The organism is Streptomyces sp. NPDC059499 (assembly GCF_042749285.1).
In the GTDB taxonomy this organism is placed as follows: Bacteria; Actinomycetota; Actinomycetes; order Streptomycetales; family Streptomycetaceae; genus Streptomyces.
The window spans coordinates 1-113,719 of record NZ_JBHYTT010000003.1 but is presented as its reverse complement, the minus strand read 5'-3'; the positions used below and the strand labels follow the sequence as shown (position 1 = coordinate 113,719).

At 70.5% G+C, this 113,719-nt stretch carries 103 protein-coding genes and 4 tRNA genes (1 of these 107 cut by a window edge); 48 read left to right on the top strand and 59 right to left on the bottom strand.

The genetic code is table 11. The features are described 5' to 3' along the window. From ACFW9O_RS09335 to ACFW9O_RS09325, 3 genes are all read left to right on the top strand, one after another. On the top strand, positions 1 to 295 hold the 3' portion of the coding sequence (locus ACFW9O_RS09335) for a glycine--tRNA ligase (RefSeq protein ID WP_384606836.1). Its footprint begins 1,088 nt before the window's first position; 295 of the gene's 1,383 nt are visible here — the last part of the coding sequence; the start codon falls outside the window, past its left edge; it ends in the stop codon at positions 293 to 295. Between the two features lie 92 nt (positions 296 to 387). Further along, positions 388 to 591, top strand: coding sequence for a hypothetical protein (locus ACFW9O_RS09330; protein WP_329211258.1), 204 nt, complete (start codon positions 388 to 390; stop codon positions 589 to 591). 192 nt (positions 592 to 783) lie between these two features. Then, positions 784 to 1,011: a DUF6243 family protein gene (locus ACFW9O_RS09325; RefSeq protein ID WP_351175294.1), complete on the top strand. Its 228-nt coding sequence runs from the start codon at positions 784 to 786 to the stop codon at positions 1,009 to 1,011. A 60-nt stretch (positions 1,012 to 1,071) separates the two neighbouring features. Here the strand turns inward: ACFW9O_RS09325 and ACFW9O_RS09320 are convergent, their stop codons facing one another. Continuing rightward, the gene (locus tag ACFW9O_RS09320; protein ID WP_384606834.1) at positions 1,072 to 2,544 is read right to left on the bottom strand and encodes an MFS transporter; all 1,473 of its coding nucleotides are present in this window, start codon (positions 2,542 to 2,544) and stop codon (positions 1,072 to 1,074) included. A 101-nt stretch (positions 2,545 to 2,645) separates the two neighbouring features. Between ACFW9O_RS09320 and ACFW9O_RS09315 the strand changes: the two genes are divergently transcribed. The 5 genes from ACFW9O_RS09315 to ACFW9O_RS09295 all read left to right on the top strand — a co-directional run bounded on the left by ACFW9O_RS09315 (position 2,646) and on the right by ACFW9O_RS09295 (position 10,065). Further along, positions 2,646 to 3,506, top strand: coding sequence for a helix-turn-helix transcriptional regulator (locus ACFW9O_RS09315; RefSeq protein ID WP_351171876.1), 861 nt, complete (start codon positions 2,646 to 2,648; stop codon positions 3,504 to 3,506). A 46-nt stretch (positions 3,507 to 3,552) separates the two neighbouring features. Next, complete coding sequence (gene dusB / locus ACFW9O_RS09310; RefSeq protein ID WP_384606832.1) at positions 3,553 to 4,701, top strand: tRNA dihydrouridine synthase DusB; 1,149 nt, start codon at positions 3,553 to 3,555, stop codon at positions 4,699 to 4,701. Positions 4,702 to 5,249: 548 nt separating this feature from the next. Further along, complete coding sequence (gene ppdK, locus ACFW9O_RS09305) at positions 5,250 to 7,961, top strand: pyruvate, phosphate dikinase (protein WP_384606829.1); 2,712 nt, start codon at positions 5,250 to 5,252, stop codon at positions 7,959 to 7,961. 499 nt (positions 7,962 to 8,460) lie between these two features. Continuing rightward, complete coding sequence (locus ACFW9O_RS09300; RefSeq protein WP_351171867.1) at positions 8,461 to 9,477, top strand: helix-turn-helix domain-containing protein; 1,017 nt, start codon at positions 8,461 to 8,463, stop codon at positions 9,475 to 9,477. 165 nt (positions 9,478 to 9,642) lie between these two features. Then, positions 9,643 to 10,065 carry a VOC family protein gene (locus ACFW9O_RS09295; protein ID WP_384606827.1) on the top strand — a complete coding sequence of 141 codons (423 nt, stop codon included), beginning with the start codon at positions 9,643 to 9,645 and terminating at the stop codon, positions 10,063 to 10,065. 63 nt (positions 10,066 to 10,128) lie between these two features. Here ACFW9O_RS09295 and ACFW9O_RS09290 read toward each other — a convergent pair whose 3' ends face one another. The 4 genes from ACFW9O_RS09290 to ACFW9O_RS09275 form a co-directional block, all read right to left on the bottom strand. Continuing rightward, positions 10,129 to 11,295, bottom strand: a complete 1,167-nt coding sequence (locus ACFW9O_RS09290; RefSeq protein WP_384606824.1) for an alkaline phosphatase PhoX — start codon at positions 11,293 to 11,295, stop codon at positions 10,129 to 10,131. A 116-nt stretch (positions 11,296 to 11,411) separates the two neighbouring features. Continuing rightward, a complete protein-coding gene (gene nirD, locus ACFW9O_RS09285; protein WP_384606822.1) occupies positions 11,412 to 11,771 on the bottom strand; it encodes a nitrite reductase small subunit NirD in 360 nt (119 codons plus the stop codon). Next, positions 11,771 to 14,356: a nitrite reductase large subunit NirB gene (gene nirB / locus ACFW9O_RS09280; protein WP_351171855.1), complete on the bottom strand. Its 2,586-nt coding sequence runs from the start codon at positions 14,354 to 14,356 to the stop codon at positions 11,771 to 11,773. Before nirB ends, nirD begins: the two co-directional genes overlap by 1 nt. Continuing rightward, complete coding sequence (locus ACFW9O_RS09275) at positions 14,356 to 15,603, bottom strand: NAD(P)/FAD-dependent oxidoreductase (protein ID WP_384606819.1); 1,248 nt, start codon at positions 15,601 to 15,603, stop codon at positions 14,356 to 14,358. Before ACFW9O_RS09275 ends, nirB begins: the two co-directional genes overlap by 1 nt. A gap of 148 nt (positions 15,604 to 15,751) precedes the next feature. On the opposite strand from ACFW9O_RS09275, the gene ACFW9O_RS09270 reads away from it, so the two are divergent. Next, a complete protein-coding gene (locus tag ACFW9O_RS09270) occupies positions 15,752 to 16,543 on the top strand; it encodes a TSUP family transporter (RefSeq protein WP_329211275.1) in 792 nt (263 codons plus the stop codon). Positions 16,544 to 16,607: 64 nt separating this feature from the next. Here ACFW9O_RS09270 and ACFW9O_RS09265 read toward each other — a convergent pair whose 3' ends face one another. From ACFW9O_RS09265 to ACFW9O_RS09250, 4 genes are all read right to left on the bottom strand, one after another. Continuing rightward, positions 16,608 to 17,240: a class F sortase gene (locus ACFW9O_RS09265; RefSeq protein WP_384606815.1), complete on the bottom strand. Its 633-nt coding sequence runs from the start codon at positions 17,238 to 17,240 to the stop codon at positions 16,608 to 16,610. 24 nt (positions 17,241 to 17,264) lie between these two features. Then, complete coding sequence (locus ACFW9O_RS09260) at positions 17,265 to 17,852, bottom strand: hypothetical protein (protein ID WP_384606813.1); 588 nt, start codon at positions 17,850 to 17,852, stop codon at positions 17,265 to 17,267. Positions 17,853 to 18,188: 336 nt separating this feature from the next. After that, entirely contained in the window at positions 18,189 to 18,650 is a 462-nt protein-coding gene (locus tag ACFW9O_RS09255; protein ID WP_384606811.1) for a DUF5990 family protein, read from the bottom strand. Between the two features lie 55 nt (positions 18,651 to 18,705). Beyond that, positions 18,706 to 19,500 (bottom strand): aminotransferase class IV family protein, encoded by a 795-nt coding sequence (locus ACFW9O_RS09250; protein WP_384606809.1) that lies wholly within the window; start codon positions 19,498 to 19,500, stop codon positions 18,706 to 18,708. A 69-nt stretch (positions 19,501 to 19,569) separates the two neighbouring features. On the opposite strand from ACFW9O_RS09250, the gene ACFW9O_RS09245 reads away from it, so the two are divergent. Genes ACFW9O_RS09245 through ACFW9O_RS09235 form a run of 3 tightly spaced genes read left to right on the top strand, consistent with a single transcriptional unit; the run spans position 19,570 to position 21,031 of the window. Beyond that, on the top strand, positions 19,570 to 20,160 hold the full coding sequence (locus ACFW9O_RS09245; RefSeq protein WP_384606807.1) for an NADPH-dependent FMN reductase: 591 nt from the start codon (positions 19,570 to 19,572) through the stop codon (positions 20,158 to 20,160). A 59-nt stretch (positions 20,161 to 20,219) separates the two neighbouring features. Next, the gene (gene cutA, locus ACFW9O_RS09240) at positions 20,220 to 20,558 is read left to right on the top strand and encodes a divalent-cation tolerance protein CutA (RefSeq protein WP_351171833.1); all 339 of its coding nucleotides are present in this window, start codon (positions 20,220 to 20,222) and stop codon (positions 20,556 to 20,558) included. Beyond that, the gene (locus ACFW9O_RS09235; protein WP_384606805.1) at positions 20,555 to 21,031 is read left to right on the top strand and encodes a gamma-glutamylcyclotransferase family protein; all 477 of its coding nucleotides are present in this window, start codon (positions 20,555 to 20,557) and stop codon (positions 21,029 to 21,031) included. Before cutA ends, ACFW9O_RS09235 begins: the two co-directional genes overlap by 4 nt. On the opposite strand, the gene ACFW9O_RS09230 is transcribed toward ACFW9O_RS09235, so the two are convergent. After that, positions 20,994 to 23,072: a molybdopterin oxidoreductase family protein gene (locus tag ACFW9O_RS09230; protein ID WP_384606803.1), complete on the bottom strand. Its 2,079-nt coding sequence runs from the start codon at positions 23,070 to 23,072 to the stop codon at positions 20,994 to 20,996. The two genes, ACFW9O_RS09235 and ACFW9O_RS09230, sit on opposite strands and share 38 nt — an antisense overlap. Positions 23,073 to 23,139: 67 nt before the next feature. Next, positions 23,140 to 23,880, bottom strand: a complete 741-nt coding sequence (locus ACFW9O_RS09225) for a vancomycin high temperature exclusion protein (protein WP_384606800.1) — start codon at positions 23,878 to 23,880, stop codon at positions 23,140 to 23,142. A 190-nt stretch (positions 23,881 to 24,070) separates the two neighbouring features. On the opposite strand from ACFW9O_RS09225, the gene ACFW9O_RS09220 reads away from it, so the two are divergent. The 5 genes from ACFW9O_RS09220 (at position 24,071) to ACFW9O_RS09200 (ending at position 31,023) form a co-directional block, all read left to right on the top strand. Further along, the gene (locus ACFW9O_RS09220; protein WP_384606798.1) at positions 24,071 to 24,988 is read left to right on the top strand and encodes a sirohydrochlorin chelatase; all 918 of its coding nucleotides are present in this window, start codon (positions 24,071 to 24,073) and stop codon (positions 24,986 to 24,988) included. 36 nt (positions 24,989 to 25,024) lie between these two features. Then, entirely contained in the window at positions 25,025 to 26,365 is a 1,341-nt protein-coding gene (locus tag ACFW9O_RS09215) for a deoxyguanosinetriphosphate triphosphohydrolase (protein ID WP_351171818.1), read from the top strand. A 105-nt stretch (positions 26,366 to 26,470) separates the two neighbouring features. Then, positions 26,471 to 27,730 (top strand): FAD-dependent oxidoreductase, encoded by a 1,260-nt coding sequence (locus tag ACFW9O_RS09210; protein ID WP_351171816.1) that lies wholly within the window; start codon positions 26,471 to 26,473, stop codon positions 27,728 to 27,730. 91 nt (positions 27,731 to 27,821) lie between these two features. Further along, positions 27,822 to 29,735, top strand: a complete 1,914-nt coding sequence (dnaG, locus tag ACFW9O_RS09205) for a DNA primase (protein ID WP_384606793.1) — start codon at positions 27,822 to 27,824, stop codon at positions 29,733 to 29,735. Between the two features lie 199 nt (positions 29,736 to 29,934). Next, a complete protein-coding gene (locus tag ACFW9O_RS09200; protein ID WP_351171811.1) occupies positions 29,935 to 31,023 on the top strand; it encodes an RNA polymerase sigma factor in 1,089 nt (362 codons plus the stop codon). 68 nt (positions 31,024 to 31,091) lie between these two features. On the opposite strand, the gene ACFW9O_RS09195 is transcribed toward ACFW9O_RS09200, so the two are convergent. The 4 genes from ACFW9O_RS09195 to ACFW9O_RS09180 form a co-directional block, all read right to left on the bottom strand. Next, positions 31,092 to 33,017 (bottom strand): ABC transporter ATP-binding protein, encoded by a 1,926-nt coding sequence (locus ACFW9O_RS09195; protein ID WP_384606789.1) that lies wholly within the window; start codon positions 33,015 to 33,017, stop codon positions 31,092 to 31,094. Further along, positions 33,017 to 34,750: an ABC transporter ATP-binding protein gene (locus ACFW9O_RS09190; RefSeq protein WP_384606786.1), complete on the bottom strand. Its 1,734-nt coding sequence runs from the start codon at positions 34,748 to 34,750 to the stop codon at positions 33,017 to 33,019. Before ACFW9O_RS09190 ends, ACFW9O_RS09195 begins: the two co-directional genes overlap by 1 nt. Positions 34,751 to 34,865: 115 nt before the next feature. Beyond that, positions 34,866 to 36,311: an FGGY family carbohydrate kinase gene (locus ACFW9O_RS09185; protein WP_351171802.1), complete on the bottom strand. Its 1,446-nt coding sequence runs from the start codon at positions 36,309 to 36,311 to the stop codon at positions 34,866 to 34,868. 70 nt (positions 36,312 to 36,381) lie between these two features. Further along, a complete protein-coding gene (locus ACFW9O_RS09180; protein ID WP_351171799.1) occupies positions 36,382 to 36,690 on the bottom strand; it encodes a YtxH domain-containing protein in 309 nt (102 codons plus the stop codon). Positions 36,691 to 36,871: 181 nt separating this feature from the next. On the opposite strand from ACFW9O_RS09180, the gene ACFW9O_RS09175 reads away from it, so the two are divergent. From ACFW9O_RS09175 to ACFW9O_RS09160, 4 genes are all read left to right on the top strand, one after another. Beyond that, positions 36,872 to 36,944: transfer RNA gene (locus ACFW9O_RS09175), tRNA-Asn, on the top strand. Between the two features lie 5 nt (positions 36,945 to 36,949). Next, positions 36,950 to 37,022, top strand: a tRNA-Asn gene (locus tag ACFW9O_RS09170). Between the two features lie 212 nt (positions 37,023 to 37,234). Further along, positions 37,235 to 37,308: transfer RNA gene (locus ACFW9O_RS09165), tRNA-Ile, on the top strand. Between the two features lie 311 nt (positions 37,309 to 37,619). Further along, complete coding sequence (locus ACFW9O_RS09160; protein WP_384606783.1) at positions 37,620 to 37,949, top strand: hypothetical protein; 330 nt, start codon at positions 37,620 to 37,622, stop codon at positions 37,947 to 37,949. A gap of 38 nt (positions 37,950 to 37,987) precedes the next feature. Here ACFW9O_RS09160 and ACFW9O_RS09155 read toward each other — a convergent pair whose 3' ends face one another. Beyond that, the gene (locus ACFW9O_RS09155; RefSeq protein WP_384606780.1) at positions 37,988 to 38,416 is read right to left on the bottom strand and encodes a hypothetical protein; all 429 of its coding nucleotides are present in this window, start codon (positions 38,414 to 38,416) and stop codon (positions 37,988 to 37,990) included. A 566-nt stretch (positions 38,417 to 38,982) separates the two neighbouring features. Here ACFW9O_RS09155 and ACFW9O_RS09150 point away from each other — a divergent pair. Beyond that, complete coding sequence (locus ACFW9O_RS09150) at positions 38,983 to 39,870, top strand: LysR substrate-binding domain-containing protein (protein WP_384606779.1); 888 nt, start codon at positions 38,983 to 38,985, stop codon at positions 39,868 to 39,870. Between the two features lie 82 nt (positions 39,871 to 39,952). Here the strand turns inward: ACFW9O_RS09150 and ACFW9O_RS09145 are convergent, their stop codons facing one another. Then, on the bottom strand, positions 39,953 to 40,696 hold the full coding sequence (locus ACFW9O_RS09145; protein WP_384606776.1) for a TetR/AcrR family transcriptional regulator C-terminal domain-containing protein: 744 nt from the start codon (positions 40,694 to 40,696) through the stop codon (positions 39,953 to 39,955). A gap of 128 nt (positions 40,697 to 40,824) precedes the next feature. Between ACFW9O_RS09145 and ACFW9O_RS09140 the strand changes: the two genes are divergently transcribed. Further along, the gene (locus ACFW9O_RS09140) at positions 40,825 to 42,048 is read left to right on the top strand and encodes a saccharopine dehydrogenase family protein (protein ID WP_384606773.1); all 1,224 of its coding nucleotides are present in this window, start codon (positions 40,825 to 40,827) and stop codon (positions 42,046 to 42,048) included. A gap of 108 nt (positions 42,049 to 42,156) precedes the next feature. Here ACFW9O_RS09140 and ACFW9O_RS09135 read toward each other — a convergent pair whose 3' ends face one another. Continuing rightward, complete coding sequence (locus ACFW9O_RS09135; RefSeq protein WP_384606771.1) at positions 42,157 to 42,525, bottom strand: cupin domain-containing protein; 369 nt, start codon at positions 42,523 to 42,525, stop codon at positions 42,157 to 42,159. A gap of 162 nt (positions 42,526 to 42,687) precedes the next feature. Here ACFW9O_RS09135 and ACFW9O_RS09130 point away from each other — a divergent pair, with 162 nt between their 5' ends. Together ACFW9O_RS09130 and ACFW9O_RS09125 are read left to right on the top strand one after the other, a co-directional pair. Next, complete coding sequence (locus ACFW9O_RS09130; RefSeq protein WP_384606768.1) at positions 42,688 to 43,962, top strand: MFS transporter; 1,275 nt, start codon at positions 42,688 to 42,690, stop codon at positions 43,960 to 43,962. Between the two features lie 49 nt (positions 43,963 to 44,011). Continuing rightward, positions 44,012 to 44,581: a DUF6461 domain-containing protein gene (locus ACFW9O_RS09125; RefSeq protein ID WP_384606765.1), complete on the top strand. Its 570-nt coding sequence runs from the start codon at positions 44,012 to 44,014 to the stop codon at positions 44,579 to 44,581. Between the two features lie 60 nt (positions 44,582 to 44,641). Here ACFW9O_RS09125 and ACFW9O_RS09120 read toward each other — a convergent pair whose 3' ends face one another. The 5 genes from ACFW9O_RS09120 to ACFW9O_RS09100 form a co-directional block, all read right to left on the bottom strand. After that, positions 44,642 to 48,928, bottom strand: a complete 4,287-nt coding sequence (locus ACFW9O_RS09120) for a hypothetical protein (protein WP_384606762.1) — start codon at positions 48,926 to 48,928, stop codon at positions 44,642 to 44,644. Between the two features lie 329 nt (positions 48,929 to 49,257). Further along, a complete protein-coding gene (locus ACFW9O_RS09115; RefSeq protein WP_351168234.1) occupies positions 49,258 to 49,707 on the bottom strand; it encodes a DUF2690 domain-containing protein in 450 nt (149 codons plus the stop codon). A gap of 380 nt (positions 49,708 to 50,087) precedes the next feature. After that, a complete protein-coding gene (locus ACFW9O_RS09110; protein WP_384607835.1) occupies positions 50,088 to 51,425 on the bottom strand; it encodes a carboxyl transferase domain-containing protein in 1,338 nt (445 codons plus the stop codon). 19 nt (positions 51,426 to 51,444) lie between these two features. Beyond that, positions 51,445 to 52,902, bottom strand: coding sequence for an acyl-CoA synthetase (locus tag ACFW9O_RS09105; protein WP_384606759.1), 1,458 nt, complete (start codon positions 52,900 to 52,902; stop codon positions 51,445 to 51,447). Positions 52,903 to 53,027: 125 nt separating this feature from the next. Next, entirely contained in the window at positions 53,028 to 54,239 is a 1,212-nt protein-coding gene (locus ACFW9O_RS09100) for a nitrate/nitrite transporter (RefSeq protein WP_384606757.1), read from the bottom strand. Between the two features lie 160 nt (positions 54,240 to 54,399). On the opposite strand from ACFW9O_RS09100, the gene ACFW9O_RS09095 reads away from it, so the two are divergent. After that, positions 54,400 to 54,831, top strand: coding sequence for an Lrp/AsnC family transcriptional regulator (locus ACFW9O_RS09095; protein WP_329211339.1), 432 nt, complete (start codon positions 54,400 to 54,402; stop codon positions 54,829 to 54,831). Here the strand turns inward: ACFW9O_RS09095 and ACFW9O_RS09090 are convergent. The 3 genes from ACFW9O_RS09090 to ACFW9O_RS09080 form a co-directional block, all read right to left on the bottom strand. Next, on the bottom strand, positions 54,809 to 56,314 hold the full coding sequence (locus ACFW9O_RS09090; RefSeq protein WP_384606754.1) for a GAF domain-containing protein: 1,506 nt from the start codon (positions 56,312 to 56,314) through the stop codon (positions 54,809 to 54,811). The genes ACFW9O_RS09095 and ACFW9O_RS09090 overlap by 23 nt on opposite strands. An 18-nt stretch (positions 56,315 to 56,332) precedes the next feature. Further along, the gene (locus ACFW9O_RS09085) at positions 56,333 to 57,370 is read right to left on the bottom strand and encodes a rod shape-determining protein (RefSeq protein WP_351168243.1); all 1,038 of its coding nucleotides are present in this window, start codon (positions 57,368 to 57,370) and stop codon (positions 56,333 to 56,335) included. Between the two features lie 133 nt (positions 57,371 to 57,503). Further along, entirely contained in the window at positions 57,504 to 58,076 is a 573-nt protein-coding gene (locus ACFW9O_RS09080) for a hypothetical protein (RefSeq protein WP_351168245.1), read from the bottom strand. 123 nt (positions 58,077 to 58,199) lie between these two features. Here ACFW9O_RS09080 and ACFW9O_RS09075 point away from each other — a divergent pair, with 123 nt between their 5' ends. Next, positions 58,200 to 58,901, top strand: a complete 702-nt coding sequence (locus ACFW9O_RS09075; RefSeq protein WP_384606750.1) for a hypothetical protein — start codon at positions 58,200 to 58,202, stop codon at positions 58,899 to 58,901. 52 nt (positions 58,902 to 58,953) lie between these two features. Here the strand turns inward: ACFW9O_RS09075 and ACFW9O_RS09070 are convergent, their stop codons facing one another. Beyond that, positions 58,954 to 59,427 (bottom strand): MarR family transcriptional regulator, encoded by a 474-nt coding sequence (locus tag ACFW9O_RS09070; RefSeq protein ID WP_351168249.1) that lies wholly within the window; start codon positions 59,425 to 59,427, stop codon positions 58,954 to 58,956. A gap of 114 nt (positions 59,428 to 59,541) precedes the next feature. Between ACFW9O_RS09070 and ACFW9O_RS09065 the strand changes: the two genes are divergently transcribed. The 3 genes from ACFW9O_RS09065 to ACFW9O_RS09055 all read left to right on the top strand — a co-directional run bounded on the left by ACFW9O_RS09065 (position 59,542) and on the right by ACFW9O_RS09055 (position 62,788). Beyond that, positions 59,542 to 60,570 (top strand): NADP-dependent oxidoreductase, encoded by a 1,029-nt coding sequence (locus ACFW9O_RS09065; RefSeq protein ID WP_384606747.1) that lies wholly within the window; start codon positions 59,542 to 59,544, stop codon positions 60,568 to 60,570. A 66-nt stretch (positions 60,571 to 60,636) separates the two neighbouring features. After that, the gene (locus ACFW9O_RS09060) at positions 60,637 to 61,065 is read left to right on the top strand and encodes an organic hydroperoxide resistance protein (RefSeq protein ID WP_384606744.1); all 429 of its coding nucleotides are present in this window, start codon (positions 60,637 to 60,639) and stop codon (positions 61,063 to 61,065) included. Positions 61,066 to 61,270: 205 nt separating this feature from the next. Then, a complete protein-coding gene (locus ACFW9O_RS09055) occupies positions 61,271 to 62,788 on the top strand; it encodes an alpha-N-arabinofuranosidase (RefSeq protein ID WP_384606742.1) in 1,518 nt (505 codons plus the stop codon). A gap of 109 nt (positions 62,789 to 62,897) precedes the next feature. Here ACFW9O_RS09055 and mmsB read toward each other — a convergent pair whose 3' ends face one another. From mmsB to ACFW9O_RS09025, 6 genes are all read right to left on the bottom strand, one after another. After that, positions 62,898 to 64,139 (bottom strand): multiple monosaccharide ABC transporter permease, encoded by a 1,242-nt coding sequence (gene mmsB / locus ACFW9O_RS09050; protein ID WP_384606739.1) that lies wholly within the window; start codon positions 64,137 to 64,139, stop codon positions 62,898 to 62,900. Positions 64,140 to 64,145: 6 nt separating this feature from the next. Beyond that, positions 64,146 to 65,666, bottom strand: a complete 1,521-nt coding sequence (mmsA, locus tag ACFW9O_RS09045) for a multiple monosaccharide ABC transporter ATP-binding protein (protein WP_351168349.1) — start codon at positions 65,664 to 65,666, stop codon at positions 64,146 to 64,148. Positions 65,667 to 65,701: 35 nt separating this feature from the next. Next, positions 65,702 to 66,808: a multiple monosaccharide ABC transporter substrate-binding protein gene (gene chvE, locus ACFW9O_RS09040; protein WP_384606737.1), complete on the bottom strand. Its 1,107-nt coding sequence runs from the start codon at positions 66,806 to 66,808 to the stop codon at positions 65,702 to 65,704. A gap of 3 nt (positions 66,809 to 66,811) precedes the next feature. Continuing rightward, positions 66,812 to 67,801, bottom strand: a complete 990-nt coding sequence (locus ACFW9O_RS09035; protein ID WP_351168261.1) for a hypothetical protein — start codon at positions 67,799 to 67,801, stop codon at positions 66,812 to 66,814. 93 nt (positions 67,802 to 67,894) lie between these two features. Next, positions 67,895 to 68,914: a zinc-binding dehydrogenase gene (locus ACFW9O_RS09030; RefSeq protein ID WP_384606735.1), complete on the bottom strand. Its 1,020-nt coding sequence runs from the start codon at positions 68,912 to 68,914 to the stop codon at positions 67,895 to 67,897. After that, a complete protein-coding gene (locus ACFW9O_RS09025; protein ID WP_384606732.1) occupies positions 68,911 to 70,065 on the bottom strand; it encodes a mandelate racemase/muconate lactonizing enzyme family protein in 1,155 nt (384 codons plus the stop codon). Before ACFW9O_RS09025 ends, ACFW9O_RS09030 begins: the two co-directional genes overlap by 4 nt. Positions 70,066 to 70,176: 111 nt before the next feature. Here ACFW9O_RS09025 and ACFW9O_RS09020 point away from each other — a divergent pair, with 111 nt between their 5' ends. Continuing rightward, positions 70,177 to 70,959 carry an EI24 domain-containing protein gene (locus ACFW9O_RS09020; RefSeq protein ID WP_384606729.1) on the top strand — a complete coding sequence of 261 codons (783 nt, stop codon included), beginning with the start codon at positions 70,177 to 70,179 and terminating at the stop codon, positions 70,957 to 70,959. Positions 70,960 to 70,972: 13 nt separating this feature from the next. After that, on the top strand, positions 70,973 to 71,581 hold the full coding sequence (locus tag ACFW9O_RS09015) for a LysE family translocator (RefSeq protein ID WP_384606726.1): 609 nt from the start codon (positions 70,973 to 70,975) through the stop codon (positions 71,579 to 71,581). 16 nt (positions 71,582 to 71,597) lie between these two features. Here ACFW9O_RS09015 and ACFW9O_RS09010 read toward each other — a convergent pair whose 3' ends face one another. Both ACFW9O_RS09010 and ACFW9O_RS09005 read right to left on the bottom strand, forming a co-directional pair. Further along, complete coding sequence (locus ACFW9O_RS09010) at positions 71,598 to 72,590, bottom strand: aldose epimerase family protein (protein WP_384606724.1); 993 nt, start codon at positions 72,588 to 72,590, stop codon at positions 71,598 to 71,600. A gap of 11 nt (positions 72,591 to 72,601) precedes the next feature. After that, positions 72,602 to 73,513 (bottom strand): SGNH/GDSL hydrolase family protein, encoded by a 912-nt coding sequence (locus ACFW9O_RS09005; RefSeq protein ID WP_384606721.1) that lies wholly within the window; start codon positions 73,511 to 73,513, stop codon positions 72,602 to 72,604. Positions 73,514 to 73,875: 362 nt separating this feature from the next. Here ACFW9O_RS09005 and ACFW9O_RS09000 point away from each other — a divergent pair, with 362 nt between their 5' ends. Continuing rightward, positions 73,876 to 74,370: a DUF3145 domain-containing protein gene (locus tag ACFW9O_RS09000; RefSeq protein ID WP_351168275.1), complete on the top strand. Its 495-nt coding sequence runs from the start codon at positions 73,876 to 73,878 to the stop codon at positions 74,368 to 74,370. Between the two features lie 264 nt (positions 74,371 to 74,634). Here ACFW9O_RS09000 and fabF read toward each other — a convergent pair whose 3' ends face one another. The 5 genes from fabF to ACFW9O_RS08975 all read right to left on the bottom strand — a co-directional run bounded on the left by fabF (position 74,635) and on the right by ACFW9O_RS08975 (position 79,507). After that, the gene (gene fabF, locus ACFW9O_RS08995) at positions 74,635 to 75,897 is read right to left on the bottom strand and encodes a beta-ketoacyl-ACP synthase II (protein WP_351168277.1); all 1,263 of its coding nucleotides are present in this window, start codon (positions 75,895 to 75,897) and stop codon (positions 74,635 to 74,637) included. A 79-nt stretch (positions 75,898 to 75,976) separates the two neighbouring features. Then, a complete protein-coding gene (locus tag ACFW9O_RS08990) occupies positions 75,977 to 76,225 on the bottom strand; it encodes an acyl carrier protein (protein WP_014045780.1) in 249 nt (82 codons plus the stop codon). 63 nt (positions 76,226 to 76,288) lie between these two features. Then, positions 76,289 to 77,290: a ketoacyl-ACP synthase III gene (locus ACFW9O_RS08985; RefSeq protein WP_351168280.1), complete on the bottom strand. Its 1,002-nt coding sequence runs from the start codon at positions 77,288 to 77,290 to the stop codon at positions 76,289 to 76,291. Between the two features lie 13 nt (positions 77,291 to 77,303). Further along, entirely contained in the window at positions 77,304 to 78,218 is a 915-nt protein-coding gene (locus ACFW9O_RS08980; RefSeq protein ID WP_384607833.1) for an ACP S-malonyltransferase, read from the bottom strand. A gap of 89 nt (positions 78,219 to 78,307) precedes the next feature. Then, a complete protein-coding gene (locus ACFW9O_RS08975; RefSeq protein ID WP_351168282.1) occupies positions 78,308 to 79,507 on the bottom strand; it encodes a helix-turn-helix domain-containing protein in 1,200 nt (399 codons plus the stop codon). A gap of 81 nt (positions 79,508 to 79,588) precedes the next feature. Here ACFW9O_RS08975 and ACFW9O_RS08970 point away from each other — a divergent pair, with 81 nt between their 5' ends. Continuing rightward, complete coding sequence (locus tag ACFW9O_RS08970) at positions 79,589 to 80,257, top strand: pirin family protein (RefSeq protein WP_384607831.1); 669 nt, start codon at positions 79,589 to 79,591, stop codon at positions 80,255 to 80,257. 13 nt (positions 80,258 to 80,270) lie between these two features. On the opposite strand, the gene ACFW9O_RS08965 is transcribed toward ACFW9O_RS08970, so the two are convergent. The 8 genes from ACFW9O_RS08965 to ACFW9O_RS08930 form a co-directional block, all read right to left on the bottom strand. Further along, complete coding sequence (locus tag ACFW9O_RS08965; protein ID WP_384606717.1) at positions 80,271 to 80,927, bottom strand: response regulator; 657 nt, start codon at positions 80,925 to 80,927, stop codon at positions 80,271 to 80,273. 1 nt (position 80,928) lies between these two features. Further along, positions 80,929 to 82,113 carry a sensor histidine kinase gene (locus tag ACFW9O_RS08960; protein WP_384606715.1) on the bottom strand — a complete coding sequence of 395 codons (1,185 nt, stop codon included), beginning with the start codon at positions 82,111 to 82,113 and terminating at the stop codon, positions 80,929 to 80,931. Between the two features lie 4 nt (positions 82,114 to 82,117). Beyond that, positions 82,118 to 84,322, bottom strand: a complete 2,205-nt coding sequence (locus tag ACFW9O_RS08955; RefSeq protein WP_384606712.1) for an MMPL family transporter — start codon at positions 84,320 to 84,322, stop codon at positions 82,118 to 82,120. Positions 84,323 to 84,432: 110 nt separating this feature from the next. Continuing rightward, a complete protein-coding gene (locus ACFW9O_RS08950; RefSeq protein WP_384606710.1) occupies positions 84,433 to 84,837 on the bottom strand; it encodes a hypothetical protein in 405 nt (134 codons plus the stop codon). A gap of 89 nt (positions 84,838 to 84,926) precedes the next feature. Next, positions 84,927 to 85,277 carry a hypothetical protein gene (locus tag ACFW9O_RS08945; RefSeq protein ID WP_384606708.1) on the bottom strand — a complete coding sequence of 117 codons (351 nt, stop codon included), beginning with the start codon at positions 85,275 to 85,277 and terminating at the stop codon, positions 84,927 to 84,929. 49 nt (positions 85,278 to 85,326) lie between these two features. Further along, positions 85,327 to 86,025, bottom strand: a complete 699-nt coding sequence (locus ACFW9O_RS08940) for a 1,4-alpha-glucan branching protein (protein WP_384606705.1) — start codon at positions 86,023 to 86,025, stop codon at positions 85,327 to 85,329. A 32-nt stretch (positions 86,026 to 86,057) separates the two neighbouring features. Next, positions 86,058 to 86,258 carry a DUF2191 domain-containing protein gene (locus ACFW9O_RS08935; RefSeq protein WP_384606702.1) on the bottom strand — a complete coding sequence of 67 codons (201 nt, stop codon included), beginning with the start codon at positions 86,256 to 86,258 and terminating at the stop codon, positions 86,058 to 86,060. A 112-nt stretch (positions 86,259 to 86,370) separates the two neighbouring features. Continuing rightward, positions 86,371 to 87,192, bottom strand: coding sequence for a serine hydrolase domain-containing protein (locus ACFW9O_RS08930; protein ID WP_384606699.1), 822 nt, complete (start codon positions 87,190 to 87,192; stop codon positions 86,371 to 86,373). 107 nt (positions 87,193 to 87,299) lie between these two features. On the opposite strand from ACFW9O_RS08930, the gene ACFW9O_RS08925 reads away from it, so the two are divergent. After that, a complete protein-coding gene (locus ACFW9O_RS08925) occupies positions 87,300 to 87,755 on the top strand; it encodes a MerR family transcriptional regulator (RefSeq protein WP_351168299.1) in 456 nt (151 codons plus the stop codon). Positions 87,756 to 87,759: 4 nt separating this feature from the next. Continuing rightward, positions 87,760 to 88,779 carry an aldo/keto reductase gene (locus tag ACFW9O_RS08920; protein ID WP_384606696.1) on the top strand — a complete coding sequence of 340 codons (1,020 nt, stop codon included), beginning with the start codon at positions 87,760 to 87,762 and terminating at the stop codon, positions 88,777 to 88,779. Between the two features lie 46 nt (positions 88,780 to 88,825). Here the strand turns inward: ACFW9O_RS08920 and ACFW9O_RS08915 are convergent, their stop codons facing one another. The 5 genes from ACFW9O_RS08915 to ACFW9O_RS08895 form a co-directional block, all read right to left on the bottom strand. Further along, entirely contained in the window at positions 88,826 to 89,515 is a 690-nt protein-coding gene (locus ACFW9O_RS08915; RefSeq protein WP_384606694.1) for a response regulator, read from the bottom strand. Then, complete coding sequence (locus ACFW9O_RS08910; RefSeq protein ID WP_384606691.1) at positions 89,512 to 90,900, bottom strand: sensor histidine kinase; 1,389 nt, start codon at positions 90,898 to 90,900, stop codon at positions 89,512 to 89,514. Before ACFW9O_RS08910 ends, ACFW9O_RS08915 begins: the two co-directional genes overlap by 4 nt. A gap of 189 nt (positions 90,901 to 91,089) precedes the next feature. Then, positions 91,090 to 92,031 (bottom strand): DUF4429 domain-containing protein, encoded by a 942-nt coding sequence (locus tag ACFW9O_RS08905; RefSeq protein ID WP_384606688.1) that lies wholly within the window; start codon positions 92,029 to 92,031, stop codon positions 91,090 to 91,092. An 86-nt stretch (positions 92,032 to 92,117) separates the two neighbouring features. Then, positions 92,118 to 93,332 carry an alpha/beta hydrolase gene (locus ACFW9O_RS08900; RefSeq protein WP_351168311.1) on the bottom strand — a complete coding sequence of 405 codons (1,215 nt, stop codon included), beginning with the start codon at positions 93,330 to 93,332 and terminating at the stop codon, positions 92,118 to 92,120. A gap of 224 nt (positions 93,333 to 93,556) precedes the next feature. After that, complete coding sequence (locus ACFW9O_RS08895; protein WP_384606685.1) at positions 93,557 to 94,225, bottom strand: TetR family transcriptional regulator; 669 nt, start codon at positions 94,223 to 94,225, stop codon at positions 93,557 to 93,559. A 114-nt stretch (positions 94,226 to 94,339) separates the two neighbouring features. Between ACFW9O_RS08895 and ACFW9O_RS08890 the strand changes: the two genes are divergently transcribed. Both ACFW9O_RS08890 and ACFW9O_RS08885 read left to right on the top strand, forming a co-directional pair. Then, complete coding sequence (locus ACFW9O_RS08890) at positions 94,340 to 95,950, top strand: MFS transporter (protein WP_351168315.1); 1,611 nt, start codon at positions 94,340 to 94,342, stop codon at positions 95,948 to 95,950. Positions 95,951 to 96,146: 196 nt separating this feature from the next. Further along, on the top strand, positions 96,147 to 96,572 hold the full coding sequence (locus ACFW9O_RS08885) for a peptidase inhibitor family I36 protein (protein WP_384606682.1): 426 nt from the start codon (positions 96,147 to 96,149) through the stop codon (positions 96,570 to 96,572). 59 nt (positions 96,573 to 96,631) lie between these two features. Here ACFW9O_RS08885 and aceE read toward each other — a convergent pair whose 3' ends face one another. Further along, positions 96,632 to 99,373 (bottom strand): pyruvate dehydrogenase (acetyl-transferring), homodimeric type, encoded by a 2,742-nt coding sequence (gene aceE, locus ACFW9O_RS08880; protein WP_384606679.1) that lies wholly within the window; start codon positions 99,371 to 99,373, stop codon positions 96,632 to 96,634. 482 nt (positions 99,374 to 99,855) lie between these two features. On the opposite strand from aceE, the gene ACFW9O_RS08875 reads away from it, so the two are divergent. From ACFW9O_RS08875 to ACFW9O_RS08850, 6 genes are all read left to right on the top strand, one after another. Next, on the top strand, positions 99,856 to 100,296 hold the full coding sequence (locus tag ACFW9O_RS08875; protein ID WP_329211418.1) for a DUF3052 domain-containing protein: 441 nt from the start codon (positions 99,856 to 99,858) through the stop codon (positions 100,294 to 100,296). A 164-nt stretch (positions 100,297 to 100,460) separates the two neighbouring features. After that, entirely contained in the window at positions 100,461 to 100,919 is a 459-nt protein-coding gene (locus ACFW9O_RS08870; RefSeq protein ID WP_384606677.1) for a peroxiredoxin, read from the top strand. A gap of 139 nt (positions 100,920 to 101,058) precedes the next feature. Then, positions 101,059 to 101,634, top strand: a complete 576-nt coding sequence (locus tag ACFW9O_RS08865; RefSeq protein WP_351168324.1) for a TerD family protein — start codon at positions 101,059 to 101,061, stop codon at positions 101,632 to 101,634. A gap of 130 nt (positions 101,635 to 101,764) precedes the next feature. Next, positions 101,765 to 102,340 (top strand): TerD family protein, encoded by a 576-nt coding sequence (locus ACFW9O_RS08860; RefSeq protein ID WP_329211423.1) that lies wholly within the window; start codon positions 101,765 to 101,767, stop codon positions 102,338 to 102,340. 70 nt (positions 102,341 to 102,410) lie between these two features. Next, positions 102,411 to 103,559 carry a DUF475 domain-containing protein gene (locus tag ACFW9O_RS08855; RefSeq protein ID WP_384606675.1) on the top strand — a complete coding sequence of 383 codons (1,149 nt, stop codon included), beginning with the start codon at positions 102,411 to 102,413 and terminating at the stop codon, positions 103,557 to 103,559. Between the two features lie 148 nt (positions 103,560 to 103,707). Then, a complete protein-coding gene (locus ACFW9O_RS08850) occupies positions 103,708 to 104,442 on the top strand; it encodes a Tellurium resistance (RefSeq protein ID WP_384606672.1) in 735 nt (244 codons plus the stop codon). 33 nt (positions 104,443 to 104,475) lie between these two features. Here ACFW9O_RS08850 and ACFW9O_RS08845 read toward each other — a convergent pair whose 3' ends face one another. Then, positions 104,476 to 105,345 carry a TerD family protein gene (locus tag ACFW9O_RS08845; protein ID WP_384606669.1) on the bottom strand — a complete coding sequence of 290 codons (870 nt, stop codon included), beginning with the start codon at positions 105,343 to 105,345 and terminating at the stop codon, positions 104,476 to 104,478. A 210-nt stretch (positions 105,346 to 105,555) separates the two neighbouring features. Between ACFW9O_RS08845 and ACFW9O_RS08840 the strand changes: the two genes are divergently transcribed. From ACFW9O_RS08840 to ACFW9O_RS08830, 3 genes are read left to right on the top strand one after another with little or no spacing between them, the layout of a single operon-like run. Beyond that, positions 105,556 to 106,716 carry an HpcH/HpaI aldolase/citrate lyase family protein gene (locus ACFW9O_RS08840; protein ID WP_384606666.1) on the top strand — a complete coding sequence of 387 codons (1,161 nt, stop codon included), beginning with the start codon at positions 105,556 to 105,558 and terminating at the stop codon, positions 106,714 to 106,716. Between the two features lie 6 nt (positions 106,717 to 106,722). Further along, positions 106,723 to 109,242, top strand: coding sequence for a phosphoribosyltransferase (locus ACFW9O_RS08835; protein ID WP_384606665.1), 2,520 nt, complete (start codon positions 106,723 to 106,725; stop codon positions 109,240 to 109,242). A gap of 17 nt (positions 109,243 to 109,259) precedes the next feature. Then, positions 109,260 to 110,066 (top strand): HAD family hydrolase, encoded by an 807-nt coding sequence (locus ACFW9O_RS08830; RefSeq protein WP_384607828.1) that lies wholly within the window; start codon positions 109,260 to 109,262, stop codon positions 110,064 to 110,066. 122 nt (positions 110,067 to 110,188) lie between these two features. Here ACFW9O_RS08830 and ACFW9O_RS08825 read toward each other — a convergent pair whose 3' ends face one another. The 4 genes from ACFW9O_RS08825 to ACFW9O_RS08810 form a co-directional block, all read right to left on the bottom strand. Continuing rightward, on the bottom strand, positions 110,189 to 110,413 hold the full coding sequence (locus ACFW9O_RS08825; RefSeq protein ID WP_351168336.1) for a zinc ribbon domain-containing protein: 225 nt from the start codon (positions 110,411 to 110,413) through the stop codon (positions 110,189 to 110,191). Positions 110,414 to 110,422: 9 nt separating this feature from the next. Continuing rightward, positions 110,423 to 111,016 (bottom strand): DUF4383 domain-containing protein, encoded by a 594-nt coding sequence (locus tag ACFW9O_RS08820; protein WP_384606661.1) that lies wholly within the window; start codon positions 111,014 to 111,016, stop codon positions 110,423 to 110,425. 191 nt (positions 111,017 to 111,207) lie between these two features. Next, on the bottom strand, positions 111,208 to 112,575 hold the full coding sequence (locus tag ACFW9O_RS08815) for a hypothetical protein (protein ID WP_351168340.1): 1,368 nt from the start codon (positions 112,573 to 112,575) through the stop codon (positions 111,208 to 111,210). Positions 112,576 to 112,648: 73 nt separating this feature from the next. Beyond that, positions 112,649 to 113,446 (bottom strand): DUF4097 family beta strand repeat-containing protein, encoded by a 798-nt coding sequence (locus ACFW9O_RS08810; protein ID WP_384606658.1) that lies wholly within the window; start codon positions 113,444 to 113,446, stop codon positions 112,649 to 112,651. 198 nt (positions 113,447 to 113,644) lie between these two features. On the opposite strand from ACFW9O_RS08810, the gene ACFW9O_RS08805 reads away from it, so the two are divergent. Further along, positions 113,645 to 113,719: transfer RNA gene (locus tag ACFW9O_RS08805), tRNA-Val, on the top strand.

Here is a 113,719-nt window from a genome sequence, read left to right as displayed (position 1 = left end):
GCCGGTCAAGGTCGCCGTCCTGCCGCTGTCCCGCAACCCGCAGCTGTCGCCCAAGGCCAAGGGCCTCGCCGCAGACCTGCGGAAGAACTGGAACATCGAGTTCGACGACGCGGGCGCCATCGGCCGCCGCTACCGGCGTCAGGACGAGATCGGTACGCCGTTCTGCGTCACCGTCGACTTCGACACCCTCGACGACAACGCGGTGACCGTGCGCGAGCGCGACACCATGAAGCAGGAGCGCGTCTCCCTGGACCAGATCCAGGGCTACCTCGGCTCCCGCCTGCTGGGCTGCTGAGCACGCGCAGCTTGATAACGAAGCCCCCGGTACCCGCGCAGGGAGCCGGGGGCTTCGTGCACACTGGGCGCACTCGTCCACAGGAGGCCAGGATGCCGTCCATGACCACGAGCAAGGTCAGCAGATGGGACCAGCACGGACGTGAACACGTCGTCCACGTCCGGAAGTCGGGGATGCAGAGGCAGCTGACCTGCGACACCTGCGGGTGGCGCAAGGGCGCACAGTTCCTGCCGTGGCTGAAGGCCGAGGAGCACCTCGCCGAGTCCCACCAGGCGACGGTCGACCCGAGCGCCTGAGACGCTCCCGTGCCGCGGCAGAAAATCGGGTGATGAGTCGCCCCGGGCCGGGGTACCTTTTTCGGTATGTCTTCGTTCTTCCAGATCTACGAGTGAGAGCGCGACGGGCCCGCGGGCCCGTCGCCCACCGAATCGATCCCTGAGATCGCTGATCTCTTCAGACTCACTTCTCACCACGAATGGGAGAACCCCGTGGCCAAGAGCCGCAACAACCTCCTCGGTGTGGGCGGACAGCGCAAGAAGCTGTCCCGCGCCGAGCAGCAGGGCGCGGGCCCCGCGCGCGACGCCGACCGCCGGACCGCGGCCGAACAGAAGCAGGAGCTGGTGCGCAAGATGCGTGAGCGCGCCGAAGGCTCCGCCCAGGCTGACGCCTCCTCGGACGCCTCCTCGGAGCAGGGCGGCCAGGCGGCACAGAGCTGACGTACCGGTAGTACGACAGTGGGCCCGGATCACCACGGTGATCCGGGCCCACCTCGTTCCTCACCCGACGGCACGGGGCAGCCGCAGGCTCAGCAGGGTCGTCAGCACGACCGCCGCCAGCTGCACCAGCAGCGTCACCACGAGCGCGTCCCGCATCCCCGCACCCGGCGCCAGTGCGAGGAACAGCGTCCCGAGCGTCGCCACCCCCAGCGCCAGGGCGGCCTGCTGCGTCGTCGTCATCACTCCGCCGCCCACCCCGGCCCGCTCCGCGGGTACGTCGGACAGCACGATGCGGAACAGGACGGGCAGCTGCAGCCCCTGCCCCAGCCCGGCGATCGCGACACCCGGCAGCAGCCCCAGCAGTCCGAGGCCGGGCCAGCCCCGCCACACGGCGAGCGCCAGCACCACGACGCCCACGCCCTGGATGATCCCGCCGGCCGTCACCACCCGGCTGCCGAACCGGCGTACCAGCCGGGGACCGGCCAGCGAGGCCGCGAAGAAGGTCGCGGCCATGGGCGCCAGCGACAGCCCCGCCGCCGCGGGGCCCATCCTCAGCCCCTGCTGGAGGGCCACGGCGATGACGAACATGAAGCCGCCGAAGCCGATCGAGAACGGCACCACCAGCGTCAGGCCGCGCCGCAGGGACTCCAGCCGCAGCAGGCTCGGCGGCACCAGCGGGGTCTGCCCGCGCGCGTCGGCCCGCTGCTCCACCCGGTAGAAGGCGAACGCGGTGAGGGGGAACAGCCCCAGCGAGACCCAGGTCCACAGCGGCCAGCCTGCCGCACGCCCCTCGGTCAGCGGGGCCAGCAGCGTCACCAGCGACAGGGCCAGCAGCAGCGTGCCCGGTACGTCGACGGGGGCAGGCCGGTCCGAGCGGGTCTCCGGCACGGAGCGGGCGGCCAGGACCAGCCCCACCACGGCCACCGGCACGTTCACCAGGAACACCGACCGCCAGCCCGCGCTCTCGCCGAACACCGACGACAGCGGGGCGGCGGAGACGAGGACGCCACCGAGGATCTGGCCGGCGACCATCGACAGGCCGGCCGTGGCCCCGTACAGGCTCATGGCCCGGGCCCGGCGGTGCCCCGCGGTGGCCGCCTGGATGGTGGCGAGCACCTGCGGCAGCATCAGCGCCGCGGCGGCGCCCTGCGCGACCCTGGCCCCGACGAGCGTCCAGGCGTCCGGAGCCAGCCCGCAGGCGAGCGAGGTGAGCCCGAAGGCCGCCATCCCGATCAGGAAGAGCCTGCGCCTCCCCGCCATGTCACCCAGCCGCCCGCCGAGGACGAGCAGCACGGCGTACGAGAGCCCGTAGCCGGCCACGACCAGTTCCAGCAGGGCGGGGCCCGCGGCCAGGTCGTGGTCGATGGTGGGCAGGGCGACGTTGACGATGAAGAAGTCGATGAGGGGCAGCGCCGCGCCGAGCAGCACCGTGAACAGACCGAGCCGGCCGAGCACGGGCGTGGTGTGGTCGTGCCGCCCCACGGGTGTGCCGGTGGCGGCGGGTGTCTTCGTCAGTACAGGGGATTCACTCACGTCAACGACGATGGACCTGATCCCAGCCTGGTACCAGAGTGTCTTTATCCTGGTAGAAGCAGCACCTGGCAGACCGCCGGGCCGTTCGGCACGCTGGGGGTATGACGATGGTGACCGAAGCTCCCGAGACCGACATCAGGCGGCACGAACTCGCCGGGTTCCTGCGCAGCCGCCGTGAGCGGATCACCCCCGAGCAGGCGGGCCTGCCCCGCGGCCCCCGCAGGCGCACCCCCGGCCTGCGCCGCGAGGAGGTCGCACAGCTCTCCGCAGTCGGGGTCACCTGGTACACGTGGCTGGAGCAGGCCCGCGACATCCACGTGTCCCCGCAGGTCCTCGACGCGCTGGCCCGCGCGCTGCTGCTGGACCCCAGCGAGCGCTCCCACCTCTTCGCCCTCGCCGGCGCCGTCGACCCCGCGCCGGGCTCCCGATGCGCCGGAGTCACCCCGTCCCTCGAAGCCCTGCTCACACGGCTGGAGCCCTATCCGGCCTGCATCCAGAACAGCAGGTACGACATCCTCGCCTACAACCGCACCTACGGGCGGCTGCTGTGCGACCTGGACGCCGTCGCCCCCGAGGACCGCAACTGCATGCTCCTCGCCTACACCAACGAGGACTGGCGCGCCTCCGTGGTCGACCTGGCGGAGATGCGCCGCGTGATGGCGGCCAAGTTCCGCGGTGCCATGGCGGAGCACCTGGCCGAGCCGGCCTGGAAGACGCTGCTGAGCCGCCTGGAGGCCGCCTCCCCGGAGTTCGGCGAGATCTGGGCCCGGCACGAGGTCGTGGGCCCCGGCGGGCGGACCAAGCTGTTCCGCAACGCCCGGGTCGGGCTGCTCCGCCTCGACCACACCGACCTCTGGCTGGGCCCTTCGGCGGGTCCCCGCCTCGTGACGTACGTCCCTGCCGACGAGGAGTCCCGGCAGGGGCTCGAACGCCTGCTGGCGCTGTCTCCGGCGCGAGCCTGAACCGACGGCATCCCGAGCCCCGTCCCGCGTACGCGACAATGGATGGATGACCACGCTCGCCCCTGCCCTCCCGCTGCTCCGGATCGGCCCGCACACCGTGCAGCCGCCGGTCGTGCTCGCCCCCATGGCCGGCATCACCAACGCCCCGTTCCGCACCCTGTGCCGTGAGTTCTCCGGCGGCAAGGGGCTGTTCGTCAGCGAGATGATCACCACCCGGGCGCTGGTCGAGCGCAACGAGAAGACCATGCAGCTCGTCCACTTCGACGCGAGCGAGACCCCGCGCTCCATCCAGCTGTACGGAGTCGACCCGGTCACCGTCGGCAAGGCGGTCCGCATGATCGTCGAGGAGGACCTCGCCGACCACATCGACCTCAACTTCGGCTGCCCCGTCCCCAAGGTCACCCGTAAGGGCGGCGGCTCCGCGCTCCCGTACAAGCGGCCCCTGCTGCGCGCGATCCTCCGCGAGGCCGTGGCCGGCGCGGGCGATCTGCCGGTCACCATCAAGATGCGCAAGGGCATCGACGAGGACCACATGACCTACCTCGACGCGGGCCGCATCGCCGTCGAGGAGGGCATCACGGCGGTCGCCCTGCACGGCAGGACCACCGCCCAGCACTACGGCGGCACCGCGGACTGGGACGCGATCGCGCGCCTCAAGGAGCACGTCCCCGAGATCCCCGTCCTCGGCAACGGGGACATCTGGTGCGCGGACGACGCCCTGCGGATGATGCGCGAGACGGGCTGCGACGGCGTGGTCGTCGGCCGCGGCTGCCTGGGGCGTCCCTGGCTCTTCGGTGACCTCGTCAGCGCCTTCGAGGGTACGGAGACCAGGCAGGCACCGGCCCTGCGCGAGGTCGCGGACGTCATGCTGCGCCACGCGACGCTGCTGGGGGAGTGGATCGGCGACGAGGCCCGGGGCGTGATCGACTTCCGTAAGCACGTCGCCTGGTACCTCAAGGGCTTCGCGGTCGGCTCGGAGATGCGCAGGAAGCTGGCGGTCACCTCCTCGCTGGAGGAGCTGGGCGGGCAGTTGCAGGAGCTGGAGCTGGACCAGCCGTGGCCGGACGGAGCGGACGGCCCTCGCGGGCGTACCTCCGGCAACAACCGGGTGGCGCTGCCCGACGGCTGGCTCAAGGACCCCTACGACTGCGCGGGCGTGAGCGCCGATGCGGAGCTGGACACCTCCGGAGGCTGAGCTCCGCAGCGCGGGGCACGGAGTGCCCAACTTTCTGGCCCGCTCGTTTGAGCGGGCTTTTGAGTGTGATTCGACGCGAGGCGAGCACGGGTGTGGCTCTTCGGAGATCCATGTTCACGCTCTGTGAGTCGTAAGCGATCACTGGGTGACCATTCGCCGTCTCTTTGGCGTCCGAATGATGACATCTGAGCGGGCTCAAGGGCGTGATTCTCGCCACCCTTGAGGAGTGAGTGGCTCAGATGAGCACTCTTTCGCATGCTGTACTTCTCAAATGATGGCACTGGGTGCCAAGCGACTTTACTTTGATCGATCGACACAACCGCTACGCTCTGTTGGTCGATGAGTGTTTTCCGGGTGCTCTGGGTAGTCATTGATTCAAGAAGTGAACAAGACCCTTGGTCCGGTCGGCCTCCCGCACCACTTTCGATCTGCTGGCGGACGGGTGGTTGAGGCCTCATGACGCGCAAGTGGACGTACCCAGACACCTTCGATCTGGGTATGTTCCTCGCCGTCAGGGCAGCCACCGCGTCCTCGAGGAGTCGAGACCCGTGTCGGAAAACAAAGATCACCAGAAGTTCGTCTACGACTTCACCGAGGGCAACAAGGAGCTCAAGGACCTTCTGGGCGGCAAGGGTGCAAACCTCGCCGAGATGACCAATCTCGGGCTGCCGGTCCCTCCCGGCTTCACCATCACCACCGAGGCGTGCAAGGTCTACCTCGACAGTGGCGACGAGCCGGCCGAGCTCCGCGACGAGGTCAGTGCGCACCTCGCGGCGCTCGAGGAGCGGATGGGCAAGAAGCTCGGCCAGGCCGACGACCCGCTGCTGGTCTCCGTGCGTTCCGGAGCCAAGTTCTCGATGCCGGGCATGATGGACACGGTCCTCAACATCGGCCTCTCCGACGCCTCGGTCGTCGGGCTCACCGCCCAGTCCGGTGACGAGCGCTTCGCCTGGGACTCGTACCGCCGCCTCATCCAGATGTTCGGCAAGACGGTCCTCGGGGTCGACGGCGACCTCTTCGAGGAGGCGCTGGAGGCGGCGAAGGAGGCCAAGGGCGTCACCGTCGACGTGGACCTCGACGCGGCCGACCTCAAGAAGCTGGTCAAGCAGTTCAAGAAGATCGTCGACCGGGATGCCGGACGCGACTTCCCGCAGGACCCGCGCGAGCAGATGGACCTGGCCATAAAGGCCGTCTTCGACTCGTGGAACACGGACCGGGCGAAGCTCTACCGCCGCCAGGAGCGCATCCCCGGCGACCTCGGCACGGCCGTCAACATCTGCTCGATGGTCTTCGGCAACCTGGGTCCCGACTCGGGTACGGGTGTCGCCTTCACCCGTGACCCGGCCAGCGGCCACCAGGGCGTGTACGGCGACTACCTGCAGAACGCGCAGGGCGAGGACGTCGTGGCGGGCATCCGCAACACGGTCCCGCTCGCGGACCTGGAGTCGATCGACAAGGCGTCGTACGACCAGCTGATGAAGATCATGGAGACGCTGGAGACCCACTACAAGGATCTCTGCGACATCGAGTTCACCATCGAGCGCGGTCAGCTCTGGATGCTCCAGACCCGGGTCGGCAAGCGCACCGCCGGTGCCGCCTTCCGGATCGCCACCCAGCTCGTCGACCAGGGCCTCATCGACGAGGCCGAGGCGCTCCAGCGCGTCAACGGCGCCCAGCTCGCGCAGCTGATGTTCCCGCGCTTCGACGACGCGGCCAGCACCGTGCTCCTGGGCCGCGGCATCGCCGCGTCGCCGGGTGCGGCCGTAGGAAAGGCCGTCTTCGACTCGTACACCGCGGTCAAGTGGTCGCGGTCCGGCGAGAAGGTCATCCTCATCCGCCGGGAGACCAACCCCGACGACCTCGACGGCATGATCGCCGCCGAAGGCATCCTCACCTCGCGCGGCGGCAAGACCTCGCACGCCGCCGTCGTCGCACGCGGCATGGGCAAGACCTGTGTCTGCGGCGCCGAGGAGATCGAGGTCGACACCAAGCGCCGCAGGCTCACCGTCGGCGACACGGTCGTCGAGGAGGGCGACCTCGTCTCGGTCGACGGATCCACCGGCAAGGTCTACCTCGGTGAGGTCCCCGTCGTGCCGTCCCCGGTCGTCGAGTACTTCGAGGGCCGGATGCACGCGGGTGCCGACGACGCCGACGAGCTGGTCGCCGCCGTGCACCGGATCATGGCGTACGCGGACCGGGTACGCCGGCTGCGGGTACGGGCGAACGCGGACAACGCCGAGGACGCCTCGCGGGCCCGTCGCTTCGGTGCCCAGGGCATCGGCCTGTGCCGCACCGAGCACATGTTCCTCGGCGAGCGCCGCGAGATGGTCGAGAAGCTGATCCTCGCGGACACCGACGACGAGCGCGAGGACGCCCTGGCCGCGCTCCTGCCGCTCCAGAAGGCCGACTTCATCGAGCTGTTCGAGTCGATGGACGGGCTGCCCGTCACCGTCCGGCTGCTCGACCCGCCGCTGCACGAGTTCCTGCCCGACATCACCGAGCTCTCCGTACGGGTCGCGCTCGCCGAGTCCCGCAAGGACGCCAACGAGAACGACCTGCGCCTGCTGCAGGCCGTGCACAAGCTGCACGAGCAGAACCCGATGCTGGGGCTGCGCGGTGTCCGTCTCGGCCTGGTCATCCCGGGTCTGTTCGCGATGCAGGTCCGTGCCATCGCGGAAGCCGCGGCGCAGCGCAAGAACGCGAAGGGCGACCCGCGCGCCGAGATCATGATTCCGCTCGTCGGCACGGTCCAGGAGCTGGAGATCGTCCGCGAGGAGGCCGACCAGGTGATCGCCGAGGTCGAGGCGGCCACCGGTACGGAGCTGAAGCTGACCATCGGCACGATGATCGAGCTGCCGCGCGCCGCGCTGACCGCCGGTCAGATCGCCGAGGCCGCGCAGTTCTTCTCCTTCGGCACGAACGACCTCACCCAGACGGTGTGGGGCTTCTCCCGCGACGACGTGGAGGCCTCGTTCTTCACCGCGTACCTGGAGAAGGGCATCTTCGGGGTGTCGCCGTTCGAGACGATCGACAAGGACGGCGTCGGCGCGCTCGTGCGCAGCGCCGTGGAGGCCGGCCTGGCCACCCGCCCCGACCTCAAGCTCGGTGTCTGCGGTGAGCACGGCGGTGACCCGGAGTCGGTGCACTTCTTCCACGAGGTGGGCCTGGACTACGTCTCCTGCTCGCCGTTCCGCATCCCGGTGGCGAGGCTCGAGGCGGGCCGCGCCGCTGCCGGTTCGAAGGGCAGCGACAGCCGCTGAGCGCACCACCGGCCGACTGACACCTGCGACCACGACTCCGTGGCCGCCGGCGGATCATCCGTACCCTCAACGATCCGGCGGCGGCTCCGGAAAACCCGGAAGCGGCGGCACCCTGTGCGGGGGTGCCGCCGCTTCGTCATTTGAATTACGAACCATTGAGTGTTGTTGAGGGTTGTTGCTTTTCTTCGTTCGGTGAGCAAATTCCTGCCGAACGGACCGGGGTGCGGTCCATGGATCCCCACCCATGGACCGCACCCGGCTTACCCCCGTCGGGTACGGAGCCGCACCGTCGCACACCGCCGCCGAGCGGGCAAAGCCCCCCACGGCCCTCACCCGCTCTTTCGGTGGCGCCGGATGCGTACCCGACGTCGTACAGCTTTTCGGTTGACGAGGATGCGGGCGAGACGTTTCAACTGTGGCCGAAACCCCGTGGTGACGTCCTGTGACGATATGCATACCCTTCGATGGGGGCGATTGCGGTTGCAACAGTGGGGGTTCGGTGCTTCGTATCCATGTGTCCGGAGAGGACCTTTCCCGAGTGCGGATGGCCGCCAGGCCGGACGCAATGTGGGAAACCATTCTCAGTTTTCACCGGTTGAGGGACAGGAGGGGTTCCACGGTCTTCGGGAAATGGCGCAGTGAATCCCGGACCCGGTTGAACGGCGAAACGCGTCTGCTCTCCGCGGTCGTTCCGCCCCGCGGCTATTTCCCCGACTTCCTGACGCCGACGCAGGAAGTCGCCGAGCCTTTCGGTCTGGACGCGGGAATGGAGGCAATGCGCGACACCCCCGTGGAACGCCTCCACGGCGAACTGGCCCTGCTGGCCGGAAACCGCCCCCGCCCGCAGCGGTCTCCGGGCGGCGGCAGAACCCCCGCGGCGCTGCTGGACGCGCTCGCCGAGGGGCGTACGGAACCCCTGGGACGCCTCATAACCGCCCTGCGCAGCTACCACCGCGCCGCCGTCGAGCCGTACTGGCAGCACGTCCGGGCGAGCGTCGAGGCGGACCGGGCCATCCGGGGCCGCGCCCTGCTGGACGGCGGCACGGACGAGCTCCTGTCCACACTGCCGCCCATGATCCGCTGGCGGGAGCCGGTGCTGGAGGCGGACTACCCCGTGGACCGCGAGCTGCACCTGGACGGGCGGGGCCTGCTCCTGCAGCCCTCGTTCTTCTGTCGTGGCACTCCGGTCGTCTACCGGGACCCGCTCCTGCCCCCGGTCCTCGTCTACCCGGTCACCCACCGGGCCGCCCCGGCCTTCGCCGAGCCGGGCCCCTGGCTCGGGCGGCTCGTGGGGCACACCCGCTCCGCCGTCCTGCGGGCCATAGGCAACGGCTGCACGACGAGCGAGCTGGCCCGCAGGACCGGGGTGTCCCTGGCCTCGGCGAGCCAGCACGCCTGCGTGCTGCGCGAGGCCGGCCTGGTCCTGACCCTGCGCCACGGCAGCTCGGTCCTGCACACCCTCACCCCGCTGGGCGACTCACTGCTCAGGGGCGGTGCCCCGCTCGCGATGTCCTGACGGGGCAGGCGCCCCGGGAGCCGTCACGGACCGGTGCGGACGCTCGCCCGGGGAAGAAATCCGCCGGGAGCGATGAGTTCTGCCGGGCGCTGCCGTCTACCTCTCGAAAGCGCGCGGAACCAGCGCCACGGAGCACGCGATGTGCCGGGACGGAAGAGTGGAATCATGCCTCAGCCTCAGATGATCTTCGTGAACCTGCCGGTCAAGGACCTGGAGACGACGAAGAACTTCTTCGGGAAGCTCGGCTTCGGCTTCAACCCGCAGTTCAGCGACGAGACGACCGCCTGTCTGGTCATCAGCGACACGATCTTCGCCATGCTCATCAGCGAGCCCCGGTTCAAGGAGTTCACCAAGAAGGAGATCGCCGACGCGTCGAGGACGACGGAGGTCCTCATCGCCCTGAGCGCGGACAGCAGGGCCAAGGTCGACGAGATGGCGGACGCCGCCCTCGCCGCGGGCGGGTCTCCGGCCAACGAGCCCATGGACATGGGCTTCATGTACGGCCGTTCCTTCCAGGACCCTGACCACCACATCTGGGAGGTCGTGTGGATGGACCCGGCGGCGGCCGAGAGCGGCGGCCAGGCCTGATGGCCGACGGCCGGGGGAACAGCCCCACGGCGCCTGGACGGCGACGTGGGGCCGCGGTTCCGCTCAGCTGCGGAACGGCCCCGTGACCTCGTACGTGATGCCGCCGGAGGAGCTCCCGCTCGTCCCGCGCTGCGAGGAGAAGTAGAGCCGCCTGCCGTCCGGGGAGAAGGCGGGGCCGGTGATCTCCGAACCGGACTGCCCACTGACCCGCAGGAACGGCGCGACGGTGTCGTCCGGGGTGATCAGGCAGATCTCCAGGTTCCCGCCGTCCTCGGCGACGTACAGGTCGCCCGAGACGGACCGGGTGACGTTGTCCACGCCGGTCAGCGGGGCGCTGCCGCCGGTGACGAGCGAGTCGTCGTAGGCGAGCGAGATGCTGGACGCGTCGGCGTCGTACGCCCACACCCGGTTGTCGCCCTTGGTGGTGAACCAGCAGGTGCCCTCCGCGTAGAAGCAGCCCTCACCGCCGTTGAACACCTTGGCGCCGGAGACCTGGTACCGGGTCAGGGTCGGCGAGCCGTCCGGGTCGGGGACCGTCGTCCAGGTCACCGGGCCCGAGGTACCGGAGCCCGCCACCAGGACCTGCAGGGTGCCGGCGGACAGATTGCCCCAGGTGGTGGGGCGGAAGCGGTAGAAGCGGCCGTCCGTCTCGTCCTCGGTGAGGTAGATGTACCCGTGGTCGGGGTCGGCGGCGGCGGCCTCGTGCTTGAAACGGCCCAGGGCGGGCCGCTGGACGGCGGCGTTCACACCCCAGGGGTCCGTCTCGTACACGAAGCCGCGGCTGACCTCCTCGCAGGACAGCCAGGTGTTCCACGGGGTCCGGCCGCCCGCGCAGTTGTTGTTCGTGCCGGACAGGATCCGGTAGGCGCCGGTGACGGTCCCGGAGGAGTTGAAGCGGACCGCGCTCGCACCGCCGCCGCTGCCCGAGGAGACCTCGGCGTTGGAGACGTAGATCCAGCCGCTGCCGTCGGTGAACGTCGCACCGCCGTCGGGCGCGCTGTGCCAGGTGTACGACGTGCCGGGGACGGTCTGCCCCGAACGGGCGATGATCCTGCTGGTGAAACCGCTCGGCAGCAGGATGCCGTTGCTGTTGGCGGCCTGCAGCGCGCCGTAGGGTCCTGCGGCCGGCTGGGCGGGGTCGGCGAAGGCGGCACCCCGCCACAGGGTGCCGCCGAAGGCCGCCGCCGACGTACCGATCACCGCTGTGCGCAAGAAGGTCCGACGTTCCACGATCACTCCACGGGTGACGTGAGGGCCCGCCGGTCCGGTCGGCCCGGCGGGGCGAACGTCAGGACAGTAGAGGGACGCAGTTGACGGAGCGTCAACAGGCGGTGAACGGAACGGGATCAGTCCGCGCGGACCGCGAAGACCGGCACGCTGACCTCGTCGTCGTCCAGGCACGAGCCCGTCTCCAGGTCGAAGCGCTGCTTCAGCAGCGGCGACGCCACGAACGGCCGCCCCGCCGCGGAGCCGATCAGGCCCCGGGAGAGGACGTACGCGCCGGTGAACGGGTCGCGGTTGTCGATCGCGTACGCCCGCCCCGCCCGGTCCACGAACAGCGCGACCTGCCGGCCGTCCGGGAGGAGGGCCGCCACACCGCGCCCCGGGGTCAGCAGGTCCCGGTCGCAGACCGTGAGCCAGCCGTCCCCGTCCGCGAGCTGGATCGTCCGGGTGCCCTGCGCCGTTTCCAGAGTCTGGGTCGTCATCAGGAGGGAGTCCCTTCGAGAGTACGGATGGCGAGCACGGGGCCCGCGAGGATGTCCAGGTCGGGCTTGACCTGGTCGCGCTCGGGGACGAACTTCACCGAGGGGTCGGGTGCGTCGGGCGCGTTGACGAAGGTCACGAAGCGCCGCAGCCGCTCCGGGTCGTTGATGGTCTCGGCCCACTCGTCGCGGTAGCCGCGGACGTGGTCGGCCATCAGCCGCTCCAGCTCGTCGCACAGGCCCAGCGAGTCGTGGACGACGACGTCCCGTACGTGCTCCAGGCCGCCCTCGATCCGGTCCAGCCAGGTCGAGGTGCGCTCCAGCCGGTCCGCCGTACGGATGTAGAACATCAGGAACCGGTCGATGAGACGGACCAGTTCGGCGTCGGACAGGTCCTGGGCCAGCAGGTCGGCGTGGCGCGGTGTCGCGCCGCCGTTACCGCCGACGTAGAGGTTCCAGCCCTGCGCCGTGGCGATGATCCCGAAGTCCTTGCCGCGGGCCTCCGCGCACTCGCGGGCGCAGCCGGAGACCGCCGACTTCAGCTTGTGCGGCGAGCGCAGGCCCCGGTAGCGCAGCTCCAGGTCGATCGCCATCTTCACCGAGTCCTGCACGCCGTAGCGGCACCAGGTCTGTCCCACACAGGACTTCACCGTGCGCAGCGACTTCCCGTACGCGTGACCCGACTCGAAGCCGGCGTCCACCAGGCGGGTCCAGATCAGCGGGAGCTGGTCGACGCGGGCGCCGAACAGATCGATCCGCTGGCCACCGGTGATCTTCGTGTAGAGGCCGAAGTCCCTGGCCACCTCGCCGATCACGATCAGCTTCTCCGGGGTGATCTCACCGCCCGGGATGCGCGGCACGATCGAGTAGGAGCCGTTGCGCTGGAGGTTGGCGAGGAAGTGGTCGTTGGTGTCCTGCAGGGCCGCCTGCTCGCCGTCCAGGACGTAGCCGCTCGCACCGACCGTCGGGGCCAGCGAGGCGATGATCGAACCGACCGTCGGCTTGCAGACCTCGCAGCCGTCACCGCCCTTGGCCTCGTCGCGGCCGTGCGAGTCCAGCAGGCCGGCGTACGTCGTGACACCCAGGGTGCGGACGATCTCGTACAGCTCGCTGCGGGTGTACGCGAAGCAGCCGCACAGGCCCTGGTCCTCGGGCTGCGGCAGCAGCTGTCCGATGACCTTGACGCAGCTTCCGCAGCCGGTGCCCGCCTTGGTGCACTTCTTCACCTCGGGCAGCGTGGTGTGCTCGCAGATCGCGCCCTTGGTCACGTTGTGGCAGGAGCAGATCACGGCCTCGTCGGGCAGTGAGGACGGGCCGAGCGTGACCGGGCCGCCCGCGCCGGCCGGCAGCACCAGCTGCTCCGGCGCGACCGGCAGGACCGTGCCCGTCATCGGCCGCAGCGTGCCGTACTGGTCGGCGTCCCCGACCAGGACCCCGCCGAGCAGCGTGCCGTCCTGGCCGATCACCAGCTTCTTGTAGACGCCCGAGCGGGAGTCCGAATAGACCACGTCGAGGCAGCCCTCGGCCGCGCCGTGCGCGTCACCGAACGAGGCGACGTCCACACCGAGCAGCTTCAGCTTCGTCGACAGGTCGGCGCCGGTGAACGAGGCCGCGTTGCCCGCGATCACCTCGGCGACCGCCAGCGCCATCTCGTAGCCCGGCGCCACCAGCCCGTACACCCGGCCGTCCGAGGCCAGCGCGCACTCACCGATCGCGAACACGGAACTGTCCGAGGTGCGGCACTCCTCGTCGATGATGATGCCGCCGCGCGGGCCGACCGCCAGACCGCAGTCGCGGGCCAGCTGGTCCCGGGGGCGTACACCGGCGGAGAAGACGACGAGGTCGGTGGCGAGCGAGGAGCCGTCGGAGAGCGACATGCCGTTGACCCGGCCGTCCTCGCCCGCGGTGACCTCCTGGGTGCCGACGCCCGTGTGGACGGAGAGCCCCATGTCCTCGATCGTGCGCAGCAGGGCCGCGCCGCCGCCGTCGTCGACCTGGACCGGCATCAGCCGGGGTGCGAACTCCACGACGTGCGTGCTGAGTCCGAGGCCCTTCAGGGCGCCCGCGGCCTCCAGGCCGAGCAGCCCGCCGCCGACCACCGCGCCGGTCGTCGCGGTCTTCGCGTACTCCTCGATCGCGAGGAGGTCCTCGATGGTGCGGTAGACGAAACAGCCCTCGGAGTCCTTGCCGGGAACCGGCGGCACGAAGGGGTACGAGCCGGTGGCCAGCACCAGCGTGTCGTACGAGAACGTCTGCCCGGAGCGCGCGGTGACCGTGCGCGCCTCGCGGTCGACGCTCTCCGCCGGGTCTCCGACGTACAGCTCTATGGCGTGCCGCGCCATGAAGTCCGGCTCGACGAGCGAGAGGTCCTCCGGCGTCTTCCCGGAGAAGTAGGAGGTCAGCTGCACCCGGTCGTAGGCGGGGCGGGGCTCCTCGCAGAGGACGACGACCCGGGCGGTACCCGCGGCGGCCGTCAGCCCGCGGTCGGCGAGCGCTTCCAGGAACCGCTGGCCGACCATGCCGTGCCCGACGACCACGATCGTCGGCACGCCTGCGGTGGGGGCGGTCGGGGGAGTGGACACCGGCATCAGAAGCCTCCGTCGTTGGTGAGCAGGTGGAGCAGGGACATGTCGGCGGGGAGGGGCTCGTCGTCCTGCCAGGTCCGGGCGAGGGTGCCGACCGCGGCGAGATCGCCGAACAGCACCCCGCCGGCCAGCCGGTCGCCCCGGACGACGACCGTGCGGTACGCGCCCCGGGTGGCGTCGGCCAGCCGGATCACGTCGTCGCCGGGCATCGGACGGGAGTCACCGAAGGCCGCCAGGTCGAGACCGCCCGGAGCACCGGCGACACCGGCGGCGACAGGGACGGAGGCAGGGGAGCGCAGGGTGAGCCGGGTCAGGGCCCTGGTGCCCTCGTAGCGGGCGGAGCCGCCGGCCAGCACCTCGGCCAGCACGTCCGCCTGCTCCAGCGCGGCGCCCGCCAGCCCGTACACGGTGCCGCGGTGCTCGGCGCAGTCGCCGACCGCGTGGATGTACGGGTCCGAGGTGCGCAGTTCGTCGTCGACGAGGACGCCCTTGCGGACGTCGAGCCCGGCGGCCTGCGCCAGACCCGTCCTGGGGCGGACCCCGCAGGCCAGCACCGTGATCTCGGCCTCCAGCTCGTAGCCGTCGGCGAGCTCAACGGCGCGTACCGCGGGGGTGGCCCCGTCGGTGCAGCGCAGCCCGCGCACCCGGCACTCGGTGTGCACCTCGACGCCGAGCGACTCCAGGTGGCGCCGCAGCAGTCCGGCCGACTCGGCGTCCAGCTGCCGCTCCATGAGGTGCTCGCCCTGCTGGGCCAGCACCACCTGGGCGCCGCACTCGGCCAGCGCACGGGCCGCGGAGACTCCGAGGAGCCCGCCGCCGATGACGACGGCACGCACCCCGGGGCGTACGGCGGCGCGCAGGGCCAGGCAGTCGTCGAGGGTGCGGAAGGGATGCACCCCGTCCGGCAGCATGTGGCCGAGGCCCCGCAGCGGCGGCAGCACCGGGTTGGAGCCGGTGGCCAGCACCAGGCGTTCGTACCCGATGACGCTGCCGTCGTCGCAGTGCACCAGCCGGTCCGCCCGGTCGATCCGTACGACCCGCACCCCGCGCCGCACCTCGGCGGGCGGCAGCGCGATGACGTCGGGCTCGTACCGTCCGGCGAGCACCTCGGCGAGCAGCACCCTGTTGTACGGTGCGTGCTCCTCCTCACCGATGACGGTGACACCGGGGACCCGGGCGGCGAGCCGTGCGCCCGCCATCCCGGCGCCGATCACCACCACACGCGCCGTGTTCCCGCTCTGTGTCCTCATGACAAAGAGACTGCGGGGCCGGTGTTACCCGACCGCATCCCTCCTGTTTCCCGGGAGGAACCTTGCGCTCAGCGCGCGCGGACTCCCTCTGTGAGGGCCGGGGCAACTGGTTGGACTGGGCACCTATCGCTTGCCTAAAGTCGCGGACATGCCCGAGATAACGCTGACCACCCTCGTCCTGCTCTGTCTGGCCGCCGCCGCGGCGGGCTGGATCGATGCGGTGGTCGGCGGCGGGGGGCTCCTCCTCCTGCCCGCCCTGCTGCTGGGCCTGCCGAACGTTCCCGCCGCGCACATCCTCGGGACCAACAAGGCGGTCGCCATCGTCGGCACCTCGGGGGCCGCGGTGACCTACGTACGCAAGGCGCCGGTGCAGGTGGGGACCGCCGTACGGATCGGGCTCATGGCGCTCGCCGGGTCGATGACCGGCGCCTTCTTCGCCGCGGGGATCAGCAGCGACGTGCTCCGCCCGGTGATCATGGTGGTGCTGCTCGGTGTGGCGGCCTTCGTCATGCTGCGGCCGTCCTTCGGCAGTGCCGCGGCCGGCGACGGCACGGGCAGGAAGGTCACCCGGGCCCGTACGGTCACCGCGATCGTGCTGGTCGGCGGCGGTATCGGCTTCTATGACGGGCTGTTCGGGCCGGGCACGGGAACCTTCCTCGTGCTGGCCCTGACCGCCGTACTCCACCTCGACCTGGTGACGGCGTCCGCCACTGCCAAGATCGTGAACGTCTGCACCAACGCCGGTGCGCTGGCGATGTTCGCCTACCAGGGCACCGTCCTGTGGCAGCTGGCCGCGCTGATGGCCGTATTCAATCTGGCGGGCGGCATGTTCGGAGCGCGCATGGCGCTGAGGAAGGGCAGCGACTTCGTCCGCGGGGTCCTGCTGGTCGTGGTGTTCTCGCTGGTTGCCAAGCTCGGCTTCGACCAGTGGTCGGCCTGACGGCCAGGTCCGCCCGGCCTTTCCGCACACCTGGTCGGCCGTCCTGAACAGCTGGCCGTCCTGATCACCGCACTTCGGTGAGATGGGCGTACGCCACGACGTTGCCCAGGTAGCCGGTCTGCGGCGAGAAGCCGCCGCCGCAGGTGATCAGCCGCAGGGACGCGTGCGGCGAGGCGCCGTAGACCCGCCGGTCGGGGAAGTCCTCGTTGTCGTACACCTCGATCGCGTCGACCGAGAAGACGGCGGTCCGGCCGTCCTTGCGGTCGATCTCGACCCCGGTCCCCTTCCTCAGCGACCCGAGCCCGTAGAAGACCGACGGCCCCTGGGCGTTGTCGACATGACCGGCGACGATCGCGGTGCCCTTCGCGCCGGGCGGGGTGCCGCCCTTGAACCAGCCCGCGATGTTGCGGTTCCCGGCCGGCGGTACGTCGAGGCTGCCGTCCGGGCCCAGACCCAGGCGCATCATGGGTGCGTCCACACCGATGCCCGGGATGCGGATCCGGACCGGCTCGGAGGGGCGCAGCGGCTCGGCGACGGCCGATCCCGGCCGGAGTTCGGGACCCGCGGCGAAGGCCTCGGCCGTGGACGGCTGGGGCGCGACGGTCCGGGTGGCCGCACCGTTCTGGACGAGCCAGACACCGCACAGCGCGGTGATACCCACCAGCCATGCCCTGGACCTCAGGGCCGTCCTGTCCACGTCGTCGTCCTCGCGGTGTCGCCGTCAGCCGTCCTGCGCGCCGTCCGTGCGACGCCGGCGCAGGAGCCAGACACCGCCGACGGCCGCCGCGCCGAGGACTCCGGCGCCCGCGGTGAGCTGGACGGTGTCGGGTCCGGCACTGCCGCCGACACCGGTCCTGACGTGCCCGGAGGGACGCTCGGGCCAGGTCCCGGGCGGGGACACGGGCGGCTTGACGGGCGCGGGCTTCGTCCCGGGGGGCGGCTTGACGGGCTCGGGCCGCGGGCTCGTTCCGGGCCGCACCACCGTCCCGAGCTCGGTCTCCGTCAGCTCGGTCTCGGTGAGCTCCGTATCGGTGAGGTCGGTCTCCGTGAGCTCGGTCTCCGTCAGCTCCGTCTCCGTACCGGGGTCCGTGTCCGCCCCGAGTTCCGTCCGCGCCTTCGGGTCGGTCTCCGCTCCGGTGCCGGCCCCGGAATCCGTCCCAGGGTCCGTCCGGGGTGCCGGCCAGGCGGGTGACTCCGGCCTCGCGACCGCGCTTTCGGCGTACGCGGAAGGGGCGGTGGCGAGGCCGAGCGCGACGGCGGTGAGGGCCGCGGCGGCGGTACCGGTCACGAGGCGGGCAGGGCTGCGCATGGGAATCCTCCGGGAAGGCGGGTGTGTCCTGCCTCCGAGACAACGGGCGACGCCCGCCTTCCGCCAGCTGACGTACAGTCAGTTTTCACCCGTACGGACCTGTCGGGCGCACCCGTCCGTCCGGCTCGGTGCAGGTCGTGGCGGTGGCGCCGGCCGCTCGGGTCGCCGGGTGCCGATCGAGTGACGCCGCGAACCGTGACATGTGACGCACATCACATGTATGGTCCTGGAAGACCCGGGCACAAGGTTCACACCCCCCACGGGACGGCGCCCCCCGCCGCCCCCACGGCAACCGCCCTCACCGGCCCAACCCCCCTGGGACCGGTGGGGGCGGTGTCATGCGCCGTCCGTGGCGGACCAGGTGATGTCCGGAGGGCGTACGCGGGCGCACCTCGGCTGACCCTTGTCATCGGTCAGACGCAGCCGCGCGGTGAGGTGCCCGGTCCGGGCGGCGGCGTCCAGCACGCCCCCGTCGACATCGGCGAGCATCAGTTTGGCGCGCCGGAACATGGTGAAGACGCCGGACTCGTCCACGGTGCCCCAGGACAGGTAGACGAAGCGCCCGCCGAGCCGGTTCTGGATGTACGGGCCCGTGAGCTCGACGCCGTCGTCGGTCGGGGTGGCGGTGCAGTCCAGGGTCCAGGTGGCGGAGGGGGCGTCGCCGGGATGCAGTCCCAGCAGCTCGTCGGGCCTGTCCTTGCGCTGCACCCCTACGTGGATGTTGTCGAAACCGGCGAAGTCGGAGCCCGGGGGGCAGGTGCGGCCGGGGAGTTCTGAGGCTTCGATATGGATCTGCATGTCCCCATGCTCCTGCACCCGCCCTCCGGCGGTGCACGGAGCGCCCCCTCACGGTTCAGACGGTGTCCCAGGGTGCGTCCTCGTAGATCTGCCCCAGCTGCTTCATCAGCTCCTCGTCGACCGTGAAGGGCGTGTCGTCGATCCGGAGAACCGGCGCCATGCCCTGCGAGTTGGTGACGAAGGCGGCCCGGTAGGCGCCCAGGTCCTCCAGCGTCACCGAACGCCGCTCCGACGTCCGGCCGGCCTGCGCGAGGCCGCTCTCCAGGAGGGTCATGGTGATGCCGGTCAGTACGGGTGCGTCCGGCCAGACCACCGAAGCGCCGTCCCAGAAACCGATGTTGGTCATCGACCCCTCGGCCACCACGCCGCCCGGCGCGGTCAGCAGTGCCTCGTCGAAGCCCGCCCGCCCGGCCAGCAGGCCGTAATAGGTCTGGCCGAAGTCGCCCGGGCGCTTGATGTGGGGTGCGGTGCGCGTGTACGGCACGGACATCAGGCTCTTCGGTGCGGTGGGCATCTGCGCGGGCGGCCGCACCGTCACCATCGGGGTCGTCGCCGTATCGCCCGGCGGGAGGAAGCCGTGCACCCGCACCGACGCGTCCCGTACCCCGGCGCCTTCGAGCGCGTGCCGGATCAGCCCGCGCACGTGTTCCCCGGCCAGGGGCTGGTCGAACAGCTCCCGGCTCGCCGAGTCCAGCCGGGTCAGGTGCAGGGCGAGCCCCCGCACCTTTCCGTCCCTGACCTGCATCGCCGTGAAGTGGCCGTAGCCGGCGAACGCCGGGATCCGAAGGTCGTCCTCGGTGGCCCGGTGGCCGTTGATCTCGACGTACGGCACGGGTGCGGGAGTTGTCATGCGCTTCACCGTAGCCGTGGGCGTGCCGGACTTGACCTCAATCATGGTTGAGGTGTGAGGCTGCGGTGCATGGACATCGACACGCCCGCTCCCACCGCATCCACCTCCCCGCTGAAGGTGGCCGTCATCCTCGGCAGCAACCGCGAGGGCCGCTTCGGGCCCGTCGTCGCCGAGTGGTTCCTCGACCGGGCCGCGGGCCACCCGGACATCGAGACCGACTTCATCGACGTCGCCGAATCCGAGGCCCCTTCCCACCGTCCCGGTGCCCGACTTCCGGACGTCGCACCCCGGTTGGCGCAGGCCGACGCCTTCGTCGTCCTCACTCCCGAGTACAACCACTCCTACCCGGCCCCGCTGAAGAGCCTCATCGACCGGCACTACGCCGAATGGCAGGCCAAACCCGTCGCCTTCGTCAGCTACGGAGGAATCTCCGGCGGCCTGAGGGCCGTTGAACACCTCCGCCAGGTCTTCGCCGAACTGCACGCCGTCTCCGTACGCGACACCGTCTCCTTCCACAACGCGGGTGCGCTCTTCGACGACCGGGGCAGGCCCAAGGACCCGGCCCCCTCCGACGCCGCGGCCAAGACGATGCTCGACCAGCTGTCGTGGTGGGGTCGCGCCCTGCGCGAGGCCAGGGAACGGCATCCGTACGGCGCCTGACCCGTCCGGGGACGACAATCGAGGGGTCCGTACGCCGTCGAGACCGAGGAGCCCCGGGGATGACCGAGCCGGCATGGCTGACCGTACTGACCACGACGGACAGTGAGGAGAAGGCCCACCTCCTGGCCCGAGGGGCCGTCGAGGCACGCCTCGTCGCCTGTGCCCAGATCTCCGCACCCGTCACCTCCGTCTACCGGTGGCAGAACGCCATCGAGACCACCGAGGAATGGCAGGTGCTGTTCAAGACGAAGGCCGAGCGGTACGACGAGCTGGAGGCGCACCTCGTCGCGGCGCACGACTACGACACCCCGGAGATCATCGCCACGCCCGTGGTGCGCGGCAACGCCCGCTACCTCGCCTGGGTGACGGCGGAGACGGCATCCGCGGCGGCCCTGTGACCGACGCGGTACTGCCGTTCTTCGTGTACGGCACGCTGCTCCCCGGCGAGCGCAACCACGACCTGTTCCTGCGGGGCCGTACGAGCGCGGAACAGCCGGCGGTACTGCCGGGAGCCCTCCTCTACGAAGGCCCCGGATACCCGTACGCCATCGAGGGCCACGGCACGGTCCACGGCGCACTCGTGACCGCCGCGCCCGGATCGTACGGGGAACTGCTCGGGCTCCTGGACCACCTGGAGGAGTACCTGGGCCCGGACCACCCGCGCAACCTGTACGAACGGGTCGTGCGGCAGGTGATACCCGGGCCGGAACCGGCCGAGGTGACCCCCGGGCCGGAACCGGCCGTGGCGGTCCGTGCCTGGGTCTACTTCGCCGCCCCCGCCGTCACCCGCACCCTGCGCACGGGCGGGACACCCATCCCCTCGGGCGCCTGGCTCACCCGGCGGCCTCCACCCGCACCGCGCACACCTTGAACTCCGGCATGCGCGACACCGGGTCCAGGGCCGGGTTCGTCAGGGTGTTGGCCCGGCCCTCGCCCGGCCAGTGGAACGGCATGAACACGGTGTCCTGGCGGATCCCCACCGTGATCCGGGCCGGCGCGACCGCCCGCCCGCGCCGTGAGGTGACGGCGACCGATTCGCCCTCGGCCACCCCGATCCGCTCGGCGAGCCGCGGATGCAGCTCCACGAAGGGGCCCGGCGCGGCCGCGTTCAGCTCGTCCACCCGGCGGGTCTGCGCCCCCGACTGGTACTGGGACACGACCCGCCCCGTCGTCAGCACGACCGGGTACTCGGCATCCGTCTCCTCCGCGGCCGGCCGGTGGGTGACCGGCACGAACCGGGCCCGCCCGTCGTCCGTCGCGAACCGATCGAGGAACAGCCGCGGCGTCCCGGCGTGCTCCTCGTCCGGGCAGGGCCAGAACACCCCGTCCTCCGCCGCGATCCTGGCGTAGGTGATGCCCGCGTAGTCGGCGGGTCCGCCCGCCGAAGCCCGACGGAGCTCGTCGAAGACCTCCTCCGGATCGGCAGGGAAGCCCTTCCCGTGCCCCAGGAGCCCGGCCAACGCGTTCAGCACCTCCAGATCGCTGCGCACCCCCGGCGGCGCCGTGACCGCCCGCTGCCGCAGCAGCACCCGGCCCTCCAGATTGGTCGTGGTGCCGCTCTCCTCCGCCCACTGCGTCACCGGCAGCACCACATCGGCCAGCGCCGCCGTCTCCGACAGCACCACATCCGCGACCGCCAGGAAGTCCAGCGACCGCAGCCGCTCCTCGATGTGCCCGGCGCGCGGGGCGGAGACGACCGGGTTGGAACCCATCACCAGCAAGGACCTCACGTCCTGCCCCAGCGCGTCCAGCAGCTCGTACGCGCTGCGCCCCGGCCCCGGCAGCGAGTCCGGGTCGACGCCCCAGACCCCGGCCACATGGCGGCGCGCGGCCGGATCGGTGAGCTTGCGGTAGCCCGGCAGCTGATCGGCCTTCTGGCCGTGTTCCCGGCCGCCCTGGCCGTTGCCCTGGCCGGTCAGGCAGCCGTACCCGGACAGCGGACGCCCCGCCCGGCCGGTGGCCAGGCAGAAGTTGATCCAGGCGCCGACCGTGTCCGTCCCCTTCGACTGCTGCTCGGGACCCCGCGCGGTGAGCACCATCCCGGTCTCCGCACCGCAGAACATCTCCACGGCCTCGCGCAGTTGCGGCACGGGCACCCCGGTGATGCGCTCCACCAGCTCCGGCCAGTGCGCCATCGCACCCGCCCTGGCCTCGTCCCAGCCGTTCGTGCGGGTGCGGACGAACTCCTCGTCCACCCGCCCCTCCGCCACGACCAGATGCAGCATCCCGAGGGCGAGCGCCAGATCCGTGCCGGGCCGGGGCGTCAGATGCAGATCGGCCTGCTCGGCGGTCCTCGTGCGGCGCGGATCGATGACGATCAGCCGGCCGCCGTTCTCCCGCAGCTCCGTCAGATAGCGCAACGCGGGCGGCATCGTCTCGGCGAGGTTCGAGCCGACCAGGATCACGCACCCGGTCCGCGGAATGTCCTCCAGCGGGAACGGCAGCCCCCGGTCGAGCCCGAACGCCCGCTGGTGCGCCGCGGCAGCTGACGACATGCAGAAGCGCCCGTTGTAGTCGATCTGGGACGTGCCGAGGACGACCCGGGCGAACTTCCCCAGCGCGTACGCCTTCTCGTTGGTGAGCCCGCCGCCGCCGAAGACGCCCACCGCGTCCGCCCCGTGCCCGGCCCGCGTCCCGCGCAGCGCGCCCGCGATCCGGTCCAGTGCCTCGTCCCAGCCGGCCGGCACCAGCTCACCGCTCACCTCGTCGCGCACGAGGGGCTCGGTCAGCCGTACACCGGCGGCGAGCACGGCGGGGGCGGTGCGCCCCTTGCCGCACAGGGCACCCCGGTTGACGGGGAAGGCGGTGTGCTCCACGACCTCGGGCACCGTGCCATCGGTACCCGGTCGCAGTTTCATCCCGCACTGCAGCGCGCAGTACGGGCAATGGGTGGACGTCTCGGTGCGGGCCATACGCCCAGCGTGCGAGCCGGGTATTACGGGCGCCGATGCGTCCGGTTACGCCCCCGGTACGCGCACCTCAGCCCCGGCCGTCCCCGGCCGTGAGATCGGCGGCGAGCGCGTCGGTCACTCCCGGCTCGCGCGGCCCCAGGAAGTGCGGATCCGGCTCGAACACCGCGTCCAGGGCGGCCTTGCCCGCCGCGAACACCTCCCGTGTCCCGCCGTAGTACCAGGTCGCATCGTGTACGGCGTCGACCCCCACCCCGTACGCGTCGATCCCCGCGTCCCGGCACAGGGCGATCGCGCGGCGGATGTGGAAGCCCTGGCTCACCAGGACCGCCCTGTCGACCCCGAAGATCTTCTTGGCCCGGACGCAGGAGTCCCAGGTGTCGAATCCGGCGTAGTCACTGACGATCCGCCCGTCCGGCACCCCGCGCCCGGTGAGATACGTGCGCATGGCATCCGGCTCGTCGTACTCCACCCGGCTGTTGTCCCCGGTGACCAGGACGACCTTCACCTTGCCGCTCCGGTACAGCTCGGCCGCGGCATCCAGTCTGTGCGCCAGATACGGCGTCGGTCTGCCCTCCCACAGTCCGGCCCCGAACACCACGGCGACCTGCTGCGAAGGAGCGTCGGCCGTGGTCCGCACCCGGGCGTCCGCCGTGGCGTACAGCCAGGTCGCGGGTGCCAGGGCCACCACACAGAGGGTCATCAGCCCCTGCACCAGCCACCGCTGCCCGCGCCGTGAGCGCGGCAGCCGCGGCCGTACCGCCGCGAGCCACGCCGGAGCCTTCGGCCGCCTCGGTGCGCTCAGCCGCATGCATCCCCCTGTGTCGGTACCGGTTCCTCATGTAACGGGACGAACAGAAGAGGCAAAGGGTTCGCCGGACGGGCCGGCGAACCGCGAAACGCCCGTCCTGACACCGCCGGCACCCGATCCGTGAGGCAGAGGCAAACACGCGTCACCGGTGCGAAACGGCCCGGCAACGTCCGCCCGGCACCATCGGTCCATGACGGAGACGGCACCGGAACACCCTCGTGAGCCCCTGCCCCTCGACAGCACGGCGCAACTTCTGACCCGCATCACCTCACAGCTCGGAACCCAGCTCAGCCTCGTCTCCCTGAACGGAACCCGCAGGCCCATGCACCGCACCCGGAACGACGCCCACCGCGGCAACGCGGGGCCCCCGGCCCCCACCCTGGTCGCCGTCGCGCACGGCAGCCGGGACCCACAGGCCCTGCACACCGTCCAGGAGCTCCTGCAACGGGTACGGGAGCTGCGCCCCGGCCTCGACGTACGGCTCGGGCACATCGAACTGAACGAACCGCTGCTTCCCGCGACGCTGGACGGCATCCCGGCCGGCGACGCCGTACTCGTGCCGCTGCTGCTCGGCCGCGGGCACCACGTCAGGCACGACCTGCCGCTCGCCGCAGCGGCGGCCGGCCACCTGCGCACCCGGATCGCCGCACCCCTCGGGCCGCACCCGATGCTGGTCGAGACCCTCCACGAGCGGCTCGTCGACGCGGGCTGGCAGGAGGAGGACGGCAGGAGCCGCAACGCCGCCGTCGTGCTCGCAGCCGCCGGATCGCGCGACCCGGACTCCGCCGTCGACACCCGCCGCACCGCCCGCATGCTCAGCGACCGTCTCGGCGGAGTGCCCGTCGTACCCGCGTACGCGTCGGCTGCCACGCCCACCGTCCCGGTCGCCCTGCGCGCCCTCGCCGCACGCGGCCGGCACCGGGTCGCCGTGGCCTCGTACTTCACCGCACCCGGACGTTTCGCCACGGCGGCAGCCGCCGCGGCACCCTGGATCGCCTCCGCACCGCTCGGCGCGCACCCTTCCATGGCACGGCTGCTGCTGCACCGGTACGACCGGGTGACGGCGGAAGGATCCCTCGCGGGCGAGCGACTGCTGGCGTCGGCCTGAGCCGTCCTGTCGGCCCGGCCGTTTACTGTCGAGGTCATGGACGGTACGCACGACATCCGGGACACACAGGAGTACGCCGCCACGCCCTACGGCACGGCCGACACCGAGCGCTGGGACACCGAGCCCGACAAACGGCCCGGCCGCACGGCCTTCCAGCGCGACCGCGCCCGGGTACTGCACTCCGCCGCCCTGCGCAGACTCGCCGGGAAGACCCAGGTGGTCACCCCGGGCACGCGGGGCCACGCCTGGGACGCCAGCCCCCGGACCCGGCTCACGCACTCCCTGGAATGCGCCCAGGTCGGCCGCGAGCTGGGCGCCGCCCTCGGCTGCGACCCCGATCTCGTCGAGACGGCCTGCCTGGCGCACGACATGGGCCACCCGCCCTTCGGCCACAACGGCGAACAGGCACTCAACGACTTCGCGTCGGACTGCGGCGGCTTCGAGGGCAACGCCCAGTCGCTGCGCCTGCTGACCCGGCTGGAGCCCAAACGGTTCGTCCGTGACACCCGGAGCGGCGAGCTCGTCAGCGTCGGACTCAACCTGAGCCGTGCCGCCCTGGACGCCGCCACCAAGTACCCCTGGCCACGTGGCGGGCACCCGACCGACCCCGGCTCGCCGAAGTTCGGGGTGTACGAGGACGACCTGCCGGTGTTCGAGTGGGTCCGCAAGGGCGCACCGCAGGACCGCAAGTGCTTCGAGGCCCAGGTCATGGACTGGTCCGACGACGTCGCGTACTCCGTGCACGACTTCGAGGACGGACTGCACGCCGGGCACATCGACCCCAGCTGTCTCTTCGCCGAACCGGAGCGCCGCGACATCTGGGAGGTCGCCATCGGCCGTTACGTCCCGGCGGACACCGACCCGCAGGAGCTCGCCGACGCCCTCGACCGGCTCGTCGCCCAGGACTGGTGGCCGCACGGCTACGACGGGTCCGCCGTCGCCCAGGCCCGGCTGAAGGACGCGACGAGCCAGCTCATCGGACGTTTCTGCCTCGCCGCCGAGTCCGCCACCCACGGCGCGTACGGGCCGGGACGGCTCGGCAGGTACGGCGCCGAACTCGTCGTCCCGCCCGAGGTCCGCAACGAGTGCGCGGTGCTCAAGGCCGTCGCCGACCGCTACGTCATGCAGCGCGCCGAGCAGGAGGCCATCCGCGCCGACCAGCGGATCGTCATCGCGGAGCTCGCCGCCGCGCTCACCGCCCGCGCCCCCGAGGGCCTCGAACCGCAGTTCCGTGCCCTGTACGGGGCGGCGCCCGACGACCGTGCCCGCAAGCGCGTCCTCGTCGACCAGATCGCCGCCCTCACGGACGCCTCGGCGCGCTCCTTGCACGGGACTCTCACCGGGGTTCGGCAGACTGGTCCACGACAGGGCACATGACACCTGGATGTGACCGATCGGGGTACACCCTCTTTCGCCATCACGCTGCGTGCGGGACGCTCGCAGGTGGCGGCGCCGCGCAGCACAGCACCGAGGAGGCATCAAGTGGTCGACGCAAACCGGACGTTCGTCATCGTCGGCGGAGGACTTGCAGGAGCCAAGGCGGCCGAGACACTCCGGGCGGAGGGCTTCACCGGCCGGGTGATCCTGATCGGCGATGAGCGCGACCATCCGTACGAACGGCCGCCCCTGTCCAAGGGGTACCTGGCCGGGAAGGAGGACCGGGACAGCGTCTTCGTCCACGAGACGGCCTGGTACGCCCGGGCGGACATCGAACTCCACCTGGGGCAGGTGGTCACGTCCATCGACCGGGACGGCCGCTCCGTACAGCTCGGTGACAACACCGTCGTCCACTACGACAAGCTGCTGCTCGCCACCGGCGCCGAACCCCGGCGCCTCGACATCCCCGGCACCGACCTGGTCGGCGTCCACCACCTGCGCCGCCTCGCCCACTCCGACCGGCTGCGCAACGTGCTCGCCGCCCTCGGCCGGGACAACGGCCACCTGGTCATCGCGGGGGGAGGCTGGATCGGCCTGGAGGTCGCAGCGGCCGCCCGGGGCTACGGCGCGGAGGTCACCGTCGTCGAACCCTCCGCGACCCCCCTCCACCACGTCATCGGCCCGGAGGTGGGCCAGATCTTCACCGATCTGCACACCGAGCACGGCGTCCGTTTCCACTTCGGCGCCCGCCTCACCGAGATCACCGGGCAGGACGGCCTGGTCCTCGCCGCCCGCACCGACGACGGTGAGGAGCACCCCGCCCACGACGTGCTCGCCGCGATCGGCGCGGCACCGCGCACCGCGATCGCTGAGGCGGCCGGGCTGGACATGGCCGACCGGGCGCACGGCGGCGGTGTCGCCGTGGACGCCTCCCTGCGCACCTCGGACCCGCACATCTTCGCCGCCGGGGACATCGCCGCGGTGGAACACCCGCTGCTCGGTACCCGGCTGCGGGTGGAGCACTGGGCGAACGCGCTGAACAGCGGCCCGGCCGCCGCCCGCGCCATGCTCGGCCAGGAGGTGTCCTACGACCGGGTCCCGTACTTCTTCTCCGACCAGTACGACCTCGGCCTGGAGTACTCGGGCTGGGCGCCGCCGGGCTCGTACGACCAGGTCGTGATCCGCGGGGACGCGGGCAAGCGGGAGTTCATCGCCTTCTGGCTCAAGGACCGCAGGGTGCTCGCCGGGATGAACGTCAATGTGTGGGATGTCACCGAAAGCATCCAGGAACTGATCCGGGCCGGGCAGCAGACCGACCCGGACGCCCTGGGCGACCCGTCGGTGCCGCTGGAGTCCCTGCTCTGACCCGGCGGACATCCGGGACGGCCGGCGGCGTGTGCCCCGGCCCCGCCGCCGGCCGGTCCCGGATGTCCGACCCCACCCGTAGACTTCACTCGTGGCAGGCAGGATCAATGACGACGACGTGAAGGCGGTCCGGGACGCGGTCCCGATCGACGCCGTCGTCTCCGAGTACCTCCAACTGCGCAACGCGGGCGGCGGAAACCTCAAGGGCCTGTGCCCCTTCCACGACGAGAAGTCCCCCTCCTTCCAGGTGAGCCCGAGCAAGGGCCTCTTCCACTGCTTCGGCTGCCAGGAGGGCGGCGACACGATCGCCTTCGTGATGAAGATCGACCACCTCACCTTCTCCGAGACGGTCGAGCGCCTCGCCGCCAAGGCGGGCATCACCCTGCGGTACGAGGAGGGCGGCTACAACCCCTCCCACCAGCGCGGCGAACGCATCCGGCTGGTCGAGGCGCACAAGATCGCCGCCGACTTCTACCGCGAGCAGCTGGACGGCCCCGAGGCGGAGATCGGCCGGAAGTTCCTCGCAGGACGCGGCTTCGACCAGGACGCCGCGGCCCATTTCGGCGTCGGATACAGTCCCGCCGGCTGGGACCATCTCACCCGCTTCCTTCGCGGCAAGGGCTTCAGCGACAAGGAGCTCATCAGCTCGGGCCTCTCCCAGGACGGCCGCCGCGGCCCCATCGACCGTTTCCGCGGCCGGCTCATGTGGCCGATCAGCGACACCTCCGGAGAGATCGTCGGCTTCGGCGCCCGCAAGCTCCGCGACGACGACAACGGCCCGAAGTACCTCAACACCCCCGAGACCTCGATCTACAAGAAGTCCCAGGTGCTGTACGGCATCGACCTGGCCAAGAAGGACATCGCCAAGGTCAGCCGAGCCGTCGTCGTCGAGGGCTACACCGACGTCATGGCCTGCCACCTCGCCGGGATCACCACCGCGATCGCCACCTGCGGCACGTCGTTCGGCAACGACCACATCAAGATCCTCCGACGGCTCCTGATGGACAACGGCAGCGCCCGCGTCATCTTCACCTTCGACGGGGACGCCGCCGGCCAGAAGGCGGCCCTCCGCGCCTTCGAGGACGACCAGAAGTTCGCCGCCGAGACCTACATCGCGATCGCCCCGGACAACATGGACCCGTGCGATCTGCGGCTGGCCAAGGGCGACGACGCCGTCCGCGACCTGGTCGAACCCCGCACCCCGCTCTTCGAGTTCGCGCTGCGCCAGATCGTCGGACGCTACGACCTGGAGACCCCGTCCGGCCGCGCGGCCGCGCTCGACGAGGCGGCACCCGTCGTCGCCCGGATCAAGAACAGCTCCTCGCAGCACGAGGTCGCCGTCCAGCTGGCCGGGCTGCTCGGCATCCTCGACACCCAGTTCGTGGTCAAGCGCGTCGGTCAGATCGCCCGGTGGGCCCGTGACCGGGGCGGCGACCGCGGCCCCGGGCAGGGCGGCGGCCCCTCCCGCGGCGGCCCCCCGCAGCAGCAGGCCCAGGCCCCCACGGCGCCCTCCGGCCCCGCGCTCAACCTCCGCAGCCCCGCCCACCGCACCGAGCGCGAACTACTCAAGCTCGCCCTGCAGAAGCCCGCCCTGGTCTCCCCGGCCTTCGACGCCTACGGCATCGACGAGTTCACCGCCCCGCCCTACGCGGCGGTGCGCCAGTGCATCGCGGAGGCGGGCGGCGCCGAGCAGGGACTGGCCGAGACCCGCGACTACCTGGTCACCGTCCTGGACGTGGCACCCAACGACACCGTGCGCAACCTCGTCACCGAGCTCGCCGTCGAGGTGTTCCACGGCAAGTCCATCGACGAGACGTACGCGGGCATGCAGCTCGTCCAGGTCCGCCTGCGCGCGGTCGACCGCAGGATCGACGACGTCCAGGGCAGCCTCGCCCGCCTGGGAAGCAACGTGGCCCCCGACCATCTGGCGGCCGCGCAGAACGAGGTCTGGGTCCTCCAGCAGTACGCCCAGTCGCTGCGGAGCAACGGCGCCGACGCGCTCTGATCCGTACCGCCGCCGGCACCGTCCGGTAATCACCCGGTCACGGACCGGACTCAGAAAGTCACCGCACGCCCCTCGTGGCAGCGATGTGTCGTACCCCACACTGGGTGCCGGTGCCTGAGTCATCGGAGCGCGGACGGTCCACCGAAGGCGCGGACCCCCATCGCCGCGATCCGGCAGCGATCACCTGGAGGTCGCCCTCGTGCAGACCCGGACCGTGACGACCACGACCGAGCATGTCCCGGCGATTCCCGCGCAGAACCGGGCCACGCGCCACCCCGAGGCGGCAGGTCCGCCCCGGGGTGCACCCGACCCGGTGATGGAGGAACCGGTGGAGGTTCCCGAACCCCCGGAGCCACGGAGCCGCACGGAAGCCGGCGGTCCGTCGTCCGATCTCTTCCGCCAGTACCTGCGGGAGATCGGACGGATACCCCTGCTCTCCGCCGCCGAGGAGGTGGAACTGGCGCGACGCGTCGAAGCGGGACTGTTCGCCGAGGAACGCCTCGCCGGCACCCCTGACCCGGACACCCGGCTCGCGGTCGACCTGGACCGTCTCGTGGTGATGGGACGCATGGCGAAGCGGCGGCTCATCGAAGCCAACCTCCGCCTCGTCGTCTCCGTCGCCAAGCGCTACGTCGGCCGCGGACTGACCATGCTCGATCTCGTCCAGGAGGGAAACCTCGGGCTGATCAGGGCCGTCGAGAAGTTCGACTACGCCCGGGGCTACAAGTTCTCCACGTACGCGACCTGGTGGATCCGCCAGGCGATGTCCCGTGCCCTCGCCGACCAGGCCCGGACCATAAGGGTCCCGGTGCATGTCGTCGAGCTGATCAACCGGGTCGTACGCGTCCAGCGCAGGATGCTCCAGGAGCGCGGCTACGAGCCGACCGCCGAAGAGGTCGCGGCCCAGCTCGACCTGACGCCCGAACGGGTCGGCGAAGTCCTGCGTCTCGCCCAGGAACCGGTCTCGCTCCACGCCCCCGTCGGCGAGGAGGACGATGTCGCCTTCGGTGACCTCATCGAGGACGGCGACGCCACGTCCCCCGTCGAGTCCGCCGCGTTCCTCCTGCTGCGCGAACACCTGGAGGCGGTGCTCTCCACCCTCGGGGAGCGGGAGAGGAAGGTGGTCCAGCTCCGCTACGGGCTGGACGACGGGCGGCCCCGCACGCTCGAGGAGATAGGCCGGATCTTCGGCGTGACCCGCGAACGCATCCGGCAGATCGAGTCCAAGACCCTGAACAAGCTGCGGGACCACGCCTTCGCCGACCAGCTCCGCGGCTACCTGGACTGACCCGGCCGGGCAGCACATGCCGACGGGCCGCCCGGCAGCCTGCCGGACGGCCCGTCAGCACGCGTCCGCTAGTCCACCTCGGCCAGCGCCTGCGCGAACTGCGCCGCGTACAGCCGGGCGTACGCGCCCTTGGCCGCCAGCAGCTCGTCGTGCGTGCCCTGTTCGACGATCGAACCGTTCTCCATCACCAGGATCACGTCGGCGTCCCGGATCGTCGAGAGGCGGTGCGCGATCACGAAGCTCGTCCGGCCGTGCGCGAGACGGGCCATCGCCTTCTGGATCAGCACCTCGGTACGCGTGTCCACCGAGCTGGTGGCCTCGTCCAGCACCAGGATCACGGGGTCCGACAGGAACGCCCGCGCAATGGTGATCAGCTGCTTCTCGCCCGCGCTGACCCCGGAGCCCTCGTCGTCGATCACCGTGTCGTAGCCGTCCGGCAGGGTACGGACGAAGCGGTCGGCGTGGGCCGCCCGTGCCGCCTCCTCGATCTCCTCCCGGGTGACCTCGCGCGAAGCGCCGTACGCGATGTTCTCCGCGATCGTGCCGCCGAACAGCCAGGTGTCCTGGAGCACCATCCCTATGCCCGACCGCAGTTCGTCGCGCGACATCCTCGCCACGTCGACGCCGTCGAGCGTGATCCGGCCGCCCGTCACGTCGTAGAACCGCATCAGCAGATTGACCAGCGTGGTCTTGCCGGCACCGGTCGGACCGACGATCGCGACGGTGTGACCGGGTTCCACACTCAGCGAGAGGTCCTCGATGAGCGGCTTCTCCGGGTCGTACCTGAAGGAAACCCCCTCCAGCGAGACGTTGCCGCGCAGCTCCCCGGGCCGCTCGGCCTCCTCCGGGTCGGGATCCTGCTCCTCGGCGTCCAGCAGCTCGAATATCCGCTCGGCCGAGGCGACACCCGACTGCACCAGGTTCGCCATGGAGGCGACCTGTGTCAGCGGCATCGAGAACTGGCGCGAGTACTGGATGAACGCCTGCACATCACCGATCGACAACGAACCCGACGCCACCCGCAGCCCGCCGACGACGGCGACCAGCACATAGTTCAGGTTCGAGACGAACATCATCAGCGGCTGCATGATCCCGCTGTTGAACTGGGCCCTGAAGCCCGCCTCGTACAGGGCGTCGTTCTGCTCGGCGAAATCCCTCGCGGACTCGTTCTGCCGCCCGAAGACCTTCACCAGGGTGTGCCCGGTGTACATCTCCTCGATATGGGCGTTGAGCTTGCCCGTCACCTTCCACTGCGCCACGAACTGCGGCTGCGACCGCTTGCCGACCCGGGCCGCGACGAACACCGACAGCGGGATCGTCACCAGCGCCACCAGGGCGAGCAGCGGCGAGATCCAGAACATCATGATCAGTACGCCCACGATGGTCAGCAGGGAGTTGATGAGCTGGCCCATCGTCTGCTGCATCGTCTGCGAGATGTTGTCGATGTCGTTCGTCGCCCGGCTCAGCACCTCGCCGCGCTTCTGCCGGTCGAAGTAGGACAGCGGCAGCCGCGCCAGCTTCGTCTGGAGATCCTCGCGGAGCTGGAACACGACCCGGTTGATCACCCGGATCGACAGCCGGGTCGACACGAGCATCAGCAGCCCCGCGCCGACGTAGATCACCAGAGCCGCCAGCAGGACGTTCCCCACCGCGCCGAAGTCGATGCCCTGGCCGGGGGTGAAGTCCACTCCCGAAAGCATGTCGGCGAGCCCGTCGCTGCCCTTCTCCCGCAGGCCGTCGACGGCCTGTTCCTTCGTCGTACCCTCCGGCATCTGCCGGCCGACGACCCCCGCGAAGATGAGGTCCGTGGCCCCACCGAGGATCTTCGGCCCGACCACCGAGAGCGCCACGCTCAGCGTGCAGGCGCCCAGCATCAGGTACAGCGAGGCCTTCTCCCTGCTGAACCTGCTGAGCAGCCGTTTCCCGGACCCCTTGAAGTCCATGGACCGCTCGGTGGGCCCTCCGGCCATCATCCGCCCGCCCGGCCCTGCCATCAGGCGGCCTCCGCTTCCGTCAGCTGGGAGAGCACGATCTCCCGGTAGGTTTCATTGCCGTCCATCAGCTCGTGATGGCTGCCCGTCCCGACGACCCGGCCCTCGTCCAGGACCAGGATCCGGTCGGCGTCACGGATGGTGGACACCCGCTGCGCCACGATCACGACGGTCGCTCCCGCCGTCTCCTGGGACAGTGCCCGGCGCAGCGCGGCGTCCGTCGCGTAGTCCAGCGCCGAGAAGGAGTCGTCGAAGAGGTATATCTCCGGCTGCTGCACCAGCGTCCTGGCGATCGCGAGGCGCTGCCGCTGACCACCGGAGACATTGGTACCGCCCTGCGAGATCGGCGCGTCCAGCCCGTGTTCCAGCTGCTCCACGAACTCCTTGGCCTGGGCCACCTCCAGCGCGTGCCACAGCTCCTCGTCGGTCGCGTCGGGGTTTCCGTACCGCAGGTTCGTCGCGACCGTGCCCGAGAAGAGATACGGCTTCTGCGGGACGAGGCTCACGGTCTTCGCCAGCAGGACAGGATCCAGCGTCCGCACGTCCGTGCCGTCGACCAGCACGGCGCCGTCCGTCACGTCGAACAGTCGCGGTACGAGCCCGAGCAGCGTCGACTTCCCGCTGCCCGTCGACCCGATGATCGCGGTCGTCTCGCCGGGCTTCGCCACGAGGTCGACCGAGCGCAGCACGGGCTCCTCGGCTCCGGGGTAGCGGAACTCCGCGCCCCGCACCTCCAGATGGCCGTGCTTGCGCAGCTCCGTGACCGGGGCCGTCGGCGGCACCACACTCGAGTCGGTCTCCAGGACCTCCTGGATGCGCTCGGCACAGACCTCGGCACGCGGCACCATCATGAACATGAACGTGGCCATCATCACCGACATGACGATCTGCATCAGATACGCGAGGAACGCGGTCAGCGCACCGATCTGCATGCCGCCGCTGTCGATGCGGTGCGCACCGAACCAGACCACGGCGATGGACGACAGGTTCACCACCGTCATGACGACGGGGAACATCAGGGCCATCAGCCGGCCCGTGGACACGGCCACATCCGTCAGCTCGGTGTTGGCGCCCCGGAAGCGCTGCTCCTCGTAGCCGTCACGGACGAAGGCGCGGATCACACGGTTCCCGGTGATCTGCTCGCGCAGCACCCGGTTCACCGTGTCCAGCCGCTCCTGCATCATGCGGAACAGCGGCCGCATCTTCTTCACGATGAGGCTCACCGAGACACCGAGGACCGGGACCACGGCCAGCAGCACGGCCGACAGCGGGACGTCCTGCCCGAGCGCCATGATGACGCCGCCGACGCACATGATGGGCGCCGAGACCATCAGTGTGAACGCCATCAGGACGAGCATCTGGACCTGCTGCACGTCATTGGTCGTGCGGGTGATCAGTGAAGGAGCGCCGAAGCGCCCCAACTCCCGTGCGGAGAAGGACTGCACCCGGTCGAAGACGGAGGCCCGCACGTCACGCCCGAGCGCGGACGCGGTCCGCGCCCCGTAGTAGACAGCGCCGATGTTGCAGACGACCTGGGCGATGCTGACGGCGATCATCACGCCGCCGAACTCCAGGATGTAGCCCGTGTCTCCCGCGACGACACCGTTGTCAATGATGTCCGCGTTGAGGCTGGGCAGATAGAGAGTGGCGCAGGTCTGCAGGAGCTGGAGCAGCACCAGCAGCACGATGGGGGTTCTGTACGGGCGCAGGTAGGCCCGCAGGAGTTTTATGAGCACGCGTGTCTCTCGGAGTCGGCGACGGCAAAGGCCGCTCCATCCTGCGGTACGCCGACCCACAACTTCCAACAGTTTTGCTCAAGCCCAGGTCAAATCAGGCCGGCTCCCGCGCGCCTCAGACGGCGCCGCCGAACGCCCCCGGATGCACCTGGTCCCGGGTCGCCCGGTACTGCTGGCGCACGGCCCGGCCGACCGCCAGATCCTCGCCCGGCTCCAGCACCTGCGCCGCCGCGCCCTGCCAGGCCGGGGGAGTACGCGGGTCGAGGGACCCCCGGGAGACCCCGAGCGCCCACGCCGCCTGCCGGGCGGCACCCAGCGCCGCGTACTGGGCGGGCTGCGGTACGACGACCTGCGTCCCGAACACCGCGGGGGCCAGCGCCTGCACGGCCGGCAGCTCCGCCGCCGCACCCAGCAGGAACACCCGACGCACCTCCACGCCCCGGCCGCGCAGCACATCCAGCGCGTCGGCCAGGGAGCACAGCATCCCCTCGAAGGACGCCCGCGCCAGATGCTCCGGCTTCATCGACTCGCGCCGCAGCCCGCTCAGCGTTCCTGCGGTGTGCGGCAGCTGCGGGGTGCGCTCGCCCTCCAGGTACGGGAGGAGCACGAGCCCCGAGGAACCCGGTGTCGACTTCAGGGCCAGCGCGGACAGCTCGTCCAGATCGTCCAGGCCCAGCATCTCGGCCGTGCCGCGCAGCACACGTACCGCGTTCGACGTGTGGACCACCGGCAGGTGCATGCCGGTCGCGTCGGCGAACGAGGTGATCATTCCGCTCGGATCGGCCAGCGCCTCGTGGTGCACGGCCATCACCGAACCCGAGGCGCCCAGCGACACCACGGCGTCACCGGCCGCGACCCCGAGCCCGAACGCCGCGCCCATCGTCTCGCCGGTGCCCGCCGAGATCAGCAGCCCCTCGGGTGTCGTACCTGCGGCGTCCGACGGACCGAGCACCTCGGGCAGCGCGGCCTGGTGGCCGAGGGCAAGCTCCACGAGATCGGGCCGGTAGGAGCCGGAACCCGCCGACCAGTAGCCCGTGCCGGACGCGGCACCGCGGTCGGTGGTCCGGCGGTTGGGCCTGCCGAGCAGCTGCCACACCAGCCAGTCGTGCGGCTGCATCACGGCGGCGACGCGCTGCGCGTTCTCCGGCTCGGTCCGGGCCAGCCACCGCAGCTTCGCCACGGGCTGCGCGGCCTGCGGGACGGACCCGACGGCCTCGGCCCAGGCCTGCCGGCCGCCCAGCCCGTCGATCAGATCGGCCGCGGCCACCTGCGCCCGCCGGTCGTTCCCGAGCAGCGCCGGACGTACGAGGTTGCCCTGGCGGTCCAGCGGCACCAGACCGTGCTGCTGGGCGCACACGCCGATGGCCTGCACGCCCTCGAGCAGACCGCCGGAAGCCGCCTCACCGAGTGAGAGCAGCCATGCCTGTGGATCCACCTCGGAAGCCTTGGCCTCGATGGGGTGCGCGGCATACCCCTGCCGCAGCACCGCACCCGAGTCCGCGTCGCAGACGACGATGTGAGTGAAGGCGGATGAACTGTCCAAGCCGGCGACTATGCCCATACACAGATTCTGCCGCACCGGCGGAGCTTTGCCCTACCGGGCGCCACCCGGCACCCGGTAGCGGGCCGGGTCAGGTGTTCGTCGTGCCCCAGTCGTCGCTGCTGTGACCGTTGTGACCACTGCGCTCGCGCAGCGAACGCACCCGGTCGGAGACGGAGACCGGCACCTTGTCCCCCACCTTCTCGCTCACCGAGTGGTACGCCTTGCCCGCGAACTCGCGGCCGCCGGTCGCGGCGGACTCCGCCGCGTTGCGCACGGCCGGATTCTCGGCGAACCGCTGCGCGGACTTCTTCAGCTGCTCGTAGCGCTCGCGGCCGGCTCGCGTGCCGAGCACGTAACCGAGGGCCACTCCGGCGATGAACGTGAGCCGGTACCGCATGGCTGCCACCCTTCCTTCGCTCTGTGGGACGTGTGCTGGCCGCCTACCCGCGCGCACCCGAGATCACCCCGGGCGATACCGATTGGCGGAGCACCCCCCTGCTTGCGCTAATGTATGTGTCGCAGCGAACGCGCGCCGCTCGGCAGCCGCCAGGTAGGTACGATTCGATGCAACGCAGCAATCCCCTGTAGCTCAATTGGCAGAGCAGCCGGCTGTTAACCGGCAGGTTACTGGTTCGAGTCCAGTCGGGGGAGCGCGATCCCCTGTAGCTCAATTGGCAGAGCATTCGGCTGTTAACCGGAGGGTTACTGGTTCGAGTCCAGTCGGGGGAGCGGCAAGAAAGAGGACCCTTCGGGGTCCTCTTTCGCATGCCCGGCGAAGCCCTGCTGACGACTCTTTCGGGGCGTTTTCGCACCGGCCGGAACCGGGCAGCACGCAGCGCGGTCTTCATGGTCATGCGAAGCCGACCATCCGCAGCAGGAGATCGTATGACCGGCTATGCTGCGGCAGACGGTGCGCACACATGTACGCGCCACGCCGAAACGGGGCGGTAGCTCAGCCGGTTAGAGCAGCGGACTCATAATCCGTCGGCCGTGGGTTCGAGTCCCACCCGCCCCACCTCCTGCGCAGCCGCAGAAACGTTCTGAACTGCGGAAACGTGCTTCCTCGAGGATGTACGGCGTGCAGCGAACGCTGCGCGCCGTGCAGCGAATCCTGCTTCGGGTGCGTCCCGGAAGACACGTGCGTGGCTGTGACCTGCAAGTTCCCGTCTCCGTGGAAGTGTCGTGGAACGGTCCCACGGTCGCCGAGGGAGATGTCGCACTCCACTCAACCCCACTGCTCGGCGAGACGTCACACCCCTCCGCATGTGGTCTGCCTCGTGGCCGAGGCGATACGGCTGCCGAGCGCGCTCGGCAGGCAGCCTTCGAGTGATCGCGTACCTCCTCGACACGGTCGCCCTGCGGCACCTCTTCCGGACGGGGCGCGGCGCGTTTCCCAAGAGCGCACGGCGCTGGGTCGTCACCGCGCCCGGGAGTTGGTTCGCCTATGAGGGCAAGCTGCTCATCAACGTGAACGGGCCCGGACCCGTTCACCGCCGCGAGCGGGAAGAGTCCGGGCCCGAGGTGTTCTCAGGCGGCATCAGCCCGGCTGCCGTCCGCCGTGACAGCCGGGCGCCCGAGTCCGAGGAAGGCGCGTCCGCATCCGCCCGAGACGTACGGGTACGGGGCGCTCGGCGCGCGCCCGCAGCGATTCGGTGATCCCCTTCGCCCGAGGCACGACGGTCACGGCGCGGTGATCAACCGGCGGATTCCCAGTAGAAGGAGGAGCAGGTGTCCCTCAGAACGCTGCGACTGCCGTACTCGCCCAGGCAGACCCGGTAGTTGATCCATCCGTCCTCGGGGATGTTCATGTCGACGTCGAGCCTGGAGTTCTTGCTGTAGTGGTTCCAGTCGCGTATGTAGTCGCTGCCGCCCACATCGGAGCGCTCGTACTCCACCACCACGGAGTGTCCGTCGCCGGTGTTGTCCCAGACCAGCAGGTGGTCGCCGTCATGGACGAACGACGCCGAGCCGGCACAGCTGGTGCGCCAGGTGCACGTGTCGCCGGTGTGCGGCCCGGACGTGTACGTCACGGTGTACTCGGCCGCGGAGGCGGTGCCGGCCAGTGGGAGTACGGTCAGAACTGCCGCACAGGCGGCGCTGGAAAGCGCCATGCGCTTCTTCATTGCGGTGATCCTTACGTTGATTGCGCTCACCCGGTGACTGGTCCGCGGTGGGCGGGTGGTGAGGGTGTGGAGGCGGCGGCGACGAGGCGGCCGGTCAGTTCGGAGGCGGACCCGGTGTGCCGGTTGAAGGCGGCCGGTGATGGCGTAACGTCCCTGCAGCAGGGCCTGGGGCATCGCAGGGAACCCGATGAGCGCCGCGGTGGAGTCCCTGTGGCGGACCTTTGACCAGCCATGCACGCCTGGCCGGTACCGGCCCGTCAGGCTTTTTGACCGTGACACCTGTGACGCCAGGGACATCGGTCCGGACAGTGCCTCCAGATTTCGACACTCATCGGCCGACGGACGTCCAGGACATGAAATCGGTCAGCGTGTGACTGTCCACGAGCCCCTTTCTCCGTATGCGAGCGGTGTGAGCACGTCATCTCCCTGCACGCCTGCGCTGAGTACCGATGGGCATCCTCGGGGAGGACGTGACCCACGATGCGGCGCGGTATACAGGCGAACAACCCCCGCCTGCACATGGTCTGATAACCCCGGAGTTATCGGTGGAGGCTGGGGGGCACGTGATGGAACTACGAGACATCGAGATCTTCCTGACGCTGGCCGAGGAGCTGCACTTCGGCCGGACCGCGGACCGACTGCACGTGTCACAGGCGCGAGTGAGCCAGTCGATCGCCAAGCAGGAGAGACGGATCGGCGCGCGACTCTTCGCCCGGAGCAGCCGTAGGGTCGAGCTCACCGCCATCGGAGCTCAGCTGCGGCAAGACCTCGGTGCGGGCTACCAGCGGATACTCGACGGCACCCGCGCGGCCACCGCTGCTGCCCGCGGCACCACGAGCACGCTGACCATCGGTCTGCACGGGCCCCAGGTGCACTACTACCCGCACGTCATCGGCCTCTTCCAGGCCCGGCACCCCGAGGTCCGGCTCCGCGTCCAGGAGATCAACTTCTCGGACCCCTTCGGCCCCCTCCGGAACGGCTCGGTCCAGGTGGCGACCTCCTGGCTGCCGGTCCGTGAGCCGGATCTCACCGTTGGTCCGGTGATCGCGACCAAGCCCCTGGTCCTCATGGTGGCCGCCGATCATCCTCTTACCTCCCGCAGCAAGGTCAGCATGGAGGACGTGGCGGACTGGCCCCTGCCGTACTCCGCAGCACCCATCCCCGAGTACTGGCAGCAGACGCTCGTGCCCACCCACACCCCCGGCGGCCGACCGATCCGGCGCGGGCCCAAGGTCTCCACGATCCAGGAAGTCGCCGCCGTCGTCGCGGCAGGTGAGGCGATCTGCCTCGTCCACGGCGACGCCGCCCAGTGCTACCAGTGGCCCGGTCTCCGGTACCTGCATCCGTACGACGCCCCGATGGGAACGTGGGTCCTCATCTGGCCCACGGCCTGGGAGACGTACCTTGTCCGGGCGCTCGCGCAAGCGGCGCAGGACGCAGGAAGCGGAAGGTGACGAGACGCCGGCGCCAGGCCATGTGCGCCAGGCGGACGCCGTGCGGTCCTGTCGTGTGCCGGCGGACCGCGCTCCGACTCCGTCAGTGGCGCGGTTCGTCCGCGGCGCGGGGGTTCGCCCGGTTGCGTGCCCGGGTGAGCTGACCCGCCGCACCGTTCAGCAGCGTCTCCAGGACCACGGGGTAGGCGCTCCGTGTCATCCGTCCGGCCAGGAGCCGCGCGGTGGCGGCGATGTGCGGGTGGGTGTCGGCGGACAGTTCGGCGTAAGTGGAATCCCACATCTCCTCGTCCGCCGCGCGGGCCTCGTCGGTCAGCGCCAGTGACCCGGCGTCCAGGGCGGCGAACGCCAGACTCAGGTCGATGAACGCGTGGTAGACGACGACCGCGTCCGCGTCCGGGAAGCCCGCGTCGCGCAGGATCCCGAGGATCGTCTCGTCCACGGCGATCTCCCGCGGACGGCCGGTGACGCGGCTGGCGGTCAGCACGGCGGCCTGGGGGTGGGCGAGGTAGGAGGCGTGGATGGCCCGGCCGAGGGACCGCAGGTCGGACTGCCACTCCCCGGTGGCCGTCCAGGTGTCCAGCGCCTGTCCCATCAGCTCCTCGCCGATGGCCCTGGTGAGATCGTCCAGGCCGGCGAAGTACCGGTAGAGGGTGCTGGGGTCGGCGCCCAGGGCCGTGCCCAGCCTGCGTGCCGTCAGTCCGGTGCTTCCGTGTTCGCGCAGCATCCGCAGCGCGGTCTGCACGATGACCTCCTCGGACAGCACCGTGCCCTGCCGCGTGGGTCTGCGCCTGCGTCGTTCCGCCTCCGGCACCACGTGCTTCGCCATGCCGACTCTCCCTGCTCGCCGCACCTCGGGACCCTTATGCCAACACCGTTGACCTTAACCCCGGCTGTCCCGTTGCATCGTGCCCAGCGCCGGGGACATCTGTCCCCGGCAACCGAAAGGTGTGTGAGATGCGAGTACTTCTCGTGGGTGCGGGCGGCGTGGGCACGGCCGTCACCCGGATCGCGGCCCGCCGCGGCTTCCTGACCCACATGGTCGTCGCGGACTACGACCTCGCACGCGCGGAGGCGGCCGTCGGCGCGCTCCGGGAACACGGCGACCGGTTCAGCGCGAGGCGCCTGGACGCCTCCGACGAGGACGCGGTACGTCAGGTGCTCGCCGAGGAGAAGTGCGACGCCCTGCTCAACGCGACCGATCCGAGGTTCGTGATGCCGCTGTTCAACGCGGCGCGTGCGGCGGGCACGCACTATCTCGACATGGCGATGTCCCTGTCGGCGCCGCACGCGACCCATCCGCACGAGCGGTGCGGTGTGAAGCTCGGCGACGCGCAGTTCGAGCAGGCCGACTCCTGGGAGCGTTCCGGACGGCTTGCCCTGGTCGGCATGGGCGTGGAGCCGGGTCTCTCCGACGTCTTCGCCCGCTACGCGGCCGACGAACTCTTCGACGAGATCGAGGAGATCGGCGTCCGCGACGGAGCCGACCTGACGGTCGAGGGCTACGACTTCGCCCCGTCCTTCAGCATCTGGACGACCATCGAGGAGTGCCTCAATCCCCCGGTGGTCTACGAGAAGGACCGCGGCTGGTTCACCACCGCCCCCTTCAGCGAACCGGAGGTGTTCGACTTCCCCGAGGGCATCGGCCCGGTGGAGTGCGTCAACGTCGAGCACGAGGAGGTCCTGCTCATCCCGCGCTGGATCGACGCCCGCCGGGTCACGTTCAAGTACGGTCTCGGCGACGACTTCATCGCCAAACTGAAGACCCTGCACGAGCTGGGCCTGGACTCCACCGAGAAAGTCACCGTCCCCTCCGCGGCCGGGCCCGTGGAGGTCTCCCCGCGTGACGTGGTCGCGGCCTGCCTGCCCGATCCGGCCACCCTGGGCGACCGCATGACGGGCAGGACCTGCGCGGGCACCTGGGTCAAGGGAACCAAGGACGGTTCGCCGCGCGAGGTCTACCTCTACCACGTCGTCGACAACCAGTGGTCGATGCGCGAGTACGGATCCCAGGCCGTGGTGTGGCAAACGGCCGTCAACCCCGTCGTCGCCCTCGAACTCGTCGCGAGCGGAGCCTGGTCGGGCAGCGGCGTCCTCGGCCCCGAAGCCCTGCCGCCCCGGCCGTTCCTCGACCTGCTCACCGAGTACGGCTCCCCGTGGGGCCTGCGCGAGGAAGGCTGACCGACGGAGGGCTGACCGACGGAGGCCGACCGGGCGAGGGCCACGCCCGGCCGGCGGCACGGCGGCTCCACGGCGGCTCCACGGCGGGGCCCTGTTCACGGACAGTCCTCAGGGCGACGGGGTCCCGTCCTCCCCGAGGTCGATCGCGTACGCCTTGCGCAGCGTCTCGTGCACCGTCCAAGTCGTACGGTCGCCCCTGCTCAGCACGGCGAGGTCTCCCGGGCCGACCGCCAGTGTCCGCCCGCCCTCCACCTCGATGGTGGCCGAGCCGCTGAGTACGACGAACATCTCGTCCTCCTCGGTATCGGTGACGATCCCCGGAGTGATCTGCCAGACGCCCCGCAACCGGCGGCCGTCCGCCGACTCCCAGACCACCTTGCCGGTCACCTCCGGTGTGCCGGAGAGTATCTGCGCGGGGGAGAGCGGCTCGGGTTCGAGCTCGGCGTCGGGCACGTGGACGACAAGGCTGTGAGTCATGCGGTGACGCTAGCCGGGGCGCACGGCGCGCAGGGATGACAAGGTGTGGCGTTTTCCGTGGGACGCCCTGACACTTCGTCGCGCCCGTGGCCCGCACCGCGCCCCGGCCGGCCGGGAGCCTGCCCGGGACACGCCGAAACGGGGCGGTCGTTACCATCCCTTGTGACCGAAACGGCCGAACAACCTGTACCCCGCACACGCACACGCATACTCGCCGACCTGACCCCCCTGCGGAGCTCGCCGGACTACCGGCGGCTGTGGTTCGGGAACACCGTCTCCTGGATCGGGCAGGGCATGACGGCGCTGGCTGTCTCGCTCCAGGTCTACGACATCACCGGGTCCGCGTTCTCCGTCGGACTCATCGGCCTCTGCTCACTCGTCCCGCTGGTGCTCCTCGGGCTGTACAGCGGGGCCGTCGCGGACACCGTCGACCGGCGCAAGCTGGGCCTCTTCAGCGCGGCCGGGTCGTTCGTGCTCTCCGTCGGACTGGCCGCCGTGACCTTCGCCGGAGTGGAACACGTCGGGCTGCTCTACGCGGTGGTCGCCCTCCAGTCCGTCTGCTTCGCGCTCAACTCCCCGGCCCGCAGCTCCATGATCGCCCGGCTGCTGCCGGCCGAGCAGCTGCCGTCCGCCAACGCCCTCAACGCCATGACCTCCACCACGGGCGGCCTGGTCGGGCCGATGCTCGGCGGCCTCATCGTCGGCTGGTGGGGCTACCGCGCCGCGTACACCGTCGACGCGGTCACTTTCACGGCCTCGCTGTACGCGATGTGGCGCCTGCCCTCGATGCTTCCCGACCGGGCGGAGGGCGACAAGGGCGCCAAGCGGGCGTCCGTCGCGGACGGGCTCCGCTTCCTCGGTACCCGGCCCAATCTGCGGATGACCTTCTTCACCGACCTGAGCGCCATGGTGCTCGCCCAGCCGCGCGCCCTGTTCCCGGTGGTCGCCGTGGTCTGGTTCGGCGGCGACGCGAAGACCACCGGCCTGCTGGTCGCCGCCCCGGCGCTGGGGGCGCTCCTGGCGAGCGTGTTCTCCGGGTGGCTGGGAAAGATCCGCCGGCACGGGCTCGCGGTGCTCGTCGCCGTGGCCTGCTGGGGCGGTGCCATCGCCGTGTTCGGGCTGACCCGGCAGCTCTGGCCCGGACTGATCCTCCTGGCGCTCGCCGGGTGCGCCGACTCCATCTCGATGGTCTTCCGCAACACCATGCTCCAGGCGGCGGTGCCGGACGAGATGCGGGGACGTCTGCAGGGCGTGTTCATCGTGGTCGTGGCGGGCGGGCCGCGGCTCGGCGACCTGATGGCCGGCTCCGTCGCCGACCTGACCTCACCGGGCCTCGCGGTGACCGGCGGCGGGATCGCGTGCATGCTCGTGGTCTGCCTGCTGGGGCTGCGGTGGCGCGGGTTCGCGAGGTACGACGCACGGGACCCGCAGCCCTAGAATCCTCCGCCGTCGGCGAGCTCGCCGGACGGCAGACGAAAGGACGTACATGGACGGGATCCGGTGGCTCTCGGCCGAGAGTCATTTCGACCTCGGGTACTGGGTCGTCTTCGCCAGGGGCATCGGCCCGGAGGAACTGCTGGACCGGATGGGGGTGGAGGCCGGCTCCGTGCGAAGGCTTGACCGGTTCGACGCCGGTGACCTGATGGACGAGCTCGACACCGCGGTGCTGCGCGCGGGTGAGAGCTGTGGCTGGGCGTTCGCCGTGGCCGAGGGCGGACCTGGCGGGACGAATTCCTCGCAGGCCCTGTCGTCCGCCTCCGCCGGGAGCGAGGCGGTGGAGTTCTGGCGCACGGTCAACCAGGACAAGATGTTCGCGTACGCCCGCAACGGTGAGGAAGTCTTCCGGTGCGAGCCCGGTCAGGTTCACCCGCTGCCGACCGGGGGTTTCTCGCCGGATTCGGTCAGTGCCGCGAGCCTCGGCCTCCCCGGTACGGCGGCGGACACCGCCATCGGATCCGAACGGGACGCCCTCACCGTGGCCGAGGAGGTCTTCGGTCTGAATCTGCCCAAGGACGAGGTGCTCGAGGGCGTCCTGCTCTCGGCACCACTGCCGTGACACGGCGGACGGGGCCGCGCGTGATCCACACGCGGCCCCGTCCTTCTCAGTACGTGCCGGTCACGGGCGGACCTGGCAGAGGTCCTCCACGTTGATGCACCCTTCGAAGCCGGGTGTGTCCACGTAGTACGCCTCCCCGTCGAAGAGACGTACCTTGCCGACGAACCGGCCGAGGCCCCCGCCGGCGCTCGTGTTCTGTCCCCTCGGGATGCTGCCCCGCCCGCACGGCTCCTTCCAGGTAGACAGTGAGGGGTAGTTGTCGTCGAGGAAGAGGTCCCAGCCGCCGACCGTGGTGCCCGGAGCGGCGAAGAACTGGGCGCACTCCTCACCGGAGGTGATGCCTGGCTGCAGGCCCCCGCTCTCCCTCGATGCGGCGAACGGGTACTCGTCGCAGCTCGCGGTGGGAGTGAGGGCGTTGGGCCGGAACCGGGCTATCGCCTTCTCGCACATGACGTCCCGGTTCGCCTGCTGCAGAGCCGTGTCCTCGAGTCTGTGCAGAGGCGTGTTGTGCTTCTTGCTGCCCGGATGGTTGGGCAGCTTCTCCATGATGGCCCAGTACAGGGCTGCCGCCGCCGGATAGGCCTTGGTGTTCACCGTGTAGGTCGGGGCGTAGTTGGGGAACACGCATCCCGCCTTCCGGCCGGCGAACATGTTGTCGCAGCGGATCCTCAGCTCCGGTTCGTCGTAGTCGATCGTCCGGTCCGTGGGCGAGCCGTCGATCATGGACGAGATCGTCCAGTGCAGGAAGTTGACGCTGTATCCGGCGTCCTGCGTCCAGTTGGTGGTCGCCGTCGCGGTCGCCTCGTGATAGTCCGCGCCCAGCCAGCCGGGTTGTCCGTTCCAGTTCGGCAGCGCCGAGTCGCAGTCCGGCGAGCAGTAGAACTGGAGGTTGACGCTGTACGGCGACTCCATCATCAAAGGAGTGACCGCGACGGGCTTGAGCCTCACGGTCTGAGTGATGGCCTTGCTGTTGACCGCCAGCTTGATCTCGTGGTGATACGCGATGGCCGCTGACGCCACCACCTGGCCGTTGAGACGGATGCCGATGTTGTACTCGCCGTTGAGACACGCACTGAAGCGGGTGTAGCTCTTCGCCGACACAGCGATACTGCACTCGGCGCCGTCGTCCGCGAACGTGGAGAGGGCCCTCTTCCGCGCTCCGGCGCTCATCCTCAGCTCGGTGCACACCTCGTCGTACCCGTCACCCTTGACCGGACGGCACTTCTGCTCCGCGGGTGCGGGGGCGAAGAAGGGCATGCTCCCCGAGATCGCCTTGGGCTCGTCAGGAACCTCGGGATCCGGGGCGTCCGGGTCGGCGTCAGGGAAGGAGACACCCCCGAAGGTGTTGAAATCCCCTGGTTCGAAGGCCACCGCGTCGTAGGCGACATCCTCGTCACCCGTACCGTCGGCAGTGATCGTGGACAGCTTGACCTCGGGCTTGACCCCCTTGAACCGGAACGCACCGAGGGAGACCCACCGGTTTCCCGATCCGGGCTGCGACACCGTTCGGCTCGTCCAGCCGTGGGCCGTGAGGATCTCGTACTTCGCCTGCTTCGTCTGGGCGCCGTGGTCGGGCATGTGCACCCACACCTTGGCGTCCTTGTCGAGCGTCTGGTTGAGCTTCCAGTTGCCGGTGATCTTCAGGCGGTTGCCCTTGGCGTCGTCCGGACGGGTGTGGCCGAACCAGAAGTGGCTGCCGAAGCCGGCGCCGAGCTGGTGAAGGTCGACCTTGGACGGATAGACGGTCTCGCTGCCGTTGTTGCCGAAGTCGAACGAGAAGGAACCGCTGTTGGTCCAGCCGCTGTTGTCGCAGCCCGGTCTGTGGACGGCCGTGCCCTGGGGCACGTCGTCGACGATCAGCGCTCCGGCCGGCAGGCCGGTGGTGGTGCAGACAGGCGGGTAGGCGTTGCCGTTGGGTTCCTCACCCATGCTGGTGGAGAACCGGATGAACTCGTAGCCGCAGGTGTCGACGCAGTCCGTCTTCCACGTGACCGGCTTGTGCCACCAGCACATGAAGTCCTCGCGCCCGCACGGGCCCGAGGACCCGTTGTCGTTGGCGGCGCTGTCGGAGATGCGGCCGGGGAAGCAGTCGTTGGACGTCGGTTCGCAGAACGCGTCCTCGGGCGCCTTGAGATGGGCGCGGTTGTAGGTGGCGCTGCCCTTCGTGGAGACGCTCTCGTTGGTTCCGTTCCAGGTCGCGGGACGGAACGCGGGCACCATCACACCGGGGGACTCCAGGAAGGACGGCGGGTGGGCGGCGAAGCCCAGCACCTTCTCCTGGTAGGGCCAGTTCTGCGGGCGGGCGGCCGCGCTCGCGTCCTCGCCGCCGGCGGCGTTCTCCATGAACGGCAGCCGGCCGGCGTCCCATTCGGGGTTGGCCGGATTGTTGGCCCAGCCCAGGCCCCAGGGGGCGCCGTTGCCCTGGTCGGGGTGGAAGCCCGAGTTGTACGCCCACAGGGCGAAGTACCAGTTTTCGGGACGGCCCGTGGTGCCGTGGTTGGCGACCATGCCGGCGGCCCTGGTCTCGTTCCACTTGGAGACCAGGATCTGCAGGCCCGCGGCGATGTTGGCGGTGTAGTCGAGCGCGGCTGCCCGCTGCTTCTGGTAGTCCCAGGCGGCGCCGCCGTGACCGTCCTCGCGGCCGGCCATACGCATGTGGTCGGTGACCTGGGTGATCCCGTAACCGCAGTCAGCCTCGGCGAAGTTGACGTCCCAGTCGTTGGAGCTGTCGCCGTCGTAGAGGTCGATGCCGTAGTAGTTGCCGATCAGCGGGCTCGCGGTGACCCCGGGCACGGCCTCGCGGCCGGCCTGCCACATGTTGGACTCCTGCGTGGTCACACCCAGCATGACCTGCGCCATGGCCCGTCCGCCGCCCTCCAGGGCGGGGTTGAGGAAGAGGCTCTGCGGACTGTAGGCGGGCATTCCCAGGTTCTGCCAGTTGGCAGGCCGGGAGATGTGGGTGTTCAGATAGCCCTGGACAGCCTGGTCGACAGCCCATTCCACCTGGCGCGGCTTGGGCTGCATGGCCTGGTTGCCCGGGTCGTTGCGCGGCACCGAGCAGGTCCGCTCGTCCTCCACCGGGTCGCTCGGGGAGCTCGCCGCCGTGGCGGCGGTCGCCGCCCGCACGGCCGCGCCGCTCGGGGCGGCCTTGCCGGTCCGGGGTGCGGAGGAGGTCCGCAGTCCCGGGGAGAGGGCGCGGCCCTCGGAGGCGTGGGGGGAGGAGACCGTCGAGGTGATGGCCCTCAGGGTGCGTTTCCGGCCGGAGTCCCGGACCGTCAGGTCGAGGTCGACGGGCCGGGCCGTGTTGCTCTCACCGGGCTGCAGCAGGGTGCCCTTGCCGTCGGCCCACCGCTGGCGGGAGACGAGCGCCGTGCCGAGCGTGGACACCTGGGTGTCCTTGCCGGCCTTCGGGATGCGGCCCACCCCGGCCGGGGCGGCCGTCCGAGGGGCGCTGGGGCCCGTCACGTAGACGGTGGTGCGGCTGCGGGTCACGCCGAGCCGGGTGAGCGGGCCGTCGGCCACGGTGACCGGGCGGGCCTTCGCGGCGTCGGGGCGCTTCAGCGCCTGGGAGCCCAGGTGGCGGGCGGTGGCGGTGCTGCCGCGGTGGTCGAGGTAGAGCAGACCACCGTGGGTGTCAGGGGTGAGGCGGAAGGGGACGCTGTCGGTGCGCGCGACGGTGGTGGCGCGGCCGGTCGCGTCGAGCGAGACGACCTGGGCACCACGGGCGGCCAGGGTGGTGCTGCCCGGGCCGGGGACGGCCGAGGTGACCTGGCCCTTGACCGTGGTGGGCGCGGCGGTCCGTCCGTTGCGGGCGTTCAGGCGCAGCAGCCGGGTCCCGGGCCGCTCCTCGCTGCCGGACTGGGTGAGCACCGCGGTGTCGCCGTTGCCGCAGCCGGGGTTGTAGTACGAGAGCGAGGAGAGGACGGGCAGCTTGCGCACCGCTCCGGAGGTCAGGTCGACCACGGCGGTGAAGCCGCCGCGGGCCATCAGCTCCGGCTTGTTGGTGAAGGTGCGCGGGGCGTAGACGACGACGGCGTAGCGGCCGGAGCCGGGCACGCAGGCGTTGCCGATCCACGAGTCCGCGTCGAAGCCGGGCTCGGTGAGCGTGGCCAGGTTCTTCCACGCGTAGCCGGAGGAGCCGGCCGCGGTCAGCAGGTGGAAGCCCTCGGCATCTCCGCTGGTCGTCCAGGCGATGTCCTGCGAGGACTGCCACCGCTTCCCGAGGAGAGCGGAACGCTCGGCCGCCGGGACGGACGTGGGGTGCGAGGACGCGGGTGGTGCGGGCGAGGCGGGTGGGGGCGACGGTTCGGCCGCCCCCGCGGATGTCGTCAGGACTCCGCTCAGCATCACGGCGGCCGTGAGGGCCGCCCATGATGCGCGGGGTCTGGGAAGGCGATGACGCAAGGGTGCTCCAAGGTCTGGGCGGGGCGGGGCCCGCCGGGCGAGGGCAGGCCGCAGGCACCCGTGTGCCGGGCACACGGGTGTGAAGCCGCTCGCGCGGATAAGGAGGGGAAGTGTGGGAAAGCAGGACCGGGGCCCCCGGCGTGCGGCGGGCCCCGGAGAGCCAGGGTCTTTCGTCCGGCTCGTGCCGGGCTCGCGGGGTCCGGTGGGCACCGGACCCCGCTCCCTGGTCCGGCCCGGCCCTGGCTAAGGGCTCCGGCGGACCGGGGTGCCGGTCAGAACTTGGTGCTGCAGGTCATCGGGTACTCGTTGCCCTGGAACTTGACGCAGACCCGGTAGTAGTAGCTGGAACCGCCGAGCATGTTGGACCAGTCGCTGCCGCCGTGCGGGATCTCGACGTTCAGCGAGCGGATCAGCTTGCCGGCCGAGTCGTACTTCTCGATGTAGCCGAACGAGTTGTAGATGGAGTTGCTGGAGTTGTCGGTCACCCGGACCCAGGCGGCCTGACAGCCGAACGACCAGCGCAGCTCGGCCTTGCGGCTGTTGTTGGTGATGGTGCGCTGGGTAGCCACGTCGGCCGTCTCGCACGCCGTCGCTCTGGGCCCCTGGTTGTCACAGCCGGCGCCGCTGCAGCCGGCCGCGTACGAGGTACCGGCCAGCGGGATGAGGCCCAGCGCCACGGTGGCGGCGGAGACGGTGGCGAAACGGGTTACTGCGGTCTTCACGTACTTCTCCTGAAGGACGAGCCGGCCCGTGCCCGCGACAGCGAAGCCATCGGACCGGCGGTGAGCGGACCAGCCTTCGCGGGGGCAGGCCGACCCGCCGTGCGGCGTTGCGACGCACGTTGCCTTCCCCCCGTGAACCGCCCCAGGGGCGGCGGACGCCCGTGATCCCCCCGGCGTCCGCGGATGACATTAGCGCCGTGATCATGGTCCAACCAGGGAGAATATTTAGGGTATTTGATGCCTCATGCGGGCGAGGAAGGGAAGATCACTCACAGAGTTTGCACAGAAATGGCAATCGTATGACCGAACTTGATCGAAATCTTTTACGTTTTGTCACGCTCGGTGCATGGCACGGATGCCCAAGTCCGCCTGGACGCAGGTCAGTTCCCCGCCTGTCCGGCCGGTCCCACAACCGAGCGGGCGATCCCCAGGTCCACCAGGTCCTGCGGGCGCAGCCGCAGCTGGTCGGCCGTGGAACGCACCTGGTCGGGGCCGCGTTTCAGGATCGCCGCCGCCAACTCCGGTGCGATCACCGAGAAGTAGCTGTCCGCAGTGACATGGGTGTTGTCCGGGGCGGCCAGCGCGAGCGCGCCGCCCGAGCCGCCCTCGCCGATCACCAGAGTCGTCACCGGGACCCGGGCGGAGGCGATCGCCGCGAACGTGTCGGCGATGGCCGCGCCCGCGCCCGTCCGTTCCGCCTCCGCGTCGTTGGCCGCGCCAGGGGTGTCGATCAGGGTCAGCACGGGAAGGCCGAGCCGGTCCGCGAGCCGGATCACCCGCGCCGCTGTGCGGTAGCCGGCCGGATGGGTCGCGGTGCCGCACTGGGCGACGTACGCCACGGGTTGCCCGCCGCGGAGTCCCACGCCACCGAGCAGCCCCGGATCCGTACCGCCGCAGCGGTCGCCGTTCAGCGGCAGCCGGTGGTCGAAGTACGCGTCCAGGTACGCCTCGGCCCGCGGCCGCGCCGCCGAGCGGGCCTGCTCCACCGCGTCCCAGCCGGTCTCCGGAAGCCCCGTGGCCGAGAGCGCGGCCGGTACCGGAGCCGCCTGCGCCGGACCGGGGACCGTCAGGGCCCGCAGCCAGCGGCTCAGGGTCCGGGGCAGTTCCCCGGCGGGCACGATCGCGTCGATCTGGCCCGCTGCCAGCTGCCCCTCGGCGCTGTACGCGTACGGATCGGCGTCGGGGGGCCGTACCCGGGACCCGGCGAAACCGATCTGCGCGCCGGGCAGCGCCAGCACCACATCGGCGCCCGCCCCCACCGTCGCCCAGCCGCCCCCGGTCGTCGGATCACGCAGGACCGCGATCTGCGGCAGTCCCGCCGCCCGCAGCAGTGCCGAGGCGGCGGCCACCCGCTGGAGCTGGACGAGGGCGATCATGCCCTCCTGCATCCGGCTGCCGCCGGTCGCGACGAGCGATACGAGGGGCAGCCGCTGTTCACGGGCCAGCGCGTACGCGGCCTCCAGCCGGTCACCGGTGCGTGAGCCCAAGGAGCCGCCCAGGAAACCGAATTCGAAGGAGATCAGGACACAGGAGTGGCCGTCGACGACGGCCACCCCGTGGAGCACCGATTCCTCCTCGCCCGTGCGGTCCGTGGCGCGGGCCCTGGAGTCCGCGTAACCCGTCCAGTCGAGCGGGCCGTCGGACGGGGCCTGGTCCATCGGCAGGTGGTGTTCGGTGAAGCTCGCGGTGACGGCGGCGATGGCCTCCCGCGCCGACATGCGGCCGCCGCCCTGTGCGCTAGGCACCGAGCGACCTCTTCATGATCTTGCCCAGCTCGTTGCGGGGCAGGACGTCCAGGTAGCGGACGACGCGCGGGCGCTTGTGCGGGGCGAGCAGGTCCGCCACATGGTCGGCCAGCTCCTTCGCGCCGGGCGGTGACTCCGGGTCGGCCGGCACGACCCAGGCGACGATCCGCTCGCCGAGGTCGTCGTCCGGCTCGCCGGTGACGGCCGCCTCGCGCACACCCGGGTGGTCCAGCAGGGCGTTCTCGATCTCGCCCGCGCCGATCTTGTAGCCGCCGCTCTTGATCAGGTCGGTGGCCTTGCGTCCGACGATCCGCACATAGCCGTCGGCGTCGATCGTGGCCATGTCACCCGTACGGAACCAGCCGTCCTCGGTGAAGGCGCCGGCCGTCGCCTCGGGCCGGTTCAGATAGCCGGTGAAGAGGTTCGGCCCGCGTACCTGGATCTCGCCGATCGAGACGGTGTCGTCGAGCACGGTCCCGTCCTCCTCGACGAGCCTGAGATCCACGCCGGACAGCGGCGGCCCGACCGTTCCGGGGCGTGGCTCACCGTCGGCCCGCACCCCCGTGTTCATCAGGGTCTCCGTCATTCCGTACCGCTCGATCACCCGGCGGCCGGTGGCGGCGGCGATCCGCTCGTGGTCGTGGACCGGCAGCGCCGCCGAGCCCGAAACCAGCAGACGGGCGCCCGCGAGGGCCTTCGTCAGGCCCCCGGAGCCCGCGGGATCGTCCAGAGCCCCGGCCAGCCGGTGGTACATGGTGGGGACGCCGAACAGCATCGTGCCCCCCGACGCGAGCTCCCTGGTCACGCCTTCGGTGGTGAAGCGGCCGAGGTGGCGCACCGAACCGCCCCGGCGCAGCGGGCCGAGGACACCCAGGATCAGTCCGTGCACATGGAACAGCGGCAGGGCGTGGACGAGGACGTCGTCGGCGGTCCACTGCCAGGCGTCCTCCAGCGCGTCCAGCGACGCGGCGATCGCCCTGCGGGGCAGGACCGCACCCTTGGGCGGGCCCGTCGTGCCGGAGGTGTAGACGATCAGAGCGGGCGATTCGGGGGAGGGCTCGGGCGGCGGCGGGTTCGTGGCCGCCGCGGTGATGTCGACGTCCAGCCGCTCCAGGCCGCCCAGCGAGGGCGGAAGAGCGTCGCCCGCCCCGGCGAGCACCACCGAGGGCGCGCTGTCGGCGACGATGTGCGCCAGTTCCCGCTCGCCCGTCTTCGGGTTGAGCGGTACGGCGGGCACGCCCGCCAGCAACGCGGCCACCACCGCCACCACCGTCTCCGGGGTGGACGTGGCCCAGACGGCGACCCGCCCGGCGCCCGCGATCCGGCCCGCGAGGGAGGTGGACGCGTCGGCCAGCTGTGCGTAGGTCAGGACGTGTTCGCCGAACCGGACGGCTTCCCGGGAAGCCGTGGGGCCGGATGTCTCGTGCAGCGCAGGCAGAAGAGAGATCACGTTCCGAGCCTAGGGCCAACCGCCTCCGGTGCCGGGGGAATCGGGCTGGAGATGGCCGTACGGGGCACATCGAGCGGGCGGGACGGCGGCCTCCCGGCGGGGACGCCGCCGCCTTCCCCGTGCGCTCAGCTCGAAGGCCGCAGGGTCCGCATCCGCCCGTACGCGTACACACAGCCGGCCAGCGCCAGGTCGGACAGCAGCATGAAACCGATCGAGTACGAGTCCTTGGCGCTGTAGATCGCGCCCATCACCAGCGGGGGCACGAAGCCGCCGAGACCGCCCATCGCGCCGACGATGCCCGTCACGCTGCCCACCTTGGCCTGCGGTGTCACCTGCGAGACGAGCGCGAAGACACTGCCGCTCGCCGTGCCGAGCCCCGCCGCCATGCAGAGCAGCGCGATCGTGCCGACCGGATCCAGACCGGGGTCGAAGGCCTGGACGATCGCCATGAGCGCCGCGACCAGCAGCGCCGCCGCCGTGACCAGGGCCGGGTGGATCCGGTCGGAGAGCCAGCCGCCCGCCGGCCGGAAGATCACCGTGACCAGGGCGAACCCGGCCGCCTTGGTGCCGGCCTCGGTCGGCGACATGTCGTACCAGGTCTTCAGGTACGTCGGCAGGTAGACGCCGAACGCGACGATGCCGCCGAAGCCGATCGCGTACAGGGCGGACAGCTCCCAGGTGACCCGCAGCCGGCCCGCCTGCCCCAGCCGGTGCCCGAGCGAGTCGGTCGGCACCTGCCGGCCCGGGCGGTCCGTGATCAGGACGGCGGCGAGCAGCGAGTACACCACCAGCGCCCCGGCGACGATCAGGAAGGGCAGGTTGTCACCGTGCTTCGCGATGCGTGGGGTGAAGTAGCCGGACAGGGCGACGCCGCCCATGCCCATCCCGAACACACCCAGGGCGAGCCCCCGCTTCGCGGGCGGGAACCACGAGTTGACCAGCGGGATGCCGATCGCGAACGTCGTACCGCCCAGACCGAGCAGGAAGCCGACGGCGAGCATCGCCCCGTAGGAGTCCTTCGCCGGGATCAGCAGCAGCACGGGGACGATCGTCAGCGCCGACACCACGGGGAACATCAGCCGGGCGCCGAACTTGTCGGTCAGCGCCCCCACCGGGATCCGGCCCAGCGAACCGACGAGCACCGGCACCGCGACGAGGAGCGACTGCTGGAACGAGTCGAGCCCGAGCCGTTCCTTGTAGTCCCCGGACATCGGGGCGATCAGGTTCCACGCCCAGAAGGTCAGGGTGAAGCCGACGGTGGCCACGATCAGGTTGCGGTACGCGGCCCCGGACTGTTCGCGGTCCGGGGCGGGGGCCTGCTTGGCAGCTGTATCCACACGGCAAGTCAAGTGGTCACCGGCGGGCAGGGCCCGTGGGACTGCTCCATACGGGGAAGGCTCCTCCCCGTAGGCGCCCCTTGGCGCAACGGCGCTCCCGGGCCGCCGCCGGGCACCGCTCGCCCGCCGCTTCCGGGCCGGGGCTGCGACAATCGCTGGTATGGACCGGCTGGACAGAGAGATCCTCGGCATTCTCCAGGAGGACGCCCGGATCTCGTACCGCGATCTGGGCGTACGCGTCGGGCTCAGCGCCAACGCCGCGGGCGACCGCGTACGCCACATGCGCCGTGACGGGGTGATCCGCGGCTTCACCGTCATCGTCGACCCGGCCGCCGACACCCGTTCGGGCCTCGTCGTCTTCATCGACGTCACCCTGCGCCTCGACACGACGAACGAGGAGTTCGAACGCTCCGTCCTCATGCTGCCCGGCATCACCGAGGTGGTGCACGTGACGGGCAGCCACGACTACCTCGTACGGGCCACCGCCGCCGACCCGGGCTCCCTGGACGCGCTGCTGCGCCGGCTCAAACGGGACGCGGGTGTCGCCCACTCCAACACCCGGATCGCCCTCAGAGCGGCGCCTGCCAAATGACGGTCGGCGACCGCGTGCCGTCCTCGGCACGCCCGTCGTCGGCCACCACGAGGCGGACCGCCGCGCGCCCGTCGGGCTCCCGCGCCGTCGCGTCCACCTCGACCTCGATGGCCGACACCCCCGTGCGCCGGTGCGCGGTGGCCAGTGCCCCGCGCAGCACGGTGAGCAGCTGCTCCTCCACCGGTTCCGGCACCAGGGTGTCCACCGCCCCCGCGAAGTGCACCGACGGCTGGAAGCTCAGCACCGCTGCCGCACCGCCGGTCTCGCGCAGCACCTTGCCGCGGAAGGTGGTGGGGGCGTCGGCGGGCGGCTGCTGGAGCGCGAAGATCGCCGTCCTGACCTCCTGGATGGTGGAGTCCAGTTCGTCGACGGCCCTGCCGAGCAGTTCATCGGTCTCGCTGTCCCCCGACACGTCCTTGCGGCGGGTCGACTCCAGCATCATCTCCGTGGCGAACAGCCGTTGCACGACGAGGTCGTGGAGATCGCGTGCGATCCGGTCACGGTCCTCGTAGACGGCGAGCTGCTCCCGGTAGTGCTGGGCGTCCGCCATCACGAGGGCCAGGGCCGCCTGTGAGGCGAACTGCGACGCCAGCAGCCGGTCCACCGCCGTGTACGGGCGGTCGCCGCGCCGCCGGGGGAGGGCGAGTGTGCCGATCAGCCGGCCGCCGCTCTGCAGCGGCAGCATCATGCTGGGTCCGAAGCGGGAGCGCACGTGCGTCGTCATCCGCGGGTCGGTGGCCGAATCCTCGATGAAGACCTCCTCACCGCCCAGCAACTGGACGAGGACGGGGGAGCCGGGCTCGATGACCGTGCCGACGAGACCGGCCGGATCATCGAGCGTGGAGGCGGCGACGATCTCCATCCCGCCGTCCCCGGTCGGCTGGAGGATCACCCCGGCCGATGCCCCCGCCAGCATCCTGGCCCGTTCGGCGACCGTCGTCAGGGCGTCCGTCGTGACGGTTCCGGTCAGCAGAGCCCGGGTGACCGCGGCGGACCCTTCGATCCACCGCTCCCGCTGCCGCGCCGACTCGTACAGATGGGCACCGTCGATCGCCGCACCGGCCTGGGAGGCGAGCAGCCTCAGCAGCGCCAGATCCGTGTCGGTGAAGAGACCCGAACCCCGCTCGGCGACGACGAGACTGCCGAGCACATCGGAGTGCACCTGGACGGGGGCCCCGAGGAGGGAGCGCATCGGAGGGTGTCCGGGCGGCATGCCCGAGAAGCGCGGATCGGCCGTCAGATCGTCCAGGCGCAGTGGCTGCGGGTCGTCGACGAGTACACCCAGGATTCCCGTGTGACCGTCGGGAAGAGGGCCGATCCCCAGGCGCTCGGCGTCGGTCAGTCCGGTGGTGAACAGGTCGGTGACCCGGCGGTGTTCCGGGTCGAGGATGCTCAGGGCGCCGTACCGTGCCCCGGTCAGTGCCGTGGCGGTGTCCACGATGTGCTGGAGCGTGGTGCGCAGTTCGAGTTCTGCCTCGGCCACAGGGAACCCCGCCGGGGCTCAGCCGACGAGCGGGCTGAGGATCAGCGGCTGGACCTTGCCGTCCAGCATGGCGCCCAGGCCGAGCACGGAGCACACATCGGGCCGCTCGGCGATGTGTACGGGCACCCCGGTGGCGTCGCGCAGCATGTGGTCGAGCCCGGGAAGCAGGGCGCTGCCGCCGACCATCATGATCCCGGAGTCCGCGATGTCCGCCACGAGATCGGGCGGGCAGTCGCGCAGCACCTTGCCCAGGCCGTCGAGCACGGCGGTGAGCGGGGCGTGGATCGCCTTGCGTACGGCGGCGGTGTCGACCTGCACCGAACGGGCCAGGCCCGTGGCCACGTCACGGCCGTGGATCTCCGTCGTCTCCGGGCCGTTCAGGGTCAGACCGTTGCCGCTGAGCGCCAGCTGCAGGGGGCGCACGGACTGGCTGGGCAGCATCAGCTCGTGGTACTGGCGCAGGTGCTGGATCACCGCGTGGTCGATGGCCTCGCCGCCGATCGGGATGCGTACGGCCGTCACGATCGAGCCGAGCGAGAGCACCGCGATCTGGGTCGTCGCCGCCCCGCACACCATGATCATGGTGGCGGTCGGCTGCTCCACCGGCAGTCCGCAGCCGACGGCCGCCGCGATCAGCGTGTCGACCAGTTCCACCCGGCGCGCACCGAGCCCGACGAGGGTCTCGACGGTCGCCCGCTGGGCCAGTGGGTCGGCGTCGTGCGGCGTGCAGGCGGCGGCACGCAGCCGGGGCTTGCGGCGCAGCTGGCGGCGGAGCTTCTCGCCGAGGAGGTGGCGCAGCATGCGCTGGGCCATCTCGATGTCGACGACGGTTCCGCCGGAGACCGGGCGGACCACCCGGATGTACGCGGGCGTACGGCCGGTCATCTGTTCGGCGAGGGCGCCGACGGCGATGAGGGATCCGGTACGGGTGTTCACGGCGGCGACACTGGGCTCGTCGACGACGAGACCCACTCCCTTGATGTACACGCGGGTCCTCGCGGCCCCGAGGTCGACGGCGACATGGCAACGGCGCAACTGATCGAGACTGACGGTCACGGCAGGTTCTCCCGAGAGCGCTGACGGGGGGTACCGGCGGCAGCCGGCTCTCCTGGCATCGTCGCGCCGGGGAGGGCGCCGCGCGCGCTGGGTGAGCCGTAGGAGGGACCCGGTGCTGACGGGGCGCCAGATCTCAGGCGAGACCGGGGAGCAGCCGCTGGAACAGGCCCCAGGTGAACTCGGCGACGTACGGCCGGTGGTCGACGGGGTCGGTGACGGCCAGCGCCCACCGGGTCGGTGCGCTGCCCTCCATCGGACGGACCGGAGCGAAGGCGCGGGCCACCTCGTCCACGGTGCACGACCAGGGGCGCAGGTCCCCGGTCGTACGCAGCTCGGGTCCGGCCGCCCCGGGGGCCCGGACCAGCCATTCGTTCCATACGGCCCCGCCGGGACCGGCCATCACCTCGAACCGCAGATCGGGCCAGAGGGGCAGCGGCCAGAACAGCGCGTCGCACTCCAGGTCGCCGACCTTGCGGCGTACCGAGCTCTCGGGCTCGCCGAGCACCGAGCGGTAGCGGCGCAGCGCGCCCCGGCCACGAGGGGCACGGAGCATGGCCTGCCAGCGCCGGTTCGCCTCCCGCATCTCGGCGAGCGAGGCGCTCAGCTCATGGCGGGCGTCCTCCACCAGATCCGGCTGGTGATCGGCCATCCGGCGCAGCAGGACGAGCTGGAACTGGAGCGGCCCGAACGGGGCGGGAGCGGTCATGGCGCCCATCCTGCCGCGTCTCACGCGTATCGGGCGGCGCGCGTCGGAATCGGAGCTTCCACACAGGATCCTCACCTGATCGGCTTCCTCCGTCGTTCCTCGCGCGTCTAGTCTGCGGGCGCCATGGATTACTGCCACCCGTGCCGACGGCACCTCAACGGCGCCCTGGCCTGCGCCGGTTGCGGAACACCCGCCGACGCGCTGGCCCCCTACGCCGACCCGCTCCACTCCGGTCACGAGCCGGAACAGCCGGGCGAAACCCTCGAGACCTACGGGTCCGGAGGGCACCGCCGCCGTGCCCGCGTCGCCGCCGCCCAAGGGCGTGGGCGTGGCCGTCGTGCCCGCCGCCGGCGCGGCCGCGGGATCCTGCTGACGGGGATCGGCGTCGTGCTCGCCGTCGGCGCGCTGAGCCTGGCCGAGCTGGCCATCGAACCGGACGGCGACGACGGCGCCGCCGACTACGTGAGCGAGTCGACGACCGCCGCGGTCGACCCCGTCCCGGAACTGCAGGCGAGCGAGGTGCCCGGCGACCCGGCGCCGGTGGACAGCGCCCCCGTGATCCCGGCCAGTGACTCCCACAGCGACGGATCCGGTGAGGACCCGAGCGGCTCCCCCTCGCCGGAGAAGTCCGCGTCGGCCTCCGCTCCGGCGGACACCCCGGCCTCCCCGTCGCCCTCGGATCCCGACGACACCGAGGCGCCGGCCGATCCGTCGAGTCCCGGGGAGCCGACATCCGGCCCGGCGCAGCCGGAACCCACGAAGGACCCCGACCCCACCCCGTCACCGTCCGAGACGTGCACCCGATGGCTGTGGTTCTGCACCTGAGGCACCTGAGGCACCTGAGGTACCTGGGGCCCCGCAGGCCCCGGGTCAGGCTCTAGGCCGCAGTCCCGGAGTCCCCGGTCGCGTCCGTGTCCGTGTCCGCGTCTGTCCCGAGCATCCGGCGCAGCAGGTCCCGCAGCACCGACCGCTCCGCGTCCGACAGCTCGGCGAGCGGTTCCCTGGCGAAGTCGAGCGCGTCCCGCAGCTGCCTCGCCGTCCGGATGCCGTCCTCCGTCGGGGCAGCCAGCTTCACGCGCCGGTCGGACGGGTCGGGGCGGCGCTCCACCAGGCCGCGGAGCTCCAGACGGTCGACGATGCCCGTGATGTTCGACGGTTCGCACTTGAGTTTCTGGGCGATCCTGCGCATGGGCATCGGCTGGAGGGAGAGGAGCCCCAGGACCCTGGCCTGCGCACCGGTCAGCGTGTGTGTCGCCGCGGCCCTGTCGTACTCCTCGTGGTAGCGCGCCACGACGCCACCGATGAGTTCGATGACTTCGAGCGTCAGAGGATCCGTACGTGAGGTGGCCATGACGTCCAGGGTACTCAATTACTTGACAAGGTGAAATATCTGGGCGCATGGTTGTTTCATGTCATGAAGCATTTTCTGCTTCCCGTCCCGTGAGCGCCGAGGAGAACCCGAGCCATGTCTGCAGCACTTCCCACGTCCAGCCGTGAATGGCACCTTGTCGCCCGCCCGCACGGCTGGCCCGAGGCCAAGGACTTCGCGCTGCGTGAGGCGCCGGTGACTGCTCCCGGTGAGGGCCGCGTCCTCGTCCGCAACCTGCACTTCTCGGTCGACCCCTACATGCGGGGCCGGATGAACGACGTGAAGTCGTACACCCCGCCCTTCAAGCTCGACCACCCGATGGACGGCGGCGCGGTCGGCGAGGTCATCGCCTCCGAGGCCGAGGGATTCGCGGTCGGCGACCACGTCCTGCACGGCCTCGGCTGGCGCGAGTACGCCTCGGTCCCGGCCAAGCACGCGGTGAAGGTCGACGCCTCGCTCGCTCCGCTCTCCGCCTACCTCGGCGTGCTCGGCATGCCCGGCCTCACCGCCTACGCGGGCCTGTTCGAGGTCGCCTCCTTCAAGGAGGGCGACGCCGTGTTCGTCTCCGGCGCCGCCGGTGCGGTCGGCAGCCAGGTCGGCCAGATGGCGAAGATCAAGGGCGCCTCCCGGGTCATCGGTTCGGCCGGCTCCGACGAGAAGGTCAAGCTCCTCGTCGAGGAGTACGGCTTCGACGCGGCCTTCAACTACAAGAACGGCCCGGTCAAGGACCAGCTCCGCGAGGCGGCCCCGGACGGCATCGACGTCTACTTCGACAACGTGGGCGGCGAGCACCTGGAGGCCGCGCTCTCCTCGTTCAACGTGCACGGCCGCGCCACCATCTGCGGAATGATCGCGCAGTACAACGCCACCGAGCCCACCCCCGCCCCGCGCAACCTCGCGCTCGTCATCGGCAAGCGGCTGCGCCTGCAGGGCATCCTCGTCGGTGATCACGCCGCGCTCCAGCCGCAGTTCGTCCAGGAGGTCGCCGGCTGGCTCGCCTCCGGTGAGCTCAAGTACAACGAGACGAAGGTCGAGGGCATCGAGAACGGCTTCGACGCGTTCCTGGGCCTCCTGCGCGGCGAGAACACCGGCAAGATGATCGTCTCGCTCGACACCACCCGTTAGGCTCGGTGCAGGCCGCCGCGGTCCGTGGGCGCGAGTCGCGGCGCATCGACAAAAGGATTTCCCGGCATGACCATTGAGCACATAGACGTGGCCTACACCGCTGTCGCCACCGCGGAGGGCGGCCGTGACGGCCGAGTCTCCTCCGACGACGGCAACCTCGACGTCGTCGTCAACCCGCCGAAGGTGATGGGCGGCAGCGGCGCGGGCACCAACCCCGAGCAGCTCTTCGCGGCCGGCTACAGCGCCTGCTTCCAGGGCGCGCTCGGCGTGGTCGCCCGCAAGGAGAAGGCGGACATCACCGGCTCGACGGTGACCGCGTCGGTCTCCATCGGCAAGACCGAAGCCGGCGGATTCGGCCTGGAGGTGGCGATCACCGCCTCCATCCCGAACGTCGACCGGGCCACCGCCCAGTCGCTCGTCGAGAAGGCGCACCAGGTGTGCCCGTACTCGAACGCCACCCGAGGCAACATCAAGGTCGAGCTGTCCGTCGCCTGACCGGGCACCACACGTACGACCGAGGGCCGCATCCCGTGAAGGGGGTGCGGCCCTCGGCCGTTGGCGGGGGTCGACCCCCGGCCGGGTCCGGCCGTGAAAACGCGCAAGAGCATTGACCTGTACGGAGCTTGGACCCTACGGTCCGTTCGAGGTTACGAGCAGTATTCGATATATCGAACACGACCGGTCGACCCGTGAGGAAGTCATGACCCGCACCGCGCGCTTCACCCTCGACCCCGCCTTCACCGTAGGCGAGGTCGACCCCCGGCTCTTCGGATCCTTCGTCGAACACCTCGGCCGCTGCGTCTACGACGGCATCCACGAACCGGGCCACCCGTCCGCGGACGAGGCCGGGCTGCGCACCGACGTCCTGGACCTCGTCCGTGAGCTCGGCGTCACCGCCATCCGGTACCCGGGCGGCAACTTCGTGTCCGGCTACCTCTGGGAGGACAGCGTCGGCCCCGTCGACGAGCGCCCCCGCCGCCTCGACCTGGCCTGGCGCTCCACCGAGACGAACCGCTTCGGACTCTCCGAGTTCATCGGCTTCCTCCGCAAGATAGGCTCGCAGGCCGAGCCGATGCTCGCCGTCAACCTCGGCACCCGCGGCGTCCAGGAAGCCATCCAGCTCCAGGAGTACGCCAACCACCCGGCCGGCACCGAACTGTCCGACCGGCGTATCGCGCACGGCGACAAGGACCCCTTCGGGATCAGGCTGTGGTGCCTGGGCAACGAGATGGACGGACCCTGGCAGACCGGCCACAAGACCGCGGAGGAGTACGGGCGCCTCGCGGCGGAGACGGCCCGCGCGATGCGCCAGATCGACCCGTCCGTCGAACTCGTCGCCTGCGGCTCCTCCAGCCGCTCCATGCCGACGTTCGCCGCGTGGGAGGCGACGGTGCTCGCCGAGACGTACGACCTCGTCGACTACGTCTCCCTGCACGCCTACTACGAGGAGACCGACGGCGACCGCGGCTCCTTCCTCGCCTCGGCCGTGGACATGGAGTCCTTCATCGAGAGCGTCGTCGCCACGTGTGACCACGTCGGCGCCCGCCTCAAGTCGACGAAGAGGATCAACCTCTCCTTCGACGAGTGGAACGTCTGGTACATGGCCCGCTTCCAGCAGGACGCGGCGGAGAACCCGCTCGACTGGCCCGAGGCCCCGCGGCTGCTGGAGGACAACTACAGCGTCACGGACGCCGTCGTCTTCGGAAGTCTCCTCATCGCGCTGCTGCGGCACGCCGACCGGGTCACCGTCGCCTGCCTCGCCCAGCTGGTCAACGTGATCGCTCCGATCATGACCGAGCCCGGCGGTCCCGCCTGGCGCCAGACGACCTTCTTCCCCTTCGCCCAGGCCGCGCGGTACGGACGTGGCCAGGTCCTGGACGTACGGGTGGACTCACCCACGTACGCGACGGCGAAGTACGGCGAGGCGGATCTGCTGCACGCCACCGCCGTGCGCGACCCCGGCTCCGGGGCGGTCACCGTCTTCGCGGTCAACCGCAGCCAGGACACCGCCCTGCCGCTCGAAGTGGCCCTGGCGGGACTGGACCTGGAGCGGGTCGCCGAGCACCTGGTCGTCGCCGACGCGGACCCGGAGGCCCGCAACACCCTCTCCGAGCCCGAGCGGGTCGCCCCGCACGCCGCCGAAGGCACCGTGCTCGCCGACGGCACGCTCCGGGCCACCCTGGAACCGATGTCCTGGAACATGATCCGGCTGGCCTGACAGCAAGGAGCGGCGCCCCGCGGGGGCGCCGCTCCAGGTGCGGCGGTACGTGTCACCGGGACGCGGCACCGGCGCGGTTCACGAGACAACTCCTTCTCCAAGGAGGGTGCTAGGACCCGACCTTGCGCTTGTTCCAGACGTCGAAGCCGACCGCGGCCAGCAGGACGAAGCCCTTGATCACCTGCTGGTAGTCGGTGCCGATGCCCACCAGGGACATTCCGTTGTTCAGTACGCCGAGGACCAGGCCGCCGATGACCGCGCCGAAGACCGTGCCGACGCCACCGCTCATCGAGGCGCCGCCGATGAACGCGGCGGCGATGGCCTCCAGTTCGAAGTTGGTGCCCGCCTGCGGGACGCCCGCGTTCAGCCGGGCCGCGTACACGACTCCGGCCAGCGCGGCCAGGACGCCCATGTTGACGAAGACCAGGAAGATGACCCGCTTGTCCTTGACCCCGGAGAGCTTCGCCGCCGCCTGGTTGCCGCCGAGCGCGTACACATGGCGGCCGATGACCGCGTTGCGCATGAGGTACCCGAAGCCGATGAGCAGTACGGCGAGCAGCAGCAGGACGACCGGGACACCGCGGTAGCTGGCCAGCGTCATGGTGAACGCCAGGACGGCCGCCGCGATGGCCACGCACTTGGCCAGGAAGATGTTGCGGGGCAGGACCTCGAGCGCGTACTCCTTCTGCCGGTTGCGGTCGCGGACCTCCTGGAGCAGCGCCACGGCCAGCACGATGAACCCCAGGACCAGCGTCAGGTTGTGGTAGTTGGTCTCCGGGCCGAGCTCCGGCAGGTATCCGGTGGATATCTTCTGGAAGCCTTCGGGAAAGGGCCCGATGGAGCGGCTGCCGAGCAGGATCTGGGTGCCGCCGCGGAAGAGCAGCATCCCGGCGAGCGTCACGATGAACGACGGGATGCCCACGTACGCGATCCAGAAGCCCTGCCACGCGCCCGCGACCGCTCCGAGGAGGAGGGCGAGGACCAGGGCGAGGACCCACGGCACATCGTGCTCGACCATCATCACGGCGCAGGCCGCCGAGACGAAGGCGGCCAGTGAGCCGACGGACAGGTCGATGTGGCCGGCGATGATCACGATCATCATGCCGATGGCCAGGACCAGGATGTAGCTGTTCTGGAGGACCAGGTTGGTGACGTTGTTCGGCCTGAGCAGGACGCCGTCGGTCCATATCCCGAACAGCGCGACGATCAGGCCGAGCGCGATGAGCATGCCGTACTGGCGCATGTTGCGCCGGGCGGCGTCCAGGAGCAGTGCGCGCGTGGACGACGCGGAACCGGACCCGGGCCGGGACGGCCCCGGGCTCTTCGGTGTTTCGGTGGTGGCCGTGGACATGTTCCGTTACCTCTTGTCGCTGGTCATGTGGCGCATCAGAACCTCCTGGGTGGCCTCCGCGCGCGGGACCTCCCCGGTGAGCCGGCCTGCGGACATCGTGTAGATGCGGTCGCACATGCCGAGCAGCTCAGGCAGCTCCGAGGAGATGAGGACGACCGCCCGCCCTTCGGCGGCGAGCTTGTCGATGACGGTGTAGATCTCGAACTTCGCGCCGACGTCGATGCCCCGGGTCGGCTCGTCCAGGATCAGCACGTCGGGACCCGCGAAGATCCACTTGCTGAGGACGACCTTCTGCTGGTTGCCGCCGGAGAGCCGGCCCACCTGCTCGAAGACGGTCGGCGCCTTGATGTTCATCGAGGTGCGGTACGACTCGGCGACCCGGGTCTCCTCGTGCTCGTCGACGATGCCGCGCCGCCCCACCTTCCCCAGGGCGCTGAGGCTGATATTGCGGCCGATGGTGTCGATGAGGTTGAGGCCGTACTGCTTGCGGTCCTCGGTGACGTACGCGATGCCGTGCTTGATGGCCTCGGGGACCGTACGGGTGCGGATCTCCCGGCCGTCCTTCAGGACCCGGCCGCTGATGCCGCGGCCGTAGGACCGCCCGAAGACGCTCATCGCGAGCTCGGTCCGGCCCGCGCCCATCAGTCCGGCGATCCCGACGATCTCACCGCGCCGGACCTCCACGGAGACACCGTCGACGACCTTGCGGTGCTGGTCGATGGGGTGGTGCACCGTCCAGTCGCGTATCTCCAGGGCGGGGTGTGCCCCGGACTCGCCCTCGTAGGGAGAACGTGGCGGGAAGCGGTGGTCGAGATCGCGCCCGACCATGCCGCGGATGATCCGGTCCTCGGTGGTCGACTCCGCCGCCACGTCCAGGGTCTCGACCGTGCGGCCGTCCCGGATGACGGTCACCGAGTCGGCCACGGCGGCGATCTCGCCCAGTTTGTGCGAGATGATGATCGAGGTGATGCCCTGGCCCTTCAGCTCCTTGATCAGCCGGATGAGCCGTTCGCTGTCCGAGTCGTTGAGCGCGGCGGTCGGCTCGTCCAGGATCAGCAGCCGCACCTCCTTGGCCAGCGCCTTCGCGATCTCCACGAGCTGCTGCTTACCGACCCCGAGGTCGGCGACCCGCGTCTGCGGGTGCTCGTCCAGACCGACCCGCTTCAGCAGCGCCGCCGCGTGCCGGAGCGTCTCGTTCCAGTCGATGACGCCGCGGCGCGCGTGCTCGTTGCCGAGGAAGAGGTTCTCGGCGATGGAGAGGTACGGCACCAGGGCGAGCTCCTGATGGATGATCACGATGCCGCGCGCCTCGCTGGCCCGGATGTCCTTGAAGGCGCAGGGCTCGCCGCGGAAGAGGATGTCCCCCTCGTAACTGCCGTGCGGGTGCACGCCGCTGAGGACCTTCATCAGGGTCGACTTGCCGGCCCCGTTCTCCCCGCAGATCGCGTGCACCTCGCCCTCGGCGACGGTCAGCGAGACATCGGAGAGCGCCCTGACCCCGGGGAAGGTCTTGACGATGGACCGCATCTGAAGGACGGGTCCGCTGCCGCCCGTTGGCCCGCTCACTTGAGGTCGCTCTCCTTGATGTAGCCCGAGTCCACCAGCTCGGCCTGGTAGTTGGTCTTGTCGACGCTCACCGGGTCGAGCAGGAAGGACGGCACGACCTTCTTCTCGTTGTTGTACGTGGTGGTGTCGTTGACCTCGGGCTTCCTGTCGTTCAGCACGGCGTCCGCCATCTGCACGGCCTGCTTGGCGAGCGCCCGGGTGTCCTTGTAGACGGTCTGCGTCTGCTGGCCGGCGATGATCGACTTCACCGAGGCGACCTCGGCGTCCTGTCCGGTGACCACCGGGTAGGGCTTGGCCTTCGTGCCGTAACCGTCCGACTTGAGCGCGGAGATGATGCCGATCGAGATGCCGTCGTACGGCGAGAGCACCGCGTCCACCTGGGCCGAGGAGTACGCGCTGGTGAGCAGGTCGTCCATGCGCTTCTGGGCGGTGCCGCCGTCCCAGCGCAGGGTGGTGACCTGGTCGAGCTTCGTCTGCTTGGAGCGGACGACGATCTGCTTCTTGTCGATGTACGGCTTGAGGGTCTTCCAGGCGCCCTGGAAGAAGTACCGGGTGTTGTTGTCGTCCGGAGACCCGGCGAACAGCTCGACGTTGAAGGGGCCCTTCGCGCTGCCGTCCTTCAGTCCGAGCTTCTCGATGATGTACCCGGCCTGCAGCTCGCCGACCTTCTCGTTGTCGAAGGAGGCGTAGTACGCGATGTCCTCGGTGCCGAGGATCAGCCGGTCGTAGGAGATGACCTTGACGCCCTGTTCGCCCGCCTGGCGCAGCACGTCACCCAGCGCGCGGCCGTCGATGGCCGCGACCACCAGGACGTCCACACCCTTGGTGATCATGTTCTCGATCTGTGAGACCTGCTGGTCGACGTCGTCCTCGCCGTACTGCAGATCGGTCTTGTAGCCGAGCTTCTTGAACTCGGCGGCCATGTTCTTTCCGTCGGCTATCCAGCGCTCGGAGGACTTGGTCGGCATCGCGATGCCGACGGTGGATCCCTCGCCGCCCTTCTTCTCCTCCTTGCTGCCGCCCTCGCCGCTCTGCCCGCAGGCGGCGAGAGCGAGGGAGAGTGCGACGACGGTTGCTGCAGCTGCGACTCGTGTGGTGCGCATGGGTCAGTCCTTCGGGGTGAGGGGGAACCGGTTGAGCCGGCCGGGAAGGCGGGAGCCGAGCGGCGACATGTCGCCGTCGGCACCGTGCCGGGCCAGCAGATCGAGGGCGAGGCGGCCGCGCCGGACGCGCTCGCGGGCGGAGTTCAGTGCGACGTCGCGCAGCTGATGGCCGTAGGGGTAGATGCCGGGGGTCCTGGAGAGGCCGAACTTCAGGTAGATGGGGGCGCCGCGGCGTACCAGCTCGGCCGCCTCGTACATCCGCACGTAGCCGCCGAGGTCGTCCGGTGCCTCGATGTAGAGGTCCATCGGGGCCCGGGAGACCCGGCGGATCTCGGTGAACTGGGCGAGCGACAGGTCGGACGGGATGTTGATCGAGTCCGCTCCGAGCTGCTCGAACACGGCGTACGAGGCGGGATTCACCGGTCCGATCAGTGCGGACACCTTGAACGTGGTGTCGGCCGGCAGGAGGCCCTGCTCACGCATCCGGTGCAGGGTCCACAGCACCCCCTCGTCGGCCACGAGCAGGCAGGTGACGCCCAGCCCGGTGGCGCGCAGGGCGTCCTCGACACAGCCGGCCAGGGCGTCGTGGCCCCGGGAGCGCAGCCCCGCGCCGCCGGAGTCGGTACGGACCGAGGCGCCGGTGTCCCAGGTGCCTCGCGGACCGGTGAACAGGCAGAGCTCGATGTCGCGTTCGGCGCAGCCCTCCACCATCTCGGTGATCTCCGCGTCCGTCAGCATCCAGATGCCGCTGCCCTGGCTGACGCGGTGCACGGGGACGCCGAGACGGGCGGACTCCTTCAGGACGACACCGAGAGCCTCCGGCCCCTCCACGGACGGCACCTCGGTGCGCCAGCTCCCGCCGTCGGGGAAGGAGTGGGGAGAGGCGTCGGCGGGGGACAGGGGCGCGGCGCCGAGTCCGAGCGCGGTGAGTACGGCGTCGCCGGGACGGCGCGGGCCGATGGCACCAGGGGAAGAGACTGAGACGTCGTTCACGACTGGTCCTTCATGTTCGGTATTTCGGACGAAGTTCGGATCATGGAGTGTGCGCCGGTACGCGCGGGACCGGAGCGGCTAAGGGCGGAACCGTCACGGGCGCAGCAGCACCTTCCCGGTCTCCGGACCCCCGGCGCCGACCAGCGCCACCGCCTCGGCGAACCGCTCCAGCGGGAACTCATGGGTGATCAGCGGCGCCGGATCGAGCAGCCCGGCCGTGAACGCCCGCACCGCGTACGACCAGGCGGCCGACGGTGCCCCGAAGACACTGCGCACGGTGAGCTGGCTCAGCGAGAGGTGCACAGGATCGATGCCCACGGCCCCCGGTGTGAACATCCCGGTGAGCACCACCCGCCCGCCGCGCCGTGCGAGCAGACACGCGTCGGCCGCGGTGGACGGGGCGCCGGCGGTCTCCACGACCAGGTCGTAGCGGCCCCGCACCTCCTCGGCCTCCTTCGGGGTGCGGGCCTCGCCCGCCCCGAAGTCCAGCGCCAGGAAAGCCCGTTCCTCCCGCAGGTCGATCACGGTCAGCTCCGAGGGCGACACCGCCGCCAGCAGCTGGACCGCGAGCAGCCCCAGCGTCCCCGCCCCCAGTACCGCGATCCGCTCACCGGGCTCGGGATCCCCGGCCCGCACCGCCGCCGCGATCACCGCGGCGGGCTCCAGCAGAGCCGCGGCCCGAAGGTCGGCGTCGTCGGAGAGCAGGTGCAGCAGCCGGGCCGGGACCACCACATGGTCGGCGAACGCGCCGGGCCGGGTGAACCCCGTCTCGTCGTACCCCTCCGTGCACAGGGAGGTCTCCCCGTACCGGCACCGCTCGCAGCGCCCGCAGGACCGGAAGCCCTCGGCGACCGTGCGCCGCTCGAGCAGCGCGGGATCGACACCCTCGCCCACCGCGTCGACGGTCCCCGACCACTCGTGACCGGGCACGAGCGGATAGCGGACATAGGCCGGGTCCCGGTGGCCGTCGTACACCTCGCGGTCGCTCATGCAGATCCCGGCCGCGGCGACCCGCACCCGGACCTCGCCGGGGCCCGGCTCCAGGAGGGGCCCCTCGGAGAGCCGGTGGCTGCCGGGCCGCTCGATGATCAACGAACGCGAGAGCGGGGTCACTTCGGCTGCCTCTTCTCCCAGCCGTCCGCCCACAGGTCGAACCGCGCCTGCTGCTGGGGGAATTCGGCAGCGGCGTCCACGTCCAGCTCCACGCCGAGCCCGGGGGCGTGGGAGAGTTCGAAACAGCCCGTGGCGGGATCGACGTGCGGTGCGCCCTTGACGACCTTCTTGATGTCGGCGTCCGCGAAGTCGTTGAAGTGCTCAAGGATCTTGAAGTTGGGTGTGCAGCCCGCCAGTTGGAGGCTGGCCGCCGTCAGCACGGAGCCGCCCACGTTGTGCGGGGCGATCAGCGTGTAATGGGTCTCGGCGGTCGCGGCGAGCTTGCGTGCCTCCAGGATGCCGCCGACGTGGCCCACGTCGGGCTGGATGATGTCGACGGCCTGCGACTCGAAGAGCTCACGGAACTCGGTCCGGTCGTGGATGCGCTCACCGGTCGCGATCGGCAGATCGACCTTCTCCGCCACCTTGCTCAGCGCCTTGAGGTTCTCCGGCGGTACCGGCTCCTCCAGCCAGGCGGGCTTGAAGGGTGCCATCTCATGGGCGATCCGCACCGCCGTCGACGGGCTGAACCTCCCGTGCATCTCCAGCATCAGCTCGGTGTCGGGCCCGATGGCGTCCCGTACGGCCTCGATCAGGGACACCGCGTACCGGGTCTCCTCCTGGCCGAGCTCGAAGTGCCCCGTACCGAAGGGGTCGATCTTCAGGGCGCGGTAGCCGCGCTCCACGACCGCCTGGGCCGCCTTGTGGTACGCCTCGGGGGTGCGCTCGGTGGTGTACCAGCCGTTCGCGTACGCCTTGACCCGGTCGGTTACCTTCCCGCCGAGCAGCTGCCAGACCGGGACCCCGAGGGCCTTGCCCTTGATGTCCCAGCACGCCATCTCGATGACCGCGATGCCGGACATCACGATCTCCCCGGCCCGCCCGAAGTCGCCGTACTTCATGCGGCGCACGAGGTCCTCCACCGCGAACGGATCGGACCCTGTGATGTGATTGGCCGAGGCCTCGCGCAGATATCCGAGCAGCGCGTCCGTGCGCCCCAGCATCCGCGTCTCGCCGACACCGGTGAGCCCCTCATCGGTGTGCACCTGGACATAGGTGAGGTTGCGCCAGGGCGTGCCGACGACATGCGTGCTGATTCCGGTGATACGCACGGCTGTTACCTCTCGACTGTTCGGTATTTCGTCACTCGTTCGAAATGCTGGCGTGACGGTAATGACGGGCCCGGGCCAGTGTCAATGGTTCGCACAAGTACGCTGACGCGTATGAGTGATCTCGGGGCGGGTTTCGGCTACTTGATAAAGGGACAGCGCTGGGCCTTCGGGCACGGCCGGTGGTTCGGATTCGGTCTGCTGCCCGGCCTCGTCACCCTCGTCGTGTACGCGGGCGCACTCATCGGACTCGGTTACGGCGCCGACGACTTCGTCGCCTGGGCCACCCCCTTCGCCGACGACTGGTCCTCGCCGTGGCTGGGGCTGCTGCGCAACACCCTGGTCGTCCTGGTCTTCGTCCTCGGACTGTTCCTGGCGGTCATCACCTTCACCGCGGTGACCCTCCTGGTCGGCCAGCCGTTCTACGAGTCGCTCTCCGAGGAGGTCGACCGCAGCGAGGGCGGCGAGGTGCCCGAGTCGGGGCTGCCGCTCTGGCGCGAGCTGTGGATCTCCGCCGGCGACTCCGTCCGCATCCTGCTGCGCGTCGCGCTGTACGGGGTACTGCTCTTCGCCCTCGGATTCGTTCCGGTCATCGGGCAGACGGTGGTCCCCGCCCTGGGGTTCTGCGTCACCGGCTACTTCCTCGCCCAGGAGCTCACCGCCGTGGCACTCCAGCGCCGCGGCATGGTCCTGAAGGACCGGCTCGTGATGCTGCGCGGGCGCCGCATGCTGGTGCTCGGCTTCGGTGTCCCGCTCGCCCTGTCCTTCCTGGTCCCGTTCGTCGCCGTCCTCCTGATGCCCGGAGCCGTCGCCGGGGCCACGCTGCTGGCCCGCGACCTCACGGCGCCCCCCGCCCAGCGCCCCGCCCCGTCGCCGTACACCCTCCACAAGGACTGAGGAGCAACCGGTCATGACCGAGATTCTCGCCGTCGCCCTCATCACCGTGCTCGCGGTCATCAGCCCGGGCGCGGACTTCGCGATGGTCGTCCGCAACAGCTACCTCTACGGCCGTCCGACCGGCCTGCTCGCGGCCACCGGAGTCGCGGCGGGCGTCCTGGTCCACGTCACGTACACCATGCTCGGCGTCGGCCTGCTGATCGCCTCGTCCACCGTCCTGTTCACCGCGATCAAGCTGGCGGGCGCGGCCTACCTCGTCTACATCGGCGTACGCACCTTCCTCGACCGCGGCGACCTCACCGTCGACCTGGGCGAGAAGCGAAGCCTGAGCGGACCCGGGGCCCTGCGCGCCGGCTTCCTCACCAATGTGCTGAACCCCAAGACCACGCTCTTCGTCGTGTCCACCTTCACCCAGGTCGTCGGCCCGGACACGGCCCTGTGGCAGCAGGCGGGCTACGGGCTGTTCATGTCGCTCGCCCACTTCGGGTGGTTCGGCCTGGTGGCCCTGTTCTTCTCCCACTCACACCTGCGCACCGCGATGCTGCGCCGCCAGAAGGCCCTCAACCGCACGATCGGCTCGGTCCTGGTCGGCCTCGGCGTCACCCTGGGCCTGGCCCGCTGAGCCGCCCACGGCGGCGTCAGCGCACCGAGAAGCCGTACACCGTCGTGGACACGAACTCCTCGCCCGGCCGCAGAACCGTGCTCGGGAACTCCGGACGGTTGGGGGAGTCGGGGAAGTGCTGCGTCTCCAGCGCGATCCCGGCGCACGCCACGAACGGCCGCCCCTCGAAGTGGTCGGCGGTGTACAGCTGCAGACCCGGCTCCGTCGTACGGACCGTCAGCAGTCTCCCCGAGCCGGCGTCGTACAGCTCGGCGACCGGCTCCTCGCCGGTCTCGTCGAGCACGTAGTTGGTGTCGTACCCCGGGCCCACCGGCTTCGGCTCCCGGAAGTCGAACCGGGTCCCGTCCACCGGAGCGAACTCGCCCGTCGGAATGGACTCGGCGTCCGACGGTGTGATCCGCCCGGCCGCGAGCCGCAGTTCGTGCCCGAGCGCGCTCCCGCTGTCCGCGCCGGCCAGGTTCCAGTACGTGTGATTCGTCAGGTTCACCACGGTCGGCGCGTCGGTCGTCGCCCGGTAGGCGATCCGCAGCGCCCCGCCCTCGTCCAGGGTGTACGTCACCGAAACCGCCAGCCGGCCCGGGAAGCCCTCCTCGCCGTCCTCGGCGACCAGGGAGAGCCGCACGCCGTCCGGTACCTCCTCGGCGTCCCACACCCGCTTGTCGAAGCCGCGCGTCCCACCGTGGACGTGGTTGCGGCCCTCGTTCGGCGTCACCCGGTGCGTCTGCCCGTCGAGGACGAAGGCGGCGCCCCCGATCCGGTTGGCGTACCGCCCGACCAGGGCGCCGAAGTAGGGACCGGTGTACTTCTCGTAGTCGGCGACGTCCGGCAGCCCGAGCGCCACGTCGGCCCGGGTGCCGTCCCGGCCGGGCACCTCCACCGACTGCACGACGGCGCCGTACGTCAGCACACGCACCCGGGTGCCGTCCCGCTCCAGGGTCCAGCGCCGTACGGCGGTGCCGTCCGCGAGGGTGGAGAAGTCTTCGCCGTGTGCCGCTGTACCCGTCGTCATGATCACGGACTTTACGCGGGGGGTCCGGCCGCGGTGACATTGCGGTAAGCGATCTCGGCCAGCCTGGCCTGGCCGTCACGGCCCGGGTGGAACCAGTCCCATTGGCTGAGCTGCTTGCCGGTGAACCGGTAGTCGAACACCGCCCCGCCGTCGTACCGGCAGCGCAGGTCCTTCGCGCAGACGTCCCTCAGGACCTCGTTGTACGCGACGACCCGCTCCTGCACCGCGTCGCGCCGAGCGACGGCCGCCGTGCCCATGTCGTCCGCGTCGCCCAGCATCGACCGGCAGATCCCGAGCTTCCAGATCTGCTTGCCCAGCGCGTTGCCCCGCCCGGTCGACCAGAGCCGTTTGAGGTCCGGCACGCTCGACACGTAGACCTGGGACTTCGGCGCCGCACCGCGCAACTGCCGCATCGACGCCTCGAACGAGGCCCGGAAGTCCGCCACCGGAGTCATCAGCCGTACCGAGTCCCGGCAGGCGTCATTGGCGCCGATCATCACCGTCACCAGATCCGGCCTCTCCTTCGAGGCCAGCGCCATCTGCTCCGGCAGCTGGGCCATCCGGGCTCCCGACACGGCATGGTTCCAGCTGTGCGAGGGCGCCTTCGCCGCGCCGAGCAGCCGTACCGCGAGGCTGTTGACCCCGACGTCCGTGCCGGTCGCCCACGACACCTCCGGGCAGTCGGCGAACACCGCGCAGGCGTCGAAGCCCCGGGTGATGGAGTCCCCCACGGCGGCGACGGACGCCGGGCTCACATCCCACACCCGTACCGGCGAGGGGGACGGGCTCTGCGGCCTGGCCGCGCCCTTCGTGGTCGCGGACGAACCACCGGTGCAGCCCGTCAGTGCGGCACCGAGGAACGAAAGGGCCGTCAGCACGGCGGCGGCACCGCGGACACGGCGACGTGACGAACACTCAGGCATCCCAGTCTCCCCTCCGGCCACACGGGTGATTGTGCCTCTGGCACAACCGACAGCCCCAGGTGGTGGGCCCGCGCGCCCTCGCGGGTGAATGCTGGGGGAATCATGGGCCCGGGACCGACGGTACGTCACACGCCCGGCCCCGGCGCACGGTAGCTTTTCCCCGTCGAACCAGTGACGCCTTGCCGGCCCGCATACGAAACGGGCAGCTCCGGTAAGTTATCTCACGTCACATACTGTCCCTTTTCAGGAGATTCACTCCCGATGCTGTTTACTGTTGACAACCTCGGGAGCCGGCCGGGAAGAGGCGGTACGGGCGCGAGGCCGCTGGGGAAGGCGAACCTCGTCCCACACTGGAGGTCCCGGTGACGACACGTGGAGTCCTGTACGTTCACTCCGCACCGCGCGCGCTGTGCCCGCACATCGAATGGGCAGTGGCGGGCGTACTCGGTGTGCGGGTCCAGCTCGACTGGATCAGACAGCCGGCCGCCCCCGGTACGTGGCGGTCCGAATTCTCCTGGAAAGGCAGAGCCGGAACCGCGTCCGAGCTCGCCTCGGCACTCCGTGGCTGGGACCTGCTCCGCTTCGAGGTGACGGCGGAGCCGTGCCCCACGGCGGAGGGCGAGCGCTACAGCTCCACGCCCGGCCTCGGCATCTTCCACGCGGTCACCGGCATGCACGGCGACATCCTGATCCCCGAGGACCGGCTGCGGGCCGCGCTGGCCCGGTCCGTGAGCGGCGAGACGGACCTGGAGGCGGAGGTCGCCAAGCTCCTGGGCAAGCCCTGGGACGACGAGCTGGAGTCCTTCCGTCACGCCGGAGAGGGCGCGCCCGTCCGCTGGCTCCACCAGGTGGTGTGACCGCGCCGTCCCGGCCGGGCCTGCCCAGGGACAGGCCCGGCTGAAACGTTTGTCCTCTCGGGGCCGGGCCCTGCGCCCCCGGTGCGTGGGCGCCCACCGGATCCGACGCATGCGCACCGGCGCGTCACCCACTCGGAGCGTCGAACGCTTGAGGGTCGGCATGGACGCGACGTCCGCGTGCACGCCGCGCGTCCCGAACGTGCTGCCCGCAATGCGGGAGGACCGCCTCCCGGGGTGGGAAGCGGGCCTCGCGGCAGTGACCGGTCAGACCGAGCGGAACGCCAGGACGACGTTGTGGCCGCCGAAGCCGAACGAGTTGTTGATCGCGGCGATCGGTCCCTCGGGCAGTGCCCTCGGCTCGCCGCGCACGACGTCCGCCTCGATCGCCTCGTCGAGGTTGTCGACGTTGATGGTCGGCGGCGCCAGCCGGTGGCGCAGCGCCAGCACCGTCGCCACGGTCTCGATGCCGCCCGCGCCACCCAGCAGGTGACCGGTCATCGACTTCGTGGCGGAGATCGCCACATGGTCCAGGTCGTCGCCCAGCACCGCACGCAGTGCCTTGATCTCGGCGATGTCACCCTGCGGCGTGGACGTGGCGTGCGCGTTCAGGTGCACGACCTCCGACGGCTTCAGGTCCGTGGCGTCCAGCAGGTTCTGCATCGCGGCGGCGATGCCCCTGCCGGTCGGCTCGGGCTGCGCGATGTGGTGGGCGTCCGCGGACAGGCCCTGGCCCAGCACCTCGCAGTAGACCTTGGCGCCTCGGGCGGCGGCGTGCTCCGCGGACTCCAGGATCACGACGCCGGCACCCTCGCCGAGGACGAAGCCGTCACGGCCCGTGTCGTACGGACGCGAGGCCTTCTCGGGCTCGTCGTTGCTCTTGGACATCGCCATCATGTTGGCGAACGCGGCGATCGGCAGCGGGTGGATCGCCGCCTCGGTGCCACCGGCGACGACCACATCGGCACGGCCGGTGCGGATCATCTCGACGGCGTACCCGATGGCCTCGGCACCCGACGCGCAGGCGGAGACCGGGGTATGGACACCGGCCTGGGCGTTGACCTCGAGGCCGACGTTGGCCGCCGGGCCGTTGGGCATGAGCATGGGAACGGTGTGCGGGGAGACGCGGCGTACGCCCTTCTCCTTCAGCACGTCGTACTGGTCGAGCAGGGTGATCACGCCGCCGATGCCGGAGGCGATGACCGAGCCCAGACGCTCGGGCTGGATCTTCTCGTCCTCACCGGCCTTGCCGGTGAAACCGGCGTCCGCCCAGGCCTCACGGGCCGCGATCAGCGCGAACTGCGCCGAGCGGTCCAGCTTGCGGGCGAGGGGGCGGGGCAGGACGTCGCCCGGGTCGACAGCCGCGAGGGCGGCGATCCGGACGGGCAGTTCGGCGAAACGTTCGCCCTCGAGGGGCTTGACGCCGGAACGACCGGCCATCAGACCTTCCCAGGTCGATGCGGAGTCGCCACCCAGCGGAGTGGTTGCGCCGATACCGGTGACGACCACGGTGCGATTGGTCGGGCTCACTGGAAAATCTTCTCCACGTGTAGAGGGTCGTGAATCAGCGGCGCCACCGCCGGGTGGCGACACACGGGACGGGCTGGGATCAGCCCTGGTGCTTCAGGATGTAGTCGGCAGCGTCGCCGACCGTCTTGAGGTTCTTGACGTCCTCGTCGGGGATCTTGACGTCGAAGCGCTCCTCGGCGGCGACGACGACCTCGACCATGGACAGCGAGTCGACGTCCAGGTCGTCGGTGAAGGACTTGTCCAGCTGGACGTCCTCGACCGGGATACCGGCGATCTCGTTGACGATCTCGGCGAGACCGGTGACGATCTCTTCCTGAGTGGCGGCCATGTTGGCGCTCCTTCGATGTGTTTCTACGGGGTTAGGGCGTACGGACCGAAAGGTCCGGTGTGCCTAGGGGAGGGTAACGACCGTCGCGGCGTAGACGAGACCCGCCCCGAAGCCGATGACGAGCGCCGTGTCGCCGCTCTTGGCCTGACCGGTCGCCAGAAGCCGCTCCATTGCGAGCGGAATCGAGGCGGCCGACGTATTGCCGGTGGTTTCCACGTCACGCGCGACCGTGACGTGCTCCGGCAGCTTGAGAGTCTTCACCATCGAGTCGATGATCCGCATGTTGGCCTGGTGCGGGATGAAGACGTCCAGGTCTTCCGGGGTGATCCCGGCCGCCTCCAGCGCCTGCTGGGCGACCTTGGCCATCTCGAAGACGGCCCAGCGGAAGACCGCCTGACCCTCCTGCGTGATCGCCGGGAACTTCTCGGGACGGTCGGCGTGGAAGACGTCCCACGCCACCGTCTGCTTGATCGTTCCGGATTTGTCGCCCTCGGAGCCCCAGACCGTGGGGCCTATGGCCGGCTCCTTGGCGGGGCCGACGACGACCGCACCCGCACCGTCGCCGAACAGGAAGGCCGTCGCGCGGTCCTCCAGGTCGGTGAGGTCGCTGAGGCGCTCGACACCGATGACGAGGACGTACTCCGCGGAACCCTCGACGATCATGCCCTTGGCGAGGGTGAGGCCGTAGCCGAAGCCCGCGCAGCCGGCCGAGATGTCGAAGGCGGCAGGCTTGCCCGCGCCGATCTTGTGGGCGATGTCGGTCGCGATCGCCGGGGTCTGCTGGAAGTGCGAGACGGTGGAGACGACCACGGCGCCGATCTGCTCGGGATCGATCCCGGCGTCGGCGATCGCCTTGCCGGCGGCCTCCACGGACATGGCCGACACGGTCTCCTCGGGGGAGGCCCAGTGACGGGTGGCGATACCGGAGCGGGAGCGGATCCACTCGTCGGACGAGTCGATCGTCTCGAGGATCACCTCGTTCGGCACGACACGGGTCGGGCGGTAGCCGCCGACACCCATGATCCGTGCGTACGGGGCGCCCTTGCTGGGCTTGATCTTCGACATGCTCTCGGGCTCCTTAGGCGCCTGCGTGCTCGGAGATGAGCGCGCGGGCCGCGTCGAGGTCGTCGGGGGTCTTGAGCGCGAGGGTCTTCACGCCGGGCAGCGCGCGCTTGGCGAGGCCGACGAGGGTGCCTCCGGGGGCGGCCTCGATGATGGCCGTCACCCCGAGCTCCTTGAAGGTCTCCATGCACAGGTCCCAGCGGACCGGGTTGGCGACCTGGCCGACGAGCCGCGAGATGACCTCGGCGCCGTCGGCGACCGTCTTCCCGTCGGCGTTCGACACGTACGTGACCTTCGGGTCGGCGACCGTCAGGGCACCGGCGGCGGCACGCAGCTTCTCCACGGCCGGAGCCATGTGGTGCGTGTGGAAGGCGCCGGCCACCTTGAGCGCGACCACGCGGCGCACACCCTCGGGCATGTCCTCGGTCAGGGCGGCGATCTGTGCCACCGTGCCCGCGGCGACGATCTGTCCGCCACCGTTGACGTTGGCCGGGGTGAGCCCCAGCTTCTCCAGATGAGGGACCGTTACGTCAGGGTCGCCGCCGAGCAGCGCGGCCATGCCCGTCTCGGTGACCGCGGCGGCCTCGGCCATGCCGAGCCCCCGGGTCCGTACGAAACGGAGCGCGGCCTCGTCGTCGATGACGCCGGCGAGCACCGCGGCGGTGATCTCACCGACGCTGTGGCCGGCGACGACGCCGGGCGAGGCGTCGAGGGCAGCCGCCGACAGGAGACCCGCGGCGACGAGCAGCGGCTGTGCCACCGCCGTGTCGCGGATCTCGTCCGCATCGGCCTTCGTGCCGTAGTGGGCAAGGTCGAGCCCGATGGCGTCGGACCAGGCCGCGATGCGGTCGGTGGCACCGGGGAGTTCGAGCCAGGGAGTCAGGAAGCCGGGCGTCTGAGCGCCTTGGCCGGGAGCGACGAGTACGAGCACACTCACACTCTCTCTTGTGGACGGCTCCTCACGCCCGTGGGGACAGGGACGAAGAACCGTCGGGGGAATTGTTGAAGTCCGACAAAAGTCTAGGACTGAGGATCTCCGGCGGCCAAGCGCCCCAGGATGAGGGCGATCCGCAGAGTGAACGCGGAGCGGACGTCGGAGGGGGACCAGCCGGTGACGTCGGTCACACGTCGTAGCCGGTAGCGCACGGTATTGGGGTGCACGAACAGCATTCTGGCAGCGCCCTCGAGGCTGCTCGCCTGCTCCAGATAGACACTCAGCGTCTCCAGTAGCGCCGAACCGGCCTCTTCGAGCGGTCTGTAGATCTCCTCCACCAACTGATCCCGCGCGGCGGGGTCTCCCGCCATCGCGCGCTCCGGAAGGAGATCGTCGGACAGTACCGGCCGCGGCGCGTCCTGCCACGCCGAGCACGCCTTGAGTCCGGCGGCGGCGGCCTGCGCGGACCGGGTGGCGGCGAGCAGGTCGGGCACCACCGGGCCGGCGACGACGGGACCGGCCGCATACGGGCCGATCAGGGACTTCGCGACGTTCAGCGGGTTGTCGCTGCCGCCCGCGATGACGACCAGGCGGTTGCCCAGCACCCCCGTCAGGACCTGCAGCTTGGCATGCCGGGCCGCCCGCCGGATCGCCTCCACGGTGAGCTCGCTGTCCCCGTCCGGAGCGGTGCCGAGGAGGACGCAGACGTGTTCGGGGGAGTTCCAGCCGAGAGCCGCGGCCCGTGACACGGCGCCCTCGTCGGCCTCGCCGGACAGCACCGCGTTCACCACGAGCGACTCCAGGCGGGCGTCCCACGCGCCGCGCGCCTCGGCGGCCTGGGCGTACACCTGGGCGGTCGCGAAGGCGATCTCCCGGGCGTAGACGAGAAGCGCCTCGCGCAGCACCGACTCGTCGCCGGGAGCCGCCACCTCCTCGATCGCGGTCTCCATCACCTCGATCGTCGTGCGCACCATCTCGACGGTCTGCCGCAGCGTGATCGCCCGGGTCAGCTCGCGCGGAGCCGTACCGAACACATCGGTGGAGATGGCCTGCGGCGCCTCCGGGTGCCGGAACCACTCGGTGAACGCGGCGATTCCGGCCTGGGCGACCAGACCGATCCAGGAGCGGTTCTCCGGTGGCATCGCCCGGTACCACGGCAGCGTCTCGTCCATGCGGGCGATGGCGTTGGCGGAAAGCCGGCCGGAGGCCTGCTCGAGCCGCTTCAGGGTCGCGGCGTGCAGATGGGCGGCGTTCGCGGCGGGCTGCTCAGGATCGGGTCGGGGCACGGACACAAGACTGCCTTATCGGGGCAGCGGTGCGGAGGGGCGGGGCCGCGGGTCGCTCCGCAGGGCTACCGTGGAGCCGTGATGGACGTACGCCGCTCCGGCGACCGCTTCCGCGGTGGGGACCCGGCCCCGGGTGTCTCCGTGGGCATCGAGACGCTGCACGCATTCTCCTTCGGGCGCTTCTACGACCCCGACAACCTGCGCTTCGGGCCGGTCCTCGCCTGCAACGAGGAGCGTCTCGCCCCGGGGGCCGGCTTCGACGAGCATCCGCACAGCCACACCGAGATCGTCACCTGGGTGGTCGAGGGCGAGCTCACCCACCGTGACTCGGCCGGCCACGCCACCGTCGTACGGGCGGGTGACGTCCAGCACCTGAGCTCGGCCGGCGGAGTGCGGCATGTCGAACGCAATGACGGGGAAAACCCGCTGACGTTCGTTCAGATGTGGCTGTCCCCGCTGTCACCCGGCGGGGAGCCCTCGTACACGCATGTCGCCGGGATCGCCGACTCCACCCCGTACGCCCTCCCGGAGGCGCGCGCGATGCTCCATGTCCGCAGGCAGGCCGAGGGCGAGCGCACCGCCGTGCCCGACGCGGCGGGCGTCTACGTCCACGTCGTGCGGGGCGAGGTGCGCCTCGACGGCGAGGAGCTGGCGGCCGGCGACTCGGCGCGGATCACGGAGTCCCGGGGGCTGGAACTGCTGGCTCTGACGGCCGCCGAGGTGCTGATGTGGGAGCTCGGGCAGGTGTGAGGGCGCGGCGGATTCACCGGCGTCCGTCCAGCAGCCCATGCTCAAGGGCTTTGACCACCGCGTGTGTACGGTCGCTGACGTCGAGCTTGGCGAAGACCCGCAGCAGATGCGTCTTCACCGTCGCCTCCGAGATGACGAGCCGCCGGCCGATCTCCACATTGGACAGTCCGTCGGCGACCGCGCCCAGCACATCCACCTCCCGCCTGGTCAGCGTCACCGGGGCGGGCCTGCGCATACGGGCGACCAGGCGCGCCGCGACCCGCGGGGCCAGGACGGTCTCGCCCCGGGACGCGGAATGGATGGCGTCCACCAGCTGCTCACGCGTGGTGTCCTTCAGCAGGTAGCCGACCGCGCCGGCCTCGACCGCCCGTTCGATCTCCGCGTCGGTGTCGTACGTGGTCAGGATCAGCACCCGGGTCCGGAAGCGGCCGGCGACGATCTCGGCGGTGGCACTCGTCCCGTCGAGGACGGGCATCCGCAGATCGACCAGCGCGACATCCGGCTCCAGCCGCTGGACGAGTTCTACGGCAGCCCGGCCGTCGTCGGCCTCGCCGACGATGTCGATGGTGGGCTCGTCGGCCAGCAGGGCCACCACCCCGGCCCGCATCACCGTGTGGTCGTCCACCACCACGACGCGGAGCCTGCTCCCGGGCACTGCGCTTGTTGTCATGTCAGACCTGCCCGTTCGTGGGAATCATGGCGAGGACGCGGGTGCCGTCGCCGACCGAGCTGGTGACGGTGAGCTCACCGCCCAGTTCGGCCAGTCGTTTGCGCATCCCGTTGAGCCCGAAGCCGTGGGAGTTCTCGGTCACGAAGCCGCGGCCGTCGTCGGTGATCTCCAGCTCCACGCCGTACGGCTGCGCCGTGAGCACCACCTCCACGGTGGAGGCCGCCGCGTGCTTGCGGATGTTGGCGAGGGACTCCTGCGTGCAGCGCAGGAGGGCGATCCGGGTCTGCTGGTCGCATGCGACGTCCGGCAGTTCCGAGGCGAGGCCGATCCCGGTGTCCTCCGTGAACCGGTCAAGGGTCCGGCGAAGGGTGTCCGCCACGGAGCCTGCGGCGACACCGCTCTGCGGCGCCGCACTGACGAGGACGCGTGCCTCGGCGAGGTTCTCGCGTGCGGTGTTCTCGATCGCGAGCAGCTGCCGCGCGCTCCTGGCGGGATCGGTCTCCAGGCCGGACCGGGCCGCCTCCGCGAGCACGACGATGGAAGCGAAGCCCTGGGCGAGGGTGTCGTGGATCTCCCGGGCGAGCCGTTCGCGCTCGTCCGCCGCACCCTGGCGCTTGTGTGCCTCGACCAGCCGGAGCCGGGCGCCCTCCAGCTCGGCGCTCAGCCGGCGGGCACGCGCGTCACCGTCCTCGGCGATACGGCGCAGCCCCAGCCCGATCAGCACGCCCGCCGCGTAGCCGATCAGCGTGAAGACGACGTTCCCGGTGAAGAACTCCCCGTCCCAGCCCTGCCGTACGACGTTGCCGGCCACCACTCCCGCGCACGCGAGGCCACTGACGGCGATCGCGGCCCGCGTGCTCGTGGCGTAGATCCAGAAGTGCGGCAACGTCACGACGAAGAGCGCCGCGCCACCGTCGAGCAGGTACGACATCGCGCCGAGGCCCACGACGAGTACGTACAGGTAAGGAAGCGGGCGCAGGACGGGGTTGCCCGGGAACAGCCCCACCGCTCCGTAACACAGCGCGAGCACGGCCAGCAGCGCCAGCGTCGGGTACCTCGTCGTCCCGGGTGCGTCCGCGACCGCGATGGCCGGAGGCACCACACCCAGCAGCACCCACAGGACGGCGTTCCACCGGTGCAGCGACGGTACGGGCAACTCGTCCTCGGGCTCCGGCCGTTGATCCATCGCGTCAGCCTACTTTTTCCAGCGGCGCGGCGTCGGGGAACCCGTCCCGTGCACCGCGCGCGGGGCGGGCCGGCCACCAGGCGCGCTCGCCGAGGAGCAGCAGGACCGACGGCAGGACCATGAGGCGGATGACCACGGCGTCCAGGAGGACGGCCACGGCCAGACAGAATCCCATCTGCTTCATCTCGGTCAGGTGCAGGGCCACGAACGCACCGAACACCGTCACCATCACGATCGCCGCGCTCGTCACCACCTTGGCCGAGCGCTCGATGCCCTCCAGCACCGCCTCGCGGGCGGACATGCCGTTCTGCCTGGCCTCCTGGATCCGGCTGACCACGAACACCTGGTAGTCCATCGACAGGCCGAAGAGGATCACGACGAGGAACAGCGGCACCCTGGACGCGATAGCGCCGAGCGAGTCGAAGGCCAGAAGACCCTCCGCCCACGTCCCCTGGAAGAACAGGACCAGCATGCCGAGCGAGGCACCGGCGGACAGCATGTTGAGCACGACGCCGACGAGGCCGATGACCACCGAGCGGAACGCCCATACCGTCATCAGGAAGGTCATCAGCAGCAGGAACCCGATGACCAGCGGCAGTTTGGCACTCTCGTGCGCCACGTAGTCGCGGCCCCGGGCCACGTCGCCGCTCACCCCCGTCTCCACGTCGGGCAGTTGGCCGACCGTCGCGGGGATGTGGTCCTGGCGGAGGTGGACGAGTGACTCGATCGCCTCGGCGGAGGGCGCGGGGAACGGGACCGCGAGTTCCAGCACACTGATCCTGCCGTCGGCCGACGTCCGCACCGTCGGCTCGGTGTCCCCGGCGAACAGCGGGTCGGCCTGGGCGCGGCGGCCGAGGTCCGCCAGAGCCTGCTTGACCTGTGCGGCCCGCTCGGGGGCCGAGCGAACGACCACCTCGTGCTTGACGAAGAGTTCGGGGAAACTCCCGGTCAGCCGGTCGTAGACCTGCATGGCCGGGATGTCGCGGGAGAAGGTGTCCTTGCCCGGGTCGATGAGCTTCAGTCCGAGTGCCGGCGCGGCCAGGCCGAGCATGACGAGGACCGACAGGCACAGGGTGAGGGCGGGGCGGGTCCGGGCGGGCCGCAGGAGGGCGCCGAACATCCTCCCGGTCTCCGGCTTCGCCGCAGGGGCCGGCTTCCCGCGCTTCGCCCGGCGGGCGGCCTTGCGGGAGGCGAGGCGTTCGGTCCGGTGGCCGATCTTGACCAGCAGTGCGGGGAGCACCGTGAGCGAGCTGGCCACGGCGACCGCCACGACGAGGATGGTGCCGGTCGCCAACGAGGAGAAGATGACGTCGGTGGCCAGATACAGGGTGGCCGTGGAGACGATCACGGCGAGGCCCGAGATCGCGATGGCCCGGCCCGCGGTCGCCGCCGCCAGCTCCACGAGGGCTTCCGAACTCAGCCGGCCGCCTGCGCGTGCCCGTTCCTCACGTTCACGCTTGAGGTAGAAGAGCGTGTAATCGACGCCCACCGCCAGGCCGATGAGCAGGATGAGGTTCATTCCGACCCCGGCGTCGGGGAGAAGGTGCGAGGCGACCATCGACAGCCCGATGGCCGCGGCGATCGAGGAGAGAGCCAGCAGAAGCGGCACACCAGCCATGATCACCGAGCCGAACACGGCCAGCAGTGTGATGACGGTGACGGGCAGGCTGATGCGTTCGGAGAGGGCGAGATCCTCCCCGCGCTGGTCGTTGACGCCCTTGCTGATGGCGGGGGACCCGGTCTCCTCCACGACCAGGTCCGGGTGGCTCGCGCCGACCGCCGCCGTCTGCTCCAGGAGCGGCACGACCTTCTTCCTGCCCTCCAGCTCGGGGCCGTTCAGGACCACCGAGACCAGCAGGACCTTGCCGTCCTTCGAGCGGACGGGAGCCGCCACGCTCTCCACCTCGGGCAGGTCCCGCATCCGCTCGGTCACGTCCTGGGCCGCCGAACCGGCCGCGGCCATGTCCAGCGGTCCGGACCTGGCCCGGATCATGATCCGCTCGGTGGGCGAGCGCTCCAGGCCGCCTTCGGTCGCCATCGCCTCGGCGCGTCCCGCCTCACCGACCCAGAAGTCCTCGGTGGTGGCTGCGTTGCTGCCGACCGCGATGCCGGCTCCGAGGCACAGGACGACGAACGCGAACCAGCCGGCGATCGCCCGCCATGCGTGCCGGGCGCTCCATCGGGCCATGCGTACAGGTAGTTGTCTCATGCCGGAAATCCTGGCCGCAGGGGTACCGCGCCCGGCACGTCCTGCCGGTTGAACCTCTTGTCCACCGGTCGGTGGACAAGGGGCTGGGGCCACCCCTGCCCGCAGGGAACCTAAGCCTTGGTGTCGCTGGGCCTGTCCAGCTCACGCATCGCCTCGCCGTGGGCGCTCATCCGGCGCGTGACCGTGCCGGTGGTGAAGAGCGCCGAGCCGACGACCGACACCGGCAGGGACAGGGCGAGCAGGGCCACGGCCTCCGGCCAGTCGCGTTCGTCCGCGCAGTAATCCCCGTGGAACAAGCCCTGGTTGGCGGTGCCGCGGTCGGTGAAGAGCCGCGACTCGCATTCCTGCGGATACTGGTCGTCGGGCTCCTCGTCGACCGTGTACGGGGTGAGCAGCAGCACGGCACACCACACCCACAGCAGCGCGGCCAGGGACAGCAGGCCCAAGCCCCACGTGCGTATTCGGGTCGCCCGGTCGCGGAAATCCAGGTCGTACTCGCGTGATCGTGATCGCATAGCCGCCGAATCTAGCGGAGCCCGTCCGGGAAGGTCCGCCGCGGTGGCTGCCGACCGGCGGGAAGGGCCCCGGGTGGTGGTCGCCGCGGTCAGCACCGGCGATGCCACCAGGCCGACTCCGCGTCCGCCGCGGGATCGTGGTGCGTCCGGCCGAGCAGCACCTCGTCCAGGCGCTCGACCCGCGACCGGAGTTGTGACGAGGCTCTCGACGGCAACAGGGACAGAGCTTCCTGCAGCGTGTCCCGGGCCCAGCCCCCGCCGCAGCACGGGCAGGTGAACTCGGCCTCCCACGGTCTCCACCGGCGTTCGGTTCCGTGGACATGGGCGGACCACACGCTCAGTGCGACCGACACGAGGCCCGGAGTCAGCCGCTCCCGTTCGAGCACGCGGACGGCTGCGTTCGCGGCCCCCGACAGGCCGGGAACATCGCGGTAGCGCACCCAGGGCGCGCTCCAGCGGCGTTCCCGCTGCCGAAGGGATGCCGGTCTCCTACGAGGCACGGCCCCTTCGCGCATCCCGCCGCGCCCTGTCGTCCGTGTGCAGGACGGCGAACAGCCCCCGGGCGCGGGTGCCGTCCACCGTGCTCCAGGAACCGGAGACGTGACCCGCCGCTTCCCGCAGGAGCGAGGGTGAACCGTCCTCGGCGGGCCGCAGGACCCGGTGCAGACGGATGGCCGCGCCGGGCCGGCCCACCAAGGTGGTGCCTTCCCGGTCGTCCGTGGCCGTGGTGGCGGTGAAGTCCGTGGAGGCCGGTCCCTCACCGGTGAAGGAGCAGGTCACGTCCCGGTCGGGGGTGTGGCTGGTGTTCTGGTCCTGGGCCTGTACCCGGCCCTCGACCAGGGCGACGAACTGGGCGACCAGCACCGGGTCGTGGCAGCCGTCGTAGGCCCAGCGCCGTCCCAGCACCCCGTGCTCCATGGTGCCGACGAGAGCGTGCTCCGCCCCGTCGAGCGGGGCGCCGCGATAGGCGAGCGGTACCAGGTAGGCGGTGGGGTGAGGGCCGCAGGTGTCGGTGACCACGAGGAACTCGATCCCCACCTCGCCCCGCGGGTCGTCCAGCCGGAAGCCGCCGGACCTGGCCAGCTCCGGTTCGCCCGCGCCGCCCCGGTACCACGGGCGGGAGGGGAGCCAGGAGGTGAGCAGCTCCAGCTTCGTCGGTGCGAGGGCGGTGCGGTGGATGACGGCCATGCCGAGATTTCTCTCCCCTTGAATCGCGGTGGTCAGCCCTGAGGGTCCTGCGGTTTGACCTGGACCTCACGCAGGTTCTGGTCCCTGAGCTCGGTGCGTGACTCGGTGCGGTGCCCCCGGGCGATGTAGTCACGCACGACCGCTTCGACCGCGTCCTGGGGCGAGCCGACCCCGGCCAGGACCATCACCTCCACCACGAGTTCGGCATCGAGACTGATGCTGACCTTGGCCACGAGCGGCCCCCCTTCGTCGGTCGGGGACTCTAACAGCCGTACAGCGGCGTCTCGTTCCCGCCGCTGTCCTTCGCGCAGGACGACAACAGGGTGGACATCGCCCGGTACGGCACTAGTTACCGGCCCCCAGCTCCTGGAGCACCGCGTCGGTGAACGGGGTCCAGACCTCGGCGGCCCACGGGCCGAAGGCACGGTCGGTCAGGGCGACACAGGCCGCGCCCGCCGCCGGGTCGATCCACAGGAACGTGCCGGACTGGCCGAAGTGGCCGAAGGTCGCGGGGGAGGAGGAAAGGCCCGTCCAGTGCGGGGACTTGGAGTCGCGGATCTCGAAGCCGAGCCCCCAGTCGTTGGGGTTCTGGTGGCCGTAGCCCGGAAGTACGCCCTTGAGGCCCGGGTGCACGACGGTCTGCGCCTCCAGCACCGTACGCGGGTCCAGGAGCCGGGGCGCCTGCACCTCGGTGACGAAGCGGACCAGGTCGTCGACGGTGGAGACGCCGTCCTTGGCGGGTGAGCCGTCCAGCGTGGTGGCCGTCATGCCCAGCGGTTCCAGGACCGCCTGGCGTACGTACTCGGGGAAGGGGATCCCGGTGGTCTTGGCGATGTGGTCGCCGAGCACCTCGAAACCCGCGTTGGAGTACAGCCGGCGGTTGCCGGGAGGGGCGGTGACACGGTGCTCGTCGAACGCGAGGCCGCTGGTGTGCGCGAGGAGGTGGCGGACGGTGGACCCCTCGGGGCCGGCCGACTCGTCCAGCTCGACCGCGCCCTCCTCGTACGCCACCAGCGCCGCGTACGCCGTGAGCGGCTTGGTGACGGACGCGAGCGGGAAACGGTGCGCGGTCGGGCCGTGCGCACCGGAGAGGGTGCCGTCCGCTCGTACGACAGCCGCCGCCGCGGTGGGGACGGGCCAGTTCTCGATCATCGCCAGGCTCTGCATGCATATGAGCCTAAGGCCGGCCTCCGCATGCCCCGGTCGGCCCGAACCGAAGAACGTCACCGAATCCGCTTGCTTGGAGTGCACTCCAAGGTTCTAGCGTGGAGGGTATGACGGTGATGGCAAGCACATCCGCACGGACCGAGACCTGCGCCTCGGCCCCCCAGGCGCATCCGCGCCCCGAGGGCCGGGACCGCTACACCATCAGTGAGGTCGTCGCCTTCACGGGACTCACCGCGCACACCCTGCGCTGGTACGAGCGGATCGGGCTGATGCCGCACGTCGACCGTTCGAACACGGGCCAGCGCCGCTTCAGCAACCGCGACCTGGACTGGCTGGCGTTCGTCGGCAAGCTCCGGCTGACCGGAATGCCGGTCGCGGACATGGTCAGGTACGCGGAACTGCTGCGCGAGGGCGAGCACACGTTCGAAGAGCGGCAGGAGCTCCTGGAGGCGACCCGACGCGACGTGAAGACGCGGATCGCGGAGCTCCAGGACACCCTCGCCGTGCTCGACTTCAAGATCGACTTTTATGCGGGCGCCCGTGCGGCGTCGGAAAGGCCCTGAGGACATGAGCGACAACAGCACCGGCCGGATCGCGACCGTGGAGCTCGGCGGCGGCCCCCGGGTCGGCGTCCAGGGGCTCGGGTGCATGGGGATCAGCGAGTTCTACGGCGACACCGACGAGGCAGCCGCCCGGGACACCCTGGAAGCGGCGCTGGAGGCGGGCGTCACCCTCTTCGACACCGCGGACGTCTACGGGCGCGGCGCCAACGAGACGTTCCTCGCCCCCTTCGTCGCCGCGCACCGCGACGAGATCACGCTGGCCACGAAGTTCGCCATCGAGCGGACCGACGACCCGCACTACCGCGGGGTGCGCAACGATCCCGCGTACATCCGGCAGGCCGTCGAGGACAGCCTGCGCCGGCTCGGAACCGACGTCATCGACCTGTACTACATGCACCGCCGCGACCCGCTCGTCCCGCTCGCCGAATCGGTCGGCGCCATGGCCGAACTGGTGCGTCAGGGCAAGGTCAAGCAGCTCGGGCTGAGCGAGGTGACCGGGGCGGAGCTCCGTGAGGCGCACGCCGTGCACCCGATCGCCGCCCTGCAGTCCGAGTGGTCGCTCTTCAGCCGGGACGTGGAGCGCAGCGCCGTGGGGGCGGCCGTGGAGCTCGGAGTGACCTTCGTGCCGTACTCGCCGCTCGGCCGCGGCTTCCTGACCGGGGCGTTCGCCGACGCGGGCAAGGACCTGTCACAGGGCGACTTCCGCAAGCACCAGCCACGCTTCACCGGCGAGAACGCCAGGACGAACGCGGCCCTGCTGGAGCCCGTCCACAAGATCGCGGCGGCGCACGGCGCGACGGCCGCGCAGGTCGCCCTCGCGTGGGTGCAGCAGCGCGCCGAGGTACACGGACTGACCGTGGTGCCGATTCCCGGAACGCGTAGGCGCAGCCGTCTGCTGGAGAACACCGGGGCGACCCGGCTGACCCTGACCGGGCAGGAACTGGCGCGGTTGGAGCCCATCGCGGGGCAGGTCGCGGGGGACCGCTACCCGGACATGAGCAGCACCTCGACCGCACGCGAGTAGCCGCCGCGCGGGGGCGCGCCCGGGGCGCGGCACGCACGTGTCCCGGTCACGCCTCCGCGGCTCCCGGCGTCACCAGTCCGGACTCGTAGGCGAAGATCACCGCCTGTGCCCGGTCCCGCAGATCGGCCTTGGCGAGAATCCGTGAGACGTGTGTCTTCACCGTCTGCTCCGCGACCACCAGCCGGCCCGCTATCTCCTGGTTGGACAGGCCGCGGGCCACCAGTTCGAGCACCTCCGTCTCGCGCGGCGTCAGCCCCCGCAACCGCAGTGCGGGGCCGCTCCGGAAGGCTCCGGACGGCCGCTGGCGTGCGAAGTCCGCGATCAGCCGACGGGTCACGGACGGTGCGAGCAGCGCGTCCCCGGCGGCCACGACGCGTACCGCGGAGATCAGGTCGGCCGGCGGCGCGTCCTTCAGCAGGAAGCCGGAGGCCCCGACGCGCAGCGCCTCGTACACGTAGTCGTCCACGTCGAAGGTGGTCAGCATCAGCACCTTCGGCCGGTGGGACTCCCCGGCGGACGGGGACAGCAGCTCGCGCGCCGCGGCGAGCCCGTCCATCTCCGGCATCCGGACGTCCATCAGGACCACGTCCGGGCGCAGACTGCGGCTGACCTCGATGCCCCGCAGACCGTCCGGCGCCTCTCCCACCACATCGATGTCGCTCTGGGCCGACAGAAGCGCGGCGAACCCCGCCCTGACCATGGCCTGGTCGTCAACGATGATCACGCGGATGCTCAAGAGTCCTCCGAGGCCGGGGAATTCGACGGGACCGGACGGCCGGACAGCGGAAGCCGCGCGGCGACCCGGAAGCCCCCGTCGGGCAGCGGGCCGGTGTCCAGCGTGCCGCCGGTCAACCGCACGCGTTCACGCATCCCGACCAGCCCATGCCCCGTCCCGGCCGTTTCCAGCGGCGAACCGGGGCGCTGCGCACGGTCGTTGACGACCAGGACCGTCACGTACCCGTCGGCTGTCGTGACCGAGACCCGGGTGCGCGCCCCGGGCGCGTGCCGGACCGCATTGGCCAGGGCCTCCTGCACGATGCGGTACGTGGACAGGTCGACGGCCTGGGACAGGCCGTCCCCCACCGCCTTCGGTACCCGGCCACCCATCGAGAGCTCCACGGGAAGCCCCGACCGCACCGTGGCCTCCACCAGCTGCTGTATCCGGGCGATCCCCGGCTGGGGTGCCCGTTCCCCGTCCGTACCGTCGCTGCGCAGCACCGAGAGCAGCCGCCGCATCTCCGTCAGTGACTCACGCGCACTCGATGCGATCGCCTCGAACTCCGCGCGCGCCTCCTCGGGCAGCCCGCCGATCCGGTACGGGGCCGAGTCGGCCTGCACCGTGATCACGGACATGTGGTGGGCGACCACGTCGTGGAGCTCCCGGGCGATCCGGGTCCGTTCCTCCAGGAGCGTCCGCCCGGCACGCTCGGCCTCACTGATCGTCTCCTGCTCGACGAGCCTGCGCTGCGCGTCGCCCCGTTCCCGCAGCGCCGCCGCGACGACCAGCACCACCGCGCCGAGGACGATCAGCAGCACGGCACTGCCGTTGCTGCGGTCGGGCGCGATCACGTGCAGCAGCAGGCCCGCCGCGCCCGTCATCAGCCAGACGGCCACCAGGGTCCTCCGGGGCTCGCGCAGGCCCACCGCGAACAGCACGAAGAGGTAGCCGATGATCACCGGGGGCGTCCAGGGCCAGATGGTGTCCGCCCGGTCCATGACCGCTGCCGGCAGCGGTCGGACGCCGAACTCCACGGCCGTGGGCCGCAACAGGACCAGGGCGCCGAAGACGTCCGCGCCGAAGACGATCCACCAGGCCTGCAACGGCCGGTGCGCCAGCATCAGCAGCGGTGCCGCCTGAGCGACGGCGAGCACCCCCGCCGTACCGCCCCCCAAGCCGTATTCCGAGACCAGGACGTTGTACGTGACGGGGACGAACAGGAGGGTGAGGAGAGCGACGGCCACGTACGGCACGAGCCGCTGCCGACGCCTCGGGGCGTCCGCGAGGAGCGGGACCGGCGGGTGGGAGGGGTGGGACAGCGCGTGGGCGAACCCGCGCAGATGACGGCCGGCGGCGCTCAGCAGGCCGTCGGCGGGCTCGGGGTGACCGGGGGAGGTGGACATCGCCCGTTCAGCCTAGGCAGCGGGCCGGTGCGTGGCGTCATACCCTGGTGCTGTTGCGGGGCGGGGTTCCCCGTACGGGGGTAGGGGGTGGGCTCCGCCCGAAGGCCGGGACCGGCTCGCCCGCAACAGTTCCGCCCGCTCATGTGCCGCTCGGCTCGCCCCCACAGCTCCGTGCCGCTCGGCTCGTCCCTACAGCTCCGCGAGCAGCTGCGCCTTCTTCACGCTGTACTCGTCGTCCGTCACCAGACCGGCCTGGTGCAGCTCCCCGAGGTGCCGGATCCGCTCGGCGATGTCCGCCGGATCACGCCGCACGCCGCCCACCGGGGCGGGGGCCGCCGCCGCGACGGGCACCGACTGGGTCCTGCGCACGGATTCCAGCACGGCCGCGGCGAAGGGCAGCGACTCGTGCACCGGCCCGTAGCCGAGGCCGAAGACGACGGCGGCCGGATCCTGGTCCACCGGTATGTGCGGTACGGCCGGATGCGGGGCGCCCTGCGCCGTGTCCGGCCCGAGGGCGTGCACCGGACCGCCCTCGTCCGCGTCGCCGGCCGTGCCGCGCTTCACCAGCCGCAGGTAGCCCTCGAGAGCCTCGGGCGACCGCCATTGCACGCCGCTGAGATCCGCCACCGGGAAGGTCTGGTCGCCCGCCTTCCACTTGGCGCTGGACGCACCCGTCCAGGACCACCGGAAGGAGACACGGACCCCGTCGAAGCCGGCCCGCCCGTCGTACGCCTTGAAGTTCATCGGCGCCTCGGGAGCCGCGACCAGGAACCGGTCGGCATGCTTCGCCGCGTCCGGTCCGAGCAGGGCCCGCAGCTCGTCCGCGTAGTACTCCGCGAGCGTTTCGCGTTCCGCGGGCAGCACCAGCCGGTAGGGGTCGCAGCTGTCCTTCAGCTGCCCCGCCGCAGCCTCCAGCAGCGGATCGGCGCCGGGTCTCGGCACCGCGTGCAGGACCACCGTCCCCCGCCTGCCCGGGGTCAACGTCACCGACGACAACGCCGCGTACGGAATGCGGCGTTCACGCAGGCTCTGGAAGAGCCTCGGCGTGCGGATCCCCCGTTCGAAGCGGATGAGCAGGGAGTCGGTGTCGAACTCCCAGGTGGCATGAATTCCGGCCAGCACATCACCCATGTGCCTCATCGTATGCGGCACAGGCGCGCACGTCCCCCCTCGGTACAGGCAATCCCCGCAAGGCCTTTCACCGTTCTCTACGCGCGTCAGGCGTCCGGATCACCGGAAATCTCGCGGTGGCACGCCTGGTCGGTGCTCGCGCAGCTGACCGAGTCGTACGCCCCGACGCCGATGGCGGCGAAGTTGCTGAGGCTGTCCGTGCCCGGCTCGAAATAGCCGCTGTGCCCGACCGCGCCGTTCGCCGACACGATGCGCGCGCCGAACTCCGGGTCGACCGGGTCGGCACCGTGACCGAGCCCGCCCACGGCCATGTTCGGCACGTCCTGGATCCAGTCGTCGCCGTCCCGCATCGCCCACACCCTGGCGCCGGTGTCCAGCGCCTCGGCACTGTCCGCGCGCATGCCCGGACTGCCGGCGACCGCAATGTCGGACACCCTGGAGGGCAGCTCGCCCTTCGCGGCGACCCCGCACAGCACCGAGCCGTAGCTGTGGCAGAACAGCGACACGGCCGAGGTGCCCGGCAGTGCCTCCACGAGCGCGTTCAGCCGCACCGCCCCGTCGCGAGCGAGTCCGCCCAGGGCGGCGTCCATGCCGATACCGGCGGGCGCGGTGTAGTCCGCCCACGCGATGACGGCCGTACGGGTCCCGGGACGGGCCGCGCGCTCGGCACCGTACAGCTGCTGCGCCATGCCGACGGGGGCGGCGTTCTTCTTGCGGCCGGTGCGTTCCAGGGTCAGCAGGTTCGTGTCGACGCCCGGAACGATCACGGAGATCCGCTTCGCCCGGTCGAGGTCGCCGAACACCTCGGCGGCGTGGCCCCTGCCAGACGGGTCGAAGGCGAGGATCTGCCGGTCCCCGGCGAGCATCGACCGGAAGCGGGCAAGCCGGAGCACCGCCTGGTGGCGGCCGTCGGGCGAGAGTCTGGTGTCCTGCGTCCGCTGCTGTTCCACGGTCTCGGCCAGGGCCAGCGCATGCCGGTTGGCGCGGTAGCGAAGGGTGACCGGGGCGCCGTTCAGATTCCCCACCACGAGCGGGTACTTGTCGGCGAGAGCGACCTGCTGGCCCGCGGTGAGCGTGGCGAAGAAGTGGGCCAGCCGGTACGGCGGCGCGTCGGTGTCCGGGAGGGCGTGACCGGCTATCCGGTCACGGGCCCAGGAAGCGAGCGCGATCTCGCGTGGTGCTTGGGAGTGTTGATGACGCACGGCGGTCCACCCGGTGGTCGCCAGCATCACGAACACCACCGCGACGGCGAGCAGAGCACGCCAGGCGGTGAGCGTGGGGGAGGAGTCGAAGGAAGTCACTGAGCCCCACCCTAGGAGACGCGTACAGGCCGTCGTGAGGGGGGTGACGCACATCACCCGGCTGCGAGGAATTCGGGGGCGCGACCTCACCCTCCGTGTGTGCGGAGCCCACGCTCCGGCGCGCCGGAAGCCCGTTCGGCACCCCGAAAACGTCATGAGGCCGGGGCATTGTGAGTTGGGACATGCCGCGATGGTGAGGCGTGCGGCACAGATGTTCGGTGCGCCTAAGCGGTGCGCCAGTCTTCGGCAAGTGCTGGTCCGAGGCGGTCCAGGTGCATCTCGGTCAGTGCCCGGAGCGCGTCCGCACTCGCGTCCTGCCGTTGTCCCCACAGCTGTCCGGTCATCCGCATCACCCCGGAGAACGCGGCGACGGCCACCCGGGGCCGTGGGTCCGTCTCCGGGTCCAGCCCCTCACGCTCCGCGATCAGCAGCGCCACCTGGTGCTCCAGATCGACGCTGCGCCGCATGAGGGCGGCGAGCAGTACGGGGGTCGATTCGATCATCCGGTAGGTGCGCATGTGGAGTTCGACGGTGACGTCGTCCTCGAGGGCGTCGGCGATGCTGTCCCAGGCGTTCAGGGTGGCCCGGCGCATTGCCTCGAAAGGGGCCTCCGCGGCGGGACGTTGACGAAGCTCCGCGAGGAAGTGCGACTCCCCCATCTCCTGGACGGCGAAGGCCACCGCCTCCTTGTTCGCGAAGTAGCGGAAGAAGGTGCGCTGGGAGACCTCGACGGCGTCGACGATCTCGTCGACGGTGGTCCGGTCGTACCCCTGGGTGGTGAAGAGTTCCAGAGCGGCGTGCAGCAGAGCCTCGCGGGTGCGCTGTTTCTTGCGCTCGCGCAACCCGACCGGAGCCGCGAATGCGGGGGCCCCGGATGTCTGCCTGCGTGTCACGTAGGAGTCCTCTTTCTATCGCTTTGACCTGATCAGCCTACCTGTGAGCTACGTGACAGATACTGACTTGTGAATTGGTTTGTCAACTGTCAGCCGCTGACATAATCTCCCGGCATGACTAGTCAGACCACAGTCGAGAAGGCGCCGCGGGAGCCCGAAGACACCCTCGTTCCCGCACCGGCGAAAGGACTGCGCGGCCATCCCTGGCTGACGCTCTTCGCCGTCGCCATCGGCGTGATGATGGTTGCGCTCGACGGCACGATCGTCGCGATCGCCAACCCCGCCATCCAGCAGGACCTCGGCGCCTCGCTCGCCGACGTCCAGTGGATCACCAACGGCTACATGCTCGCACTCGCGGTCTCCCTGATCACCGCGGGCAAGCTCGGTGACCGCTTCGGCCACCGCCAGACCTTCCTGATAGGAATCGCCGGCTTCGCCGCGGCCTCGGCGGCCATCGGCCTCGCCGACAGCGTCACGCTGGTGATCGTCTTCCGCGTGCTGCAGGGCCTCTTCGGCGCCCTGCTGATGCCCGCGGCGCTCGGCCTGCTGCGCGCCACCTTCCCCGCCGAGAAGCTGAACATGGCGATCGGCATCTGGGGCATGGTGATCGGCGCCTCGACCGCGGGCGGTCCCATCCTCGGCGGTGTGCTCGTGGAGCACGTCAGCTGGCAGTCCGTCTTCTTCATCAACGTGCCGGTCGGCGTGCTCGCGCTGGTCTTCGGTCTGGTGATCCTCAAGGACCACCGCGCCGAGAACGCGCCCAAGTCCTTCGACATCGGCGGCATCGTGCTGCTGTCGCAGGCGATGTTCTGCTTGATCTGGTCGCTCATCAAGGGTTCCGAGTGGGGCTGGGGCGACCCCAAGACCCTCGGCTTCCTCGGCGCCGCCGTGGTCCTGTTCATCGTGTTCGCGCTCTCCCAGAAGAACGTCCGCGAGCCGCTCATCCCGCTGGCCATGTTCCGCTCCGTGCCGCTCTCGGCCGGTGTGATCCTGATGGTGCTGATGGCCTTCGCCTTCATGGGCGGGCTGTTCTTCGTCACCTTCTACCTGCAGAACGTCCACGGCATGAGCCCGGTCGACAGCGGTCTGCACCTGCTGCCGCTGACCGGAATGATGATCGTCGGCTCGCCGCTCGCCGGCGCGGCCATCACCCGGTTCGGCCCGCGCGTGCCGCTCGTCGGCGGCATGGCGTCCGTCGCGATCGCCATGTTCGGCATGTCGCAGCTGACGATCGGCACCGGCACCCTGACCATGTCGCTCTGGTTCGCGCTGCTCGGCTTCGGCCTCGCACCGGTCATGGTCGGCGCCACCGAGGTCATCGTGGGCAACGCCCCGCTGGAGCTCTCCGGTGTCGCGGGCGGACTGCAGCAGGCCGCGATGCAGGTCGGAGGCAGCCTCGGTACGGCGGTCCTGGGTGCCGTCATGGCCTCCCAGGTCGACGCGAAGCTCGGTGACAACTGGAAGGCCGCGGAACTCCCGCCGGTGAACTCCGCCCAGCTGGAGCAGGCGTCCTCGGCCGTCAAGGTCGGTATGCCGCCGGTGGCACCCGGCACCCCGCCGGAGATCGCCGCGAAGATCGCGGGCGTCGCCCATGACACGTTCGTGTCGGGCATGAGCTCCGCGTTCATGGTCGCCGGCATCGTCGCCGTGCTCGCCGGCCTCGTCGCCATGCTCACCAAGCGCGGTGCGAATGCAGGGGCGGGCGCGGGAGCCGGCCACATCTGATCCCGCACGGCCCCGGCGCGCCCCCTGCGCCGAGGCGTCAACACAGCGCACCCGACAGCCCCGCCGGACCCTTCCGGCGGGGCTGTCGCCTATCAGGGTGGTCCGGCGTCCCACCCCTTCCCGGCGCACTGCCCCGCAGGTCAGAGTGCGGACACCGAGCCACTCCGGCTCGCTCGACCACGGGGGTTGATCCACCATGCGTACGACCGTTCTCGCCGCCGCCCTGGCGGCCACCGCGCTCGTCCCGGCCACGGCTCCTGCCGGCGCCGTACCCGCCGCCCACCACGGGCCGGCCGACCAGGGGCGCTCACGCAGCGCCCCGCAGGCCTCACCGGCGGGGCTCGCACCTTGCGGGGCGGGCCAGCTCTGCCTCTGGGCGAAACCTGACTTCACCGGGGCCAGGCAGACCCACGAACTGTCCACGGTCGACATCGAGAGCTGCGTCCCGCTGCCGCCCGCCGACAGCGCGCAGGCCCTCGTCAACCGCACCGGGCGGCCCGTCACCACCTACCAGTCGGCCGAGTGCGAGGAGACCGGGGAGTTCGAGACCTACCCGGGCGGCGGCACCTGGGTGCCCCGCTCCCCGTACACGGTGAGGGCCTTCAAGATCTGGGAGAACTGAACGCCGAAGGGCGGCGGGACCGTGAGGTCCCGCCGCCCTTCACGCAATGCTCCGCGCCGTTACGCGTCGCCGCCGGCGGGGCCCGGGTCGGCCGCCGCCACATCCAGGAGCGCGTACCGGTCGACCGCCGTCTTCAGCGCCGAACGGTCGATCCTGCCCTCCTTCGCCAGCTCCGTGAGCACCGCGAGCACGATCGACTGCGCGTCGATGTGGAAGAAGCGGCGCGCCGCCCCACGGGTGTCCGCGAAGCCGAAGCCGTCGGCGCCCAGCGACTGGTACGCACCGGGCACCCAGCGCGAGATCTGGTCCGGCACCGAACGCATCCAGTCCGAGACGGCCACGAACGGCCCCTCGGAACCGGAGAGCTTCTGCGTCACGTACGGGACGCGCTGCTCCTCCTCCGGGTGGAGCAGGTTGTACCGCTCCACGTCCACGGCCTCGCGGCGCAGCTCGTTCCAGGAGGTCGCCGACCAGACGTCCGCCTTCACGTTCCACTCGTCGGCGAGGATCTGCTGCGCCTCGACCGCCCACGGGACCGCTACGCCGGACGCCATGATCTGGGCCGGGATCTGGCCCTTCTCGCCGCTCCGGTAGCGGTACACGCCCTTGAGGATGCCCTCGACGTCCACATCGGCGGGCTCGGCCGGGTGCTGGATCGGCTCGTTGTAGACGGTGAGGTAGTAGAAGACGTCCTCGTTCTCCTCGGGGGTCCCGCCGTACATCCTGCGCAGACCGTCCTGGACGATGTGCGCGATCTCGTACCCGAACGCCGGGTCGTACGCGACACAGCCCGGGTTCGTCGAGGCGAGCAGCTGCGAGTGTCCGTCCGCGTGCTGGAGCCCCTCACCGGTCAGCGTCGTCCGGCCGGCGGTCGCACCCAGCACGAAGCCGCGCGCGAGCTGGTCGGCCATCTGCCAGAACTGGTCGCCGGTCCGCTGGAAGCCGAACATCGAGTAGAAGACGTACACCGGGATCAGCGGCTCGCCGTGTGTGGCGTACGCGGAACCTGCGGCGATCAGCGAGGCCGTGCAGCCCGCCTCGGAGATGCCGTCGTGCAGCATCTGGCCTGTCGGCGACTCCTTGTAGGCGAGGAGGAGGTCACGGTCCACCGCCTCGTACTGCTGGCCGAGCGGGTTGTAGATCTTCGCACTCGGGAAGAAGGCGTCCATGCCGAAGGTGCGGTACTCGTCGGGCGCGATCAGCACGAAGCGCTTGCCGATCTCCTTGTCCCGCATGAGGTCCTTCAGGACGCGGACGAACGCCATGGTGGTGGCGATCGACTGCTGACCCGAACCCTTCTTCGCAGTCGCGTAGGCCTTGTCGTCCGGCAGGGGGAGCGGCTTGGCACGCACCACGCGGGTCGGGACGTAGCCGCCCAGACCCTGGCGGCGGTCGTGCATGTACTGGATCTCTTCCGAGTCGCGGCCCGGGTGGTAGTAGGGCGGGTAGCCCTCGTCCAGCTGCTTGTCCGTGATCGGGATGTGCAGCCGGTCGCGGAAACGCTTGAGGTCCTCGACCGTGAGCTTCTTCATCTGGTGGGTCGCGTTGCGGCCCTCGAAGTTCGGTCCGAGCGTCCAGCCCTTGACCGTCTGCGCCAGGATCACCGTCGGCTGGCCCTTGTGGGCCTTGGCCGCCGCGTACGCCGCGTAGACCTTCCGGTGGTCGTGGCCGCCGCGCCCCAGGTGCAGGATCTGGTGGTCGGACATGTCCTTGACCATGTCGCGCAGCCGCGGGTCGTCACCGAAGAAGTGATCACGGATGTACGCGCCCGTCTCGGTGGCGTACGTCTGGAACTGGCCGTCCGGCGTGGTGTTCAGCTTGTTGACCAGGATGCCCGTGCGGTCCTGCGCGAGCAGCGGGTCCCAGGTGCGGTCCCAGACCAGCTTGATGACGTTCCAGCCGGCGCCGCGGAACTGCGACTCCAGCTCCTGGATGATCTTCCCGTTGCCGCGCACCGGGCCGTCGAGGCGCTGCAGGTTGCAGTTGACCACGAAGGTGAGGTTGTCCAGACCCTCGCGGGCGGCGATGGAGAGCTGGCCGAGCGACTCGGGCTCGTCCATCTCGCCGTCACCGAGATAGGCCCACACATGCGACTTGGAGGTGTCGGCGATGCCGCGCGCCTCCATGTAGCGGTTCATCCGGGCCTGGTAGATCGCGCCGAGCGGGCCGAGGCCCATCGAGACGGTCGGGAACTCCCAGAAGTCCGGCATCAGCCGCGGGTGCGGATAGCTGGACAGCCCGTACGGCGCCTTCGACTTCTCCTGGCGGAAAGCGTCGAGCTGCGTCTCGCTCAGCCGGTCGAGCAGGAAGGCGCGGGCGTAGATGCCGGGGGAGGCGTGCCCCTGGAAGAAGATCTGGTCGCCGCCGTCGCCCTGTTCCTTGCCGCGGAAGAAGTGGTTGAAGCCCACGTCGTAGAGCGAGGCGGAGGAGGCGAAGGTGGCGATGTGGCCGCCGACACCGATCCCGGGGCGCTGGGCGCGGGAGACCATCACCGCGGCGTTCCACCGGGTCGCGTTGAGTACCTTGCGCTCGATCTCCTCGTCGCCGGGGAAGAACGGCTCGTCCTTCGTGGCGATCGTGTTCACGTAGTCCGTGCTGCGCATCTCCGGCACGGCCACGCGCTTCTCCCGCGCGCGCTCGATGAGCCGGAGCATCAGGTAACGGGCCCGCTCACGGCCTCGCTCGTCGACGGCGGCGTCGAGGGAGTCGAGCCATTCCTGGGTCTCTTCTGGATCGAAGTCCGGGACCTGGCTCGGAAGGCCGCCAATGATGATCGGATTGCGATCGGATCCGGAAGCCACGCTGTTCCTTCGCTGTTCGGTGGTGCTCTTCGGGGCCTGGTTGCGGGGGAACGTACCCCCGGGGCGTCTGCTGTACGCCGACTCCATCGTGTACCGCGAGGGCGTAAACGTCATCTCTACTGTGGGGTAACACAGGGTTCCCGGACGCCGGGTCCGGGCACGAGTATCGGCGGCACGAGGGCGCTCCGGCCCAAACCGCAACCATACGCCCAACCCGGCCATGTGTTCCCAAAGGCTGTTCGACTCCGAATGGCGGACCGAAACGGCATAAGCTGAGTAAGGACGTAAAGGGTCCGGACACCATCGCCGGCCCCGCAGGAGACATGCCGGAAGTTGCGGCGACGTGGCAGGGAACGTCACCGTTTAGGCGGTCTCGGACGCCGGGTACTTGCGCGATTCGCCGAGCCCGTGTGGACTACGGCCAATGCCCCGCGCACGCGCGTGGCTGAAGCATTTTCCGAAACATGATCAGGAGGCAACCCGTGAGCGCGACCGCGGACCACGCGGAGGAACGGACCAACACGGCCGCGAGGCTTGGGTTCGAGCCCGGACAGGTGGTCCAGGAGATCGGCTACGACGACGACGTCGAGCAGGAGCTCCGTGAGGGCATTGAGGCCACAATCGGCCAGGAACTCGTCGACGAGGACTACGACGACGTCGCTGACGTCGTCCTGCTGTGGTTCCGCGACGAGGACGGCGACCTTACGGACGCGCTGGTGGATGCCATTGGTCTGATCGAGGACGGTGGGGCGGTCTGGCTGCTGACGCCCAAGACCGGCCGCGACGGCTACGTCGAACCGAGCGACATCAACGAGGCTGCCCAGACAGCTGGTCTCGCCCAGACCAAGAGCATCAGCGCGGGCAAGGACTGGACGGGCAGCCGTCTGGTCACCCCCAAGGGGGCCAAGGCCAAGCAGCGCTGAGCGTTCTTTCCATCATCGAGGCCCCCGACGGCACTGCGCCGCCGGGGGCCTTCGTACGCGCCCGTCCGGGCCTGCGCGGGTCCGCCGGGGAGCCCTGCGTAGGGTGGGAATCACCCGGACGGGCCAGTCCGGGTCAGTGGTGACGTTGCGAAGGGATGCGTTTCATGGCGATCGAGATCGGCACGCCTGCTCCGGATTTCGAACTGAAGGACAACCACGGGCGGACCGTGAAGCTCTCCGACTTCCGCGGTGAGAAGAACGTGGTGCTCCTCTTCTACCCGTTCGCGTTCACCGGGGTCTGCACGGGCGAGCTCTGCGCGCTCCGCGACGAGCTGCCGAATTTCGAGAACGACGACGTCCAGCTGCTCGCCGTCTCCAACGACTCGATCCACACCCTGCGTGTCTTCGCCGAGCAGGAAGGTCTGGAGTACCCGCTGCTCTCCGACTTCTGGCCGCACGGTGAGACATCCCGGGCATACGGCGTCTTCGACGAGGAGAAGGGCTGCGCTGTGCGCGGCACCTTCATCATCGACAAGGAAGGCGTGGTCCGCTGGACCGTCGTCAACGGCCTGCCCGACGCACGTGACCTGAACGACTACATCAAGGCGCTGGACTCGCTCTGATCCCGGATCTCCTGGCGGCGCCCGGCCAAAAGCCTGTTTTGGCAGGGAACCGGTCACTAGGATCCAATCGTTGATCCGATGCCAACGCACGACGGGGGCGCTGGTGTCTGCCGGCCCTCTCAACACTTTTGGAGGACTCGTGGGAGTCAGCCTCAGCAAGGGCGGCAACGTCTCGCTGACCAAGGCCGCGCCGAACCTGACCGCGGTCATCGTCGGTCTGGGCTGGGATGCCCGTACCACCACCGGTGGTGACTTCGACCTCGACGCCAGCGCTCTGCTGACGAACACCGAGGGCAAGGTCGGCAACGACGGAAATTTCGTCTTCTTCAACAACCTCAAGAGCCCCGACGGCTCGGTCGAGCACACCGGTGACAACCTCACCGGTGAGGGCGAGGGCGACGACGAGGTCATCAAGGTGAACCTCGCCGGTGTCCCGGCGGACGTCGACAAGATCGTCTTCCCGGTCTCCATCTACGAGGCCGAGAGCCGCCAGCAGAGCTTCGGCCAGGTGCGCAACGCGTACATCCGCGTGGTCAACCAGGCGGACAACAGCGAGCTCGCGCGCTACGACCTGAGCGAGGACGCGTCGACGGAGACCGCCATGGTCTTCGGCGAGCTCTACCGCAACGGCGCGGAGTGGAAGTTCCGTGCCATCGGCCAGGGGTATGCCTCGGGTCTGCGCGGTATCGCGCAGGACTTCGGCGTCAACGTCTGAGCCGACTCGGCTCCACCACGTCCGGCGCCGCACGATGTGCGGCGCCGGACGCAGCTCGGCAGAGCGCCGCGCCCCTCCCACGGGCGTCGTGCGTTCGAATGACCGTCCATCGACTCGGGGAGGACACAGCATGGGCGTCACGCTTGCCAAGGGAGGCAATGTCTCCCTCTCCAAGGCCGCACCCAATCTCACCCAGGTGCTGATCGGGCTCGGCTGGGACGCACGATCCACGACCGGAGCCGACTTCGACCTCGACGCCAGCGCGCTGCTGTGCCAGTCGGGCCGGGTCCTCGGTGACGAGTGGTTCGTGTTCTACAACAATCTCACCAGCCCCGACGGCTCCGTCGAGCACACGGGCGACAACCTCACGGGTGAGGGCGAGGGCGACGACGAGTCGGTCATCGTGAACCTCACCCAGGTTCCCGCCCACTGCGACAAGATTCTCTTCCCGGTCTCGATTCATGAAGCGGACAATCGAGGCCAGACGTTCGGGCAGGTCAGCAATGCCTTCATCCGCGTGGTGAATCAGGCGGACGGTCAGGAGCTGGCGCGCTACGACCTGAGCGAGGACGCCTCCACCGAGACGGCGATGATCTTCGGTGAGCTCTACCGGTACGGCGGGGAGTGGAAGTTCCGTGCAGTGGGGCAGGGGTACGCGTCGGGGCTCCGGGGCATCGCTCTAGACTTCGGGGTCAACGTTTCGTAAAGCCGCGCACGGCGCGGGGGAGCCCCGTACTCAGTCGGGGGAGACCCGTACATACATGATGGGGTAGCCAGTGGTCCTGAAAACCTTCGGCTGGTCGTTCGCGGTCACCGCGCTCGGCTTGGTCGCAGCGGTGATCTACGGGGGGTGGCAGGCCTTCGGAATCGTCGCGATCCTGTCGGTCCTGGAGATCTCGCTGTCCTTCGACAACGCGGTGATCAACGCCGGAATCCTGAAGAAGATGAGTGCCTTCTGGCAGAAGATCTTCCTCACGATCGGCGTGCTCATCGCGGTCTTCGGTATGCGGCTGGTCTTCCCCGTCGTGATCGTTGCCATCAGTGCAAATCTCGGGCCCATCGAGGCCATTGATCTTTCCTTCAATGACCCCGACCGGTACAAGGAACTGGTGACGGACGCGCATCCGTCCATTGCCGCCTTCGGTGGCATGTTCCTGCTGATGATCTTCCTCGACTTCATTTTCGAGGACCGGGACATCCAGTGGCTGCGCTGGATCGAGCGTCCGCTCGCCAAGCTCGGCAAGGTCGACATGCTGTCGGTCTGTGTCGCGCTGATCATCCTGATGATCTCCGCCATGACGTTCGCGACCCACGCGCACCAGCACGGTGGTGGCCACGCGGACAAGGCGGAGACCGTCATGCTCTCCGGCATCGCCGGTCTGATCACCTACCTCGTCGTCGGCGGTCTCTCCGGATTCTTCGAGAACAAGCTCGAGGAGGAGGAGGAGCGTGAGCACGAGGCCGAGGAAGAGGCCAGGAAGGCCGGCAAGCCGGTCTCCGCGGTCGTCCTCGCCGGCAAGGCCGCGTTCTTCATGTTCCTCTACCTCGAGGTGCTCGACGCGTCCTTCTCGTTCGACGGTGTCATCGGCGCCTTCGCCATCACCAACGAGATCGTGCTCATGGCCCTCGGCCTCGGTATCGGTGCCATGTACGTCCGTTCGCTCACCGTGTACCTGGTCCGCCAGGGCACCCTGGACGACTACGTCTACCTGGAGCACGGCGCGCACTACGCGATCGGCGCGCTGTCCGTCATCCTGCTCGTCACCATCCAGTACGAGATCAACGAGCTCATCACCGGGCTCGTCGGCGTCGTGCTGATCGGCTGGTCCTTCTGGTCCTCGGTGCGGCGCAACAAGGCGCTCGAGGCGGCCGGCGGCGACGGCGGCGGCTCCGATTCCAAGGCGGAAGTCTCCTCCGGGGTGTGACCCGGTAGGGATTGAGGAACGCTCTCTCTGCGGGGCGGCCCACGGCGGCGGGTCTCCGGGAACACCCGGACCCGGCCCGGTGGCCGCCCCGCAGTGACGTTCGGGGCGTGTGCGGGGTCGGGCTCTACCGATACATGTGGGGGTTGGGATGGCCTTCTGGGACAGCCTGTGGCCGGGGCGGGAAAACCAGTTCGAGTCGGGCAACGCCGCGACGAACTCCATCGTGCTCTCCAAACGGCACGCCACAGTCTCACTGAACAAGCAGGGCGCCCTGTCGGGGAACCTGCGCGTCAACCTCTCCTGGCGTATGCGCACCTCGGACATCGAGGGCAGGTCGCGGCAGAGCGGCAGACTGCTCCGCCCACTGAAGCTCTTCACCCCCGATGTGGTCCAGGCGCACACCCAGGGCGTGGTCAACGTCGACCTGGACCTGGGCTGCATGTACGAGCTGACGGACGGCAGCAAGGGTGTCGTGCAGCCGCTGGGCAACCTGATCGGCGACCTGAACGCCCCGCCGTACATCCGGCTCAGCGGCGACGACCGCTTCGGCGCACCGTCGGGCGAGACGGTCTTCGTGAACCTGGACAAGCGGGACGAGATCAAGCGGCTGCTGTTCTTCGTGTACATCTACGACCAGACCCCGGCCTTCGACCGCACGCACGCCAAGGTGACCCTCTATCCGGGCAACGGCCCGCGGATCGAGATCGAGCTGGACGAACGGGCACCGCAGGCCCGCTCCTGCGCCGTCTTCACGGTGGAGAACGTCAAGGGCGAGCTGATCGTGCGCCGCGAGGTGAAATTCGTGTACGGCTTCCAGTCGGAACTGGACCGGCTGTACGGCTTCGGCATGCAATGGGGACGCGGCTACAAGACGCGGGCCTGAGTGAGCACCGTGAAGGGCGACCGCGCCGCCGGCTCAGGACCGGATGAACTGCGGGCCCTGCGGAGGAAGCACGAACGCCGGATCGGGAGCGTGCGCCGCCGCGGCCGCGGGCTGCGGATAGCCGTAGGCGGGCGGTGCGGAGGCTGGCTGAGGGTAGCCGTAGGCAGGCGCGGAGGTGGGCTGCGGGTAGCCGTAGGCCGGCTGGGGCTGCGCAGCGGGCTGCGGGTACCCGTAGGCGGGCTGCTGGTGCTGGACCGTGGCCTGCGAGTCGGAGCCGGACACCCCGGCCGAGGGCGCGGACGTGGTGGTTTCGGGTACGGGCGGGGTCGGGTCGGGCTCCGCGGCCGCCTCCGCCTCGTCGACCGAGATCCCGAACGCGGTGGCAAGTCCGACCAGGCCGGTCGGGTACCCCTGGCCCACCGCGCGGAACTTCCAGCCGTCGCCGCGCCGGTAGAGCTCGCCGCAGATGATGGCGGTCTCCTCGCCGGTCTCCGCGCGCACATCGAAGACGGCGAGCGGATCGCCGTCCGCGGACGCGGAGTCGTACAGCGATATCCGCAGGTCACGGACCTGCTCGAAGGCCGCTTCGTCGCAGGACGCCGCGATGACCACCTGGTCCACGGACGGGTCGAGCGCGGAGAGATCCGCCTCGATCGTGTCCGTCAGTCCTCCGGCGGCACTGCGCTTGGGCAGCCGTCGCACCAGGCCCGAGGGATGCCGGGGCTGGTTGTAGAAGACGAAGTCCTCATCCGAACGCACACGGCCCGACGCGCCGAGCAGCAGCGCGGAGGCGTCCACGTCCGGGACCCCGGCACCCGGGGTCCAGCGCAGCACAGCCCTTACAGCCATGGCGTCGAGAGGGACGTTCGAGCCCTTCAGCATCGCGTGCGTCATGGCGGTCATCCTGCCTGCTCGTGGGCCTCCCGGACAACGCGGGGGGCCGAACACGCGGGTGGGAGGTGTCAGCAGGCGGAGCGGGGACACTCCGCGAAGAGTGTGAGAAATGGCCGGGTTACCCGAAGTTCATACTCTTGGGGAACTGTCGACACCTGTCCGTACGTACTATTACCGGCCATACGTTGTCCGGCCTGTCAGGCAGTACGGGGGAATCACATGCGTCATTTCGGGCACATCTCGCCCACTGCCCGAGAGGGCCTGTTCTTCCGGGAGCCATGCGAATTCAACGCTGAGTCCTCCGCCCGCATGCTGTCGGTGGCCCTCGGCGCCACCCTCTACAGCCCGGCGACCCGGCCACAACTGGCCGAGGACGTGATCAAGCAGGGCAGGCGCGGTGTCGTGTCGATGGTGCTCTGCCTGGAGGATTCGATCGACGACGCCGAAGTCGTCGGCGCCGAGGCGAACCTCGTCAGACAGTTTGCCGATCTTGATTCACGGGGCGTCGAACTGCCGCTGCTCTTCATCAGGGTCCGGGAGCCGGAACAGATTTCCGACCTCGTGGAACGCCTCGGCGACTCGGTCCGATTGTTGTCCGGTTTTGTACTTCCGAAATTCACGGAGGAGCGGGGAGAGCTGTTCCTCGAGGCCCTCACCGCGGCGGAAGCCGCCGGCGGGTGCCGGCTGTTCGCGATGCCGGTCCTCGAGTCGCCCGAGCTGCTGCACCTGGAGACCAGGAGCGACACCCTCCGCGGAATCGCCCGCACCGTCGACAAGTACCGGGACCGGGTCCTCGCGCTGCGCCTCGGCGTCACGGACTTCTGCTCCGCCTACGGTCTGCGCCGCGCCCCCGACATGACGGCCTACGACGTCCAGATCGTCGGCGCGGTCATCGGTGACGTCGTCAACGTGCTGGGCCGGGCCGACGGCACCGGCTTCACCATCACCGGGCCGGTGTGGGAGTACTTCCGCCTCCAGGAGCGCATGTTCAAACCGCAGCTGCGCCGCAGCCCCTTCATGGGGCGTGCCGAGGAGCTGCGCACCGCCCTCATCGAGCACGACCTCGACGGACTGCTGCGCGAGATCGAGCTCGACCGGGCCAACGGACTGCTCGGCAAGACCTGTATCCACCCCTCCCACGTCCTGCCGGTGCACGCACTGTCGGTCGTGAGCCACGAGGAGTTCAGTGACGCGCAGGACATCCTGCGGCCGGAACGGGGCGGCGGCGGGGTGCTGCGCTCGGCGTACACGAACAAGATGAACGAAGTGAAACCCCACCGCGCCTGGGCCGAGCGGACCCTGCAGCGGGCCGAGGTCTTCGGAGTGGCCAAGGAGGACGTCGGCTTCGTCGAGCTCCTGGCCGCGGGTCTGGCGGACTGAGTGGTCATGGGCGGGCACGCAACGGAAGAAGAGGCAGTGGACGTGAAGTGGTCGGGTGACTGGGTCGCCGAGCGGCTCGGGGTCGAGCTCGTCGGCGACGGTGAGCTCCGGGAGCTGCTGGGCCTCGCCCTGCGCCGCAACCCGAAGCGGGCCCACCTGCTCGTGTCGAACGTGCTGGGCAAGCATGTGCCGCAGCGGCCCTCGCTCGTGTACGGGGCGGGGTTCGAGCTCGGGGAACGGGTGCGGGACCTGCTGGGCGAGGCAGAGGCCCGGCGGGCCGTCGTCCTCGGGTACGCGGAAACGGCGACCGGCCTCGGCCACGCCGTCGCCGACGGGCTCGGGGTGGCCACGTACCTCCACTCGACCCGGCGCCCCGTCGCGGGCGTCGCACCGGCGGGCGGCTTCGAGGAGGCGCACTCGCACGCGACGTCCCATCTGCTGCTCCCCGAGGACCCGGACCTGCTGACGGGCGCGGCGACCGCGGACTCCCCGAGTACACCGCTCGTCCTGGTCGACGACGAGTTCTCCACCGGCAACACCGTGCTCAACACCATCCGCGACCTCCACGCGCGCTACCCCCGGGAGCGGTACGTCGTCGTGACCCTCGTGGACATGCGGTCCGAGGCCGACCAGGGGCGGCTCGCCGAATTCGCCGAGGAGATCGGCGCCCGGGTCGACCTGGTCGCCCGCGCCCGCGGCACCGTACGGCTGCCCGAAGGCGTCCTGGAGAAGGGCCGCGCACTCGTCGCCGCCCACGAGGAGGCCCCGGGCACCGTCGCCGCCCACGAGGAGACCCCCTCGGGCGGGGCGGCCGCCCCGCGCGGTGCCCGTCCCGCTCCCGTACGGGTCGAGCTGGGCTGGCCTGACGGACTCCCCGACGGCGGGCGCCACGGATTCACCCCCGTGCACCGTGCGGCCCTGGAGGCAGCCCTGCCGGACATGGCAGCCCGGATCGCCGACGCGCTGGGCGACGCCCGCAGGGTGCTCGTCCTCGGCTTCGAAGAGCTGATGTACGCGCCGCTGCGGCTGGGCACCGCCCTGGAGGAGGCCACCACCGCCGACGTGCGGTACTCCACCACCACCCGCTCGCCCGTCCTCGCCGTGGACGACCCCGGCTACGCGATTCGCACCCGCCTCATCTTCCCGGCCCACGACGACCCCGCCGACGGGCCCGGCGACCGGTACGCGTACAACGTCGCGGGCGCCGGCTTCGACGCCGTCGTGGCCGTGGTCGACTCCGCCGCAGACACCGCGGCGCTGCACGCCCCCGACGGGCTGCTCGCCCGGCTCGCCGCGCACACGGACCAGGTCCTGCTGGCGGTCGTCCCCTCGTACACCCCGCCGCCCGCCCTCCCGTCCACCCTCGAAAGGCAGGAAGCCTCCATGCTGCCCGAACCCCTCCGGGGCCCCGCCTTCTCCTCCTACGCGGCGGACGACGTCGGCTGGCTGCTCCAGGACCTCTCGGACACCGTGCTGGAGGCCCCCACGGAGGAACGCGAGGAGGCGATACAGAGCGGTGGCGCGCACTACGCCGAATCGCTGCCCGTCGAGTACCAGCCCACCCCGCAGTACCAGGAGCTGTTCAAGGCCGCCCTGGACTCCTCGGCCGCCCGTATCGCCCGAGCCGTCGGAACGGTCACCGAGACGGTGCTCGCCGAACGCGGCCCCCGCCCCGTGCTGGTATCGCTCGCCCGTGCCGGCACCCCCGTCGGGGTCCTCATGCGCCGCTGGGCCCAGCACCGGCACGGTCTCGACCTGCCGCACTACGCCGTCTCCATCGTCCGGGGCCGGGGCATCGACGCCAACGCCCTGCGCTGGCTGGCCGCCCATCACGACCCGGCGGACGTCGTCTTCGTCGACGGCTGGACGGGCAAGGGCGCCATCACCCGTGAACTGGCCGCCGCACTCGAGGAGTTCGACGGCTTCAACCCGGAGATCGCGGTACTGGCCGACCCGGGCGGCTGCGTCGGCACGTACGGAACACGCGAGGACTTCCTCATCCCGTCCGCCTGCCTCAACTCCACGGTCTCCGGACTGATCTCCCGTACGGTCCTGCGCTCCGACCTCGTCGGCCCCGACGACTTCCACGGAGCGAAGTTCTACCGGGAACTCGCGGACTCCGACGTGTCCGCCTTCTTCCTCGACACGGTCGCCGCCCGCTTCGACGAGGTCGCCGACGCGGTGGACTCCGACGCCAAGGAAATGCTCGCCGCGGACCGCGCCCCCACCTGGGAGGGCTGGGCCGCCGTCGAACGGATCAGTGAGGAGTACGGCATCCACGACGTGAACCTCGTCAAGCCGGGCGTCGGAGAGACGACCCGTGTGCTGCTGCGCCGAGTGCCGTGGAAGATCCTCGCCAAGCGTGGCGCGGGCAGCGACCTCGACCACGTACGGCTGCTCGCCGAACAGCGCGGCGTCCCCGTCGAGGAGGTCGGTGAACTCCCGTACACCTGCGTCGGACTGATCCACCCGAAGTTCACCCGGGGCGCCACGGGCGCGGACGGCAAGGCGGTGACGGGACAGTGAGCGCGCCCGTGACGCTGGTGGCCAGCGACCTCGACCGCACCCTCATCTACTCGGCCGCGGCCCTCCAGCTGTCCATGCCGGACGCGGAGGCCCCACGACTGCTCTGCGTCGAGGTCTACGGGCACAAGCCGCTCTCCTACATGACGGAGAAAGCTGCCGCACTGCTCGACGAACTGGCCCGAAGCACCGTCTTCGTACCGACCACCACCCGGACCCGTGAGCAGTACGGACGCATCCACCTTCCCGGCCCCGCACCCCGGTACGCCATATGCGCCAACGGCGGACACATCCTGGTCGACGGAGTCTCCGACCCGGACTGGCAGACGCAGGTCGCCCGCCGGCTCGCCGACGAATGCGCCACGCTCGCCGAGGTCCGCGCCCACCTGGTCGCCACGGCCGATCCCGCCTGGCTGCTCAAGGAACGGGTCGCCGAGAACGTCTTCGCGTACCTCGTGGTCGAACGCTCACTCCTCCCCGACGGCTGGGTGAAGGAGCTGGCGGCCTGGGCGGACCCCCGTGGCTGGACGGTCTCCCTGCAGGGCCGCAAGATCTACGCCGTCCCCAAGCCGCTCACCAAGAGCGCCGCGATGAACGAGGTCGCCCGCCGCTGCGGCGCCACGACCACGCTCGCCGCCGGAGACTCACTCCTCGACGCCGACCTGCTGCTCGCCGCCGACCACGCCTGGCGCCCGGGGCACGGCGAACTCGCGGACAGCGGCTGGCGGGCGCCCAACGTCCAGGTACTGCGGGAGCGGGGCGTTGCAGCGGGTGAAGAGATCCTGAGCCGATTGCTGCGCGCGTCGGCGCGGCGGACGGGCCGCTGAGCGGCCGGCCGCCGAGAGGTCACTCTGTCTGCACGGGCTCCGCTGGGCCCTTCTGCGGGGACCCCGCGGGGATCACCCCTGCGCGGAGCGGACCCGCTGGGACCTGTACGGACCCGCTGGGATCACCCGCAGCAGCCGCCTCCGCAGCAGCCACCGCCACCGCCGGACGGTGCGGGAGCGGAGGCGGCCGCGCCGGCGGACGAGCCGCCCACAGCCACGGCGGAGAGCAGCTTCACGGTGTCCTCGTGCCCTGCCGGGCAGGAGGCCGGAGCGGAGGACTCCGCCATGGGACGGCTGACTTCGAACGTCTCGCCGCAGGGGCGGCAACGGAACTCGTAACGAGGCATGGCCCCAGATTACGGCCTCTTCCTCGTGACCTGCGGCTGCGTGACCCGCGTGACCTCAGGCATCTGGACGCGACTGCGGCGCTCCTCGAGCATGACCTGCTCCGGGTGACGCGACCGCCAGTACGGATTGTCGTGCGGCAGACCGCCGCTGACCCTCCCGTACATACCGAACATCATCAGCAGCAACCCGATCGCGAAGCTGAACAGCACGTTCTGCATCTCGAAGGCGAGGAAGTTGAGGCCCGTGTCCAGCAGGGCCAGATTCACGAAGCCGCTGAGGATGAAGGCGATGCCCAGGACCATGTTCAGGGTCGAGGCGAAGTTCCCGCCGATCACCATCCCGACGAACAGCAGCAGCCCGACACAGATGGACAGCACGCCGAGCGCACCGTTGGTGCTCAGGCCCGCCACCGTGTCGCCGCCGGTGTCGAAGAAGCCGATCCGGTCGATCAGCCCCAGGATGCCGAAGGCGAGGAGGAACAGCCCGGCAAGCCCGGCCCCCACCCGGTAGACCTGGCTGAGCCGGTGGTCCACCGGCAGATGCTCGTCGAGCCGGGTGGCCTTGCGGCGCCGGCCCGTGGGATGCAGGACATGAGTGGCCATGACGGCCTCCTTCGGCCCGTGCGGCCAGAACACACCAGCGGGAACCGTGGCGTACTTCCAGGATCGGCCCACCGGCCAACATGGACAAATCGGACTGCTGGCAGGGGCTGCCGGACGGGACCGGCGGTACGCGACGGGACCCGTCCCGCCCTGAGGTAGGAAATCTCGGGCCACGCGGGTCCCGGCGGTCCTCAGGCGCCGCTGCCGCGCTCCTCGCGGATCGCCGAGACCACCCGGGCCGTCGTCCGCCGCACGGTCTCGGTCTCGGTCAGGAAGTGCCAGTAGTCGGGGTGACGCCCCTCGAGCCCGGCGACGGCGCGTTCGAGCCGGGCCACGGCATCGTCCAGCGGGCGGGCGTGGAGCGGATCGGGGGTGTGACGGCCGGCCATGGCGAGGCGCTGCGCGTCCCGGATCGCGAACCGCGTCCGGTCGATCTCCACCTGCGGATCCTTGGCCACGGCGTCCAGACGCTGCAGCCGGTCACCGGCGGCGGACACCGCTTCGTCGGTCGCGTTGAGCAGGGCCCGGACGGTACTCAGCCGGGCGGTCGCATCGGCCCAGCTCTGCTGGTCGCGAGCCGTGGCGGCCTCCGCCAGCTTCTCCTCCGCCTGCCGGATGTTGACCGCGGCCTGGTCGGGCACGGGCTGCAGGTCCTGCCAGCAGGCAGCCGAGAAGCGGCGCCGCAGTTCGCTGAGCACCGGCTCGACCTGCCCGGCGCGCGTCGTCAGCGCCTGGGCCCGGGTACGCAGCGACACGAGCCGGCGGTCGATCTCGGCAGCCCGCTCAGGAAGCCGGTCCGCCTCCGCCCGCACCGCCTCGGCATCGCGCAGCACCTGGTCGGCGCGCTGCAGCGTCTCGGCCACGCCGTGCCGTCCGGCACCCTGGTTGAGCTTGGTCAGCTCCGGCGCGAGAGCCGCCAGCCGTGCGGCGAGATCATCGGCACGCATCCCGGACGCCCGTACGGCGTCGAGCGCGTTGCTCGCACCGAGGAGCGCCTGCCGGGCGCGCTCCACGGCGGGAGCGAGCCGGGCGAGCTGCGTCTCAGCGCTGCCGAGCAGCGATCCCAGTCCCGCGGCGAAGCGGTCGAGCTCGCCCTTCACCCGCACCAGCTCGTCCTTGGCCCGGGTCAGCTGGGTCCTGGCACCGGCCGCGGCGGCGGGTTCGAGATCGTCACGGTCGAGGTCGTGTGCGTCGACCGCGGTGATGTACCCGTGGCTGACCTCGTCGATCCGCCTGCCCAGCGCGGCGAAGTCCTCCGCCGCCTTGCGAGCACGGGGCGAACTGTCGACCGCGATGATCGTCTCGATGGAGATCTGCAGATCCCGCTGGGCGGTGTCCAGCTCGTAGAACGCCGCCGCGGCCGCGTCCTTCGCCGCCTGGGCGTCGGCCCTCTCGTTCTCACCGCGCCCGCCGAACCAACGCCGCGTGCCCCCGCCCGCGAAGGCGGCCGGCAGTGCGGCGGCGATCAGGGGCACCGGGAGCAGCATCAGCACCAGGACGTCCTTGACGGCGGAACTTCCACTCGCTTTCGCCTGCGGCCGCGCGTGTGTCGCCGTCACATCCCTCTCCCGTGCCGATTCGCCCTGTCCCCGGTACATTCTCCCACCCGGTAAGGACGAACACACGGGTCCGTTAGTTCGCGCTTCGGACGGTGACTTCACCGTTGTCGCTGCGCGCCTTCACCACGTGAGGGCTGCTGTCGCTGCGCGGTACGTCCACGGAGACGTCACCGTTGTCGGCCTCGGCGGTCACGGCGTACGTCCCGCCGCCCTTCGGGAGGTCGATGGTGATGCTCCCGTTGTCGCTGACGGTGTCGACCAGGTCCGGTACCCGGGTGACCCCGAGCCGGATCGACCCGTTGTCCGAACGGGCGACCACCGACGGACCGGAGAACTCATCGGCCACGACGGACCCGTTGTTGCTCTGGAGCCGCAGCGGCCCGCTCGAGTCACGTACGACGACCCCACCGTTGTCGGAGTCGAGCACGAGCCGGGTGTCGAACCCGGACGCGGTGACCCTGCCGTTGTCCGCGTTCACGTTCAGTGCCACGCCGCGGGGCACCTTGACCCGGTGATGCGAGGCGCAGTCACTAATCACCGCGTCGCACTTCACCTTCAACGTCAGCTTGTCGCCCTCCAGCTTCCAGCTGGCGTCCGGACCGTTGCCCAGCACGACCCACCCGTCGACACGTCGGGTCACCTCGACCTCCTTCACATCGGCGGGCACGAGGTCCAGCGAGGAGTTGCCGGCGTCGATGGTGAGGGTCTTCCCACTGAAGGCGAACGACTTGTGCTCGGCGGGCGCCCCCTCCACGTCCGTACTGCCGCAGCCGCTGAGGGCCACGACGAGAAGAGCGGCTCCACCGGCGGCCGCGACGAGCGTCCCGGTACGTGAGCGGGTGTGGGTGTGGGTGCGGGTACGGAAAGTCATGGCGATCGGATCCCCCTGAGAGCGCTGCCGGTGTGCCTCCACGGTATGTACGACGCGCCCCGCGAACGATCCGGACGGCTACCCTCTCCGGGGTGGGGTTACCCCCCGCACGCCACCCCACCGGCTCCGGGCCGGTCCGGGCACGTAACCGGATTGCCGGGCAGGGGCGTGAGCCATGTAATCTGTTGCCTCATCCACGGGTGCGTAGCTCAGGGGTAGAGCGCTGCTCTTACAAAGCAGATGTCGGCGGTTCGAAACCGTCCGCGCCCACCA

Bases quoted from the DNA above. Each gene is read 5' to 3' on its own strand.
- ACFW9O_RS09330 (WP_329211258.1), top strand. From the start codon at position 388: ATGCCGTCCATGACCACGAGCAAGGTCAGCAGATGGGACCAGCACGGA.
- ACFW9O_RS09315 (WP_351171876.1), top strand. From the start codon at position 2,646: ATGACGATGGTGACCGAAGCTCCCGAGACCGACATCAGGCGGCACGAA.
- dusB (WP_384606832.1), top strand. From the start codon at position 3,553: ATGACCACGCTCGCCCCTGCCCTCCCGCTGCTCCGGATCGGCCCGCAC.
- ACFW9O_RS09295 (WP_384606827.1), top strand. From the start codon at position 9,643: ATGCCTCAGCCTCAGATGATCTTCGTGAACCTGCCGGTCAAGGACCTG.
- nirD (WP_384606822.1), bottom strand. From the start codon at position 11,771: ATGACGACCCAGACTCTGGAAACGGCGCAGGGCACCCGGACGATCCAG.
- nirB (WP_351171855.1), bottom strand. From the start codon at position 14,356: ATGCCGGTGTCCACTCCCCCGACCGCCCCCACCGCAGGCGTGCCGACG.
- ACFW9O_RS09275 (WP_384606819.1), bottom strand. From the start codon at position 15,603: ATGAGGACACAGAGCGGGAACACGGCGCGTGTGGTGGTGATCGGCGCC.
- ACFW9O_RS09270 (WP_329211275.1), top strand. From the start codon at position 15,752: ATGCCCGAGATAACGCTGACCACCCTCGTCCTGCTCTGTCTGGCCGCC.
- ACFW9O_RS09260 (WP_384606813.1), bottom strand. From the start codon at position 17,852: ATGCGCAGCCCTGCCCGCCTCGTGACCGGTACCGCCGCCGCGGCCCTC.
- ACFW9O_RS09255 (WP_384606811.1), bottom strand. From the start codon at position 18,650: ATGCAGATCCATATCGAAGCCTCAGAACTCCCCGGCCGCACCTGCCCC.
- ACFW9O_RS09250 (WP_384606809.1), bottom strand. From the start codon at position 19,500: ATGACAACTCCCGCACCCGTGCCGTACGTCGAGATCAACGGCCACCGG.
- ACFW9O_RS09245 (WP_384606807.1), top strand. From the start codon at position 19,570: ATGGACATCGACACGCCCGCTCCCACCGCATCCACCTCCCCGCTGAAG.
- cutA (WP_351171833.1), top strand. From the start codon at position 20,220: ATGACCGAGCCGGCATGGCTGACCGTACTGACCACGACGGACAGTGAG.
- ACFW9O_RS09230 (WP_384606803.1), bottom strand. From the start codon at position 23,072: ATGGCCCGCACCGAGACGTCCACCCATTGCCCGTACTGCGCGCTGCAG.
- ACFW9O_RS09225 (WP_384606800.1), bottom strand. From the start codon at position 23,880: ATGCGGCTGAGCGCACCGAGGCGGCCGAAGGCTCCGGCGTGGCTCGCG.
- ACFW9O_RS09220 (WP_384606798.1), top strand. From the start codon at position 24,071: ATGACGGAGACGGCACCGGAACACCCTCGTGAGCCCCTGCCCCTCGAC.
- ACFW9O_RS09215 (WP_351171818.1), top strand. From the start codon at position 25,025: ATGGACGGTACGCACGACATCCGGGACACACAGGAGTACGCCGCCACG.
- ACFW9O_RS09195 (WP_384606789.1), bottom strand. From the start codon at position 33,017: ATGGCAGGGCCGGGCGGGCGGATGATGGCCGGAGGGCCCACCGAGCGG.
- ACFW9O_RS09185 (WP_351171802.1), bottom strand. From the start codon at position 36,311: ATGGGCATAGTCGCCGGCTTGGACAGTTCATCCGCCTTCACTCACATC.
- ACFW9O_RS09180 (WP_351171799.1), bottom strand. From the start codon at position 36,690: ATGCGGTACCGGCTCACGTTCATCGCCGGAGTGGCCCTCGGTTACGTG.
- ACFW9O_RS09155 (WP_384606780.1), bottom strand. From the start codon at position 38,416: ATGAAGAAGCGCATGGCGCTTTCCAGCGCCGCCTGTGCGGCAGTTCTG.
- ACFW9O_RS09150 (WP_384606779.1), top strand. From the start codon at position 38,983: ATGGAACTACGAGACATCGAGATCTTCCTGACGCTGGCCGAGGAGCTG.
- ACFW9O_RS09145 (WP_384606776.1), bottom strand. From the start codon at position 40,696: ATGGCGAAGCACGTGGTGCCGGAGGCGGAACGACGCAGGCGCAGACCC.
- ACFW9O_RS09140 (WP_384606773.1), top strand. From the start codon at position 40,825: ATGCGAGTACTTCTCGTGGGTGCGGGCGGCGTGGGCACGGCCGTCACC.
- ACFW9O_RS09135 (WP_384606771.1), bottom strand. From the start codon at position 42,525: ATGACTCACAGCCTTGTCGTCCACGTGCCCGACGCCGAGCTCGAACCC.
- ACFW9O_RS09125 (WP_384606765.1), top strand. From the start codon at position 44,012: ATGGACGGGATCCGGTGGCTCTCGGCCGAGAGTCATTTCGACCTCGGG.
- ACFW9O_RS09120 (WP_384606762.1), bottom strand. From the start codon at position 48,928: ATGCTGAGCGGAGTCCTGACGACATCCGCGGGGGCGGCCGAACCGTCG.
- ACFW9O_RS09110 (WP_384607835.1), bottom strand. From the start codon at position 51,425: ATGTCGGCGCGGGAGGCCATCGCCGCCGTCACCGCGAGCTTCACCGAA.
- ACFW9O_RS09095 (WP_329211339.1), top strand. From the start codon at position 54,400: ATGGACCGGCTGGACAGAGAGATCCTCGGCATTCTCCAGGAGGACGCC.
- ACFW9O_RS09080 (WP_351168245.1), bottom strand. From the start codon at position 58,076: ATGACCGCTCCCGCCCCGTTCGGGCCGCTCCAGTTCCAGCTCGTCCTG.
- ACFW9O_RS09075 (WP_384606750.1), top strand. From the start codon at position 58,200: ATGGATTACTGCCACCCGTGCCGACGGCACCTCAACGGCGCCCTGGCC.
- ACFW9O_RS09070 (WP_351168249.1), bottom strand. From the start codon at position 59,427: ATGGCCACCTCACGTACGGATCCTCTGACGCTCGAAGTCATCGAACTC.
- ACFW9O_RS09065 (WP_384606747.1), top strand. From the start codon at position 59,542: ATGTCTGCAGCACTTCCCACGTCCAGCCGTGAATGGCACCTTGTCGCC.
- ACFW9O_RS09060 (WP_384606744.1), top strand. From the start codon at position 60,637: ATGACCATTGAGCACATAGACGTGGCCTACACCGCTGTCGCCACCGCG.
- ACFW9O_RS09055 (WP_384606742.1), top strand. From the start codon at position 61,271: ATGACCCGCACCGCGCGCTTCACCCTCGACCCCGCCTTCACCGTAGGC.
- mmsB (WP_384606739.1), bottom strand. From the start codon at position 64,139: ATGTCCACGGCCACCACCGAAACACCGAAGAGCCCGGGGCCGTCCCGG.
- mmsA (WP_351168349.1), bottom strand. From the start codon at position 65,666: ATGCGGTCCATCGTCAAGACCTTCCCCGGGGTCAGGGCGCTCTCCGAT.
- chvE (WP_384606737.1), bottom strand. From the start codon at position 66,808: ATGCGCACCACACGAGTCGCAGCTGCAGCAACCGTCGTCGCACTCTCC.
- ACFW9O_RS09020 (WP_384606729.1), top strand. From the start codon at position 70,177: ATGAGTGATCTCGGGGCGGGTTTCGGCTACTTGATAAAGGGACAGCGC.
- ACFW9O_RS09015 (WP_384606726.1), top strand. From the start codon at position 70,973: ATGACCGAGATTCTCGCCGTCGCCCTCATCACCGTGCTCGCGGTCATC.
- ACFW9O_RS09010 (WP_384606724.1), bottom strand. From the start codon at position 72,590: ATGACGACGGGTACAGCGGCACACGGCGAAGACTTCTCCACCCTCGCG.
- ACFW9O_RS09005 (WP_384606721.1), bottom strand. From the start codon at position 73,513: ATGCCTGAGTGTTCGTCACGTCGCCGTGTCCGCGGTGCCGCCGCCGTG.
- ACFW9O_RS08990 (WP_014045780.1), bottom strand. From the start codon at position 76,225: ATGGCCGCCACTCAGGAAGAGATCGTCACCGGTCTCGCCGAGATCGTC.
- ACFW9O_RS08985 (WP_351168280.1), bottom strand. From the start codon at position 77,290: ATGTCGAAGATCAAGCCCAGCAAGGGCGCCCCGTACGCACGGATCATG.
- ACFW9O_RS08970 (WP_384607831.1), top strand. From the start codon at position 79,589: ATGGACGTACGCCGCTCCGGCGACCGCTTCCGCGGTGGGGACCCGGCC.
- ACFW9O_RS08965 (WP_384606717.1), bottom strand. From the start codon at position 80,927: ATGACAACAAGCGCAGTGCCCGGGAGCAGGCTCCGCGTCGTGGTGGTG.
- ACFW9O_RS08960 (WP_384606715.1), bottom strand. From the start codon at position 82,113: ATGGATCAACGGCCGGAGCCCGAGGACGAGTTGCCCGTACCGTCGCTG.
- ACFW9O_RS08955 (WP_384606712.1), bottom strand. From the start codon at position 84,322: ATGAGACAACTACCTGTACGCATGGCCCGATGGAGCGCCCGGCACGCA.
- ACFW9O_RS08950 (WP_384606710.1), bottom strand. From the start codon at position 84,837: ATGCGATCACGATCACGCGAGTACGACCTGGATTTCCGCGACCGGGCG.
- ACFW9O_RS08940 (WP_384606705.1), bottom strand. From the start codon at position 86,025: ATGGCCGTCATCCACCGCACCGCCCTCGCACCGACGAAGCTGGAGCTG.
- ACFW9O_RS08930 (WP_384606699.1), bottom strand. From the start codon at position 87,192: ATGCAGAGCCTGGCGATGATCGAGAACTGGCCCGTCCCCACCGCGGCG.
- ACFW9O_RS08925 (WP_351168299.1), top strand. From the start codon at position 87,300: ATGACGGTGATGGCAAGCACATCCGCACGGACCGAGACCTGCGCCTCG.
- ACFW9O_RS08920 (WP_384606696.1), top strand. From the start codon at position 87,760: ATGAGCGACAACAGCACCGGCCGGATCGCGACCGTGGAGCTCGGCGGC.
- ACFW9O_RS08910 (WP_384606691.1), bottom strand. From the start codon at position 90,900: ATGTCCACCTCCCCCGGTCACCCCGAGCCCGCCGACGGCCTGCTGAGC.
- ACFW9O_RS08905 (WP_384606688.1), bottom strand. From the start codon at position 92,031: ATGGGTGATGTGCTGGCCGGAATTCATGCCACCTGGGAGTTCGACACC.
- ACFW9O_RS08890 (WP_351168315.1), top strand. From the start codon at position 94,340: ATGACTAGTCAGACCACAGTCGAGAAGGCGCCGCGGGAGCCCGAAGAC.
- ACFW9O_RS08885 (WP_384606682.1), top strand. From the start codon at position 96,147: ATGCGTACGACCGTTCTCGCCGCCGCCCTGGCGGCCACCGCGCTCGTC.
- ACFW9O_RS08870 (WP_384606677.1), top strand. From the start codon at position 100,461: ATGGCGATCGAGATCGGCACGCCTGCTCCGGATTTCGAACTGAAGGAC.
- ACFW9O_RS08860 (WP_329211423.1), top strand. From the start codon at position 101,765: ATGGGCGTCACGCTTGCCAAGGGAGGCAATGTCTCCCTCTCCAAGGCC.
- ACFW9O_RS08850 (WP_384606672.1), top strand. From the start codon at position 103,708: ATGGCCTTCTGGGACAGCCTGTGGCCGGGGCGGGAAAACCAGTTCGAG.
- ACFW9O_RS08845 (WP_384606669.1), bottom strand. From the start codon at position 105,345: ATGACCGCCATGACGCACGCGATGCTGAAGGGCTCGAACGTCCCTCTC.
- ACFW9O_RS08840 (WP_384606666.1), top strand. From the start codon at position 105,556: ATGCGTCATTTCGGGCACATCTCGCCCACTGCCCGAGAGGGCCTGTTC.
- ACFW9O_RS08835 (WP_384606665.1), top strand. From the start codon at position 106,723: ATGGGCGGGCACGCAACGGAAGAAGAGGCAGTGGACGTGAAGTGGTCG.
- ACFW9O_RS08825 (WP_351168336.1), bottom strand. From the start codon at position 110,413: ATGCCTCGTTACGAGTTCCGTTGCCGCCCCTGCGGCGAGACGTTCGAA.
- ACFW9O_RS08820 (WP_384606661.1), bottom strand. From the start codon at position 111,016: ATGGCCACTCATGTCCTGCATCCCACGGGCCGGCGCCGCAAGGCCACC.
- ACFW9O_RS08810 (WP_384606658.1), bottom strand. From the start codon at position 113,446: ATGACTTTCCGTACCCGCACCCACACCCACACCCGCTCACGTACCGGG.